Below are 114,073 nucleotides of genomic sequence, written 5' to 3'. Positions count from 1 at the left end.
TTCCGTGAAGGCATCATTTCGAACGGCCACGAACTGGAACTGGCGCCGGAGCCGCCCTTTGCCACCGCCACCGACGTGATCGGCGGCGAGGAAGAGATGCCGGCGGGGCCGGTCACGGTCTGGCGCCATCGCGATTCGACGCTGTCGGGCACGGTGATCTTCCCGATCACTCAGGCGCAGTCCAAGGGGCTGGAAGATCTGCGCATCAGCCACTTCCAGCATGATGACGGCAGCTTCGAATGGATCGGCACCTACACCGCCTATAACGGGTCGGTGATCCAGTCGGAACTGATGCGCACGCGCGATTTCCGCAGCTTCGACCTCGTGCCGATGTCCGGTTCCGCGGCGCGGAACAAGGGCATGGGCCTGTTCCCGCGTAAGGTCGGCGACCAGTATATGATGATCGGCCGACAGGACGGCGAGAATCTGTTCCTGCTGAAGTCGGACAGCCTGGAGCATTGGGACGAGGGCGAGAAGATCCTGACCCCCGTCTTTCCGTGGGAGCTGGTGCAGATCGGCAATTGCGGTCCGCCCATCGAGCTGGACGAAGGCTGGCTGCTGCTGACCCATGGCGTCGGCGCGATGCGCAAATATTCGATCGGCGCGGCGCTGCTCGACAAGACCGATCCGTCGAAGGTGCTGGGCCGCACGCGCGAACCCATTCTCGCGGCGAAGGATCAGGATCGCGAGGGCTATGTCCCGAACGTCGTCTACAGCTGCGGCGCGATCCGCCACGGCGACACGCTGTTCCTGCCTTATGGCATCGCCGACAGTTCGGTGGGCTTTGCCTTCGTGGCGATCAAGGACCTGCTCGCCGCGATGGTGTGAGGGGGGCGAGTTTCAGCACTGTCACCGTCGTCCCGGCGCAGGCTTGGATAGAGCCTTGAGCGTGGCGGCGGTGCGCCGTCATCGCCTTAGAGCCGGATGCCAATGACCTAGAACCGTTCGTGCTGAGCTTGCCGAAGCACAGGTGCCCGCAAGTGCCGACCCCGCTTGTGAGACCCCGCCCTTCGACAGGCTCAGGGCGAACGGAGAAGGGGGATCAACGCCATGTCATCACGCTCTAGCGCGCGTCGCGGGAGTCGCGCGTGGCGGGGATCTGCGACAATTTGGTCAGCAGCAACGGAATGTCATCGGTGATGAACGTGTCGGTCGGCACGGGCATGCTACGACGCAGCGTACGGCCAACGGTGCTGAACCGATCGCGATGCTGCTGTGCTGACGATGTCACGACTGACCCCAAATGACGCATACGGCAAACCCGGCGATCGCCGGCCGGGGGGGGGGATGGCTGGGCGATCACCGGGTTCTGAGGGGATAACGGCGTGCATCGGTAAGGGTTCCCGGCGCGACGAACGGTTCGTCGCTTTTTGGGATCAGGGCTGCGTCACCGACCGGCGCGTCAGGCGATAGAGGCCAGCGACCAGCGCCAGGAAGGCGATCGTGCCGCCGATCAGTGCGATCGTGTCGAACCCCGCCGGCGCGACCGCCAGTGGGGCGTCGGACCCGGTGACATAGACGATGACGGCGAAGGCGACGCCCCACAGGCTTTCACCGACGATCATGCCGGTCGCGGTAAGCACGCCCATGCGCTTGGCGAATTCGACGTCGGGCGTGCGGTCCGCCCAGCGGTCGTACAATGCGCCGATCACCGCGCCGAGCACGACCGGCAGCGTCACCGCCATCGGCAGATAGACGCCGAGGCCCACGCCGAGCGGCGGCAGGCGGAGCTTGCCGGTGCGGCCCAGCGCTTCGTCGAGGGCGATCACGCCGACGCCGATGAGGGCACCGTAACCGATCATCGCCCAATTGAGGTTGCCGCCGAGGACGCCCTTCGCCAGCGCGGAGATCAGCGCTGCCTGCGGGGCGGCAAGCGCGTTGGGGCCGGCGCCCGGCGCGCCCTGGAACCCCAGCGTCGTGGCGAGCAGTTCGAGCACGGGCGGCACGACGAGGCTGCCGAAGATGACGCCGAAGATCAGCGCGACCTGCTGCTTCCAGGGCGTTGCGCCGACCAGTTGGCCGGTCTTGAGGTCTTGGAGGTTGTCGTTGGAGATGGTCGCGACGCCGAAGACGATGCCGGTGACGATCAGGGCATAGGCGACGAGCGCCTGCGTCGTGTCCGCCCCGGCGCCGCGCCCGAACAGCCCGACCAGCATCAGCGAGGCGGCGAGGACGGAGAGGATGCCGATCCCCGACACCGGGCTGTTCGACGCGCCGATCAGACCCGCCATATAGCCGCACACCGCCGCGATCACGAGGCCGAGGACGAGTACGAACACCAAGGCGCCGGCGATCAGCACGACCGCCGATCCCGCCAGCGGCCCCCCTGCGATCACCGACCAGAGCAGCCCCGCGATCGGCACCAAAGTCGCGAGGCTGACGATCCCGACGATGCCGATCGGCAGATCGCGCTCGCCCAGCGCCAGCGTCGCGCCGCTGCGCTTGGCTGCGCTGGCCGCGATCGACGAGCGGATTCCCGCGATCACCGGCCCGATGATCTTGAGCAACGTCCAGATCGCCGCGACGCCGATGACGCCTGCGCCCAGGAAGCGCACGTCGGTGCGGAATACGCCGCCGACCCAAGCCTCCAGGCCGACGCCGGCCGCGGCAGGCGACAGGCCGGTGAGGATCGGCAGGGCGACCCACCAGCCGATGACGACGCCGGCGAACATCGCGAGGCCGACCGACAGGCCGACGAGATGCCCGGCACCGATCAGCGCGAACGAAAGTCCGCCCGAGATCGCGGTCGCGCCGCTGCCGACGCGGAAGAATTGTGCCGCCTCTGCAACGACCAGTTTCGTCTGCGTGAGCAGTGCGAAGCCGGCCGAGACGATCGCGTTGACGACAATGAGCTTGAGGCCCTTGCCGCTTTCCGCTTCGCCCGCGCGGCTGCCGGCGCCGACCATCAGCACCTCGGCGGCGGCGCGGCCTTCGGGATAGGGCAGGTCGGTATCGACCACGAGCGCGCGGCGCAGCGGCACCGAGAACATGACGCCGAGGATGCCGCCGGTCATCGTGATCCCGGCAGTGAGCAGATAGGGGAAGCCCTGCCACCAGCCGATCATGACGAGGCCGGGGAGCACGAAAATGATCGCCGCCAACGTGCCCGCCGCCGACGCGACCGTCTGTACGATGTTGTTTTCGAGGATCGTCGCGCCCGGCAGATAGCGCAGGATCGCCATCGAAATGACCGCGGCCGGGATCGACGTTGCGAAGGTAAGGCCGACCTTCAGCCCGAGATACACGTTCGCCGCGGTGAACAGCAGCGTGATGAGCCCGCCGAGCAGGATGCCGCGAACGGTGAGTTCGGCGACGGGCGTCGTGCGGTCGGACCGGGAAGAGGGGGCGGTGGCCATGGATCGGGGCACTCGTCGGCAAGGGGAGGTGTCGCGTGGTTCTGCACGTCGCATGGCGGATCGGCAATGGTGGGCGTCCGCGCGACATAAGCTTGCGCTATCTCGACAGCGGACGCTGCTTTCCGCTAGGCGGCGGCCATGACCACGAACACACCCTTGCGCGTCGCCTTGTCCGGTCTCGGTACGGTCGGCGGCGGCGTCATCCGCCTGCTCGATGCGAACCGTGACCTCATCACCCGCCGCGCGGGCCGCGGGATCGAGGTGGTGGCGGTGTCCGCCCGCGATCGTAGCAAGGACCGTGGGATCGACCTGACCCGTTTCGACTGGGTGGACGACACGCGCGAGCTGGCGTCGCACCCGCAGGCGGATGTGGTGGTGGAACTGATCGGCGGCTCCGACGGCCCGGCGCTGACGCTCGCCCGCTCGACGCTGGCGGCGGGCAAGGGCTTCGTCACAGCCAACAAGGCGATGCTGGCGCACCATGGCCTGGAACTGGCCAGCGCGGCCGAGGCGGCGGGCGTGCCGCTGAAGTTCGAGGCGGCGGTCGCGGGCGGCATCCCAGTGATCAAGGGCTTGCGCGAAGGCGCCGCGGCCAATGCGATCGGCCGGGTGTACGGCATCCTCAACGGCACCTGCAATTTCATCCTGTCCAAGATGGAAGCCGAGGGCCGCGATTTCGCCGAGGTGCTCGCCGAGGCGCAGGCGCTGGGCTATGCCGAGGCAGACCCGAGCTTCGATATCGACGGCATCGACGCCGCGCACAAATTGTCGATCCTGGCGAGCATCGCCTTCGGCACGCGGCCGGCGTTCGCGGACGTGGCGGCGACGGGCGTGCGCCACGTTATCGCGGCGGACATCGCGGAGGCGGCGGCGCTGGGGTATAAGGTGCGGCTGGTCGGCGTCGCCGAATCCGGCGCGAACGGGCTGTTCCAGCGCGTCCACCCGCATCTGGTGCCGATCGACCATCCGCTCGCCCATGTCACCGGGTCGCTCAATGCGGTGGTGGCGGAGGGCAATTTCGTCGGCCGGCTGTTCTTCCAGGGCGCCGGTGCGGGCGAGGGGCCGACCGCGAGCGCCGTGGTCGCCGACCTGATCGACATCGCGCGCGGCGAGTTCGGCCCGCCCTATGCGATGCCCGCCGCCTCGCTGACCGCAGAGTCCAAGGCGGACAGCGGCGAGCGGCGCGCGCGGGCCTATCTGCGCTTCACCGTCGAGGACAAGGTGGGCGTGCTTGCCGAGATCGCCGCGGCGATGCGCGATGCCGGCGTGTCGATCGAAAGCCTGATCCAGCGCGGCGTCGCCGCCGACGGCAGCGTCATCGTCGCGATCGTGACGCACGAAGGGCCGGAACGCAGCGTCGCGCATGCGCTGGAGAAGCTGCGCGGCTCGCAGAGCCTTGCAGGCCAGCCTTTGTGGATGCCGATCCTGGGGTGACATCCGCCGTTTCGAGGAAGATGGACGACAGGAACACCTGAACCGAAACGGTCGGGGGTTATCGTTTGGGGTAGTGTCCCACGGCTTATCGTTGGCGCGTGTTGCTCCCGCCATTTTCGTCATCCCGGCGAATGGGAGGACGTGCCGCCTACGGCTTGACCGTCACCGTGCCCGTGGGCGGCGGGTCGTCGAGCGGGATGGCGATGCGGCCGCGTTTGTCGGGTTTCTTGGCGAAGGCGGATTTGAGTGCTTTCGCCGCGGCGATCGCCATCGGCACGATCGGCGGGCCGAAGCCCACCGTACAGCCGCCCTGGCGTGCCGCGCAGGGCGTTCCCTGCAATTCCAGCGCGCGGACGCTCGACAGTTCGGGGTTGGCGCCGCGGCCGGGGACGGGGTCGCGCTCGTCGGGCAGGGGCAGGCGATTGCCGGTGTCGCCATTGCCGCAAACGACGATCGTGCCCTTGTCGTCGGGCTGGCCGCATTGCTTGGCGAGGATCGAGAATCGCTGCGGCGTGGCGGCCGGCTGTGAGGCGGTGGCCGGCTGCGTCGCAGCGGCAGCCTGCAGGGCGAAGGCGAGCAGGATCATGGCGCCAGAGGCCGGTCGGTGGTGCCGGTCAGGCCGTTGCGACTGCTCATCGTGACGCCGGCCATGCCGCCGCCGACCTTGAAGGGCGAGAGTTCCTCGACCGGATTGGTGCGGTGGAGCAGGCGGTCGCGTTCGACGGCGACCGCTTCGTAGCGCGGATCGCCGGCATCATGGACGATGAAGGGGACTCGGAAGCGGTCGGCGCGGCGGCGCCCGCAGACGGTGATGTCGGTCGTGTTGGGATCGGCGATGCAGCGTTCGCCGGCGATCACGTCGCGCGATCGCCCGATCAGCTCCTGGGCATCGTCTCCCGCCTGTACGGCCAGCAGCATCATCCAGATCATGCATCCCCCCTCATGCGGGCAGGGCCTATCGTCGCGGGTCGATCGCGTTCGGTCAATCGTCTCCGATCGGTCGTCCCCGAGCAATCGTCCGCGGTCAGTCGTCGAAGTCGGTCTTGAAGATCGTGCGGCCGCGGCTGGTGCAGAATTTGTCGCCGACAACCTGACATTTCGTACCGTCATTGGCGAAGGCGCGGTCCTTCGAATTGCGGGCAAGCGGATCGGGTTCGTAGGGAACGCGATAATCCTCCTGCCGCGGCGGCGGGGTGCAGGCGCCGCTGATGCAGCCGAGCGTCGGTTTGGAGGGCGTCAGCTTGAACCCCGCGACGGTGTCGTTGGCGGCGGACGGGATCAGCAACAGCAGCGCGAACATGGGACGGGCACTCCCGAACGGCTTTGGTGGGAACGAATGTTGGCCGAAACGGCGCGACGATCAAGCGCTAACCGGGGCGACCTGCAGGCGGGGGATTTCGTTCGCGGGGCAGCGGTCCATCACGACCTGCAATCCGGCGGCCTCGGCACGGGCGGCGGCGGCCTCGTCGATCGCGCCCAATTGCATCCACACCGCCTTGGCGCCGATCGCGATCGCCTGATCGACGATTGGGCCGACCGCGTCGGAGCGGCGGAAGATATCGACGATGTCGATCGGATCGCCCAATTGGTCGAGGTCGCGGAAGACGAATTCGCCGTGCAGGTGCTCGCCGGTGATCTGCGGATTGACCGGGATCACGCGATAGCCGTGGGTCTGGAGCGTCGCCATGACGCGGTACGACGGGCGATTGGGCCGATCGGACGCACCGACCAGCGCGATGGTGCGGGCGGTTTCGAGCAGCGTCTTGATCGCGGCATCGTCGGTGAGGGGCATCGGTGCGTCTCCGGCTGGTTGGGAGCTATACCGTTGCCGGGGGCGGTGGTTCCGCGGGTGGGGCCGAGGTGTTGGCGTTCCGCAGCTTTCTTCTCGTCACCCCGGACGTGATCCGGGGTCCCGCTGATCGGCGAGGTTCGAAGAAGAAGCGGGACCCCGACTCGAGGCCGGGGTGACGGGTGTGGTGGTGACGCGGGCGGGGGCGTTAGTGGGTGGCGAGCCACTCCGCGACGCGGGCGGCGATGGGGGCGAAGATCGTGTCGTTCGGGTCCGCGGCCGGCGGGCGGCCGGCGTCGGAGGCGGTGCGGATGTCGATCGCCAGCGGCACGCGGCCGAGGAAGGGCAGGCCGAGGCGCTGGGCGGTGGCTTCGGCGCCGCCCTGGCCGAAGGGGTCGGAGATTTCGCCGCAATGCGGGCAGGCATAGCCCGCCATATTTTCGACGAGGCCGATCACCGGCACGCCGGCCTTGTCGAACAGGTCGATCGCGCGGGTAGCGTCGATCAGCGCGAGGTCCTGCGGGGTCGAGACGATCACCGCGCCCGCCGGCTTGTGCTTCTGCACCATCGTCAGCTGCACGTCGCCGGTGCCGGGCGGCAGGTCGAGTACGAGCGTGTCGGTGGCGCCCCAGTCCGCCTCGACCAATTGGGTCAGCGCGCCCGCGACCATCGGCCCGCGCCAGGCGAGTGCGCGGCCGTCCTCGACCAACTGCCCCATGGACAGCATCGGCACGCCATAGGGGGTGGGGACGGGATCGAGCACCTTGTCCTTCGCGGTCGGCCGCTTGCCCTCGGCGGCCATCAGCCGCGGTTGCGAGGGGCCGTAGATGTCGGCGTCGACCAACCCGACGCGGCGGCCGCTCTGCTTCAGGGCGATGGCGAGATTGGCGGCGAGCGTTGACTTGCCGACGCCGCCCTTGCCGCTCGCCACTGCGATCAACCGGCGCGCCACGCGCTCGGCGGTGACGACGAGGCGGACCTCGCCAGCCCAGCTGCGTTCGGCGGCGGCGCGGACCTCCGCCTCCAGCGCCGCGCGCGCGCTCGCCGACAGGCCGGTCGCGTCGAGGACGATGCCAGCGCGGTCGCCTTCGAAGCGCAAGGTGGCGCGGCTGCCGGCGGCGGCGCGGACGGCGGCGATCGTAACGTCTTGTGTCATGGGCGCGCAGATAGGGGCCCGGCTGCGGCTTGGCACTGTTTTTCCGCAAACACCCTCCTATAACAGAGGGCATGACGATCCTGCCGGGCAACACCAATCGCCCTCCCATTCTCGCCGCCGAACCGCCGAAGAGCCCGTGGGGATCGGGCGATGACGATCAGGGCGGTGGCCCGCGCAACCCCTGGGCGCTGCCGCCTGGCGGTCGCAAGCCCGCCAACAAGCCGACGGCGCTCGACGAATTTCTGAAGAAGGCGCGCGGCGGTGGCGGCGGCGGCAATGGCGGAGGCGGCGGCTTCGGCGGCCTGCCCGTGTCGCCCAATCCGCGGGCGCTGTGGCTGATCGGGGCGGGAATCATCCTGCTCGTCTGGATTCTCTACACCTCGATCCACCCGATCGCGCCGCAGGAACGCGGCGTGGTGACGTACCTTGGCCGCTATTCGGGGACTCTGGATCCCGGCATCGCGATGACGATGCCCGCGCCGATCGCGCGCGTGGTGAAGGTGGACGTGCAGAATATCCGCATCGAGAATTTCCCCGAGACCGGCTCGGAAAATCTGATGCTGACGCGCGATCAGAACATCATCGACCTCGCCTATGCGGTGCGGTGGAAGATCGCGAATCCGCAGGATTACGTGTTCCAGATCGACAAGCCGCGCGAGACGGTGCGCGCGACGGCGGAAAGCGTGATGCGCGAAGTGGTCGCCAACCAGACGCTCGACGCGGCGCTCGGGCCGGGCCGCGCGCAGATGGAGAACCAGGCGCAGGAGCGGATGCAGAAGGTGCTGGACGATTACAAGTCGGGCATCGTCGTCGTCGGCGTCGGCATCAAGCAGGCCGATCCGCCCGCGCGCGTCAACGATGCGTTCAAGGACGTGACCGCCGCGCAGCAGGACGCGCAGGGCGTGCGCAACCAGGCGCAATCCTATGCCAAGCAGGTGATCGCGCGCGCCGAGGGCGAGGCGTCGCAGTTCGACAAGGTGTACGAGCAATATAAGCTCGCCCCCGCCGTCACCCGCCGCCGCATGTATTACGAGACCATGGAGGCCGTGCTGGCCAAGTCCGACAAGACGATCGTCGAGCCGTCGAACGTCGTGCCCTATCTGCAGTCGCAGGGCGCGCGCCGCCTGCCTGACAGCGTACCTGCGGCACCGGCGGCGGTGACGCCGACCCAGCCCGTCACCACGACGGGAGGCGGCCAGTGAAGGGGCTCTGGCGGCACCCGATCGCGCTCGGTATGGCGGCGCTGATCCTCGTCATCCTGCTCGCCGCGACGATCGTGATCGTGCCCGAGACGCAGCAGGTGGTGATCCTGCGCTTCGAACAGCCGGTGCGCACGGTGAATGCGTGGAAGCCGAACGAACAGTTCGGGCGGACGGGCGCGGGCCCGATCCTGCGCATTCCGTTCGTCGACCGGCTGGTATGGCTGAACAAGCGCGTGCTGGACGTCGATTACGACAATCAGCAGGTGCTCTCGTCCGATCAGCTGCGGCTCGAGGTCGATGCCTATGCGCGCTTCCGCATCATCAACCCGCTGAAGGCGGTGAACGCGACCGGCAGTACGTCGCAGACCGAAAGCGCGATCACCGATGCGCTGCGGCCGCTGCTCGGCAGCTCGATCCGCAACGAGCTCGGCAACCAGCCGTTCGCGACATTGCTCAGCCCCGAGCGCGATCAGGTGATGGACAATATCCAGGCGCGCCTGCAGCGGCTTGCCAGCCAATATGGCGTGCAGATCGTCGACGTGCGGATCAAGCATGCCGACCTGCCCGATGGCAGCCCGCTCGACCGTGCGCTCGCGCGGATGGCGACGGCGCGCCAGCAGCAGGCGATCACGATCCGCGCGCAGGGGCAGAAGGACGCGCAGATCATCCGCGGCGAAGCCGATGCGCAGGCCGCGCGCATCTATGCCGAAAGCTTCACCAAGGACGCTGACTTCTACGACTTCTACCGCGCCATGCAGTCGTATCGTCACACGTTCGGGGCAGATGGCGGCCCGGCGCCCAGCGGGTCGACGAACATCATCCTGTCGCCGAACAACAGTTACTTGCGCGAGTTCGAAGGGCGTGGTCGGTAACGGGGAGGCCAGTGGGGCGTTGATTGTCGGCGCCCCGCTCCCCAGCTGATCATTCCCAGCTTTCGGGGCCGTGAACATTCAAGCGGCGTTCAGGCGTTCGGGGCCAGTACGGCCCCGCTCCGGGACGCCATTTAAGAAGAGGATTTCCCCCTAGTGCGCTACGCCTACGCCATCACCAGTGCGCTTCTCCTTGGCGGTGCGACCGCCACGCTCGCGCTGCAGCCGAGCGTCGCCCAGCAGGCCCAGAACGAACCGGGTGCCATCCAGGCGAGCGTGCCGCGCTCGGGCGCGCCGATGAGCTTTGCCGACATGGTCGCCAAGCTGCAGCCGGCGGTCGTAAACATCTCGACCAAGCAGACGATCGTGCAGCGTCAGCAGGCGAACCCGTTCTCGGGCACGCCCTTCGGCGACCTGTTCGGCGGCATGGGCATGGGCGGACAGGGTGCGCCGGTGAAGCGCGAGGGCGCGTCGTTGGGCTCGGGCTTCCTGATCTCGCCAGACGGCTATGTCGTGACCAACAACCACGTCATCGCGCCGGGCGCGCAGGGCGCGACGGTCAATTCGATCACCGTCACGCTGAACAACAACAAGGAATATACCGCCAAGGTCATCGGCAAGGACCAGGATTCGGACCTGGCGCTGCTCAAGATCGACGCGACCAACCTGCCCTATGTGAAGTGGGGCGACAGCAGCAAGGCGCGGGTCGGCGACTGGGTGCTGGCGATCGGCGAGCCCTTCGGCCTGGGCGGCACGGTGACCGCGGGTATCATCTCGGCGATCAACCGCGTCACCGGACAGGGCGGTGCATACGACCGCTTCATCCAGACCGACGCCTCGATCAACCAGGGCAATTCGGGCGGCCCGATGTTTGACCTCAACGGCAATGTGATCGGCGTCAATTCGCAGATCTTCAGCCAATCGGGCGGCAACATCGGCATCGGCTTCGCGATCCCCGCGGCGACCGCCAAGCCGATCATCGAAACGTTCATGAAGGGCGGCAAGATCACACGCGGCTATATCGGCGTGACGATCGGCGGCGCGGTGGACGACGATGCGGCGGCGGCACTCGGCATTCCCAAGGGCCAGGGCGAGCTGATCGCCGGGGTCGAGCCGACGGGGCCGTCGGCGAAGGCGGGCCTGCGCTCGGGCGACGTGGTGACGCGGATCAACGGCCAGGACGTCAATCCGAACCAGACGCTGACCTATCTCGTGTCGAACCTGCAGCCGGGCACGACCGCGCGCTTCGATATCCTGCGCGGCGGCAAGCCGATGACGATCAACATCGCCGTCGCGACGCGTCCGTCGAACGAGCAGTTGCAGGCGCGCGCCAACGGCGGCGAGGATTCGGGCGGCTTCGGGCCGAACGGTGGTCAGGGAGACGACGACGGGTCGGATGACGGCACGACGCAAGGAACAACGGCCCCGCTCGGCCTGAACGTCCAGCCGCTGACGCCGGGTATCGCGCGCGCGATCGGCGTCGATCCGACGGTGCAGGGCGTCGTCATCGCGACGGTCGACGCAAGCAGCGACGCCGCCGGCAAGCTGAAGCGCGGCGATGTCATCCAGGGCATCAATGGCAACCCGGTGCGCACCGCGGCGGATGTCGCGCGGATCGTCGCCCAGGCGAAGGCGGCGGGCCGTCCGCAGGTACTGCTGCTGGTGCAGCGTGGCCGCGGCGCGCCGGGCTTCATCCCGCTCAAGGTGAAGTGATCGCGTCCGGTACGACATTACGCCGTCACCGCGGGTCAAGCCTGGGGTGACGGGAAAAGGGTCGCTGCTCTTTCAGGGCGGCGGCCCTTTTCCTTTGGCCGCCCGCCGCGCTACGTCTGCCGCCGGGAACAAGCAGGAGCGCGAGGCATGGCGGACGGGATCTTCATCGGGGCCGGCGAAGGCGAGGGCGGTAAGCCGCAGATGCTCGACCTCCGCCGAGCCAACCGCCACGGGCTGATCGCGGGGGCGACCGGCACCGGCAAGACGGTGACGGTGCAGGGGATCATCGAGGGGTTCAGCACGATCGGCGTGCCGAGCTTCGTCGCGGACGTGAAGGGCGACCTGTCCGGCCTCGCCATGGCGGGATCGCCGACCGCCAAGACGCACGCCGCCTTCGCCGCGCGCGCCGCGGAGATCGGCGAAAGCGACTGGGCCTATGCCGACACGCCCGTGCAATTCTGGGATCTATACGGCGAACAGGGCCATCCGATCCGCACCACCGTCAGCGAGATGGGGCCGCTATTGCTCAGCCGGCTGCTCGACCTCAACGAGGTGCAGGAGGGCGTGATGACGATCGCCTTCCACGTCGCCGACAAGGAAGGGCTGCTGCTGCTCGACCTCGACGATTTGCAGGCGATGCTGGCGCATTGCGCGGAGCGGGCGGACGAGCTGACGACGACCTACGGCAATGTGTCCAAGCAATCGATCGGCGCGATCCAGCGATCGCTGCTCCAGCTGCGCACGCAGGGGGGCGAGCATTTCTTCGGCGAGCCGGCGCTGGAGATGGACGATTTCCTCCGCACCGACGACAAGGGGCGGGGCATCGTCAACATACTCGCCGCCGACAAATTGATGGCGGCGCCGAAGCTCTACAGCACCTTCCTGCTGTGGCTGATGAGCGAGCTGTTCGAGCATCTGCCCGAGGTGGGCGACCCCGATAAGCCCAAGCTCGTCTTCTTCTTCGACGAGGCGCATCTGCTGTTCGACGATGCGCCGAAAGCGTTGCTCGACAAGATCGAACAGGTCGTGCGGCTGATCCGCTCGAAGGGCGTCGGCATCTATTTCATCACGCAGAACCCGATCGACGTTCCCGATACGGTGGCGGGGCAGCTGGGCAATCGCGTGCAGCATGCGTTGCGCGCCTTCACGCCGCGTGACCAGGCGGCGGTGCGCAGTGCCGCCGAGACGTTCCGCGCCAATCCCGGCGTCGACGTGGCGACCGCGATCACCGAGTTGAAAGTCGGCGAGGCTTTGGTGTCGCTGCTCCAGCCCGATGGGTCGCCGTCGCCGGTCGAGCGCACGCTGATCAAGCCGCCCGCCAGCCGCGTCGGCCCGGTGACCCCGCAGGAGCGCGGCGTGATGATCCAGACCGACGCGATCGGCGACAAATACGACACGGCGGTGGATCGCGAGTCGGCCGAGGAAATCCTCGCCGCCAAGACGCAGGAGGCGGCGGCGTCCGCGGCGGCGGCACGGGCGGCCGACGATGCGGAAAAGGCGGCGGCGGTGCAGGCCAGGCAGGACGCGCAGGCTGCGAAGGAAGCAGCGCGGGCCGCGGCGGCGCAGGCGAAGGCCGATGCGCAGGCGCAGCGCGCGGCGGAGCGTGAGGCGGCGAACAGCCCTTGGGCGAAGGCGGTGACCTCTGCGACGCGGGCGGCGAGTTCGTCGATCGGGCGGCAGGTGGCCAACGAGATCGGCAAGCAGGTGTTCGGCACGGGATCGCGGCGGTCGTCGTCGTCCGGTGGTCTCGTGGGGACGGTGCTGCGCAGCGTGCTGGGGAATTTGATGCGGCGGTGACGGGGGGGCGGATTCCCGCCCGTCGTCCCACCCACCGCGTCACCCCGGACTTGGTCCGGGGTCCACCGGGCCGCGGGGGGCTGGCCTGAACCTTTGACCGTCCCCCTTGCCGCGGAGTGGACCCCGGACCAAGTCCGGGGTGACGGGGTGTTCGTGGGCTGTGGTGCGGCTGTCGTCGGCCGTCGGTTTGGTCTGGGCGGTGTTGGGGGAGGTTTGCCTCACTTCGTCACCCCGGACTTGATCCGGGGTCCCGCTACCTCCGCCGGTTGAAGGAGCGGGACCCCGGCTCAAGGCCGGGGTGACGGAGTATTTTGGGCGAGCGTCGCATTCGGCGCCGCCCCGCGACTTCTCCTCTTCGCGTGCCTATATCCCGGCCATGCACCTGCGCACGCCCGCCATAGTCCTCGCCGTTCGGGCGCATGGCGAGCATGGGGCGGTGGTGCGGGCGCTGACGCGCCGCGATGGCGTGCAGCCGGGCTATGTCCGGGGCGGTCGATCGCGGCAGATGCGGCCGATCCTGCAGCCGGCCAATGCGATCCAGGGGGAATGGCGGGCGCGGACGGGGGAGCAATTACCGGCGCTGACCATCGAACCGCTGCAAAGCCGCGCCGCTTTGCACGGCGAGCCGCTCGCGGCGGCGGCGCTCGCCTGGGTGACCGCGTTGACGGCGGCGGCCTTGCCGGAGGCGCAGCCCTATCCGCACCTGTTCGATGGTTTGGGCGCGGTGCTCGATGCGGTGGAGGCGGCGCCGTCCGCGCGTGGCTGGGCGAGCGTGCTGGTGCGCTACGAGCTGCTGCTGCTCGCCGAGCTGGGGTTCGGGCTGGACCTCGGCCGGTGCGTGGTGACGGGCGGCGATGCGGATCTGGCCTATGTCTCGCCGCGTAGCGGGGGGGCGGTGTCGCGCGGCGCGGCCTATGGCTATGAGGAGAAATTGTTTGCATTGCCGGCGTTTCTGCATGCCGGCGGGGCGGCGGAGTGGCCGGATATCTTTGCCGGGCTGGCGATCACCGGCCATTTCCTCAGCCGCGACGTGCTGACCGACCGACACGCCGATCCGCTCGCGGCACGCGCGCGGCTGGTCGCCATGCTGAAAAGGGCCGTTGCGTGAGCAAGGCCCGCGCGGCTAGGCAGCGGCCATGGCAATGATCGCTCTCCTCGCCGGTGACGGCATCGGTCCCGAAGTCGTCGCACAGGCGCGCCGCGTGCTCGACGCGCTCGACCTCGATCTCACCTATGAAGAGGCGCTGGTCGGCGGCGTCGCCTATCATCAGGCGGGCCATCCGCTGCCGGAGGCGACGCTCGACGTGGCGCGGCGCGCGGATGCTTTGCTGTTCGGCGCGGTCGGCGATCCGACGTGCGACAGCCTCGAACGCGGCCTGCGGCCCGAACAGGCGATCCTGGGCCTGCGCAAGCACCTGGGCCTGTTTTCCAACCTGCGGCCCGCGACGCTGTTCGAAGGGTTGGAGGATGCGAGCGCGCTGAAGCCGGAGGTGGCGAAGGCGATCGACCTGCTGATCGTGCGCGAGCTGAACGGCGACGTCTATTTCGGCGAAAAGGGCCGGCGCGAGGGCAAGAACGGCGCGCGCGAAGGCTATGACATCATGTCATACGACGAGACCGAAGTGCGCCGCATCGCGCATGTCGGCTTTCAGGCGGCGGCGAAGCGGCGTGGGCAGCTGTGCTCGGTCGACAAGGCGAACGTGCTCGAAACCTCGCAATTGTGGCGCGACGTGGTGATCGAGGTGTCGGCCGAATATCCCGACGTGCAGCTCACCCATATGTACGTCGACAATGCCGCGATGCAGCTGGTGCGCAATCCGGGGCAGTTCGACGTGATCGTTACCGGCAATCTGTTCGGCGACATCCTGTCGGATCAGGCGTCGATGTGTGCAGGGTCGATCGGCATGCTGCCCTCGGCCAGCCTGGATGACGCGGGCAAGGGGCTGTACGAGCCGATCCACGGCTCGGCGCCCGATATCGCGGGGCAGGGCAAGGCCAATCCGTGCGCGGCGATCCTGTCGGCGGCGATGATGCTGCGCCATTCGCTGGGCCAGCCCGCGGCGGCGGACCGGATCGAGGCGGCGGTGGCGCAGGCGATCCGCGACGGCGCGCGTACCGCGGACCTGGGCGGCACGATGAGCACCGCCGCGATGGGCGACGCGGTCCTCGCCGCGCTGTAAGCGACGCGCATGAGCACGCTCCTCGAGATCGCGGTCGTCATCCCGACCTTCAACGAGCGCGCCAACGTGCCGACGCTGATCGCGCGGCTCGACCAGGCGCTGGCGGGGCGGCGCTGGGAGGCGATCTTCGTCGACGACGATAGTCCGGACGGCACCGCCGACGTGGCGCGCGAGCTGGCCCGGATCGATTCGCGCGTGCGGGTGATCCACCGCATCGGCCGACGCGGCCTGTCGTCGGCGTGTATCGAGGGAATGTGCGCGACGGCGGCGCCGGTGGTCGCGGTGATCGACGGCGATTTGCAGCATGACGAAACGCTGCTGCCCAAGATGCTCGACCTGTTGCAGGCGGACGAGGCGCTCGACGTGGTGGTCGGATCGCGCTTCGTCGATGGCGGCGGCACGGGCGACTGGGATCGCGATCGCGTCGCCAAGTCGGCGTTCGCCACCAAGCTGTCGCGCCGGGTGCTGAAGGGCGACCTCAGCGATCCGATGAGCGGGTTCTTCGCGATCCGCACCGCGGTGGTGCGCGAGCTGGTGCCTGACCTGTCGGCGATCGGCTTCAAGATCCTGCTCGATTTGATGACGACGAGCACGCGGCCGCTCAACTTCGCCGAGCTGCCCTATACGTTCCGGGTGCGAACGGAGGGCGAATCGAAGCTCGATCACGTCGTCGCCATGGAATATCTGATCGCGCTGTACGACCGCATGTTCGGCCGGTTCGTGCCGGTGCGCTTCGCGATGTTTTCGGGCATCGGCGTGCTCGGCGTGGGCGTGCATATGAGCGTGCTGGGCGTCGCCATGCTGGCCGGCGCCGACTTCCTGTTCGCGCAGATCCTGGGCGCGGTGGCGGCGATGACGTTCAACTTCGCGCTCAACAATGCGCTGACCTATCGCGATCGGCGGTTGAAGGGATTCCGCCAGCTGCTCGACGGCTGGGTGTCGTTCTGCGTCGTCTGTTCGGTGGGGCTGGTGGCGAATGTCGGCATCGCTGCCTTCGTCCATGATTTCCGCAACGGCGGCGCGGCGGCGTCGGCGCTGATCGGCATCTTGGTGGGCGCGGTGTGGAATTACGCGCTGTCGTCGAAGTTCGTCTGGGGCCGCTATTAGATCCAGCTCTTCAGCCACATCCAGCCGTGAAACGAGTCCGGGCCTTTGAGCGGCGTCGCGGCGAGGATGGGGTAGAAGTGGACGAACAGCACCGCGGCGGCGGCGAGAAAGGCCTCGTCCCAATAGCGCAGGCGCGCGCGCCAATGGTCGAAGGCGGCGGCGATAGCGACGCACAGCCAGATGCTCGATAAATAGTAATAATAGAAGAAACCCAGCGACTTGGGGATCAGCGCCCACATCGCGACGCTGGCGACCCACAGCAGCGCGACGCCGCCAGCGCGGACGTTGCCGCGCACCCAGGCGTACAGGCAGGCAAGGACGGCGATCAGCCCGCCCCACATCACCACGGGATTGCCGAGCAGCAGGATACCGCGCTGCGCGCCGTCGACGGGCTCGTACAGATACCAGACCGGCCGCCAGTCGAACGCCCACGTCCACCAGGCAGACTGATAGGGGTGGGGCGGTAGAACCTGTGTCTGGCGCGCGTACATGTCGAGCTGGAAGGGGAGCAGCGTCGACAGCGTGAGCGGCTGGGTGCGGTAGAGGAACGCCGGCCAGAAGGTGAGCGCGTAGGTGAGCGCGGCGACCACGCCGAGCGCGGCGAGGGCTGCGAGCGGGTGGAGGCGCGGTTGCGTGCGGTGCGCGAGCAGGAAGGCGAGGCCTGCAAAGCCGATATAGGGCAGCGCGGTCCATTTCGTGCCCAGCGCCAGGCCGAGCAGTACCGCGCCGGCGATCCAGCGCCGCCAGGCCTGCCCGCGCGTCTGTGCCTGCATCGCCCAGAGCAAGGTCGCGACGCCGGTGACGACGAAGGCGGCCATATAGCCGTCGAGCATCGCGGTGCGCGCCTGCACGAAGACGGTGAAGTTGAGGATGGCCAGCGTCGCCCCGATGCCGGCGGTGCGGACGCGCCCGAACAGTAGATACAGGATCGCGAAGACGCCGATGACTACCGCGGTCGCCGCCAGCGTCGAACCGATCCGCCAGCCGAGCGGATCGTCGCCGAACAGCGCCATGCCGGCGGCGATCAGCGTCTTGCCGAGCAGCGGGTGTTCGATGTTCACCGGCCCGCCGAGGTCGCGCAGCATGCGCGCGGCGGGGACGTAATGCACCTCGTCGAACACCAACGTGTGCGGCGTGGTGAGCCGCCAGCTGAACAGCAGTTGCGCGATCAGGCCGAGGCCGAGCGCGGCGGGCAGGGGGCGGTGGAACAAGCGCACCGGGGGCTTGTCGGGGCAAGCGGGCGGGTTGGCAAGCGGGTGCTGTCCGTGTCCACCCGTCACCCCGGACGTGTTCCGGGGTCCACTTCGCGGCGAGGGGGACGCTAGGGCCGATCGACATTCATTCGCGCCACGATACGAAGAGGGGAAGACAAGACGGTTCGCGCGGAGGCGCGGAGGACGCAGAGGTGTCGCATTTGCCGCGCGAGCGGCCTGTCTCTCTCGGTCGAGGTCAAGGCGAAGCGTTGCCACGCGCGTGACATCTCTGCGTCCTCCGCGCCTCCGCGCGAACAAAACTCTTTTTCTTCATGTCTGTCCGCTCGTCGGGAAATCCATCACGACGGTGAATGTCGATATGGCCTAGAGGCTCCGGCCGTCCCCTTGTGGCCCGGTGGACCCCGGAACGAGTCCGGGGTGACGGGGTGGGCGGGGCGGCCGTCTCGCGCAACCGTACCCCACCCTTGCACCCCCCGCCCGCGTCCGGCAAAGCGGGCGGCATGAAGCGCAAGGCAGGTCAGGACCGTTCGATCACCGCCAACTGGCGCCCCGCGACGCTGGCCGTCCGTGGCGGCACGGCCCGCAGCGAATATGGCGAGACGAGCGAGGCGCTGTTCCTCACCTCTGGCTATACCTACGACAAGGCGGGCGATGCCGCGGCGCGGTTCGCGGGTGAGCAGGAGGGGATGACCTATTCCCGTCTGCAGAATCCGACGGTCGAAATGCTGGAACAGCGGATCGCGCTGCTGGAAGGGGCCGAGGCGTGCCGGACGATGGCATCGGGCATGGCGGCGATGACCGCGGTGCTGCTGTGTCAGTTGCAGGCGGGCGATCATCTGGTCGGCGGGCGCGCGGCGTTCGGATCGTGCCGCTGGCTGACCGATACGTTGCTGCCCAAGTTCGGCATCCAGACCACGATCGTCGATGCACGCGATCCGCAGCAATTCCTCGACGCGGTGCGGCCCGAAACGAAGGTCTTCTTCTTCGAAACGCCGGCCAATCCGACGATGGACGTGGTCGACATCCGCGCCGTCTGCGCCATTGCGCGGGAACGCGGCATCACGACCGTGGTCGACAATGCCTTCGCCACGCCCGCGCTCCAGCGGCCGATGGACATGGGCGCGGACGTTACCGCCTATTCCGCGACCAAGATGATGGACGGGCAGGGCCGCGTGCTCGCCGGCGCGGTGTGCGGGACCGAAGATTTCATCACCAACACGCTGTTGCCCTTCACGCGCAACACCGGCCCGACGCTGTCGGCGTTTAACGCCTGGGTGGTGTTGAAGGGGCTGGAGACGCTGGACCTGCGCATTACGCGGCAGGCGGAGAGCGCGCTGACGGTCGGCCGCTTCCTGGAAGCCCGCGTGCCGAAGATCCTGCACCCGGGCCTGCCGAGCCATCCACAGCACGCGCTCGCGATGAGCCAGATGCGCGCGACCGGCCCGATCTTCGCGTTCGAGGTCGCGGACCGCACCCAGGCGCACGGGCTGCTCGACGCGCTGGCGCTGATCGACATCTCCAACAACATCGGCGATTCGCGCTCGCTGATGACGCACCCGGCGTCCACCACGCATGCCGGCGTGTCGGCGGAGACGCGTGCCGAGATGGGCGTGACCGAGGGCATGCTGCGGCTGAACGTCGGCCTCGAAGACCCGCACGACCTGATCGACGACCTCGACCAGGCGTTGCGCGCGGTCGGGCTGTAGGGCGGCCGTGAAGCAGCTATTCCCCCATGCCGCGACCACCGATGGCGTGACCGTGCGCGTCGCGGTCAGCTATCTGCCCGAACAATCGGAGCCGCAGCGGGGGCGCTGGTTCTGGGCCTATCATATCCGGATCGAGAATGAGTCGGACCGGACGGTCCAGTTGCTGACGCGCCACTGGATCATCACCGACGGCCGCGGCGCGCGCCATTCGGTGGAGGGCGAGGGCGTCGTCGGCGAACAGCCGGTGATCGCACCGGGCGGGAGCTTCGATTATGTGTCGGGTTGCCCGCTGCAGACGCCGAACGGCGCGATGCAGGGCAGCTACCGGCTGATCGACGAGGCCGGGCAGGCGTTCGACGCGTCGATCCCCCGGTTTGCGCTGCTGGCGCCGGCGGTGGAGACGTGAAGCGCACGCATCTTCCCCTCAACGGCCTGCGCGTGCTGGATGCGGCGGCGCGGCACCTGAGCTTCACGCGCGCGGCGGACGAGCTGGCGGTGACGCCCGCCGCCGTCGGCCAGCAGATCCGTGCGCTGGAGGATACGCTGGGCGTCGTGCTGTTCCGCCGCACGACGCGCGGGCTGGAGCTGACGCCCGAGGCGGAGGCGGGGTTGCCGGCGCTGCGTGACGGCTTCCTGCAATTCGAGGAAGCGGTGCGCGCGATGCAGGCGGGGCAATCGTCCAAGTCGCTGACCATTGCCGCGCCGCGCGACCTGACCGAGAAATGGCTGATGCCGCGCCTTGCCGAAGTGGCGCAGGCGGATGCGGAGCTGCGCTTCGTATTGCTTGCCGCCGACGATACCGGCGATTTCACCGAGGCGAACCTCGACCTGGCGATCCGCTGGGGCGAGGGGCCGGGCGAGCATGAGGGCGAGGCGCTCGAGTCGGAGGGTATGGTGACGGTGGCGGCGCCGAGCGGCGGGGACGCGGCGATCGGCTGGCCGGGCGCGCCGGGCGGCGACGGTGCGGCGTTGGTGAAGGTCGCCGACGCAGGGCTGGCGATCGATGCGGCGGTGGCGGGACTGGGGCGCGCGACGGTGCCCGAACTGCTGGCGGCGCGGGCGATCGCGGCGGGGCAATTGGTGACGATCGGCGAGGCGCAACCGTCGCGTATGGGCTATTGGCTGGTCGCACCGCTGCCGCAATGGCGGCAGGCCAAGGTGAAGGCGCTGGTCGACGCGCTGACCGCGTGACGCCGACGCTGCACACCGCGCGGCTGACGCTCAGGCCGCGCGTGGCGGACGATGCCGAGGCGCTGTTCCCGACCATGGCGGATGCCGAGGCGATGCGCTGGTGGTCCTATCCGCCGTTCACGCGGGTCGAGGATCTCCGCGTGCATTTCGGCACGGCACATCCCGACTGGCGGGCCTGGGCGGTGACGTGGCGGGGCGAGGATCGGGCAATCGGCTTCGTTGCGGCAGGGCAGCGCCGCGCGGGCGTGTCGGAGATCGGCTATCTGTTCGACCGCGCCACCTGGGGACAGGGTGTCGCGCGCGAGGCGTTGGGCGCGTTGCTCGACCAATTGTTCGCCGAGGGGCAGCGGCGGGTGTTTGCCGACATCGACCCCGACAATACGCCGTCGATCGGTCTGGTCGAGCGGCTGGGCTTCGTGCTGGAAGGCCGGCTGCGCGCCGAGTGGGAGACGCACATCGGCGTGCGCGATACGCTGATCTATGGCCTGCTCAGGGACGAGTGGCGGGCGTAGCGACCAGCGCCAGCGCGCGCGATACCAGGGCGACGAAAGCCGCATCGTCGACGCCTGCGTCCGAGCGGTGCCAGTCGCCGACCACCGCATACCAGCGTCCGTCCCGTGCCTGCGCCAGCAGGTTGAGCGTGATCACCCCCGGCTCCGACCCGCCCTTGAACCCGACATAGCGGAAGCGCGCCGCGGTGGCGGGGTCGATGCCCGGGTTGATGCCCAGGATGCCGCGCACCACCGGCCCCGCGTCGCGCAGATGGGCGAGCAGGCGCGCCATGTCACGGGGCGATGCGAACCATTCGACGCTGTCGTTGGCGATCGGGCCCGAAGAGAACATCAGCGGGTCGATGCGCTGGGTCGCTATCGCGGAGGCCTGCGCGGCGAGCAGGGCGCGGCGGCCGGCGGCGTCGGTGCCCTTCCATGCGGCGATGCGCGTAGGGTCGGCCTTAATCGCGAAGGCCTCGCGCGTCGTCAGCACCGGGCCGGTGGCGCCGAAACGCGCGGCCATGGCGTCGACCTCCTTGCGTCCCAGCACGCCGATCAACGTGTCGGCGGCGGTGTTGTCGCTGATCGAGATCATCAGCGTCGCCAGCGTCTGGAGCGTCACCGGCGTCCCCGCGGGCCAGGTTTGCAGGATGCCGGAGGGAAGGGACGGCGCGGCAATTGGCACCACCTCGTCCCAGCGATGCTTGCCCGAGGCGACCCGCCGTGCGGTTTCGGCGAGTACCCACAATTTGAACGCGGAGCCGAGCGGGGCGGGCTGGGCGTCGCGGATCGCCAGCACAGGCATCGGCGTCGCGCCGTCCAGTGCGTAGATGCCGAGCCGTGTCGTGCCGGGCAGCGCCGACAGGTCCTTTTCGATCGTCGCCGCGCTGTCGTCGCTGCGGGTCGTGCCGGTGATGCGCAACCCGGTGATCGCGTGGGGCGCGGCGGGATCGATCGCGATCAGCATCGTCGCGGTGCCGCGTTCGTAGCCGACGAGCAGTTGCGCGGCATAGCGACCTTTCGGGGTCAGCGTCGCGATCCGCTGCGGGGCCCCCAGCGAGTCGCGCAATTGCGCGGTGAGCGCCTGCCACTGGCCTAGTGGTACGGCCTGACGAAAGGCGGGGGCGAACACCGTGTCGTATCCCGGACCGCCGTTCAGCACGGGCAGCAGCGCCTCCGCCTGCGCGCGCACTGCCGGATCGGCATCGGTCGCGACGGGGCGCGCGACGGGGGCCGCGGCGGGCGGCGGCGTCTGGGCGCTCGCCGTGACGGGCGCGAGGCAGCCCAGCGCCAGCGCGGCGATCAGTTCTTGAGCTTCCAGCCTTTTCGCAAGAGCACGTAGCATGTCACCCCCAGCACGACGTCCACCGCCAATATCGCGATGCTGCCGACCATGATGGGCGAATCGGCGGTGCCAAGGAAGCCGTATCGGAAGCCCGAAATGATATAGAAGAAGGGGTTGGCATGGCTGAACGCGCGGAACGCGGGGGCCAGGCGATCGACCGAGTAGAAGGTGCCCGACAGCAGCGACAGCGGCGCGATCACGAAATTGGTGACCGCGGCGGCATGGTCGAACTTCTCCGCCCAGATCGACGTCAGCACGCCGAGGAACGACAGGAAGGCCGCGCCGAGGAAGCCGAACCACAGGATGGCGAGCGGGTGCGCCGGCGTCACGTGGACGCCCGGATACAGCGCCATCGCGCACCAGCAGATGAAGCCGACGAGGAACGCGCGCGTCATCGCGCCGCCGACGAGCGCCGCTAGCAGCTCCGCGGTCGACAGCGGCGGTTGCAGGTAATCGACGATCGTCCCCTGGATCTTGCCGACCAGCAGCGAGAAGCTGGCATTGGCGAAGGCGGGGCCCATCATCCCCTGGCTGATGATGAGGCCGGGCGCGATGAAATCGGCGAAGGGGACGATGGTGCCGCCGACCTGGACCGGGCTTTTCGCGCCCGTCGCGATGGTAAAGACGATCAGGAACAGCAGGGTCGTGATCGCCGGCGCCCATACCGTCTGGAGCTGCACCTTGAAGAACCGGCGCACCTCCTTCACATAGAGGGTCTTCAGGCCGCCCCAATTCACGTTCCGGATCACCGGCACGCCGGGTGCGGACCGGATCGCCGATTGGATTTCGCCGATTGGGGGCTGGCTGCTCATGAGCGAAGCGGGTAATCGCCTGCGCAGCCGCCCGCAACCCGGCTGTGAGAATATAGGGAAGTACGAATGTCCTGGACCGACGAGCGGATCGACACGCTCAAGACGATGTGGGAAGCGGGCCAGACCGCCAGCCAGATCGCCGAGGCGCTGGGTGGCGTCAGCCGCAACGCCGTGATCGGCAAGGCGCATCGCCTGGGGTTGCAGTCGCGCCCGTCGCCGGTGAAGCCGAACGAGCCCGTTGCGGCCCCCGCACCGGTGCCGGCCGCGCCCGAGCCCGAACCCGTCGTCGCGGCGCCGCCCGCTCCGCCGCCCCCCGCGCCGAAGCCGACGCCTGCGCCCGAGCCGGTGGTCGCCGCCGCGGATGTCCGCGACGACGAAGACGAGGATGACGACGACACGGATGCCGTCGTCGCCGCGCCGCGTCGCGAGCCGCAGCCGATCCTGCGGTCGGTCGGTCCCGGCGGCTTCGTGCGCCAGTCGCCCGGCGAGCAGCAGCCCCCCGCCACGCCCGCGCCGCCGCGCCGGCTGGTGCCGGCCAAGCCTTCGCCCGAGATCGCGGGCAAGACGACGCTGCTCGACCTCAACGACCGCATCTGCAAGTGGCCGCTGGGCCATCCGGGCGAACCCGACTTCCACTTTTGCGGCGAGAAGGTGAACCCGGGCTTCCCCTACTGCGTCGAACATTGCGGCCATGCCTATCAGGCGCAGCTGCCGCGGCGTGATCGCCGCCCGCCGCCCCCGATGCCGTTCGGCGGACCCAGGGTCCGCTAGGCGCGTAGCGCCAGCGAACCCGGTCCGCCCGGCCGGCGCGGCCGACAGCCGCGTCCGACGTCATGGGCTTTGCCCATGACGGGCCTGGTTTAGTGCTCTCCCGTCTACCCCGCACCCGTTCGCCCTGAGCCTGTCGAAGGGCGGGGCGCCCCGAGTGATGGCCTCGCATCTGGAATGCTGTGCTTCGACAAGCTCAGCACGAACGGAGGTGGGTACGGCGCGCCGCGGCGAAGCCGCGTCGTCAGTCGTGTCCGCTGGCGCGGCACGCTGGCCGGGCTTGCGCGAGTCCTGAGCCATGCGTGGCATGGCTCAGGCCGCCCTTCGCCTTAGAAGCGGAACGCCGCCGTTGCGCGCAGCGAATGCCAGCGGAACTGCGTGTCCGAGCGGCGGAAGTCCGTCGTCGTTCCGCCCAGCACGAACGGGTTCGTCGTCGGCGCCGTCCCTTGCGTCACCCGCACGCGCGCATCGTCGTCGCGATACTGGTGATAGGTATATTCCATGCCGATCGAGAAGTTCTTGCCGAGCTTCTGTTCGATACCGCCGCCGCCGACGATGCCCCACTGGTTGCGCTTGCCGAACTGGCTGAAGGCATTGGCGGTGTTGGTCGTCGTGAATTCGCGATCGATCCGCGCATAGCCCGGTCCGAACGTGCCGTAGAACAGCGTCGTGCCCGGTGCGTAGCCGACGCGGCCGCGAATGCTCGCTTCCCAATCCAGCTTGCGGGTCATGACGTAATTGGCGGGCGTCGTCGAAAAGGCGCTGACGCTGTCGGTGATCTCGCTCTTGCCGAATTCGCCGACCGCACCGATCACGACGTTGCCGCGCTGCGAGTCCATGCCGATCCGCCCATAGTACGACCAGCCATCGCGATCGTTGGCGCAGCCGCCGGGCGTCGGCGTCGCGCCACGCGCGCGGCCATTACAGAAGCCGGGCGAGAAGGCGTTGGCGCCCGCCGCGGTCGACACCGTATCGCCGAAGCTGCCGTTCGACCCGCGATCGAACAGGATGCGCGAACCGACGTCGTTCGGCTGGACGTCATAGCCGCCGGCAGCGCCGATATAGATGCCGCTGAACGGCGTATCGTCGGCCATCTCCTGCGCCTGCGCGGCGGTGGTGAAGGATGCCGCGGCAAGCGCGCCGGCGACCAGAATAGAACGCATATGTCTCTCCCGACAGACGTGACAGTCGGGCAAGGAACGTCCGCTCCGACGGAAAATATGCGTCAGATCAACCAAATCGCACAGGTGTGGCTTTTATGCACCAGCGTAGAAATATTCGAGCAACATGCGTCGCTCGCGCAATACTGGTATCGCCTGCGATGTTCCCTTATGGTTCCGCCTGATGGCCCAGGATTTGTTCGCTTCGTCCGCTACCCCCGCCAACAGCTATGACGCTTCGTCGATCGAGGTGCTCGAGGGGCTGGAGCCGGTTCGCCGCCGCCCTGGCATGTATGTCGGCGGTACGGACGAACGCGCGTTGCACCACCTCGCCGCCGAGGTGCTCGACAATGCGATGGACGAGGCGGTCGCGGGCCATGCGACGCGGATCGAAGTGACGCTGGAGCCGGGCAATCGCCTGACCATCGTCGACAATGGTCGCGGCATTCCCGTCGACCCGCATCCCAAGTTTCCCGACAAGAGCGCGCTGGAGGTGATCCTGTCGACGCTGCATTCGGGCGGCAAGTTCGCCGGCAAGGCCTATGCGACCAGCGGCGGCCTGCACGGCGTCGGCGTCTCGGTGGTCAATGCGCTATCGAGCGACACGGTGGTCGAGGTGGCGCGCGACCGCCAGCTCTACCGCCAACGGTTCAGCCGCGGGCAGACGCTGGGGCCGCTGGAGCATGTCGGTGCGGCGCCCAATCGCCGCGGCACCTCGGTCGCGTTCACGCCGGATGTCGAGATTTTCGGGCCCGAGCTCGCCTTCAAGCCCAAGCGGCTGCACCAGCTTGTCCGATCGAAGGCCTATCTGTTCGCCGGCGTCGAGATTCGCTGGCATTGCGCGCCTGAGCTGGTCGAGGGCAGCGATACGCCGGCGGAGGCGGTGTTCCAATTCCCGGGCGGTCTCGCCGATCATCTGCGCGAACAGATCGGCGGTCGCGAATGCGCGACGGCCGATTTCTTTGCGGGACGACAGGACTTTCCGGGCGAAGCAGGGCGTGTCGAATGGGCGGTCGCCTGGCCGCTGTGGAGCGACGGCAGCTACAGCTGGTATTGCAACACGATCCCGACGCCCGACGGTGGCACGCACGAACAGGGCCTGCGCCAGGCGCTGGTCCGGGGTTTGCGCGCATTTGGCGAGCTGGTGAACCAGAAGAAGGCCAAGGATATCACCGCCGACGACGTGATGGTCGGCAGCGAGCTGATGCTCAGCGTCTTCATCCGCGATCCGCAATTCCAGAGCCAGACGAAGGATAGGCTGACGTCGCCGGAGGCGGCCGGCCTCGTCGAAAAGGCGGTGCGCGACCATTTCGACCATTGGCTCGGCCACAATATGGAGCGCGGCAAGGCGCTGCTCGGCTATGTCCTCGACCGGATGGACGAGCGCCTGCGCCGCAAGGCCGAGCGCGAGGTCAAGCGCAAGACCGCGACCAGCGCGCGCAAATTGCGCCTGCCCGGCAAGCTGACCGACTGCGCCGCCGACTCGCCGGAAGGCACCGAGCTGTTCATCGTCGAAGGCGACTCGGCCGGCGGCTCGGCCAAGCAGGCGCGTGATCGCAAGACGCAGGCGATCCTGCCGATCCGAGGCAAGATCCTGAACGTTGCCAGCGCGACGAGTGCGAAGATCGTCGCGAACCAGGAAATCGCCGATCTGATCCAGGCGCTTGGCTGCGGCACGCGCAAGGACTGCGACGCCAGCCAGCTGCGCTACGAACGCATCGTCATCATGACCGACGCCGACGTCGACGGGGCGCATATCGCGACGCTGTTGATGACGTTCTTCTTCCAGGAAATGCCGGATCTGGTGCGGCGCGGGCATTTGTATCTCGCGCAGCCGCCGCTCTATCGCCTGACGGTGGGCGCCAAGTCCCTGTATGCTCGCGACGACGCGCATCGTGCCGAGCTGGAGCGCACCGCGTTCAAGGGCAAGAAGGTCGATGTCGCGCGCTTCAAGGGGCTTGGCGAAATGAACCCCGGCCAGCTGCGCGAAACGACGATGGACCCCAACACGCGCAGCCTGATCCGCGTGACGCTGCCGCAGGAATATGAAGAACGCGCAGGGGTTAAGGACTTGGTCGATCGGTTGATGGGCAACAATCCGGCGCACCGCTTTGCGTTTATTCAGGAAAATGCGGCGCGGATGGACGAAGAGGCGATCGACGCGTAGGCGCTGGACGAACGCCTGATCCTCGCTCATGTTACGGGGGTGCGGCGTTCGGAGTTGAAATCATGATCGGATGGGCGTTTCTATTACAGGCGGCGGCTGCCACGACGCCCGCTCCACCGCCCGAAAGTGACATTATCGTCGTGGCGCGTAATGTTGCGGGGGCGAAGCGTGCGCTCGATGCCTGCATCGCGCGGCAATGTCCTCCGAATGAAGAGATTAAAGCCGCGCTGGTCTATGCGACACGACAGTTCTTGGCGGGAGATTATGCTTCATCCCGGCAGACATTGCTGAAGACCCGTCACCGTACGGCGAAATACGACGCGAAATATCCAATGGAGGTCTCGGACCTCCATCGGGCCCTGAACACTCTTGCAAACCTCGATGGCCGACCCGATTCGGCCAGGCTTTCGGCGTTGGATGCGACGGATGCGCTGAAGGCAGGATTGTCGCCGGACGATCCCCTGATTTTGCTACAGCGTCTTGATACGGCTGGGCAGTTTGCGAAGGAGGGGCGCATTATCGCGGCCCGCCAGATCCTCGATGATGTCGCAGCGAAGGCACATAAGAAGGGCTATTACGGTGTCGAGGCACAGGCGCTGTTCCGCGGCGCGACGCTGTACGCCGCCTTGGCCAACGCTAACCCGGATTATCGGGGTGCGGCTAAGCTATGGCGCAATCGGATTGCCAAGCGGACCGAGTCCGAGTTCGCCGAGTATCGCGAAGCCCTAGGATTATTGGATACGCAGATCGCGGCATTGAACGCCAAGCCTCGTGATCGGGAACGCATAGTCGCCAGCGCCAAGCCCGTCACCGGAGACGAAGTAGTGTTGCTCAGTGAACCCGAAGCACGGTTTACGGCATCCGAGAACGGATTGAATGGCAAGGATGGCGGCAATACCGATCCCGAATGGGCGGATGTCGCATTCTGGGTGCGGGCAGATGGGTCCGTCGCGGACGTCGATGTCGTGGGGCGGTCGAAGAGCCCGCCGGGGTCCTGGCTTGCGCGGAAGTTGAAAGCGGTGGCCGGCCGGCGATATGCGCCGCTCAAAGGCACGACGGACAGTCGGGGTGTGTACAAAGTTGAGCGGTATTCGATGGTCTATCCGCTCGGCACAGCGACAGGTGGTCGCATGCCGATCCGATCCGGCAGGGGGCAGTTGGAGACAACGGATATCACCGCAGCGTATCGTCACCCGCCTGCGAGTTAGCCAAACGACCCGTTGCGGCGAGTTGACCCCGCCCTCCCCCGTCCGGTAGTAGGGCTAAGGGCGGCCAGCACAGGCCGCCCTTTCTCGTTGAAGAGAAGAGGAGACCTCTCGTGACCATTACGCCGCTCATGCCCGTTTACCCACGGTGCGGGGTGCGTCCGGTCCGAGGGGAGGGGTGCTACCTGATCTCCGAAAACGGCGACCGCTATCTGGATATGGCGGCGGGGATCGCGGTCAATGCGCTGGGGCATGGCCACCCGCATCTGGTGAAGGCGATCGCCGAGCAGGCGGCGACGCTGATGCACGTCAGCAACCTTTACGGCAGCCCCCAGGGCGAGGCGCTGGCGGAGCGGATCGTCGCGAACAGCTTTGCCGATACGGTGTTCTTTACCAATTCGGGCACCGAAGCCGTCGAGTGCGCGATCAAGACCGCGCGGCGCTATCACTTCGCCAACGGCAATCCGCAGCGGCACACGATCATCACCTTCAACAACGCCTTCCACGGGCGGACGATGGGGGCGATCTCGGCGACCAATCAGCCCAAGATGCGCGACGGGTTCGAGCCACTGCTGCCCGGCTTCGCCTATGCGCCGTTCAACGACCTGAAGGCGGCGCTCGCGCTGGTGGACGAGAACACCGCCGGCTTCATGGTCGAGACGATCCAGGGCGAGGGCGGCGTGTCGGTAAGCACGCCCGAATTCATCCAGGGTCTGCGCAAGGCGTGCGACGAACACGGCCTGCTGCTGATCCTGGACGAGGTGCAGTGCGGTTATGGCCGTACCGGCAAGATGTGGGCCTATGAGCATTACGGCATCAAGCCGGACATCATGTCGGTCGCAAAGGGCATCGGCGGCGGCTTCCCGCTGGGCGCGTGCCTTGCCACCGAAGAGGCGGCGAAGGGCATGGTGATCGGCACGCATGGATCGACCTATGGCGGCAACCCGCTCGCCATGGCGGCGGGGCAGGCGGTGCTCGACGTGATGCTGGAGGACGGCTTCCTCGAGAACGTCACGGTGATGGGCGAGCGGCTGCGCGGTGCGCTGGAGCAGATGATCCCCAACCACGACCACGTCTTCGAAGGCGTGCGCGGCAAGGGGCTGATGCTCGGCCTGAAGCTGAAGGCTGGGGTCGAGCCGCGCGAATTCGTCGCGCATGCCCGCGACAATCACAACCTGCTGCTGGTCGCGGCCGGCGAGAATGTCGTGCGCATGCTGCCGCCGCTGGTGATCGAGGATGCGCATGTCGCCGAGTGCATCGACAAGCTGAGCGCGGCGGCGCGGGTGTTCGCACCGGCGAGCGACGATTGATGATTCCTCCCCCGTCAGGGGGAGGTGGCACCGCGCATGCGGTGACGGAGGGGGAGGACGGCGGGGGCTGCGTTTGGGGAAGCGCCCCCTCCACCACGGCCTGTCGGCCGCGGTCCCCCTCCCCCGCTGCGCGAGGGAGGACTTTTCACATGCGTCATTTCCTGAATCTCACCGATGCCGGCGCCGATGGCGTGGCCGCGATGCTCGACGATGCGATGAGCCGCAAGGCGGCGCGGGCCGGCTGGCCGAAGGGGCGCGTCGATGCCGACGCGCCGCTGGCCGGTCATGTGCTGGCGATGATCTTCGAAAAGAATTCGACGCGCACGCGGGTCAGCTTCGACATGGCGATCCGCCAGCTGGGGGGCACGTCGATCGTGATGGATGCCGGCAGCATGCAGCTCGGCCGTGGTGAGAGCATCGCGGATACCGCGCGCGTGCTGTCGGGCTATGTCGATGCGATCATGATCCGCACCGACGATCATGCCAAGGTCGAGGATATGGCGCGCCATGCCAGCGTGCCGGTGATCAACGGCCTGACCGACGCGTCGCACCCCTGCCAGATCATGGCCGACCTGCAGACGATCCTGGAGGACGGCAAGGCGCTGCCCGGGCTGAAGGTCGCGTGGCTGGGGGATGGCAACAACGTGCTCGCCTCGATCATGGAGGCGGCGGGCCTGATGCAGTTTGATGTCATCGCCGCCTGTCCGCAAGGCTATCAGCCCAGCGAAGCGGACGTCGCGCTGGGCAAGGGCCGCGCGCGCGTCGTCGGCACCGCGGCCGAGGCGGTCGAGGGCGCGGACGTGATTGTTACCGACACCTGGATCTCGATGGGCCAGGCGCATGCCGACACGAAGCTCGCTGCGATGATGCCCTTCCAGGTCGATGAGGCGCTGATGGCGCGCGCCAAGCCCGACGCGCGCTTCCTCCACTGCCTGCCCGCGCATCGCGGCGAGGAAGTGGTCGATGCGGTGATCGACGGGCCGCAGTCGCTGATCTGGCGCGAGGCGGAAAACCGGTTACACGCGCAAAAGGCGGTGCTGCGCTGGGTGTTCGGGCAGATCGGCTGAGGTCTCTGGGGGCGGTTCCGCCGCGCGTCGTGCCGCCCCGCACCTCGACAAAACGGCTCTCGAGGCGCACGATGTGCCTCAAGTAACGGAGCCTATTCATGTCCCTAGACGAGACGTTTGCCACCGACTGGGCCGCTGCGGGCGAGGCCGGGCTGGACGATACGATCGCATTGCGCCGCGCGATCCATGCCGAGCCAGAGGTCGGGCTGTACTGCCCGCTGACCACCGCGAAGATCAAGGCGGCGCTCGCCGGCCTGCCGCTGGAGATCCACGACAGCACGTCCACCACCGGCTTCATCGCCATCCTGAAGGGGCAGGCGGGCGATAACGGCCGCACCGTGCTGCTGCGCGGCGACATGGATGCGCTGCCGATGCAGGAGGAGACGGGGCTGCCGTTCGCCAGCACCATCCCCGGCCGCATGCATGCCTGCGGGCATGATTCGCACACCGCGATGCTGGTCGGCGCGGCCAAGGCGCTGTGTGCGCGCCGGGAGAGCCTGCCGGGCACGATCGTCTTCATGTTCCAGCCGGGCGAGGAGGGCTATCACGGCGCCCGCTTCATGATCGACGACGGGCTGCTCGCCATCGCCAAGCCCGATGCGGCGTTCGCGCTGCACATCACGCCCAATGCACCCGCAGGCGTCGTCGTGACGCGCGGCGGGCCGATCATGGCGTCGGCGGACACGATTCACGCAACGATCCGTGGTGCCGGGGGCCATGCCGCGATGCCGCACGACTGCATCGATCCGATCCCCGTCGCCTGCGAAATCGTCACCGCGCTCCAGACCTTCATCGCGCGCCGTATTCCCGTCACCGATCCGGCGGTACTGTCGGTGACGAAGATCGAGGCGGGGTCGGCGCACAATATCGTGCCGGGCGAGGTGACGATGCTCGGTACGCTGCGCACGCTGTCGGAGGGCACGCGGGCGACGATGCAGGCGGCGTTCCAGCGGATCGCGGAGCATATCGCCATCGCGCATGGCGCGACCGCGGAGACGCGGATCGAGGCGGGCTATCCGGTGACGGTCAACGACCCGCGCGGTGCGGCGCTGATCGAGGGCGTCGCCGGCACGCTCGGCCAGCCGTTCGCGGCGATGCCGCAGCCGATGATGGGCGCGGAGGACTTTTCATACGTGCTGCGCGAGACGCCCGGCGCCTTCGCCTTCATCGGCGTCGCGCCGGTCGGCAGCGATCCCGCGACCAACCCGCCGCTGCACAATACGCGGATGACGATCGAGGAATCGGTGATGGCGAAGGGCGTGGCGATGCACTGCGCGATCGCGACGCGGTTCCTGGAGAACGGGTTCGATTGAGGGCGGGCAGGCCGTTAGCCTTAACCCGTCGCCCCGACCCAAGAGCCGGGGTCCCGCTTCTGTTCGGCCGTGGCGAAAAGCGGGACCCCGGATCAAGTCCGGGGTGACGAGGTGGGTGTGGCCACCCCTTACGCGATCACTTCTTGATCAGGCCGATCTCAACCAGCCGCTCGTGCAGGTAATCGTGGGCGGTGATCGGCGTGGGGTAACGGTTCGGCCGGTCCGCGGTGATCGTCTGCGGTAGCGTCTCGATCAGGAAATCGGGCGCGGGGTGCAGGAAGAAGGGCATCGAATAGCGCGAATGGCCGCGGCGTTCGACCGGCGGGTTGACGACGCGGTGCGTGGTCGAGGGCAGGACGTGGTTGGTCAGGCGCTGCAGCATGTCGCCGACGTTGACGACCATCGCGCCTTCGGGCGGCTTGATCGCCAGCCAGTCGCCGGTGTTCTTGTCGAGCAGTTCGAGGCCCGCTTCCTCGGCGCCGAGCAGCAGGGTGATGAGGTTGATGTCCTCATGTGCGCCGGCGCGCACGCCCTCGGCATCGGCGGGGATGGGGGGATAGTGGAGCAGGCGCAGCACGCTGTTGCCGTCCTTCACCGCCGGGTCGAACCAGTCGGGGGCAAGGGCCAGATGGCGCGCGATCGCGGAGAGCAATTTGTCGCCCGCGCGATCGAAAGCGGTGAACAGTTCGAGGAACGTGTCCTTGAACCCCTCGGGGCGCGCCGGCCAGATGTTGGGCGCCATGCTGTCTGCGTAGCGATGCCCCTCCGGCAGATTGCGGCCGATGTGCCAGAATTCCTTGAGGTCGACGTGCTTGGCGTCCTTGGCGATCTCCGTCTTGAACGGGGTATAGCCGCGCGCGCCGCCGCCGCCCGCGACGAAATAGTCGCGCTTTTCCGCCTCGGGCAGCGCGAACAACGCCTCGGTTTCGGACCAGGCACGGTCGATCAGGTCCTGCGGGATGCCGTGGTCGGCGACGATCGCGAAGCCGAATCGTTCGAACGATTCGCCGAACGCCTTGGCGAAGCCGTCGGGGTCGCGCGCCTGGTCGGCGAGGCTGAGCGTCGGAACCTGTGCGTCCAGCGCGGTTGGGGTGTCGAGCATAAGGGCCATCCGTTTGATCAGGCGAGCGATATAGGACGCCGCGCCGACCGCGTCACGCCCGCATGTCACGCGCCTGTCATGGTGCGGACGACCGGGGATCGACGGCGATCGCACGGCCATGATGAACGGCCGCGTAACCTCATATCATCGGCTCGGCGCACGCGTCAGCCGGTTGATCGTGGGAGCCATGCCCTATGGGTTGTGGATGCGCATCGATTGCAGGCAGAGACTGCGCGTCTGGGGCGCGGTGGGGCTGCGAATCACGACGATTGGATTACGGCCGGACCCGGTCCCCCGGGTTGCGGCGCATCGCACTGGGGTCTGATGAACAGCTTCGTTTCCATGAGCGCTCGACTCGGTAACCGCATCCGTTCGCTGTTCGTCGCACGCGACGTCCTGTTTCACGATGGCAACGCGCTACGCCGTGTCAGCCTGACCGGCCGTCGTCAGGCGACGCTCGCCGCCGCGGCGACGCTGACTTTGGGGTTTTCGGGCTATGGCGCGGCACAGGCTGCGCAGCTGGTCGTCGCCCCCGCGCATGATACGCGCGTTGCGGGCATGGAGCACCGGCTCGACGCGATGCAGGCCCGGGTGTCGCACATCCGCGACGTCGCCCGCCTGCACGCCGAGCGGATCGAACAGCGCCAGAAGCTGATCACCGCGGCGCTGACCGGCAAGGGTGACGAGGCCGAACTGGCGCTCGCGACGCTCGCGATCGATCCCACCGCCGATCGCCTCGCCGCCGATGTCGTCAAGCCGCTGGTGAAGGTGGAAGGGCGCCAGGCCCAGCTCGCCGACGCGGCGCAGAAGGTCGTCGACCAGCGCCTCGCCAAGGCGAATGCGACGCTGAAGACGCTCGGTGTCGCCAGCCGCGTGAACGCCAAGGCGATGGGCGGCCCGATGCTGGAGGCCAATGGCGCGGAAGCGCAGGCGGACCTGAAGGCCGATGCGCAGTTCCGCACGCTGTTCCAGAGCTGGAAGAAGCTCGACACGCTGCAACAGGGGGCGATCGCCATTCCGTCGGTGCAGCCGGTGCAGCACCTGCAGTTCACCAGCAACTTCGGCATCCGCTCCGACCCGTTCCGCGGCACCGCGGCGATGCATGCGGGCGTCGACATCCCCGGTCCGGTCGGCACGCCGATCTATGCCACCGCCGACGGCATCGTCGATCACGCCGGCCGCCAGGGCGGTTACGGCAATCTGGTCGAGATCAACCACGGCAAGGGCATCGCGACCCGCTATGGCCATCTGTCGAAGATCCTCGTCGCCGATGGCGCGCGCGTGACGCGCGGCCAGCTGATCGCACTGATGGGGTCGACCGGCCGTTCGACCGGCCCGCACCTGCATTATGAAGTCCGTATCGACGGCCATGCGGTGAACCCGGTGCCGTTCCTGACCACCGCCGATTACCTGCTCGCCGCGCAGGACCGTGCGGTCCATGCGATCCCGGTGTCGACCGACGGTCCCGCCGCGCAGGATTGATCGACCCAAGTTCGTCATCCCGGCGAACGCCGGGATCCATGGACGCGCGGCGGCGGGCGGCTCGTGCGCCACGTCAACCATCGCAACCATGGATCCCGGCGTTCGCCGGGATGACGAGACGGGTTGGAGGTATCAGCAGTCGCCTACCAGCCTACCATCCATGATGTCGTCCCTCACACGGATGATGGCGCAGGGGCGAGGGGCTAACCGGTTGCCCCACTCGCCCGCCGCGCCTATCTCGGCGGCATGACCCAGCCCGACATCGCCCTCACCCCCGCTGCCGCCGCGCGCGTCGCGGCGATTGCGGGCAAGCAGAACAAGCCTGCCATCCTGCGCCTGTCGGTCGATGGCGGCGGCTGTTCGGGGTTCCAGTACAAGTTCGGATTCGCCGACGCGCCCGAGGGGGACGACACGATCGCGGAGACGGATGGCGTCCGCCTGGTCGTCGACAGTATCAGCCTGGACCTCGTGCGCGGCTGTCAGGTCGATTACGTCGAATCGCTGGGCGGTGCGGCGTTCCGCGTCGATAACCCCAATGCGGCGTCGGGTTGCGGCTGCGGCTCCAGCTTCGCGGTCTGAGGCGGTGAAGCTCGTCACCTACAACGTCAACGGCATCAAGGCGCGGCTGCCGCGGCTGATCGAGTATCTGACCGAACAGCAGCCCGACGTCGTCTGCTTGCAGGAGTTGAAGACCACCGACGATACCTTCCCGATCGCCGATATCGAGGCGGCGGGCTATGGCGCGGTGTGGCATGGGCAGAAGGGGTTCAATGGCGTCGCCGTGCTCGCCAAGGGGCAGACCCCGATCGAAACGCAGCGCGGCCTAGACGGCGAACCCGAGGACGAGCACAGCCGTTATCTGGAATGCGCCGTCGATGGCCTGATCGTCGCGTCAATCTATCTGCCCAACGGCAATCCGCAGCCCGGACCCAAGTTCGACTATAAATTGCGCTGGATGGATCGGCTCGCCGGTCGCGCGCGCGCACTGCTGGAGGCCGAGGTGCCGACGGTGTTGATGGGCGATTACAACGTCATCCCCAACGACGACGACACCTTCTCGGTCCGCGCGATGGCGAACGATGCGCTGATGCAGCCCGAAAGCCGCGCCGCCTACCGCCGGTTGCTGGCGCAGGGGTGGACCGATGCGTTGCGCACGCGCCAGCCCAAGGGCGGGGTGTGGACCTTCTGGGACTATCAGGCCGGGGCCTGGCAGCGCGACGCAGGATTCCGGATCGATCACCTGCTGCTCAGCCCGCAGGCGGCGGACCGGTTGCAGGACGCCGGCGTCGACAAGGATTATCGCGGCCGCGAAAAGGCGAGCGATCACGCACCCACCTGGGTACGACTGTCGTGAGGCGCAGCGCGGCGGCGCTGCTCGCGCTCGCCGCCGCGACGCCGGCCGCGGCGCAGGACCGCGAGTTCTGCCCGGAGCGGCCGGGCCTCGAAACGCAGGCGTGCATCGTCGATCGCGGGCGCGTGACCATCGAATCGAGCCTGATCGACTGGACACGCGATCGGCAGAGCGATGGCGTGACCGATACGATCCTGATCGGCGACACGCTGGTCCGCGTCGGCGTGACCGATCGTCTGGAGGTGCGCGCAGGCTGGCAGCCGTTCGGCCATGAGCGGACGCACGATGCGGCGACCGGCGATATCGACCGGGCGAACCGCGTCGGTGACGCGGTGATCGGGCTGAAGGCATCGCTGCTGCATCCTGACGGCAAGGGTCTGTCGATCGCGATCCTGCCATCGGTGACGCTGCCGGTCGGGCGGCAGCCGATCGGCGCCGGCCGCGCGCAGCCGAGCCTGCTGCTGCCGCTGTCATACGATGTGTCCGACACGGTCGAGATCGCCGTCACGCCGGCGATCCGGGCATTGGCGAACGAAGACGCGGGCGGCCAGCACGTGCGCTATGGCGCCGCGGCGGGCGCGACGGTGAAGCTCAGCGAGGCGGTGTCGGTCGGCGCGGACGCGTCGCTCGCGCGCGATCAGGACCCGCGCGATCACACGACGCGCGCACGCGCCGCGATGACGCTGGCGTGGCAGCCGAAGGACGATTGGCAGCTCGACACGTCGGCGATCGCCGGTCTCAATCGCGACACGCCGGACGTGCAGCTGATCGCGGGCGTGGCGCGGCGGTTTTAACCGCTTTACTCTTCCACCTCCGTTCGCCCTGAGCCTGTCGAAGGGTGGGTGCCTCAGGCGTGACGCACGTGGAAGCCCGCCCTTCGACAGGCTCAGGGCGAACGGAGGTGTGGAGGCGAAGGGGCTCTTGCCCATACCTACCCACGCCCCGACCAAGCGCCTATACCCCGGTCCGATAACGACAAAGGGGAAGACATGAGCCTGTTCCGCCGCAAGACGATCCAGCCACAGCCGCCGGGCCAACAGCTCGCGCGCACGCTGGGCTGGCCGCATCTGGTGGCGCTGGGCGTCGGCGCGATCGTCGGCACCGGCATCCTGACGCTGATCGGCGTGGGCGCGGATCGGGCGGGGCCGGCGGTGATTCTGTCGTTCGTCGTCGCCGGCGCGATATGCGCCTGCGCGGCACTTTGCTATGCCGAGATGGCGACGATGATCCCCGCGTCGGGGTCGGCCTATACCTATAGCTACGCGGTGCTGGGCGAGGTGATCGCCTGGGTCGTCGGCTGGAGCCTGATCCTCGAATATTCGCTGGTGGTCTCGACCGTCGCGGTCGGCTGGTCGGGCTATGCGGTCGGGTTCCTGAAGGGGCTCGGCATCGTCGTGCCCAATGCGCTCGCCAACGGGCCGGGCCTGGGCGGCGTGGTCAACCTGCCGGCGGTGGGGATCATTGCGGTGGTTGCCGGGCTGCTGATGCTGGGCACGCGGGAAAGCGCGCGGATCAACACCGCGCTGGTCGTGCTGAAGATCGTGACGCTCGCGCTGTTCGTCGCGGTGGCGCTGCCGCATTTCGACGTGGCCAACCTGCATCCGTTCGCCCCATTCGGCTACGGCAGCCCGGAACATGCCAACGGCGTGAAATATGGCGTGATGGGCGCCGCGGCGATCATCTTCTTCGCCTTCTACGGCTTCGACGCCATCTCGACCGCGGCAGAGGAGGCGAAGAATCCCGAGCGCGATCTGGCGATCGGCATCGTCGGATCGATGATCGCCTGCACGGCCATCTACATGATCGTCGCCGCCGTGGCGGTGGGGGCGCTCAGCTACACGCGCTTCGGCTCCAGCCCGGAACCGCTGGCGCTGATCCTGCGGGAGATCGATCAGGGCGGTATCGCGACGATCGTTGCGGCGGCGGCGGCGGTCGCGCTGCCGACGGTGCTGCTCGCCTTCCTGTACGGGCAAAGCCGCATCTTCCTGGTCATGGCGCGCGACGGCTTCCTGCCGCAGAGCCTGGCGAAGGTATCGAAGCGCGGAACGCCCGCGCGCATCACCGCGATGACCGCGGTGTTCGTCGCCGCGATCGCCGGTCTGGCGCCGCTCGACGTCATCGCCAGCCTCGCCAATGCGGGTACGCTGTGCGCCTTCGTTGCGGTCGCCGCCTGCGTGCTGGTGCTCCGCCGCCGCGACCCCGCCGCGCGCCGGCCGTTCCGCACGCCGCTCGCCTGGGTCGTCGCGCCGCTCGCGATCCTGGGCTGCTGCTATCTGTTCACCAGCCTGCAGGTGGTGACGCAGATCGCCTTCCTCGGTTGGAACGCCTTCGGCCTGCTCGTCTACTTCCTCTATGCGCGCGGTCGGGCGCAGATCGCGTGAGCGGCTGGCATATCGGCATTATCGGCGGGTCGGGACTGTACGACGTCGCCGGGATCGAGGATGGCCGCTGGGTCGAGGTGGCGACGCCTTGGGGGCCGCCGTCCGATGCGATCTTCACCGGGCGCGTCGGCGCGGCGCGCGTGTCGTTCCTGCCGCGCCATGGCCGGGGGCATCGGATCAGCCCCGACGCGCTCAACGCCCGTGCCAATATCGATGCCCTGAAGCGGCTGGGCGTCACCGACGTGCTGGCGGTGTCGTCGGTCGGTTCGCTGGTGGAGGAGCGGCCGCCGGGCAGCTTCACCATCGTCGACCAGTTCATCGACCGCACGAAGGGGCGCGTATCGAGTTTCTTCGGCACCGGCTGCGTCGCGCATGTATCGATGGCCGATCCGGTCTGCCCGCGGCTGTCGGCACTGGTCGCGGACGCAGCGGGGGAGGGCGTGGATCGCGGCGGCACCTATCTGGCGATGGAGGGGCCGCAATTCTCGACGCGGGCGGAAAGCCTGCTTTACCGGCAATGGGGCTGCCACGTGATCGGCATGACCGCGATGCCCGAGGCCAAGCTCGCCCGCGAGGCGGAGCTGCCCTACGCGCTGGTCGGCATGGTGACGGATTACGACTGCTGGCGCGAGGACGAGGCGGCGGTCGATGTGACGCAGGTGCTGGCGCAGCTGTCCGCCAATGCGGCGAAGGCGCGCAGCATGGTGCTGGCGTTGCTGCGCGGGTTGCCGGCCGAGCGGGCGGCGTCGCCGATCGATACGTGTCTGGATGCGGCGATCATCACCGCAAAGGGCGCGCGCGATCCGGCGCTGGTCGCGAAGCTGGACGCGGTGGCGGGGCGGGCGCTCGCCTAACCCACTGCGTCACCCGGGCTTGGTCCGGGGTCCACCGGGCCGCGCGGGGACGGCAAGAGACACTGGCCAACCCCCTCGCCGCAGAGTGGACCCTGGATCAAGTCCGGGTGACGGAGTGGGTGGAGCGATCCGCACGCCCAACAAAAAAGGGGAGGGGCCTTGCGGCGCCTCCCCTTTCCTATTCCGGGAAACGAGCCCCCTTACGCGGCCAGCTTGCGCAGCACGTACTGGAGGATGCCGCCGTTGAGGAAATATTCCAGCTCGTTGACGGTATCGATGCGGCAGCGCGTCTCGAACGTCTCGGTGCTGCCGTCGGCGCGCTTCAGCGTCACTTCGACGGTCTGACGCGGGCGCAGATCGGCGACGCCGGTGATCGTGAACGTCTCGGTGCCGTCCAGCTTCAGCGTCTGGCGGGTCACGCCATCGGCGAACTGCAGCGGCAGCACGCCCATGCCGACCAGGTTCGAACGGTGGATACGTTCGAAGCTTTCGGTGATGACCGCGCGGACGCCGAGCAGATTGGTGCCCTTCGCCGCCCAGTCGCGCGACGAGCCGGTGCCATATTCCTTGCCCGCGACGACGACGAGCGGCGTGCCGTCCGCCTTGTGACGCATCGCGGCGTCGTAGATCGGCATCACTTCGCCGTCATACTGGGTCATGCCGCCTTCGACGCCCGGCACCATTTCGTTCTTGATGCGGATGTTGGCGAAGGTGCCGCGGACCATGACATGGTCGTTGCCGCGACGCGCGCCGTAGCTGTTGAAGTCCTTGCGTGCGACCTGACGCTCGGTCAGCCACTGGCCGGCCGGGCTGTCCGCCTTGATCGAACCCGCCGGGCTGATGTGGTCGGTGGTGATCGAATCGCCCAGGATCGCGAGCGGCTTCGCCTCGATGATGTCGTGGACCGGCTTCGGGGTCATTTCCATGCCCTCGAAATACGGCGGGTTGGCGACATAGGTCGACGCCGCCGGCCAGGCGTAGGTGGCGGAGCCGGTCACGTCGATCTCACGCCACTTGGCGTCGCCGGCATAGACGTTGCCGTAGCGGCTGCGGAACATCTCGTCGTCGATGTTCGCCGCCATCGTGTCGGCGACTTCCTGGTTGGTCGGCCACACGTCCTTCAGGAACACGTCCTGGCCGTCCTTGCCCTTGCCGAGAGGGGTTTCGACCATGTCCTCGGTCACGGTGCCCTTCAGCGCGTAAGCGACGACGAGCGGCGGCGAGGCGAGGAAGTTGGCGCGCACGTCGGGCGAGACGCGGCCTTCGAAGTTGCGGTTGCCCGACAGGACCGAGGCGGCGACGAGGTCGTTCTCGTTGATCGCAGTCGAGATCGGACCCGGCAGCGGACCCGAATTGCCGATGCAGGTGGTGCAGCCGTAACCGACGAGGTTGAAACCGATCGCATCGAGGTCTGCGGTGAGGCCGGCCTTGTTGAGGTAGTCGGTGACGACCTGCGAACCGGGGGCGAGCGACGTCTTGACCCAGGGCTTGGGCTTCAGGCCGAGTGCATTCGCCTTGCGGGCGACGAGGCCGGCAGCGACCAGCACCGAAGGATTCGAGGTGTTGGTGCAGCTGGTGATCGCGGCGATCACGACGTCGCCGTCGCCGATGTCATGGCCGCGCTCGGCGACGTCGACACGCTTCGGGCTGGTCTTGCTGTACAGCTTGGTGAGGTCGCCGTTGAACACGTCGTCGACGTTGCCGAGGCTGACCCGGTCCTGCGGGCGCTTCGGGCCGGCGAGCGACGCGGTGACGGTGCCCATGTCGAGCTCAAGCGTGTCGGTGAACACGGGGTCGGCGGCATCGTCGTGGCGCCAGAAGCCGTTCGCCTTGGCATAGGCTTCGGTCAGCGCGATCGTTTCTTCGGGGCGCGCGGTGAGGCGCATGTATTCGATCGTCTTGTCGTCGATCGGGAAGAAACCACATGTTGCGCCATATTCGGGCGCCATGTTGGCGATCGTCGCGCGGTCGGCGAGCGTCATCGAACTGAGGCCCGGGCCGTAGAACTCCACGAAGCGGCCGACGACGCCCTTGGCGCGCAGCATCTGCGTGACGGTGAGCACGAGGTCGGTGGCAGTGATGCCTTCCTTCAGCGCGCCGGTCAGCTTGAAGCCAACGACTTCGGGGATCAGCATCGACACCGGCTGGCCGAGCATCGCGGCTTCCGCCTCGATGCCGCCGACGCCCCAGCCGAGCACGCCGAGGCCGTTGACCATCGTGGTGTGGCTGTCGGTGCCGACGAGCGTGTCCGGGTAGGCGATCGCCGCCGAACCGCTGGCATGATCGCCCATTTCGGTCGACGACCAGATCGCCTGGCTGACGTATTCCAGGTTCACCTGGTGGCAGATGCCGGTGCCCGGCGGCACGACCTGGAAGTTGTCGAGCGCCTTGGAGCCCCACTTCAGGAATTCGTAGCGCTCGCCGTTGCGCTGATATTCGAGGTCGACGTTATCCTCGAACGCCTGCGGCGTGCCGAATTCATCGACCATGACCGAATGGTCGATGACGAGGTGGACGGGGACCTGCGGGTTGATCTTGGCTGCGTCGCCGCCGAGCTTGGTGATCGCATCGCGCATCGCGGCGAGGTCGACGACGCAAGGCACACCGGTGAAATCCTGCATCAGCACGCGCGCGGGGCGATACTGGATTTCGCGGTCCGAGCGGCGCTCGTTCTGCCAGTCGACGATCGCCTTCACGTCCTCTTCGGTGACGGTCTTGCCGTCTTCGAAGCGGAGCATGTTTTCGAGCAGCACCTTCATCGAGAAGGGCAGGCGGCTGATGTCGCCGTACTTTTCCGCCGCCTTCGCAAGGCTGTAGTAATCGTAGGTCTTGCCCGCGACGTCGAGCGTCGTGCGGGTCTTCAGGCTGTCCTGGCCGATGGCGGTCATTATGGTCCCTTCAATTTGGCTCGAGGGCGCTCGGGGAGGCGGCGGGAAAGCCGCGCGGGCGCGCGATGAGCGCTGCGAAAGCGTATGTCGCCGCGGCCTTAGCAAGGGGTTTACGGTTGGGGAAGCGCCTATGCTGCGCGTGCGTTCGGTTGGCGGCTCAGGTTGTGGGCGCGGGGAGGATCGCCTGTCCCGTCGCCAGCGTCTTGCCGCGGGTGATGATGACGCGGTCGCCGACCTTTGCCTGCGCGAACAGCAATTTGGCGAAGGCGACGGGTACGCCGATGCAGCCATGCGTCGCATAGCCCCATTCGACCTTCGATCCGTGGATCGCGACGCCATCGCCGGTCAGGCGCAGCGTGTACGGCATCGGCGCATTGTCATAGGTGCGCGAGACGTGCGTCGCGTCCTTCATCAGGATCGGAAAGGTGCCGAGCGGCGTCGGCTTTTCGTCGGCGCCGTACAGAATGGCGGCGGCGCCGATCTCATAGCCGTCGCGGAAGACGGAAAGCGTCTGCGCGGCGAGATCGACCGTGATGATCAGAGGGCCATCGGGCACGCCCTTGGTATCCCAGGCGTAATCACCGAACTTGATCGGGCCGATATCGAGGATGCGCTTGACCTGCATGTTCTCCGGCGCAGGCGTGGGCGTGGAGAGGGCGGCCGGCGTCGGCTTGGCGGTGGCTGCGACGGGCGTGGTGATATGGGTCGCGGCCGCGGGCGAGGAGAGGGTGACCCGCCGCTCGGTCGGCGTCCGGGCGGATGTGGGCCCGGAAACCGATGCCGTCCCATGCGGTGCCACCGCGGCAATCGCAGCGATTGCGATGACGGCGCCAGCGAGGATCAGTCTGGCCGCAATGGCCTGGCGACGGGCAACCACGATGCATCTTCCGGAAACGGTGTACGGAACGGCGAGGATGGGAGCGTTTCGCGGGCAATGCGAGTCGGCAAATCGGGCTGTGCCGTGGCGGTACGGAGCGGGGGCCCGTTAACCTTCCGGTAACCCCCTCACGACCGCAAACAGGAACATTGTCCGACCCTATCCGGTTGAGCGAAAAGACCAAAAGGAGCGATGCCGTGTCCCATATCCCCAATTCCGCGATGAAACATGCCGGCCCCGTCCATCACGACCCCGCGCCGGAGGCCCGGCCCGCCAAGCCGAATCGGGCGGAAAACGGCCAGGGGCTGGGCCTGCCGGCGTGGCTGGCGATCGGCGGTACGCTCGTCGTCGGGGCGGCGGCAGCGCTCGCCGTGCCGTTGCTGCGCGGCCGTGCGACCCCGGTGCCCAAGCGGCGCGGCAAGCGTGCGACGGTGCGCAAGGCGGCATCGGGCGCTAAACATCGCAAGGCGGCCGCAAAATAGACCCAGATTGGCGGAAGCGCTGGTGATGCGCGCCAGCCGTGCTAGACCCGCCCCGGGCATGGGACGACGATGAAGGCGCGCGACGACACCGGGCGGAACGGATCGAACGGTATCGCCGCGTCGCTACGCGATGGCGGCGCCGTTCGCGCGCGTGCCACGGCGAGCCCGGCACCCGATCCCGCCGCGGCGTTCGATCGCCTGTCGCGTCGCCATCGCGAATGCCTGCGCGGGGTGCGCGCGCTCAAGGGCTCCAAGGAGATCGCCGAGGAGCTCGGCATCGAGAAATCGACCGTCGACAGCTATCTGACCGAGGCGGTGAAGCTGCTCGGCGCACGCAATCGGCGCGATGCGGCGCTGCGCTGGGCGGCGTATGAAGATCAGGCCGCTGAGCCAAGCGCCGAATGTACAACGATTATTCCCGAAGCCGGGGACCCCGATAAAATCGGGGGTCATTCTGCGCGGCTATCCCCGCTCGCCGCCGATCCGCCACTGCCGGTGGTGCCGGACGAGACCATCGTCATGGCAGCGGACAGCGGCGGCGCCCGGCCTTTCAGGTCATCGGCGTTCCCGATCCGGCTGCCCTTCCGGCGGAAAGGACAACGGAGCAACGACCTGACGGTCGGGGATCGGTTGATCTGGATACAGGCCATCGCATTCGGCACCATCGTCGGTTTCGGCATGTTGATGAGCGGCCTCCAGGCACTGACCCATTTGATCGAGGCGCTGACCCGCAACCTTTCCTGATCGTCAGCGAAAGCGCCCCGCACGGGGTGGAAAGGGTCGCCATCATGTCGTCAATCATTGCATCGCGCACCGCTCCGGTCGCTGCGTCGTCTGTAGATACCAAGGCCGCGGCCGATGCCGTCGCGCAGCTGCTCTGGAAGCTCGAGACGCAGCTCGACGAGGCATTCTCGACCGGCGGCGAGCTGCTCGCGGCGCTGCCCCGTGCCCGCCACGCCGCCAACCTGCCGGCGATCGCCGGGCAGCAGGCGTTCGAAGTGCTGGGCCAGGCGATCATGGCGATCGGTGCCGCCCGCGGCCACACCGTCGCGGGCCATCGCGTCATCGAAAAAATCGGTAAGCAGATCGGGTATGAAACGAGCTTCGGCGACGAACGTCCGAAGCCCGAATTCGCCCCGACAGGTGCCGACGTCAGTCATCTGCGCGTCGCTGCCTGAGGTGTCATGGCTTGACCGTCGAACTGCTCCTTTGACAGGTCAGGCCATGACACACATCCTCGTCTTCAATCTGGTCCTGCTGGCGACATGCGGTTACGCGCTGTTCGCTGGCGGCGCACCCGAACGATGGACGGCGATCCTGTTCGTCACGGGGGCTCTGGCCACGTTCGCGGTGCCGGACTTCTATCCGTCGGGCCCCTATCATCAGGTCGAGCCGATCCTGCTCGCGATCGACGTCGCGATCCTGCTCGGCCTGTTGGGGGTGGCGCTGCGCGCGGACCGCTATTGGCCGCTGTATGTCAGCGCGCTCCATCTGATCACGCTGGCGATCCATGGCGTGAAGGCCATTCAGCCGTCGCTGGTGCCGTGGATGTACGCGGGCGCGAGCGGCAAGATCGCCTATCCCATGCTGCTGATGCTGGCGATCGGCGCGCTGCGCCACCGCCAGCGTAAGGCCCAGTTCGGGAGCGACCGCGACTGGTCGCCCCTGCGCCAACCGGACATCCCTTCATCATGACTGCCGACATACGGTTGCTGCGCTGGCCCGAACGCGATCGCGAAGAGTACGAACGGCTGGTGTCGGCGCTGGAGCGCGTGCGGGCCTCCGCCGCGCGCAGTCGGGGCGAGATCGTTGCCCCCGTGCCGGCCGGCCCCGAAGAGCCGAGCGATGCCGATCGCGCGCGAACCCTGTTGGCCCAGCGCCGCCAGCGCGACGCCATGGCGGGCGACCTGATCGAGCTGTTCGGCGAGCCGGGCTGGGATATCCTGCTGACGCTGTTCGTCGCCTATGAAGAGGCGCGGCCGGTGACGGGCGAGGCGCTCGGCGCCCTGCTATCGCTACGCCCGGCGGTGCTGGCCCGCTGGCTGGAGCTGCTGTCCCGACGCGCGCTGATTCGCGGTGCCGCGCATAAGGCGGGCACACTCAATCCGGCGACGCCACTGGCATTGACCGACGATGGGCTGGCGCTGGTGCTGCGCTGCATCGGCGGCGCGTGATGGCAAGGGCGCTGCGGGCCGGCGCGTCAGTGCGTCGGGCCGACCAGCCGCTCCGCCTCCTCGCGCATCATCTCGACGCCCTGGCAGACGTGGAGTCCCGCGACCGTCATGTCGAGATCGTCGGCCAGCCGCATCAGCTCTTCGCCGAGCGCCACCGCGCGGTGCAGCAGCTCGCCGCGGATGCGGCGTTGCTTCTGGTCCTCAGGCGTCATCATCGCCTTGATCTCTAACCACCCCCCGCATCCGCGCAAGCGGGTAGCGGAGCAAAAAACCGGGGCAGCACGTTTGTCCCATACCATCCAGACGTCATGACAGGAGAGGCGCAATGGCGGACGACACCCATCCCACCGACGATGCCGCGAAAACCGGCGGCAACCCCATGCACGATGCCGCACAGCGTGCGAGCGACACCATGCGCGGCGCGAGCGAGGCGATGCGCGGCGCCTTCACCGATCATGTGATGGATCCCGCCCGCCGCGCCGGCGAGGCGATGCGCGCATCCGGCCAGAAGGTGGCAGACGGCAGCGCGGCGCTCGGCCTCAAGATCATCGAGCAGGCCGAACGCAATTCGCACGATGCGTTCGAGGCGATGCGCGAGGCGGCGCAGGCCCGCGACGTTACCGACGTTCTGCGTATCCAGGGCAATTACCTGCGCCGGCAGGGCGAACGCTCGATGGAGCAGGCGCGCGAGATCGGCGAGATGATCCTGCGCTTCGGCCGCGACGCGGTGACGCCGCCCAAATCGGGCGACTGACGCGCGCGAGGGGCGGGTGGCGAGGGGCCGCCCGTGCCTCAGCCGAACGGCGTCGCGCGTGCCAGCATCAGCAGGTCGTGCGCGACGCCGTCGCTCGCGCGGACGTGACCGGCGAGCCGCGCCTCCTGCGTGAAGCCCAGCCGCTCGAACAGTGCCACCGATGCTGCGGCATCCGGCGTCATCGTCGCCGTCAGCTTGGCGAGGCCGTGCGCGTGCGCGATGGCGAGCAGCGCCTGCAACAGATCGCTGCCCAGACCCTGGCCACGCCGGTCGGGCGCCACGAGCAGCCGGATTTCGCCGACATGCCCGCTCCACCCCAAGGGATCGCGGATCAGCGCCGCGGTGGCGACGATGCGGCCGTCGTCCTCGGCGACGAGGCTGTCGATCCAGCCTTCGCCGACCGCCTGCTGCCAGGCCTCGATCACCCGCGGATGGCGCAGGTCGCGGCCGGAAAACAGCAGGTCATGTTCGGGCAGCGTCGCGGTGAAGGCGAGGACGGCGTCGTCGTCGGTCGGCCGGAACCGGCGGATGGTGTGGCTCATGATCGCTCCTGGCCCGTCTGCTACCGTACGTGTGGGGCCGGTACATCGGCAGTCGCCCGGCCGGCGTCAACCCGCGCCAAGGGTCAGTCCCGGCGCGGCGCGCCGCTGGGCGAGACGGGTTGCGGACCGTCGGGCGTCACCTCGAGCGACGAATCGCCGCCCAACACCCGGTAGAGCGTTGCGCGATTGTTGGCCGCGGTCAGCTGCGTGCCGATCAGCGTGCGCTGCGCCGAATAATAGCTGCGCTGCGCGTCGAGGCTGGACAGGAAGGTATCGAGTCCCCCCTGATAGCGCGCGTTGACCAGCCGCAGCGTATCGGCGGCGGCGTCGCGGAAATTCGCCTGCGCGCGCAACTGGTCGGCGATCGTCCCCTGCCGGGCGAGCGCGTCGGCGACCTCCTGGAACGCGGTCTGGATCGTCTTTTCATATGTCGCGAGCGCGGCGTCGCGCTGTGCCTCGGTATAGCGGACGTTGGCGCGGCCGGCGCCGGCCTGGAAGATCGGATAGCTGACCGACGGCGCCACCGAATAGTTGAATGCACCGCCGGTAAAGAGCGTCGAGAGCGCGTTGCTGGCGAAACCGACCAGCCCGGTCAGCGAGATACGCGGGAACAGCGCCGCGCGCGCCGCGCCGATCTGCGCATTGTAGCTTTGCAGCGTATATTCCGCCTGCACCACATCGGGTCGGCGCAGCAGGATGCCGCTGTCGAGCCCCGCGGGCAGGCTGGCGATCGTCGGCGCGGCGACGTCGATCGATTCGGGCAGCAGCGCGGGATCGATCGGCGCTCCCACCAGCAGTTGCAGCGCGTTGACGTCCTGCGCGACCAGCGTCTTCTGCTCGGCGAGATCGGCATTCGCGGTTTCGAGGATCTGCTCTGCCTGCCGCAGGTCGGTTCGGGCGCTGATCCCGCCCTCCAGCCGCGCGCGGGTCAGGCGCACGCTGACCGCGGCGCTCTTCGCGGTATCTTCCGCGACCTTCAACAGGCTGCGGTCGGCGGCGTAGGTCAGCCAGCCGCTCGCGACCTCGCCCACCAGCGTCAGCCGCGTCGCACGGGCGCCGGCTTCGGTGGCGAAATAGCGGTCGAGCGCGGCGCGCGACAGCGAGCGCAGGCGGCCGAACAGGTCGATCTCGAACGCGGTCGTGCCGATCTGCGCGGAGAAGGCGCTGTTGCCGCCACCGGTGTTGAGGACCGCGCCCGTTCCCGTGCCGTTGCCCGTATCGACGCCCGTGCCCGTGCCCGTACCGCCGGTTCCCGTACCGCCGGTTCCACCCGTTCCCGTGCCGCCAGTGCCCGTCCCGGTGTTACCGCTGTTCGCGATGCCGCGCGTGCCGTTGCCGCCATCCGAATAGGTGTAGCGGCCGGTAGCGTTGATTGCGGGGAACAGGTTGGCACGCTGGATGCCATATTGCGCGCGCGCCGCGGCGATATTGGCGGCGGCGACGCGCAGGTCGCGGTTGTTGGCGAGCGCCTGGTCGATCAGCCGTTGCAGCCGCGCGTCCTTGAACACGTCGCGATAGGTGATCGCGGGCAGCCGTGCCTCGCTCTGGCGAAGGTAGGCGTCGCCGACCGGCCACGACGCCGGCACCGGCGTGTCGGGGCGGACGTATTTCGGCTCCATCGAACAGCCGGCCAGCATCGTGGCGCCGAGCGCGAGGGCGAGGATCGAACGGGTCATCGCGCAGGCTCCGGATCGGCGGCGGGCGGCATCGGCGGGGCAGGGGGCGTGTCGTCGTGATGGCCCTGGTGTCCGGTCGGCTTGCCTCTGAGCTTGGCAAGACCATCGCGCACGCCGCGGCGCACGAGGACGAAGAACAGCGGGATGTAGAAGATCGCCAGGAAGGTCGCCGACAGCATGCCGCCGATCACCGCCGTGCCGATCGCAATACGGCTGTTCGCACCCGCGCCGGTCGAGATCGCCAGCGGCAGCACGCCGAAGATGAAGGCGAAGCTGGTCATCAGGATCGGCCGCAGACGGATCTTGGCCGCCTCCAGTGCCGCATCGATGACGCGCGCGCCTTTGCGCTCGGCCTGTTCGGCGAATTCGATCATCAGGATGGCGTTCTTCGCGGCGAGGCCCATCGTCGTCAGCAGGCCAATCTGCAGATAGACGTCGTTGGTGAGGCCGCGCAGCGTCACGAAGGCGATTGCGCCGATCAGCCCCAGCGGGATGATCATCAGCACCGCGAACGGGATCGACCAGCTTTCGTACAGCGCCGCAAGGCACAGGAAGACGACCAGGATCGACAGGCCGTACAGCAATGGCGCCTGACCCGACGACAGTCGTTCCTGATAGCTGAGGCCCGACCAGGCGATCGACGTACCGGGGATCTGTGCGGCCAGTTCGCTGATCCGCGCCATCGCATCGCCCGAGCTGACGCCCGGCGCGCCCGACCCCGAGAATTCGAACGAGGATATGCCGTTGAAGCGTGACAGCGTGGTGGGGGCGGTCGACCAGCCGGTCGTCGCGAAGGACGAGAAGGGCACCATCTGGCCGTTCGATCCGCGCACGAACCATTGCTTTAGATCGTCCGGTGCGGCGCGATAGGGGGCGTCGCCCTGCACATAGACGCGCTTCACACGACCGCGGTCGATGAAGTCGTTGACATACTGGCCACCCCAAGCGGTGGTCAGCGTGTTATTCGCCGCGCTCTGCGTCAGGCCTAGCGCCGCCAGCTTCTGCTGGTCCATGTCGATACGCAGCGTCGCGATGTCGGGCAGTTCGGTCAGGCGCACCGATGCCAGCTTCGGATCGGCATTGGCCATCGCCAGCAATTTGTCGCGCGCGGCGCCGAACTGTTCCTGTGTCAGGCCGCCGGTGTTTTGCAGCTCCATCGTGAAGCCGTCCGACGAGCCGAGGCCGCGGATCGCCGGCGGCACCAGCGCGAAGACCTGCGCGTCGCGAAGCCCGCGGAACGCGCCGGATGCGCGCTGCGTGATCGCATCGGCGGTATTCTCCTTGCCGCTCCGGTCCTTCCAGTCGACGAAGTTGAGGAAGCCCTGTCCGGTATTCTGGCCGCTGACGCCGCCGCCACCGCCGCCCGCGACGGTGAACAGGACGGACGTGTTCTCTGGCTCATACTGCGCGAAATAGTTTTCGACCTGCCGCTGCACCTGCTGCGTCCGCGCGATCGTCGCACCGGGGGGCAGGCGGAACTGCACGATCGCCGCGCCCTGATCCTCGGTCGGCAGGAAGCCGGTGGGCAGGCGCAGGAACAGCATGGCGAGCAGCGCGACGACGCCGACGTAGATCAGCAGGAACAGCCACTTGCGATCCACCACCGTCTGCACGGCACCGGTGTAGCGCGTCACCGTCTTTTCGAAGGTGCGGTTGAACCAATTGCCCGCGGACTCGCCCCATTCGGCGACCTTGCCGAGGTGCTTCTTGAAGCCCTTGCTCTCCCGCTCCTCCTGCGACTTCTGCTTCAGCAACGAGGCGGTCAGTGCGGGGCTGAGGATCAGCGCGACCAGCACCGACAGCACCATCGCCGACACGATGGTGAGCGAGAACTGGCGATAGATGACGCCGGTCGATCCGCCGAAGAACGCCATCGGCAGGAACACCGCCGACAGGACGAGCGCGATGGCGATCAGCGCGACGCTGATCTCGTTCATCGACTCGATCGTCGCCTGACGCGGCGTCATTTCCGGGTCTTCTTCCATCAACCGCTCGACGTTCTCGACGACGACGATCGCGTCGTCGACGAGCAGTCCGATGGCGAGGACGAGGCCGAACAGCGTCATCGTGTTGATCGAGAAGCCGGCGAAGTGGAAGATCGCGAAGGTGCCGAGCAGCACCACCGGCACCGCGATGGCGGGCACCAGCGTCGCGCGCCAGCTTTGCAGGAACACGAACATCACGATGACGACCAGCACGATCGCTTCGAGCAGCGTCTTCACCACCTCGTCGATCGACAGCTTGATGAACGCGGTCGTGTCGTTGGCGTAGGCGACCTTCAGGCCCGGCGGGAAGCTTTTGGCGACGCGCGCGACCTCGGCCTTCACCAGTTCGGCGGTCTTCAGTGCGTCGGCGCCCGGTGCCAGCAGCACCGCGATGCCCGCGCCGGGGTGCCGGTTGATGCGGCTGAAGGCGGCATAGCTTTCCGCGCCCAGCTCGATCCGGGCCACGTCCGACAGGCGCACGGTCGCGCCTGAGGGGAGCGTCTTGACGATGATCTGGCGGAACTGCTCGGGCGTTTGCAGGCGCGACTGGGCGGTGACGGTCGCGTTCAGCATCTGCTCCGGGCTGGACGGCACGCCGCCCACCTCGCCCGCCGCGACTTCGGTATTCTGGTTCTGGATCGCGGTGGTGATGTCCGACGGGATCAGCTGGTAGCTGGCGAGGCGCGCCGGGTTCAGCCAGATGCGCATCGCATATTGCGATCCGAACACGTTGACGTCGCCCACGCCCTGCACGCGGCCCAACGGGTCCTGCAGGTTGGAAACGAGATAGTCGCTGACGTCCTGGTTCGTCTTCTGATCGGTCTCGTCATAGACGCCGACGATCAGCAGGTTGTCGGGGTTCGACTTGCGGACGACGAGGCCCTGCTGCTGCACCTGTTGCGGCAGGCGCGCGACGCCCTGCTGCACCTGGTTCTGCACCTGCACCTGCGCGATGTCGGGATCGGTGCCCTTTTCGAACGTCGCGGTGATCGACACCGAGCCGCGGCTCGACGACGAGGAGCTGAAATACAGCAGGCCGTCGATGCCGGTCAGCTGCTGTTCGATGACCTGCGTCACCGAATTCTGCAGTGTCTGTGCGTTCGCGCCGGGGAAGGTCGCGCGGATCGACACCTGCGGCGGCGCGACGTCGGGATATTGCGCGATCGGCAGGCTCAGGATCGCGCCGACGCCCGCCAGCATCACGATGATGGCGAGCACCCAGGCGAAGATCGGGCGGTCGATGAAGATGCGGGAGATCATCGCGGATCAGCCCGCCTTGCTTTGGGCGTTACCCTGCTGCTTGCCGTCGCCTTTGCCCTCGCCCTGTTTCGGCGGCGCGATCACCTGCGCGCTGTTCGCCGGCACCGCCTTCACCTGCGCGCCGGGGCGCAAATTGTTGAGGCCCTGCGTGATCACCTTGTCGCCGGGGTTCAGGCCCTGGGTCACCACCCAATATTGCCCCTGCGTGCGGGCGGCGGTGACGCGGCGGCTGACGACCTTGTTGTTCGCGCCGAGGATCATCACGCTCGCATTGCCCTTGGCATCGCGCGACAGCGCGGGCTCGGGCACCAGGAAGGCGCGTTCGTTGATCGCCTGCGCGAAGCGCGCCCGTACGAACATGCCCGGCAGCAGCAGTCCCTGCGCATTGGGGAAGCGTGCGCGCATCGTGACGGTGCCGGTTTCCTGATTGACCAGCGCCTCGGCGAATTCGACCGTGCCGGTATAGCCGTAATCGCTGCCGTCCTCGAGCAGCAGCTTCACTTCGGCCCGGGTCGGCGCGACGCCGCCCTGCATCAGCTTGCGGCGCAGCGACAGCAGGTCCGCAGCGGATTGCTGGATATCGACGAAGATCGGGTCGAGCCGCTGGATCTGCGCCAAAGGATCGGTTTGGCTCGCCGAAACGAGCGCACCGACGGTGAACAGCGACCGGCCGATCCGGCCGCTGATCGGCGCGGGTACCGTCGTGAATTGCAGGTTCACGCGCGCGGTATCCAGCGCCGCCCGCGTCTGCGCGACGGAGGCGGTCGCCTGCCGGGCGGAGGCGATGGCGTTGGTATATTCCTGCTTCGATACCGCCTCGATCGCGGCGAGCGGCTTGTAGCGGTCCGCCTGGATCGTCAGCGCTTCCTGATTGGCCCGCGCGCTGGCGAGGTTCGCCTGCGCCTGGTTGACGGCGGCGCGATACAGGCGCGGATCGATTTCGTAGAGCGGCTGGCCGCGGCGGACCAGCGAACCCTCGGTAAAGAAGCGGCGGCGGATCACGCCATTCACCTGCGGGCGGACGTCGGAGCTTTCATAGGCGCTGGTCCGGCCCGGCAGTTCGGTGACCATCGCCGCACTGGTCGGCTGCATCACGACATAGCCGACCGTGGTCGGTCCGCGATTCGCGCCGCGGCCGCCGGCCTTTTCCTTGTCATGCGTACCACCGCCACAGGCGGTCAGGGTGAGGGCGAAGGCGACAGTGGCGGCCCCGGCAAAGTGCCGTCGGCGACGAATCAATGCTGTGGTCAAGTATGTCACCCGCTAATCTCGGCTCGCGCAGCCGCGACCTGCGCGTCAATGCGCGGCGCGGTGGTTGGTTGCTCGTCGCGATGCAAAGACGGCGATCGACGGGGAAATGCAAGTCAAGTTGACCGTTATTAATGTCGCAAATTGTCGCAGTGCGGAAAAGGAGTGCCATGACGGAGACATGCGACAAGGCGCAGCAGGACGCCGACAAGGCGGCTGCCGCGGCAGCGGCAGTGGAGGAGGTCCGCGACGGCATGCTCGTCGGACTGGGCACCGGATCCACCGCGACCCACGCGATCCACCGGCTCGCCCAACGCATCGCGCAGGGTGGCCTGACGATCCGGGCCGTCGCGACGTCGCGCGCCAGCGATGCGCTAGGCCGCAGCCTCGGCATCGCGATGCTCGACTTTGCCGATGTGCCACGCGTCGACCTGACGATCGACGGCGCCGACGCGATCGATGACCGATTGTATGCGGTGAAGGGCGCCGGCGGGGCGATGCTGCGCGAGAAGGTGGTGGCGGCCGCATCGGACCGGATGGTGGTGATCGCCGACGGATCGAAGCACGGTTCGCGCATCGGCGGGGTGCCGGTGCCGGTCGAAATCCTGCCCTTCGCGCGTGCGTCGGTGCTGGCGGCTTTGGGGGAGGGTGCGACGCTGCGCCTGCGCGAGGGCGACCCCTATGTCACCGACAACGGTAATTGGATCGCGGACTGCCACCTAGACCTTGCCGATCCTCTTACCACCGCAGCATGGCTCGATGCCTTGCCCGGCGCGCTCGGCCACGGGCTGTTCCTGCGCGAGGTGGATGGCGCCTATATCGCGCACGGCGGCGTCGTTTCGCGACTGGAACGGGACGCGCCCTCCCGTTAAAGGCTGCGCTCGACCGCAACGGATCGGGCGTGCAGGCGTTCGATGCAGCGTAAGAGCAAGGGCCCTAATCCATGACCGATACGACGACTGCGCTCCACGAGGACGGATCGCTGGAACGCCTGACGATCGACACGATCCGCACGCTGTCGATGGACGCGGTGCAAAAAGCCAATTCCGGCCACCCCGGTACGCCGATGGCACTGGCGCCCGTCGGCTATACGCTCTGGTCGCAATTCCTGCGCTACGATCCGTCCAAGCCCGACTGGCCCAACCGCGACCGTTTCGTCCTGTCGGTCGGCCATGCGTCGATGTTGCTGTACAGCCTGATCCACCTCGCCGGCATCGAAGAGATCGACGCGGACGGTAACAAGACCGGCCGTCCCGCGCTCAGCCTCGACGATCTGAAGGGCTTCCGCCAGCTCGCCTCGCGCACGCCGGGCCACCCCGAATACCGCCACACCACGGGCGTCGAGACGACGACCGGACCGCTGGGCGCGGGGTGCTCCAACTCCGTCGGCATGGCGATCGCGGAGCGCTGGCTCGCGGCGCGCTACAACCAGGGTGGCTTCACGCTGTTCGATCATGACGTCTACACGCTGTGCGGCGATGGCGACATGATGGAAGGCGTCGCGGCCGAAGCGGCGAGCCTTGCCGGCCACCTCAAGCTCAGCAACCTGTGCTGGATCTACGACAGCAACCACATCTCGATCGAGGGCGGCACCGATCTCGCGTTCGACGAAGACGTCGGCAAGCGGTTCGAGGCCTATGGCTGGAACGTCATCCACATCGACGATGCCAACGACACCAAGGCGTTTGCGGCTGCGATCGAGACGTTCAAGTCGACGAACGACAAGCCGACCTTCATCGTCGTCCATTCGGTGATCGGTTGGGGCAGCCCCAAGGCCGGCAGCGAGAAGGCACACGGCGAGCCGCTCGGCGAGGATAACATCCGCGCGACCAAGAAGGCCTATGGCTGGCCCGAGGACAAGAGCTTCTACATCCCCGATGGCGTCGCCGAACACTTCCACGACGCGATCGCCGACCGCGGCACGAAGCTGCGCGAGGAATGGGACGCGAATTTCGCGAAGTATCGCGAGGCGCAGCCCGATCTCGCCGCCGAGCTCGACCTGATGCTCAAGGACTCGCTGCCCGAGGGCTGGGACGCCGACGTTCCCGAATTCCCGGCCGACGAAAAGGGTCTCGCGACCCGCGATTCGGGCGGCAAGGTGCTCAACGCGCTCGCCGCGAAGGTGCCGTGGCTGATCGGCGGCTCCGCCGACCTTGCGCCGTCGACCAAGACCGACATCAAGGGCAAGGCCTCGTTCGAAGCGTCGAACTATGGCGGCCAGAACTTCCACTTCGGCGTGCGCGAACATGGCATGGGCGGCGTGGTCAACGGCATGGCGCTGTCGCACCTGCGCAGCTACGGTTCGACCTTCCTCGTCTTCGCCGATTACATGCGCGCGCCGATCCGCCTGTCGGCGATCATGGAACTGGCCGCGGTCTGGGTGTTCACCCACGATTCGATCGGCGTCGGCGAGGACGGCCCGACGCACCAGCCGATCGAGCATCTCGCCACGTTGCGCGCGATCCCCGGTCTCGACACGATCCGCCCCGGTGACGCCAACGAGGTCGGTTATGCGTGGCGCGCCGCGCTGGAGGATGCCAGCCGCCCGACGGCGCTGATCTTCTCGCGTCAGGCGATGCCGACGCTCGATCGGTCGAAATACGCCTCGGCAGAGGGCGTGATGAAGGGCGGCTATGTCCTTGCCGATTGCGACGGCACGCCCGACGTCATCCTGATCGCGACGGGCAGCGAATTGCACCTCGTCGTCGAGGCGCATGAAAAGCTGACCGCCGATGGCGTGAAGAGCCGCGTCGTCTCGCTGCCGAGCTGGTATCGCTACGAACTCCAGTCCGACGACTATAAGGAAAGCGTGCTGCCCAAGGGCGTCACCGCGCGCCTCGCGGTCGAGCAGGCGGGCGAGATCGGCTGGCATCGCTTCGTCGGTCTGGAAGGCCGCACGATCACCATGTCGACGTTCGGTGCCTCCGCCCCCATATCCAAGCTGCAGGACAAATACGGCTTCACCGTCGACAATGTCGTCAAGGTGGCGCGCGAGATGCTGGAGACCAAGTAATGAGCAAGCTGAGCGACCTTTCCGCCGCGGGCACCGCGGTGTGGCTCGACTTCGTCGATCGCAAGTTCCTCGAAGCCAAGGGCCTCGAAAAGCTGGTGAACGAGGACGGCCTGACCGGCGTCACCTCCAACCCGTCGATCTTCGAAAAGGCGATGGGCCATGGCGACGCCTATGACGCGACGCTCGCCGCCTTCGACAAGGCGAACCCCGGCGCAGCGACGATCGACCGTTACGAACATCTCGCGATCCAGGACATCAAGGCCGCGGCGGAAACGTTGCAGCCGGTCTACGACCGCCTCGATGGCAAGGACGGTTACGTCAGCCTGGAGGTGTCGCCGTACATCGCGGACGACACCGACGCGACGATCGCCGAGGCCGACAAGCTGTGGCACGCGGTCGGCCACAAGAACCTGATGATCAAGATCCCCGGCACGGTCGCGGGCGCGCCGGCGATCAGCGCGACGATCGCCAAGGGCATCAACGTCAATGTCACCCTGCTGTTCGCGCTCGATGCCTACATCCGCGTGGGCGAAGCCTATGCGACCGGCCTGGAGGAGCGAGTCCGCCAGGGCCAGCCGATCGACCATATCGCCAGTGTCGCCAGTTTCTTCGTCAGCCGTATCGATACGGTCATCGACAAGGAAATCGACCGTCGCGTGGCCGAGGGCGATCCCGAAGCCGAGACGCTGAAGGGCCTGCGCGGCAAGGTCGCCATCGCCAACGCCAAGATGGCCTATCAATGGTTCCTCGACTTCGAACGGTCGGACCGTTGGCAGGCGCTCGCCGCCAAGGGCGCGCAGCCGCAGCGGCTACTGTGGGCGTCGACCGGCGTGAAGGATAAGGCGTATCCGGACACGCTCTACGTCGACACGCTGATCGGCCGCGACACGGTCAACACCATGCCGCCTGCGACGATGGACGCCTTCCGCGAACGTGGCACCGTCGCCGAGACGCTGACGCAGGACGTCGACGGCGCGCGCAAGGTGCTCGCCGATGCCGAGCGTCTGGGGCTGAACCTGACGGGCGTCACCGACACGCTGGTTCTGGAGGGCGTCGCGTCCTTCGCCAAGGCGTTCGACGACCTGCTGGCCTCGATCGCCGCGAAGCAGCCGGCGGAGGCGTAATGATCGGGGGCGGGATCAACCTCCGCCCCACATCCTCCGTCACCCCGGACTTGGTCCGGGGTCCACCGGGCCGCGGGGGGACGGCAGGAGGCTAATGCCGCCCCCCTCGCCGCGGAGTGGACCCCGGACCAAGTCCGGGGTGACGCTGTATTGAGGCGGCCGAAAAGCTTTCCTTACAACCCGGTGGCCGCACCCCCGCACCAAATCGAACCGGCCCCGCAACAACTCGGCCTGCTCCGGGTTCTACCCTTCGACATCCAACCATCCGTAAGGCAGCAGATATGAAGATCGGACTGATCGGCCTCGGCCGTATGGGCGGCAACATCGCGCGACGGCTGATGAAGGCGGGCCATCAGGTCGTCGTCTACGACCGCAGCGCAGAGGCGGTGGAGAAGCTCGCAGGGGAGGGTGCGATTCCCGCCAGTTCGCTCGACGACGTCCGCGGCAAGCTCGACACGCCCGCCATCTGGTGGGTCATGCTCCCCGCCGGCGGCCCGACCGAGGATACGATCGCCGCGATCGGCGAGGGCGCCAAGGCCGGCGACGTCGTCATCGACGGCGGCAACACCTTCTACAAGGACGACATTCGCCGCGCGAAGGGCCTGGCGGACAAGGGCGTCCATTATGTCGACGTCGGCACATCGGGCGGTGTCTGGGGCCTCGAGCGCGGCTATTGCATGATGATCGGCGGCGACGACGACACCGTCACGATGCTCGATCCGATCTTCGACGCGCTCGCCCCCGGCCTCGGCACGATCGAGCGGACGCCGGGCCGCATCGCGGGCCAAGCCGATCCGCGCGCCGAAAAGGGCTATATCCATGCCGGGCCCGCGGGTGCCGGGCACTTCGTCAAGATGGTCCACAACGGCATCGAATATGGCCTGATGCAGGCCTATGCCGAGGGCTTCGACATCCTGAAGTCGAAGAACAGCGACAAGCTGCCCGAGGACGAGCGCTTCGACCTCAACATGACCGACATCGCCGAGGTCTGGCGCCGTGGCAGCGTCATCTCGTCGTGGCTGCTCGATCTAACGGCCATCGCGCTGGCCAAGGATGGCGAACTGAACGGCTTCTCCGGCAGCGTCGCGGATTCGGGCGAGGGCCAGTGGACGATCGACGCCGCGATGGAGGAAAAGGTGCCCGCCAACGTGCTCACCGCCTCGCTGTTCGCGCGATACCGCAGCCGCATTGAGCACACGTACGGCGACAAGATTTTATCGGCGATGCGCTTCGGCTTCGGCGGGCACGTCGAGATGCCGCAGTGAGCGATGGCGTGAAGCCCATCGCCCTCGTCGTGTCCGACATCGACGGCACTTTGGTCGACAGGCAGAAGAAACTGACCGCCGCGACCACCGCGGCGGTCTCGCGCTTGGAAGAGGCGGGCGTCGGGTTCACCGTCATCAGCGCGCGGCCGATCTCCGGCATCCTGCCGATCGTCGAGACGCTGGGGCTCGACGGACCGATGGCGGCGTTCAACGGCGGCATCCTGTTCAAGCGCGATGGCACGATCACCGAGCATCACGTCATCGACGAGGGCGTCGCGATGGGCGTCATGGCCATCGCGGCGGAGAGCCCGGTCGACCTGTGGGTCTTTGCCGACGACCATTGGTACGCCTCGACGGACCAGGGTGAGCATGTGGCGCACGAGCGGTTGGCATCCAATCAGGATCCGATCGTCACCGACGATTTCGGCGATCTGCTGGCCCGCGCCGACAAGATCACCTTCGTCAGCGACGATGCGCCGATGCTCAGCGACCTCGCGGACCGCTGCAAGGCGGCGCATGGCGAGGATGCGACGATCGTGCAGAGCCAGGTCTATTACCTCGACGTGACTGCGCTGGCCGCCAACAAGGGCGACGGCCTGATCGCGTTGGCTGCTGCGTTCGATCAGCCGCTGGATGCGATCGCCGCACTTGGCGACCAGTTCAACGACGTGCCGATGCTGGAGCGCGCCGGCCTGTCGATCGCGATGGGCAACGCCCCCGATCCGGTGAAGGCGCGCGCCGATCACGTCACCACCGCCAACGACGCCGATGGCGTCGCCCATGCCATCGACACCATCATCCTTCCCCGTACCGGAGCTACCGAATGAAACAGCTGATTGCCTTCGACCTCGACGGAACGCTGGCCGAGAGCAAGCAGCCCTTGCAGGAACCGATGGGCGAAGCGCTCGCCGACTTGCTCGGCGTGGCGCATGTCGCGGTCATCTCGGGCGGCGACTGGCCGCAGTTTCAGAAGCAGGTGGCGAGCCGCCTGCCGGCCCGCGCCGACCTGTCCAAGCTGTGGCTGATGCCGACGACGGGCACCAAGCTGTACGTCCACCGCGATGGCGCATGGCAGACGGTCTATGCCGAGCTGTTCGACGATGCGACCAAGGCGAAAATCCTGAAGGCGTTCGACGAGTCGTTGGAAGCGACGGGCTTCGTTCCCGAAAAGACCTGGGGCGAGCGGATCGAGGATCGTGGCAGCCAGATCACCTTCTCCGCACTCGGCCAGGAAGCGCCCGTTGCCGAAAAGGAACACTGGGACCCCAAGTTCGAGAAGCGCAAGGTCATCCAGGCCGATCTGAAGCAGCGCCTGCCGGGCCTGTCGATCAACATGGGCGGCGCGACCTCGATCGACATCACGCAGGAAGGCGTCGACAAGGCGTACGGCCTGAAGAAGCTGCGCGACGAGAGCGGCATCCCGCTCGACGCGATGATGTTCATCGGCGACGCGATCTTCCCCGGCGGCAACGATTATCCGGCAAAGGAACTGGGGCTGGACACGGTGCGCGTTCGCGATCCGGAAGAAACGATCTCGGTCATCACCGCGATCGTCGCCTGCCAGAAGTGAATTAACCGCGGGGTGCGATGAGCCCGGTCAGTCCGGGCGCCGCACCCGTTCGGTCAGGACGATCTCGCCCTCGACCTCGATCTCTTCGTCATCCGACAGGTCGGATGTATCGGGCATCTCGAACTCGGCGCTCCAGTCGTAGATTTTCGCGAGACCGCCATCGATCCAGACGCGCACCGCGCCGCTGGTGATCTCTCCCCCCATCGCACCGACGAAATCCGCGACGAGGTTTTCCGCCGCGGACTCGTGATCGGTCGCGCCGGGAATGCTGGCCGGCGTCATCGGCTCATCCATCTCGATCAGCTGTGCCCAGAAGCGTTTGGCCATCGTCGTCGTCCTTGCGTTGCCGCGACCGGCGGAGGGGCAGGTTGCGGTGGCGTCGGCGGTAGCGAAGCCGGGGCGTGTAGGACAGGGGCTTTGGGTTCTGCGAGCGTTGTCAGTAGGATGGCCGGGTGGGCATCCAACTAGAACGAGAGAGGGGGCGCCGGATCTGGTCCGGCGCCCCCTCTGTCATTGGCGACGGCGTGGCGGAGCCACGCCGTCAGTCCTCATGTGCCATGAGGCTGGCCGACAGCGCCTGTGCGGCTTTGCCGCACCGCGTGCCGGCCCGGCACGCTCAGGCGCTGTAGTACATGTCGTATTCGACCGGGCTGGGGGTCATTTCCCAGCGCGCGACTTCGCCGCGCTTGATCTCGATGTACGCTTCGATCTGGTCCTTCGAGAACACGTCGCCCTTCAGCAGGAAGTCGTGGTCGGCGGCCAGGCTGTCGAGCGCCTCGCGGAGCGAACCGCAGACGGTCGGGACCTGAGCGAGCTCTGCCGGCGGCAGGTCGTACAGGTTCTTGTCCATCGCCTCGCCCGGGTGGATCTTGTTCTGGATGCCGTCCATGCCCGCCATCATCAGCGCCGCATAGGCGAGATAGGGGTTGGCCATCGCGTCCGGGAAGCGGACTTCGACGCGCTTCGCCTTGGGGCCGGTGCCGTACGGAATGCGGCACGAGGCCGAGCGGTTGCGCGCCGAATAGGCGAGCAACACCGGTGCTTCGTAACCCGGCACCAGACGCTTGTAGCTGTTGGTGGTCGGGTTGGTGAAGGCGTTGACCGCCTTGGCGTGCTTGATGATGCCGCCGATGAAGTACAGGCACATTTCCGACAGGCCGGCATAGCCTTCGCCCGCGAACAGCGGGGTCTTGCCGCTCCAGATCGAGAAGTGGGTGTGCATGCCCGAGCCGTTATCTTCCTTGATCGGCTTGGGCATGAAGGTGGCCGACTTGCCATAGGCATGCGCGACCTGATGCACGACGTACTTGTAGATCTGCATGCGGTCGGCGGTCTGCGTCAGCGTGCCGAAGGTGAGGCCCAGCTCGTGCTGCGCGGCTGCGACTTCGTGGTGATGCTTGTCGCAGGGCAGGCCCATTTCGAGCATCGTCGAGACCATCTCGCCGCGGATGTCGACCGCCGAGTCGACCGGCGCGACGGGGAAATAGCCGCCCTTGGCGCGCGGACGGTGGCCGAGGTTGCCGCCTTCATACTCGCGGCCGGTGTTGGTCGGCAGCTCGATATCGTCGATCTTGAAGTACGACTCGGCGTAGTTCGTGTCGAACTGCACGTTGTCGAACATGAAGAATTCGGCTTCCGGGCCGACGTATACGGTGTCGCCGACGCCCGTGGTCTTCAGATACGCCTCGGCGCGCTTGGCGGTCGAGCGCGGATCGCGGGCGTAGAGTTCGCCGGTCGAGGGTTCGACGACGTCGCAGAACACGATCAGCATCGGGGTGGCCGAGAACGGATCGGTGTAGATCGCGTCGAGATCGGGCTTCAGGACCATGTCCGACTCGTTGATCGCCTTCCAGCCCTCGATCGAGGAGCCGTCGAACATCAGGCCGTCGGTGAATTCATCTTCGCCCATCACGCTGGCGACCATGGTGAGGTGCTGCCACTTGCCCTTGGGGTCGGTGAAGCGCAGATCGACCCACTCGATCTCCTCGTCCTTGATCTTGTTCAGGATGTCGTTGGCGGTCGCCATGGAAAGCCCTTTGCTCTGGTAATGACCCGGCCGGGACCGGAAGGATGTTGCGTCGCGGGCGTGCCAATCACACAGATTGTTGCGCCGCGTCAAATGACGAAGATGTCAGACGGTGACTAGATCGCAGCCTCGTCGCGCTCGCCGGTGCGGATGCGCAACGCGGTTTCGACCGGGATGACGAAGATCTTGCCGTCGCCGATCCGGCCCGTCTGCGCGGCGGCGGCGATCGCCTCCACCACGCGTTCAGCGAGCGCGTCGTCGACGACGACCTCCAGCTTCACCTTGGGCAGGAAGTCGACGACATATTCGGCGCCGCGATAGAGTTCGGTATGGCCTTTCTGCCGCCCGAAGCCCTTGGCTTCGGTGACGGTGATGCCGGACACGCCGATCTCGTGCAGTGCTTCCTTCACCTCATCCAGCTTGAACGGCTTGATGATGGCTTCGACCTTCTTCACCGGACCACGCCCCTTGACTGAAACCCTCGCCCCGAGCGCGGGTGTTGCACCAAACGTGCCAGTCCGGAGCCCGAGGGGCAACCGGGATTCGGCCGATTTTGCTGCCTGCAAAACGGGCATTTCGTGCCCCGTTGCCCGAGTCGCGAGCAGCGATCCGACGCGCGGAAGTGGACGAAGTGGACAATACGTATCGTCCGAAAACGCCCCCGGCCCGGTGCCGATGGGCAACGGGTGGCGCGAGGCGGCAGGAACGGCATGGCGGGGCGTATAGCAGAGCGGGAGCGTGTAGGACAGCGGGGCGACGGGGTGGGAGCCGAAAAGCAATTTCGTCATTCCCGCGGAGGCGGGAATCCAGACTGGTTGACAGTGCGGCTCGAGCCGAAACGTCAGAGGTTATGGATTCCCGCCTGCGCGGGAATGACGGCGAGGGGGCTGTGGGGCGGTCTCGCCTTAGAGGATCTCGCGCACCTTTTCGGCCGGGCGGGCGAGGACGACGCCCTTGTCGGTTTCGACGAGCGGGCGCTGGATGATGATCGGATTGATCGTCATCGCCTCGAGGATCGTTGCATCGTCGGCGTCGGCCAGTGCCTTGGCATCGGGTTCGGTCATTCGCAGCCCCTCGCGTGGGGTGAGGCCCGCGGCGGCATAGAGGCGCGAAAGCTCCGCGACGGTCGGCGGGTGCTTGAGATATTCGATGACGGTGACGTCGGCGCCGGCCTCTTCGAGGAGGGCGAGGGTGCTGCGCGAGGTGCCGCAGCGCGGGTTGTGGTAGATGGTGGCGTGCATGACCGGCGGTATATCGCGGTTCGGCGGGATGCGGGAGAGCGTGCGGGGGCGGGCGGGGTCTGGTCGCCCGAACGGCAAAAGGGCGGCGCATGTGCGATGCGCCGCCCCCTGCACCGGGCCGAGTGAGGCGGTCAGCCCTTGGTACGCGCGGCCTTCATGGCGTTGCGTACGGCGGTGAGGAAATGGTTGCCGGGCTGCGCCTTGCACTGCTGCACGACGATCGGCACGACGTTCTCGACGCCGTCGAGCGTCACGGTCGGGTGCGCCTTGCCCTTCGGACCGTAATTGGCGGCATAGACGACCGCCTGCGGGCGGAAGCTTTCGTCGAGCAGGCCGAAGTCGCCGCAGGTCACGGTTTCGAGGTGCTTGCCCTGCTTGAGCAGGTCGACGTGGCGGACTTCGCCGCTGCGGCTGGGAATGGTCGCCTTTTCCTGCACTTGCAGCGGCGCCGCAACGGCAGTCGAGGAAACGGCGAGAAGCGCACAGGCGGCGATCGTGCCAAACATCCGGGTCATTGTTCCAGTCTCCCTTCCTTAGAGGCGCTGGTAAAATGCCGGTATGTCCATATCGGCTTCATTCTAACGGCAAATTCATGATGCCGTTATTTGGGCGTCAGCAACGATTGTTATCGTTGTGCGATCGTATTCGAAAATTGTTGTTGCGCAGCAGGGATTTGTGCGCTGCGGGTGCGTGATCCGTCATCCTGGAAATGTCGGCCAGGAAGGCAGGAACCTCTCTCGGCGCGTGCTGCGCACGCTTGCCGGGAGATTCCAGCCTTCGCTGGGAGGACGTTATGGGTGTGGGACGATCAGGGCTGGCGTGTCAGGAGGAGGCCGTCCCAGGGACGGCCGCCGTTATCCCTGCTTCGCGAGCCACTCTTCCAGCCACTTGATCGTATAGTCGCCGCGCTGGAATTCGGGATCGTCGAGCAGCGCCTGATGCAACGGGATCGTCGTCGTCGGACCGTCGATGACGAATTCCTCCAGCGCGCGGCGCAGGCGGCGCAGCGCCCCTTCGCGGGTGGTGCCGTAAACGATCAGCTTGGCGATCATGCTGTCGTAATAGGGCGGCACCTTATAGCCGGCGTAGAGGCCGCTATCGACGCGCACGTGCATGCCGCCCGGCGCGTGGAACTGCTTCACCAGACCCGGCGAGGGCGCGAAGGTGCGCGGATCCTCGGCATTGATGCGGCATTCGATCGCATGGCCGCGGAACTGCACGTCCTCCTGGCGCAGCGTCAGCGGATGCCCCTCGGCAACGCGAATCTGTTCGCGGACGAGGTCGAGGCCGGTGATCATCTCCGTCACCGGATGTTCCACCTGCAAACGGGTGTTCATCTCGATGAAGTAGAATTCGCCGTCTTCCCACAGGAATTCGATCGTGCCGGCGCCGCGATAGCCCATGTCGGCCATCGCCTTCGCGCAGACGCCGCCGATGCGTTCGCGATCGGCTTGGCTGAGCACGGGGGAGGGTGCTTCCTCCAGCACCTTCTGGTGGCGGCGTTGCAGAGAGCAGTCGCGTTCCCCTAAGTGGATCGCATTGCCGTTGCCGTCGCCGAAGACCTGGATCTCGATATGGCGCGGGTTGCCGAGATACTTTTCGAGATACACCGTGGCATCGCCGAACGCGGCCTTCGCCTCGCTGCCGGCCTGCTGCATCAGCGTTTCGAGTTCGTCCTCGGAATGGCACACCTTCATGCCGCGCCCGCCGCCGCCCGACGCCGCCTTGATGATGACGGGATAGCCGGCCTTCGCCGCGATCGCCTTGGCTTCGGCGACGTCACTGATCGCACCGTCGGACCCGGGGACGAGCGGCAGGCCGAGCGCGCCGGCGGTGCGCTTCGCCTCGATCTTGTCGCCCATCGTGCGGATATGCTCGGGCTTCGGCCCGACGAAGATCAGGTTATGCAGTTCGACGATCTCGGCGAACCGCGCGTTTTCGCTGAGGAACCCATAGCCCGGGTGGATCGCGTCAGCGCCGCTGATCTCGGCCGCCGAGATGATGTTGGGGATATTGAGATAGCTGTCGACCGCGGCGGGCGGCCCGATGCAGATCGCCTCGTCGGCGAGGCGGACGTGCATCGCGTCGGCATCGGCGGTGGAATGGACCGCGACGGTGCGGATGCCCATCTCGCGACAGGCGCGGTGGATGCGCAGCGCGATTTCGCCACGGTTGGCGATCAGCAGCTTCTTGATCTGACGGGGAGCAGCGGTCACGCGTGGTTACTCGACGACCACGAGCGGCTGGTCGAATTCGACCGGCTGGCCGTTTTCGATCAGAATCTGGCGGACGGTGCCGGCGGTGGCGGCAACGATCGGGTTCATGACCTTCATCGCCTCGACGATCAGCAGCGTGTCGCCGGCCGAGACGCTCTGGCCGACGCTGATGAAGGGCTTGGCGCCCGGCTCGGCGGCGAGATAGGCGGTGCCGACCATCGGCGACTTCACCGCATTGGCGGACACGGCCGGCGCCATCGCACCGGCTTCGACCGGCGCGGCGGCCGCGGGGGCGGCAGGCGCTGCGGCGAGGGGCGCGGGGGCATAGTGGACGGGCGCGGCCTGGGGGGCGGCCTTGCGCGCGACGCGGATCTTGCGGTCGCCCTCTTCCACCTCGATCTCGGTCAGATGGGTGGCGTCGAGCAGTTCGGCGAGCTGGCGCACGAGGTTCACGTCAACCTGCATGGCACCGTTGGGGGTCTGGTCGGTCATGGGAAGGCCTCCTGTCAGAAGCGCGCCGCGGCTTCAAGCGCGAGCATGTACGAGAGGGCGCCAAAGCCGGCGATCGTGCCTTTTGCGGCACGCCCGACGAAGCTGACGTGACGGAAGTCCTCGCGGGTGTGCGGGTTGGAGAGGTGGACCTCGATCACCGGCGTCCTGATACCCTTGATCGCGTCGTGGACGGCGATCGACGTATGCGTGAAGGCACCGGCGTTGAGGATCACCGCCTTCGCGCCGCGCGCCTGCGCCTCATGCAGCCAGTCGACCAAGTGCCCTTCGTGGTTGGACTGGCGCATGTCGATCTCGAGGTCGAGCTCGCGGGCACGATCTTCGAGTTGGCCGGCGATGTCGTCGAGCGTGTCGTGGCCGTAGATCTCCGGCTCGCGCGTGCCGAGCAGGTTCAGGTTCGGGCCGTTGAGGACGTAGATCGTGTCGGTCATGGGCGGGGGGTGTATCGTCGTTTCGCGGGCGGCGCAAAGCAGGGGGTTTTCACGCGAAGACGCGAAGACGCGAAGAAGGGGTTCACGCGGAGACGCGGAGGGGGTTCGCCCGCGGCAGCGGGCTCTCTCTGATCGCTAACGGGATATAGAGCCGCTCCGCGGCAGTGCGAGACGATCGTCCGGTTCATGCACCCTCTGCGTCTCCGCGTCTCCGCGTGACTCACCTTCTTTTGCCTCTTCGCGGCTTCGCGGCTTCGCGTGAATCAAACCAGCAACGGTGGACACGCGGCGTCACGCGCCTAGATGGGGCACGCATAAGGAGTTTGACGCGTCATGGCCCATAGCGACGGCACCGTATCGATCACCGTGAACGGCGAGCACAAGCGCGTCGCCGCCGGTCTCAGCCTCGCCGATCTGGCGAACGAGCTGGGGCTGGTGCCCGAGAAGGTCGCGGTGGAGCGGAACCTGGAGGTCGTGCCGCGCTCGACGTTGAAGGACGTGTGCGTCGAGGATGGCGACGATATCGAGATCGTGCATTTCGTCGGGGGCGGCGACCATCAGGCGCCGATCGTCGACGACACGTGGAGCGTCGCCGGCAAGACGTTCCGGTCGCGGCTGATCGTCGGGACGGGCAAGTATAAGGACTTCGCGCAGAATGCCGCGGCGCTGGAGGCGAGCGGTGCGGAGATCGTCACGGTCGCGGTGCGGCGGGTGAACGTCAGCGATCGCAACGCGCCGATGCTGACCGACTTCATTGATCCCAAGAAGGTCACCTACCTGCCCAACACCGCGGGCTGTTTCGACGCGGAGAGTGCGATCCGTACGCTGCGGCTGGCGCGCGAGGCGGGCGGTTGGGACCTCGTGAAGCTGGAGGTGCTGGGCGAGGCGAAGACGCTCTACCCCGACATGCACGAGACGCTGCGCGCGACGGAAGTGCTGGCGAACGAAGGCTTCAAGCCGATGGTCTATTGCGTCGACGATCCGATCGCGGCGAAGCGGCTGGAGAATGCCGGTGCGGTCGCGATCATGCCGCTCGGCGCGCCGATCGGGTCCGGGCTCGGCATCCAGAACCGCGTGACGATCCGGCTGATCGTCGAGGGCGCGGGCGTGCCGGTGCTGGTCGATGCGGGCGTCGGCACCGCGTCGGACGCGGCGGTGGCGATGGAGCTGGGCTGCGACGGCGTGCTGATGAACACCGCGATCGCCGAGGCCAAGGACCCGATCCTGATGGCGGGCGCGATGCGGCGCGCGGTCGAGGCGGGGCGGATGGCCTATCGCGCCGGTCGCATGGGGCAGCGGCGCTATGCCGATCCGTCCAGTCCCCTTGCCGGTTTGATCTGATATCGTATTGGTTCCGCACCAGACGCTAAAGTTTTTGTCACGGAACCGGTCCGACTTCGGCCCGTTGTTCTTGCGATAGATCAAGCGGCCCGGCTGGCGGGTCGCAGTCAATCGCAGGAGACGATCGATGGGCGAATTCACCGACAAGGTCGCAGCGGCCGGCAACAAGATCGCCGGCAACGTCAAGGAAGCCGTCGGCAAGGCGACCGACAATGACCGTCTGGTGGCCGAAGGCGAAGCACAGCAGGCCAAGGGCACCGGTCAGGACGTCAAGGGCAGCGTCAAGGGCGCGCTCGGCGACAAGATCTGATTCACAGGATCAGTTTGCGTAACCGACAGGGTCGTCTCGCATTGCGGGGCGGCCCTTTCGCTTGGACAACAACAGGGGACGACACATGAAGAAGACGATTCTGGCCGGCGCGACGCTGGTGGCGATGGCGCTCTCGCTGAGCGCGTGCGGCGGCAAGGGCGACGACAAGCTCGGCTCCGAGGTCGAGAAGTCCTACGACAACCGCGCCGATGCGATGGAGCAGGCAGCGGACAATCTGAAGGACCAGGCCAAGGAAATCCGCAAGAGCGGCGAACAGCAGGCCGATGCGATCGACGACGCCGACGTGAATGCGCAGGCGATGACCGAAGAGCAGAAGGCGGCGCTGAAGAACGGGTCCGAAAAGCTGCGCTGACGTTGAGGGGGGTGGTTTGGGACCGGTGTGTTCGACCGGTCTATTGCCGGGCCGTTCCTCTCCCTCTTTTTCGTCATTCCCGCGGAGGCGGGAATCTAGCGCCGCTATCGTTGCGGTAAGAGCCGTGAGGCTTGCCAGTCCGGATTCTCGCCTTCGCGGGAATGACGGTGGTTTGAGCGCGGCTGGGATCAGGTGTGGGGCGCTTGTGGCGTCCGTTGTGCTGGTGGTGGTCGTCGTTGAGTGACGCAACGTTTGCCCGTGCGCGGCGCGGTGGATGCCGGAACGAGTCCGGCATGACGGGGTGTGTGGGGGCAGGCGGTTTGTAACCTAGATGCCGGGCGCCGAATGCGCCGGGATGGCGGCGCAGGATCTTTGGTCTGCGATCGCGCTGTTTGCAGCGCATGCTTCGTGACCGACGTCGTCCCAGCGGAGGCTGGGACCTTTTGCGGCTCTTGTTGCGCCCTGTGACCGGGAGATTCCAGCCTTCGCCGGGATGACGTTCGGGCGGGCGGCGCGGTGTATGGTTCGGCCGTCTGCTCACATAAAAAAACGCCCCCTTCCGTGAGGAAGAGGGCGTTTTTTGTTGGCCGCTGTGGGCGGGGGCGATCAGGCGCCGAAGGTGCGCTGCCACCAGCCGCGGCGGGGTTGTTCGCCGGTGTCAGTTGCAGTGTCCGTGGCCGGGGTTTCCGCGTCCTCGGGCTCGGCCGGGGCGGCGGGTTCCGGAGCGGTCACCGTGTCGGCAGGGACGGCATCGGTCGTGGCGGCTTTGCGCGTGCGGCGACGCTTGGGCTTTTCCTCCGCGGCGGGCGCCTCGGCGGCGGGAGCCTCTTCGGTCGCGGGTGCCGGGGTGGCCTTCTTGCGGGTGCGCTTGGGCTTGGGCGCCGGTTCGGCGTCGGCGGCCGGGGCTACGACCGGCGCTTCGGCGACGGCGGGTTCCGCTTCGGCCGCGGCGGGTGCCTCGACCGGCGCCGCGTCGGCGACCTTGCGGGCGCGCGGGCGGCGGCGGGTGCGCGGCGCCTCGACGGGCTCGGCGTCCTCGACCTTCGCCGGGGCCGGCGCGTCGAGACCGGTCGTCACCGGGCCGGCATCGCCCGCCTCGACGATCGGTTCGTTGGCCGCCGGTGCGTCGACGTCGGCGTCGGCGCTGTCGACCGCGGCGTCCGAGCCCTCGGCCGGCGTGCCTTCGGCATGGCGGCGACCGCCACGGCGACCGCGACGCCCGCGACGGCGACGGCCTTCGCCCTGCGGCTGCTCGCCGTCGGCCTCGACGGTCTCGGCCTCGTCACCCGCGAGCGGCTCGACGTCGGTGTCGGCATCCTCCGCGTCGGTCGCGTCGACCGGTGCTTCGGCGGTATCGTTCGACGCGGTGTCGCCCGCCTCGTCCTCGCGGTTGCGACCGCGGCGACCGCGACGGCGGCGGCGGCGGCCACGGCCTTCGCCCTCGCCACGTTCCTCGCGCTCGCGCTCACGCCGGGGCTCTTCCTCGACGGCCTCGACGATCTCGTCTTCCTCTTCCTCGTCCTCGATATCCTCGGGGACGTCGTCATAGTCTTCCTCGACCAGCGCCTCGATCTTGGGCGGGTGCGCGGGCGGCGGGCCGCTGGCCTCGACCGACATGCGCGCGCCTTCCTCTTCGCGATCGGGGACGATCTCGACGATCACGCCATAGCGATCCTCGATCTCGGCGATGTCCGCGCGCTTCTTGTTGAGGACGTAGATCGTCGCTTCCTGGCTGGCGCGCAGGGTGAGCACCGAACCGCGGCCGCGGGCCGCTTCATCCTCGATGAGACGCAGCGCGCTGAGGCCCGCCGACGAGGCGGTGCGGACAAGGCCAGTGCCTTCGCAATGCGGGCAGGGACGCGTCGAGGCTTCGAGCACGCCGGTGCGCAGGCGCTGGCGGCTCATTTCCATCAGGCCGAACGACGAGATGCGGCCCACCTGGATGCGGGCGCGATCGTCCTTCAGCGCTTCCTTCATCGCCTTCTCGACCTTCCGGACATTGGAATTGTTGTCCATGTCGATGAAGTCGATGACGACGAGGCCGGCCATGTCGCGCAGGCGCAGCTGGCGGGCGATTTCCTTGGCGGCTTCGAGGTTGGTCGCGGTCGCGGTCTGTTCGATATTGTGTTCGCGCGTCGACCGGCCGGAGTTGATGTCGATCGAGACCAGCGCCTCGGTCGGGTTGATCACCAGATAGCCACCCGACTTCAGCTGTACGACCGGATGGTACATGGCGGCGAGCTGATCTTCGACATGCGCGCGCTGGAACAGCGGCACGGCGTCGGCATATTGCTTCACGCGGCGGGCGTGGCTGGGCATCAGGAGCCGCATGAATTCCTTGGCGTGGCGATAGCCCTCTTCGCCCTCGACGATCACCTCGTCGATGTCCTTGTTGTAGATGTCGCGGATCGCGCGCTTGATGAGGTCGCTGTCGCCATAGATCAGCGCCGGCGCCGACGAGCCGAGCGTCGCTTCGCGGATGCCGTCCCACAGACGCGCGAGATAATCGAAGTCGCGCTTGATCTCGACCTTGGTGCGCTGCAGGCCGGCGGTGCGGACGATGCAGCCCATCGAGCTGGGCAACTGCATGTCGGCCATGATCGACTTCAGGCGCTTGCGATCGGCGGCGTTGCTGATCTTGCGGCTGATCCCGCCGCCGTGCGACGTGTTGGGCATCAGCACGCAATAACGGCCGGCGAGCGACAGATAGGTCGTCAGCGCCGCGCCCTTGTTGCCGCGCTCCTCCTTGACGACCTGCACCAGCAGCACCTGACGGCGGCGGATGACGTCCTGGATCTTGTAGCGGCGGCGCAGGTTCATGCGACGCTGGCGCAGCGCCTCGACCTGGTCGTCGTTGCCATTGCGCGGCTTCTTCGCGGGGGCGCCTTCGCCGCCCTCGGCGTCGTCGTGATCGGCATCGTCGTCGTCATGATGATCGGCGTCGTCGTAATCGTCGTGGTCGCGATCGTCGTGCGCATCGTCGTCATGATCGTCGTCGTCATGCTCGGCGCGTAGCGCGGCTTCTTCCGCGGCATGCTCCGCCTCTTCGCGCAGCAGCGCGTCGCGGTCTTCCTTGGGAATCTGATAGTAATCGGGGTGGATTTCGCTGAAGGCGAGGAAGCCGTGGCGATTGCCGCCGTAATCGACGAACGCCGCTTGCAGCGACGGCTCGACGCGCGTCACCTTGGCGAGATAGATGTTGCCCTTGAGCTGCTTGCGTTCGGCGGATTCGAAATCGAACTCTTCGATCCGGTTATTCTTGACGACGGCGACGCGGGTTTCTTCCCGGTGGCGTGCGTCGATCAGCATACGCGTGGTCATTGAATAGTCTCCGCGCGCGTGGCGCTCCGGCGGCGGGTCCGTGACGGACCGGGCGGCAGGGCGCGCACGCGCGTTGATAGGTGGCGCCGGGCGGACCGGCGCGGGTTTGTGGCAAAGATGCGTCTGCTCGCCCGGCACATCGGGGGGCACGGCCCTCCCGCACGCCCGACACGCCGCCGGCCGAGGCCGGGCGGTGTCGAACGGTGGAAAAGTGCGTCATGCGAGCGTCAACCTGGTTAAGACCGCGCCAGGACGGCGCGAGAACCGGCGCATCGCCGATCTGTATTCACGGGCGACGCACGGGTGCAGTCCGTTGGTAGCATCGGCCTGCGCGAACCGCAACTGGCAGGAACTTGCCGTATCGGCCGGCAAAATCGTGCCGAATTCCGGATTAACCTTGCCGGGCAACCCCCTGTTGGCACCCTGTGGGTCACAACGGCCCCGTGGCGATCGCGTTCAGAATCGCCCGAGGGGTTGTGTATGGCTTTTCGCTGGACCCGCGTACGCCTGTCGCGGCAAGGACGCCGTGTGCTGACGCTGTTCGCCCTGATTGCGGGATGGTTCACGAGCGCGCCCGCCTGGGCGGCGACGATGATCCGTAGCGTCGCGGTGCAGGACGGGCGGATCGTCATCCGCTTCGATGGCCCGGTCGCGGATGCGAGTGGTGAGATCCTGTCGGCCAGCCGCCAGATCGCCGTCGACATCGCCGATGCCGTGCCTGGCGCGCGGGCGCGCGGCGGCGGGCCGGTGAGCGGCGTCACCCAGCTGCGGCAGGGCGCGGGCACGCGGCTGTTGTTCGACCTCGCGCGGCCCGCGATCATCGGCGATGCGTCGTTCGAGCAGGACGGCCGCAGCCTGGTGCTGTCGATCGAGCCGGCGAGCGCGGCGCGCTTCGCGGCGGCGGGGGCGGCCGGGCCGCTGAGTTTCCTGTCCTTCGACATCGGCGGCTGGGCGGCACGACCCAAGTACAAAGTGTCGGTGCCGGTGCCGCCCCCGGCGCGCGGCCTGCCGCTGCCCAGGGTGCGCGGCGACGACAACCGGCCGCTTGTGGTGATCGATGCGGGGCACGGCGGCGTCGATCCGGGCGCGATCAACCCGGTGACCGGGCTGCGCGAAAAGGACGTGACGCTGCGCATCGCGCGGACGATTCGCGACCAGTTGCTCGCCACCGGGCGGGTGCGCGTGGCGCTGACGCGCGACGACGACCGCTTCCTTGTGCTGCGCGAACGCTACGGCATCGCACGGCGGCTGAAGGCCAATCTGTTCATCTCGATCCACTGCGACAGCGTCGGCAGCGGGGAGGCGAGCGGTGCGTCGGTCTACACTTTGTCCGAAGTCGCGTCCGACAAGGAAGCCGCGCGGCTGGCGGCACGCGAGAACAAGGCGGACGTGATCTCCGGCGTGAATCTGGGCGATGCGGGCGCGGACGTGACCTCGATCCTGATCGACCTGGCGCAGCGCGAGACGATGAATACGTCCGCGAACTTCGCGCGACTGCTGGGACGCGAGGCCAAGCCGCTGATCCCGACCAAGCCGGTGTTCCATCGCATGGCGTCGCTGATGGTGCTGAAGGCGCCGGACCTGCCGTCGATCTTGTTCGAGACGGGCTATATCTCCAACCCGCGCGATGCGGCGTTCCTCGACAGCAGCGAAGGGCGGGAGAAGATCGCGGAAAGCGTGACCAAGGCGGTCGAGGTGCATTTCGCGCGGCAGATGGCGAGCCGGTAGGGCGCGCCGGGGCGACGTGTGTCACGGGAGGGCCGCAAGCCCCACCCGCCCCGTCATCCCCGCGCAGGCGGGGATCCAGACGCGCTACCGCGACGACTCCCTTATAAACGGTAGCGATTATGGATTCCCGCCTTCGCGGGAATGACGGACCGTCGAGAAGGGTGGTAGCTCCTCGCGGCTCCCGAAGCGTACCGTCACCGGGAGATCCCCGCCTGTGCGGGGATGACGGGGCGGGTGTGGCGGCGTTCACCGCCGTTTGGAATCTCCGTCAGATCGCGCCCGAGAAGGTGTCGCACGCCGCCGGATCGCCGGTTTCGATGCCGCGGCGCAGCCAGGTCTGGCGCTGGGCGGAGGTGCCGTGGGTGAAGCTGTCGGGGACGACGCGGCCCTGGCTTTCCTTTTGCAGCGTGTCGTCGCCGATCGCGCCGGCGGCGGTCAGGCCCTCTTCCAAATCGCCCGGCTCCATGCGGCTGCGGTTCTGCGCTGCCCAGACGCCAGCGTAGCAATCGGCCTGCAACTCGAGGCGGACCGAGGCGGCATTGCCCTCCCGTTCCGAACTGCTGCGCTGGATCTGCTGCACCTTGTCCGACGTGCCGAGCAGGTTCTGGATGTGATGGCCAAATTCGTGGGCGATCACGTAATCCTGCGCGAAGTCACCCTTGGCGCCGAAGCGATTGGCCAGTTCGTTGAAGAAGCTGGTGTCGAGATAGATGCGCTGGTCGGTCGGGCAGTAAAACGGGCCCATCGCCGATTGCGCGGCGCCGCAGCCCGACCGTCCGTTCTGGTTGAAGAAGGAGAGGCCCGGGGCGCGGAAGCGCTCGCCGCTTTGCGCGAAGATCTTTTCCCAAGTATTTTCCGCCGAGCTGAACGCGTTGCAGGCGGCGCGCTTGTCGGGGTCGGATGAGCAGACCGCAGTCGCGCCGCGGCCTTCGGACGGGGCGCTGCGGGTCACCTGCGTGCCGCTGCCGCCTCCGCCGCCCACGAGACTGCCGAGGTTGCCAAGCCCGCCGAACACGGCGAACAGCAGCAATACGACGACGATGCCACCGCAGCCGAAACGGCTGCCGATCAGCGGTAACAGGCCGAACAGCACGCCGCCACCACCGCCCCCGCCGAAGCCACCACCGCCGGTGTTACCCTGGTCCTCGACGTCAATATTGGGATCGAAATCGTCGAGGCGCATGGCAGGCTCCGTTTAGCGTGTGTAACGAATGCCCGAACCCGTCCCCCGGTTGCAACCGGCTGCGCTTGGCGCCACGACAGGCGTGTTATCAGGAGAGTAGCATGATCCTTCAGGGCAAGACCGCGGTCATCACCGGCTCCACCTCCGGCATCGGCCTCGCCTATGCAAAGGCGCTGGCGGCAGAGGGCGCGAGCCTCGTCATCAATGGCTTCGGCGATGCCGATGCCATCGAGGCGATCCGCGCCGAACTGGCGGCGACCAGCGGCGCGGCCGCGCTGTACGACGCGGCGGACATGACCAAGCCCGACCAGATCGCGGCGCTGATCGATCGCGCGGTCGCCGAGACGGGGCGGATCGACATTGCGATCAACAATGCCGGCATCCAGCACGTGTCGCCGATCGAGGACTTTCCCGACGACAAGATGGAAGCGATCGTCCGCATCAACCTGCTGTCGGCCTGGTATGTCGCCAAGGCTGCGGTGCCGCATATGAAGCGGCAGGGTTGGGGGCGGATCATTACCACCGCGTCCGCGCACAGCCTGGTCGCGAGCCCCAACAAATCGGCCTATGTGATGGCCAAGCACGGCATCGCGGGCCTGACCAAGACGCTGGCGCTGGAAACCGCGACGCACGGCATCACGGTCAATTGCATTTCGCCGGGCTATGTTTGGACGCCGCTGGTCGAGGCGCAGATTCCCGACACGATGAAGGCGCGCGGGCTGACGCGCGAGCAGGTGATGAACGACGTGCTGCTCGCCGCGCAGCCGACCAAGGAATTCGTGACGCCAGAACAGGTCGCGGCGCTCGCGCTGTTCCTGTGTCGCGACGAGGCGAAGGCGATCACCGGCGCCAACCTGTCGGTCGACGGCGGCTGGACGGCCGCATGAGGGGCCTGTGGCTGGGCACGGCGACGGCGCTGGTCGCAACGGTGCTGGCAGGCGCGGCGCTGGCGCATGCGCGCGACCCCGATACGGCCGCAGTCGACTGGCGCGCGGTGGCGACGGTGGAGGACCGGCAGCGCCTGCGCGAATGGCGCGACGCCTGGGTGAAGGCGCTGGCGGAGGCGCGTGCCGATCCGGCGGGTGCAGCGGTGCTGTCGGCGGACCCGGCGCTGTTCGATCCCGACCAGGTGATCCGCGGCGAGATGCTGAAGCCCGGGGCCTATCGCTGCCGCACCTATCGGCTGGGCGGTAACGGCGCCGAGCGGCTCGCCGGCACCGCGCCGCCGCCGCGCGCGCTGCTGAGCGGCGCCTGGACGGCGTGCCGGGTCGAAGGGGAGGGCCCCAAGCGCCAGTTCGCCACCGACGGCGTGCAGCGGGCGAGCGGCGTGCTGTTCGACAGCACCGATTCGCGGACGATCTTCCTCGGCACGCTGGCGCTCGGCGACGAGGCGCGACCGATGCCGTACGGCCGCGATCTGCGGCGCGACATGGCAGGCTTCGTCGAGCGGATCGGTGAGGCGCGCTGGCGGCTGGTGCTGCCGTTCCCGGGGTTTCAATCGACGCTGGATGTGATGGAGATCGTGCCAGCGTAGCGGCCTTTCCTCCCCACGCCGCCACCCCGGACTGGTTCCGGGGTCCACAGGGCCGCGCGGGCGAGGCTTGAGCGTCTTGCTGTCCCCCTCGCCAGCTCCCGACGTCACCCCGGACTTGGTCCGGGGTCCACCGGGCAGCACGGGCTCGTCTGGAGCCTCTTGCCATTCCCCTCGCCGCAGAGTGGACCCCGGAACGAGTCCGGGGTGACGGGGTGGTTTGGGCTTATGGTGCGGTCGTCACCGGTGTCGTCGCTGTCGCAGGAGCCGCGACCGGAGCGGCTGGCGCCGCCATCACTGCCGGTGCCACCACGGGCGTCGTCGCCAGCGGCGGCAGCGTCGCGAGATAGGCCTTGCCGTGCATCTTCACCACCGTGACTCGCCCGGCATTCGCCTCCGCGATCGACTGAAGGTAGGACCGCGGCTTCTTCATCAGCTTCGGGCGGTCGAGGTCGGTCAGGCCGGCGATGCGGGCGGCTTCCTTGACGAAATGGACGCAATTGCGCTGGTTGAGATTGTAATGCGCGTCGCCGGTCTTTTCGTCCCACGCCGCGACCAGCCCGAGCACGGCGTTATATTGCGCGTCAGTGAGGACGACCGAGAACTGCGCGTCGCTGCCGGCGATGTAGAAGGGCTTCGAAATGTCGAGCCGCCCCGCCACGGTGCCCATCAGCAATTTGGGCGAGACCGATTTGGCGGTGAAGCCGTAATTGGCGTCGACCGGCGCACCGCCCGCATCCGGCACCCCGCGCAGCGTAAAGAAGGCGTGCGGGAAGCTGTTGCCGAGTTCATGGCTCCAGAAGGTGATCGTCACCGCCGCCCAGGCGGGCGCCGCACCGAACAGCGAGGACAGCAGCAGCGCGGTGGCGAGCAGCGGGCGGAGGAGGGATCGAACCATGTGCCGATGATACAGGCGCCAGCGGGGCTTGGGCAACGGAGATCACACTGAGGCGGCGTGGTATTTTCGCGCCCCCTACGCCTGGACGGGATGCGCGAGCGTCGCGGCATTCTCGCGCTTTTCGGGGCGGATATAGATCGAGCTGAGCCGCGGGACGGCGGCACGCAATTCGTCCTCCAACTCCTCGATCAGCGTCTCGGCTGCGCCCATCGTAAGGGCATCGTCGAAATCGACGCTGGCAGCGACGAAGATCGCATCGGGCGCGGTGTGGATGGTGCGGACGTGGTTGACGGCGGTGACGGCGGGATGGCGCGCGATGGTTTCGCGCACCGTCTCCACCACCTGTGGGTCGGCGCGCTCGCCGATCAGCAGGCCCTTGGCTTCGCGCGCGAGCAGTACGGCGACGAGGCCGAGGATCAGACCGATCAGGATCGATGCGACGCCGTCGATACGCGGATCGACGAAATAATGGCTCGCCCACACGCCGACGCCGGCGATGACTAGGCCGGCGAGCGCGGCCGAATCCTCGAACAGCACGATGAAGCCCGCCGGGTCCTTGCTCTGGCGGATCGCGCGCCACCAGCCGGCCTTGCCCTTCGCCTTCGAAAATTCGCGCATCGCGATGAACCAGGAGGCGCCCTCCATCGCCATCGCAATGCCGAGCACGATGTAATTGACCAGCGGGTCGAGCAACGGTTCGGGCGTGATGATGTGGCGATAGCCCTCATACACCGACACGCCTGCGCCGACCGCGAAGATCAGGATCGCGACGACGAACGCCCAGAAATACAGCTCGCGCCCGTAGCCGAAGGGGTGGACGGCATCGGGCGCACGCTTGGCGCGATGCTGGCCATAGAGCAGCAGCACTTGGTTGCCGCTGTCGACGCAGCTGTGGACGCCTTCGGTCAGCATCGACGACGAACCGGTGATGCCCGCGGCGACGAACTTGGCGACGCCGATCCCGAGATTGGCGGCGAGCGCTCCGTACAGCACGATATTCTCGCGGATCCGCGCGGTCAGCCCGTCTGCCATTGTCGCTCCCTGTTGCGCCGACGCATGGCGCGGGCATGGTACGCGCGAGCGTGTGGATCGGCTCCCGAGGCTAGGGTATGAATTGGGCGAAGAACAAGCCGACCGACATCCAAGCCGCGAGAGCATTGCGCGTCGTCGCCATCGATGGCGCGCAGGGCGTCATCCTGCCTGCGGGCGTGCTGGCGCTGGCGTCGGGGCAGATGGAGAAGTGGCGCTCGCGGACGGGTTTCGCGGTCATATCGCCTGACCCCGGAACGGGAATGGCCGCCGGCATACGAGATGCCGGCGGCCACCTTTCCTCCCCAGGAAACTTTCGAGAATTCCGTTAGCTAGGTGGGGGCGGGTGCGGCGAGAGGGGCCGGATGCGCAGCGGGGTCATGGTGTCCACCACATGGACAAGCGGGCGCGTAATGCTGTAACAAAGTGACAAGCGCGCGGGGTTGCGATCCTGTAGCGCAGGTGTGGCGTGGGGAGTGGGGCGTGGCCGAGCGTAAATTGTTTGCGGGGCATGCGGTGCGGCGGCTCCGGCGGCAGGCGGCGCTGACGCAGGCGGCGATGGCCGAGGTGCTGGGCATTTCGCCGAGCTATCTCAACCTCGTGGAGCGCAACCAGCGGCCGCTGTCGGCGGCGCTGCTCGTCCGCCTGGCCGAATCGTATGACTTCGATCCGCGCGCGCTGACCGCGGGCGAGCCGGGCGGGGGCGAAGCGGCGATGCGGCGGCGGCTGGCCGATCCGCTGTTCGCCGACCTGGAGATCGATCGCAACGAGATCGCCGAATGGCTCGCCGGGGCGCCGGGCGGGGCGGAGGCGTTTGCGCGGGCGTACGATCGGCTGGGCGCCGGGCCTGCGCGGGACGGCGATGCCGCCGACCCCGTCGCGGAGGTGCGGCGCGAGATCGAGCGGTGGCGCGGGCATTTCGCGGACCTCGACAGTCTGGCCGAAGCGCTGGCGGACGAATTGCGGCTGGGGGCGGGCGACCTGTATGGCGCGATCGCCGAGCGGTTGCGCGTCAAGCACCAGCTGACGATCCGCATTCTGCCCGTCGATGTGATGCCCGACCTGCTGCGCCGGCTGGACCTGCATGCCCGGCAGTTGCAGCTGAGCGAGGTGCTTGATTCGGCGTCGCGCACCTTTGCCGCCGCCTATCAGCTGGCGCAGATCGAGGCGCGGGCCGAGATCGATGCGCTCGCCAAGGGGGCGGGCTTTGCCGACCGCTCGGCGGAGCGGTTGTTCCGGCGGCACCTCGCCAGCTATTTCGCGGCGGCGGTGATGATGCCCTATGCCCGGTTCCTGCGGGCTTGCGAGAGCACGGGGTACGACCTGGAGCTGTTGCAGCGGCGATTCGGGGCGGGGTTCGAGCAGGTGGCGCACCGGCTGACGACGCTGCATCGCGTCGGGGCGCGGGGACTGCCGTTCTTCCTCATTCGCATCGATCGCGCCGGGCAGTGTTCGAAGCGCTTTTCCGGGGCGAGCGGATCGCCGCTCGCCGAGGCGGAGGGGCGCTGCCCGCTGTGGCGGTTGCACCAGGCGTTCGACCGGCCGGGCAGCCTTGCGGTGCAGCTGGTGGAGCTCGAGGACCGGGCGCGGTGGCTGACGATTGCGCGGACGGTGACGCCGCAGCGGCGGCGCTATGGCGGCGTGCTGGCCGAGTTCGCGGTCGGCATCGGTGTGGCGGCGGAGCTGGGCGGGGCGCTGGCGGTGGCGCGGGGCATCGACCTGAAGGGCGATGCGACGCCGATCGGCCTGGGGTGCCGGGCGTGCCAGCGGACCGATTGCCCGCAGCGGTCGGCGCCGCCGGCGGGGCGGGCGCTGCTAATCAACGAGCGGGATCGGGGCGTGTCGGGGTTCACCTTCACCGGCGACTGACTGAAAATAATCATACAAAGTTACAGTTGTTAACGCTGATGGCGTGACGTTTGCACGCGATTTGCGGCGCATTTCCCTCCGAATGCCGTGTCAATGTCTGTACACATTCTCGCATCCAGACAGCGAGGGATATGCGACATGACCTACCAGCAGCAGATCGGCACCGCCCGCCAGACGATCGGCGGCCACGCCACCTGGGGCGGGATCGATGCCGAATCGGTCGCGCGTATGCGGTTGCAGAACCGCTTCCAGACGGGCCTCGATATCGCGCGCTATACCGCGGCGATCATGCGGCGGGACATGGCGGCGTACGATGCCGACCCGGCGGCCTACACCCAGTCGCTCGGCTGCTGGCATGGGTTCATCGGGCAGCAGAAGATCATCAGCATCAAGAAGCATTTCGGCACCACCGACCGGCGTTACCTGTACCTGTCCGGCTGGATGGTCGCGGCGCTGCGCAGCGAGTTCGGCCCGCTGCCCGACCAGTCGATGCACGAGAAGACCAGCGTGCCCGCGCTGATCGAGGAACTGTACACCTTCCTGCGCCAGGCCGATGCGCGCGAGCTGAGCCTGTTGTTCCGCGAGCTCGACAAGGCGCGCGAGAGCGGAAACGAGGTGGAGGCGCAGAGGTTGACCCAGGCGATCGACAACCACCAGACGCATGTCGTGCCGATCATCGCCGATATCGATGCGGGCTTCGGCAATGCCGAGGCGACGTATCTGCTCGCCAAGAAGATGATCGAGGCGGGCGCCTGCGCGCTGCAGATCGAAAACCAGGTCAGCGACGAGAAGCAGTGCGGCCACCAGGACGGCAAGGTCACCGTGCCGCACGAGGACTTCCTGGCGAAGGTGCGCGCCTGCCGCTACGCCTTCCTAGAGCTGGGCGTCGACGATGGCATCATCGTGACGCGCACCGACTCGCTGGGCGCGGGCCTGACCAAGCAGATCGCGTTCAGCAAGGAGCCGGGTGACATCGGCGACCAGTATAACGCCTTCCTCGACTGCGACGAGATCGACGTCGCCCAGGTCGGCAACGGCGATGTCGTCATCACGCGCGAGGGCAAGCTGCTGCGGCCCAAGCGCCTGCCGTCGAACCTGTTCCAGTTCCGCGAAGGCACCGGTGCGGACCGCTGCGTGCTCGACTGCATCACGTCGCTCCAGAACGGCGCCGACCTGCTGTGGATCGAGACGGAGAAGCCGCACATCGAACAGATCGCGTCGATGGTCGACCGCATCCGCGAGGTCGTGCCGAACGCCAAGCTGGTCTACAACAACAGCCCCAGCTTCAACTGGACGCTCAATTTCCGACAGCAGGTGTTCGACGCCTGGACGCAAGCGGGCAAGGACGTGTCGGCGTACGACCGCGCGCGGCTGATGAGCGTCGATTACGACGGCACGCCGCTGGCGGAGGAGGCCGACGAGCGCATCCGCACCTTCCAGAAGGATGCGGCGGCGCGGGCGGGCATCTTCCACCACCTGATCACGCTGCCGACCTATCACACCGCGGCGCTGAGCACCGACAACCTCGCCAAGGCCTATTTCGGCGACGAGGGCATGCTCGGCTACGTCAAGGGCGTGCAGCGCCGCGAAATCCGCGAAGGCATCGCCTGTGTGAAGCACCAGAACATGTCGGGCAGCGACATCGGCGACGACCATAAGGAGTATTTCGCCGGCGAGGCCGCGCTGAAGGCCGGCGGCGTCCACAACACGATGAACCAGTTCGCGGCGTAACCCCCGCGGCCCCCGTGCCTGACGGTGCGGGGGCCGTTTTGCCCCGCGGAAGTGGACGAAGTGGACGGTGCGTAACGTCCCGAAAGCCTTCCCCGGCGCGTGTGCCGGATGGCGCCTCGATCACCGTCCGACCGGGCTATCCGGCGGGCGGTTTTGTGTATGCGATTCCCGCGGTTGGGGAGAGAAAGAGCGGTGCGCCGAGTCGGTGTGGGGCTGAGTGTTCCACATTTGTTCCGTGTAGGAAAGGACAAACTTTTGCGTGCTCGAAGTCCGAGGATTGCGCCGCTTCAGATCGGTCTCTGCCGATCGATATTCGGGAGTGTCGGGCCCTATCGAAATGGGCTTATGTCTCGCACCTACCGCAAGTGTCGTGAATGGCATTTGGGTATTCTGGACAGCGCCAGACCCGCGATGATCTAGTTACTGTGACACGTTATGCAGGGATGGAGAACCATGCGCGATAATGCAGGTCGCGCTAGGCGTGTCATAATCGTGTGAGGCTGGGCCAGGTGGGTATACGGGGTAAATGGTCGCTCAAGACTATTTGATTGCCCTCACGCATATCTTCGTAAAAATAGGGCCGTAGGCGGGTCGCATGGAGTAGCGGATGGCAGGAGGCGGCAAGGACCGGTCAATGCATACGGCTGCTCGTGGCGTTAAGAAGCCGACCCGTCAGCAGCTTATGGCTGAGATACCCGATCCGGCCGACATGCCCGCTTATCTAAAGATGCTACATTTCGAGGCCGATGACCGGGGTTGTGCCATCATGGGCGGGGGTTTGGTTGAGCACTACCTTACGCAAGCGATCAAATGCCGCTTAATTGATCCGGGAGCCAAGCTGGCGGGAGAGTGGTTCATTGGACCTAGCGCGCCGTTCTCTACCTTTTCTGCCAAGATATAGTTAGGCATGGCGATAGGTATTTATGGCCCTATGATGCATGGACGCCTTAACGCGATCAAGGACATCAGGAATGTGTTTGCTCATCGGGCGCTGCCACTGACCTTTGAGCATCCAACTTTGCTGGACTCCCTGTTGAAACTAGCTCCCTTCCTTAAGGGATCAAAAAACGATAATTATAAGCTAGTATATGCTACCGGCTGTGTCGCCCTAGGCGATGCGTTAATCAAGGACGCGGCGGAGCACGCGGGAAGAGATATTGCTACTAGCTTTCCATGATGGCTGCGGGAAGCCTCCTTCTAGGTAATATCGCTGATGCTTGAACCAACGATTGATGAGCTATCGATTTACAGAGATATTACCAATCTTGGTGTAAGACTTTGGGAGATATCTACCAACATCGAGGGGTTGAGTACCGACCCAAAGATGTTTTCTATCATGCTGTACAAGCGGCTATGGAGCAATCATCGTGGGTATACCGCGTTGTATAATCTGCACCTTTCCCTTGAAGCTAACATCATCCTACGGTCGGCGGTCGAGACGGCAATCTGTATCGCTGCAAACTATCGACTCCGAGATGACTTCGTGCTCCTTATGAAGAAGGATGCCTGTCATACAATTCAGGGCCAGATCAAAATACATCGAGAGAACGGAGCAACAGATACGGTTAAGGAAGGCGAGGCTACCCTCCGCTATCTACAATCCTTCCTGCCGGAGGGCGTCAAAGCCGCGAAGCTGGATTGGAAGAGCTTAGCAGAACATGGCGGTGTCGATCAGTTATACGGCTTCCATAGACTGCTCTCGGGAGTATCGTCACACGTAACTGGTTTATCCATCCTAAGAGGCGTGACCAATGGCAAGATGGACGCCCAACACGCCGAGCTAGGTGGGCTTGAACGTAAGATGCACCTCATGATGATGGCTGGGGCTATGTTGCAGGGTTCTCGCATCCACTCCGGAATGATCGAGGCGTATGCCGAGCTTGATCAAGCCGTTGCGCTTACGGAGCGGCTAGCCACAATATCGATGGAGTGGCCGGGAGCCATTGAGGGCGAAGGATAGGCACTACGTTCGAGTCGGGCGGACGCCGTGGTGCTCGCGCCTGTGATGGCGCGTCAGCTTGTTACCTAAGGACGTTACGCCCCCGCGTCGGTCAGCCGTTCCAGCTGGTCCTTGCTCAACTCCAGCTCCATCGCCGGTAGCAGGTCCTCGAGCTGCTTGACGCTGGTCGCGCTCGCGATCGGCGCCGTTACGCCTTCTTGCGCCATCAGCCAGGCGAGCGCGATCTGGGCGTGGGTGGCGCCGGTTTCGTCGGCAACCTGATCCATCGCGGCTAGGACGGCGGCGCCTTTGCCCTCCAGCAAGTCGCCCATGCGGCCGCCGCGGACGCTTTGGCTGAGGTCGTCCTTGGTGCGGTACTTGCCGGTCAGGAAGCCGGAGGCGAGGCCATAATAGGGGAGGACGCCGATGTTTTCGGTGACGCAGTAATCCTGCAGCTCGCCTTCGAATTTGTGGCGGCTGACGAGGTTATATTCGGGCTGGAGCACGTGGTAGCGGGGCAGGTCGCTCGCCTTGGCGAGGTCGACCGCGGATTTGAGGCGCGCGGCGTGGAAGTTGGAGGCGCCGAGGACGCGGACCTTGCCGGCGTCGATGAGCGTGCCGAAGGCTTCGAGCACCGCCTCTTGTGGCACTGTGTCGTCGTCCTGGTGCGCGTAATAGAGATCGATGCGGTCGGTGCCGAGGCGCTTGAGCGAGGCTTCGGCGGCGGCGACGATGCGGGCGGGGGCGAGCTTTTCGCCGCCTTCGCCGGGCATCATGCCGACCTTGGTCGCGATGAGCACGTCATCGCGCTTGCCGCTGTGGCGCAGCCAGTCGCCGATCATGCTTTCCGATTCGCCGCCTTTGTGGCCGTCGATCCAGGCCGAATAGACGTCGGCGGTGTCGATCATCGTGCCGCCGCCGGCGACAAAGGCGTCGAGGACGGCGAAGCTGGCGTCGCGGTCGGCGGTCCAGCCGAAGACATTGCCGCCGAGCACCAGCGGCGCAATGCGGAGGTCGGTGGAGCCGAGGCGGCGCAGCTGGGTCATGAGGCGTCCATTTGGTTGGCGGCGGGCGGGTTGGCGGCGGGCTGGGTGTCGTTTGCGGCGTCGTCGCTGACCGCGTCGAGATCGATGCTGTTCGCGTCGAGCATCGCGGCGGCGTCGTTCAATTGCGCGGCTTCGTCGGGCGTCACCGCGCGGGGATCGTCGCTGCCGCCCGAACAGGCGGCGAGCGATGCGAAGAGCAACAGGGGGATGAGCGCCGTGGCGATCCGGTTCGACATGTGACGGTCAATTCCCCCGGTGTGTTGGATGCGGTTGATGTTGATTCCTCCCCGCCAGGGGGAGGTGGCATGCCAAAGGCATGACGGAGGGAGAGGAAGCGCCAACCGATGTTTCGCTCACCGCCCCCTCCGTCACCGCTCCGCGGCGCCACCTCCCCCTGGCGGGGGAGGAATTGGCTGCACGGCCGACTGGCGCTTCGTCTTAGTCCTTCAATGCGCGGCCGGCGCGTTCCAGCGTGTTGCCGGTGGCGTCGGCGGCGCGATCGGCGGCGTTGCTGATCGACCGGCCGGCGCGATCGAGGCCGCGGTCGATGTTTTCGCCGGCGCGATCGGCGCGTGCGTCGGCACGGTCGGCGGCGCGATCGATCGCGTTGCCCGCATTGTCGAGGTGGCGTTCGGCCGAGCCGAAGGCTTCGTCGGTGGCGGCATCGACATCGCTGACCGCGTTACGCGTGGTGGCGGCGGCATCGGCGGCGATCGCATTGCCGGCTTCGGCGGTCTGGTCCTGCGCATTCTGGCTGCAGGCGGCGACGCCAAGGGCGAGCGGGGCGGCGAGGATCAGCAGGCGCTTCATGAATCGGGTCTCCCAGGTAAAACGTCTAACCCGCCGCAAACGCCTTTGCGACCGTTTCGGTCCGCGTTGACCGCATATAAAGATATCTTTATATGTTGATGCGATCATGGCCCATGCACTCGACATCTTCCGTGCCCTTGCCGACGCGACGCGGCTGCGCATCTTCTCGCTGCTGCGCACGATGGAGCTGTCGGTGGGCGAGCTGGCGCAGGTGCTGGGGCAGAGCCAGCCGCGGGTCAGCCGGCACGTGAAAATCTTGTGCGATGCGGGCCTTGCCGAACGGCGCAAGGAGGGCAGCTGGGTGTTCGTGGCGCTGGGCGAGACGGCGGCGACGCAGCCGGTCGCGGGCGCGATCGACGCCTGGACGCAATATGAGCCCGATCATTGGGCGGTGGCGGATGCCGCGCGCCTGGCCGCGGTGCGCGCCGATCGCGCGTCGAGCGCGGCGGCGTGGTTCGAGGGGCATGCCGGCGAATGGGATGCGATCCGATCGCTCCACGTCGCCGAGAGCGAGGTCGAGGCGGCGATGGCGGCGGTGCTGGGCACCGGGCCGCTCGGCAGCCTGATCGATATCGGTACGGGTACGGGGCGGATGCTGGAGCTGTTCGGCGACCAGGCGGACAGCGCGCTCGGCATCGACCGGTCGTCGGAGATGCTGCGGCTGGCGCGGGCGAAGCTGCACGACCGGCCCAACACTGAGCTGCGCCAGGCGGACCTGTATGCGCTGCCGATGGCGGACGGCGCGGCGGATGTCGCGATCCTGCACCACGTGCTCCACTTCGCGCAGCAGCCGGGCGCGGCGATCGCCGAGGCGGCGCGCGTGCTGGGGCCGGGCGGGCGGCTGCTGATCGTCGATTTCGCGCCGCACGATCGCGAGGAGCTGCGCACCCGCAACGCGCACACGCGGCTGGGCTTTGCGGACGATCAGATCGCGGGCTGGTTCGGCAATGCGGGGCTCGCCCTCGCCCGGACGGAGACGCTGGGCGGCGGCGAATTGACGGTGACTTTATGGCTGGGGCGCAAGTCCGGCGCCAGCCTGCGTGAGGTGCCTTTGCAGAAGGTTGGAGCGGCATGACGATTTCGGTGAACCAGCTGGAAGAGGCGCAGATCGCGCTGAAGGCACCGCTGTACGCGGACGTGGGCGGCCATCTGGACGTGTCGTTCGAATTCTTCCCGCCCAAGACGGAGAAGATGGACGAGCAATTGTGGGAAGCGGTGCGGACGCTGGAGCCGCTCGGCCCCAGCTTCGTCTCCGTCACCTATGGCGCGGGCGGCTCGACGCGGGAGCGCACGCACGCCACCGTCGCGCGCATCCAGCGCGAGACGAGCCTGGCGGCGGCGGCGCATTTGACCTGCGTCGAGGCGACCAGGGCGGAGATCGATCAGGTCGCCGAGGATTATTGGGCGGCGGGCGTGCGCCACATCGTCGCGCTGCGCGGCGATCCGCCCGCGGCGGGCGCGAAGTTCGAAAGCCATCCGGGCGGCTATGAGAATGCCGCCGCGCTGGTCGCGGGGCTGAAGCGGCTGCATCCGTTCGAGATTTCGGTCGCGGCCTATCCCGAATGCCATCCCGATTCGGTGAGCGTCGCGGCGGATCTGGACAATCTGAAGGCCAAGATCGATGCGGGTGCGACGCGCGCGATCACGCAATTCTTCCACGAGCCCGAAACCTTCTTCCGCTATCGCGACAAGGTGGCCGCCGCCGGGATCACCGCGGAGATCGTGCCAGGAATCATGCCGGTCACCAACTTCGCCAGCGTCGTGCGCATGAGCAAGATGTGCGGCACCGAGGTGCCGGCGTGGCTGGCGCGGCTGTTCGACGGGCTGGAGGATCATCCCGCCGCGCGGCAGCTGGTGGCGGCGACGCTGGCGGCGGAGTTGAGCCGCAAATTGTACGCGGGCGGCTGCAAGTCGCTGCACTTCTACACGCTCAACAAGGCGGAGCTGTCGTTCGCGATCTGCCACCTGCTGGGCGTGCGGGCGAAGCCGATGCAGGACGCGGCGGCGGCGTGAATGAAAGTCCTCCCCCGCCAGGGGGAGGGGAACCGTTCGGCGCCAGCCGAATGGTGGAGGGGGCGGCAAGCGGCAGACTGGATGACGGGTCTCCCGCTTACAGCCCCCTCCGTCACCGCTTCGCGGCGCCACCTCCCCCTGGCGGGGGAGGACTTGTTTTAGGACGGACTTTGATGACCATACGCGACACCTTCCTGGGCGAAGCCGCCAAGCGCATCCTGATCACCGACGGGGCGTTCGGGACCGAAATCCAGAACTGGAAGCTTTCGGAGGCCGATTATGCCGGCACTTTGGGGCTGTCCCACGACCAAAAGGGCAATAACGACATCCTGGCGCTGACCAAGCCCGAGGTGCCGGAGGCGATCCATCGCGCCTATTTCGAGGCGGGGGCGGATATCGCGGAGACGAACACCTTCTCGGCGAACCGGATCAGCCAGGCGGATTATGGCGCGGAAGCTCTGGTGCGCGAGATCAACGTCGAGAGCGCGAAGCTCGCCCGTCGCATCGCCGACGAATTCCAGGCGAAGGATGGCCGCCCGCGCTTCGTTGCGGGCGCGATCGGGCCGACCAACAAGACGCTGTCGCTGAGCCCGGACGTCAACGATCCTGGCTATCGCGAGATCGACTTCGATTATTTGAAGGACGTGTATCGCGAGCAGATCGATGCGCTGGTCGAGGGCGGCGCGGACTTCATCCTGATCGAGACGGTGTTCGACACGCTGAACGCCAAGGCGGGGATCATGGCGACGCTGGACGCGGCCGAGGCGCTGGGGCGCGACCTGCCGCTGATGCTGTCGATGACGCTGACCGATCTCTCCGGGCGCAACCTGTCGGGCCATACGGTCGAGGCGTTCTGGCATGCGGTGCGGCATGCCAAGCCGGTGACGATCGGGCTCAACTGTTCGTTCGGCGCGGAGCAGCTGCGGCCGCACGTCAAGACGCTGAGCGAGACGTGCGACACGCTGATCATGGTCTATCCCAATGCGGGGCTGCCCAACGAGCTCGGCGCGTATGACGAGGCGCCGTCGACGACCGCGGGGCTGGTCGGCGAATGGGCCAGCGCGGGTCAGGTCAATGTGCTGGGCGGCTGCTGCGGATCGACGCCGGCGCACATCAAGGCGATCGCGGACATGGCGCGCGGCGTTGCGCCGCGGACGATCCCGACGCCGCCGGTGCGGACGCGGCTGGCCGGTCTGGAGCCGTTTACGATGGCGGCGTGATCCCAATCCTCCCCGACCGCGGGGAGGGGGACCATGCGCAGTATGGTGGAGGGGGTTCTCCACACACGATATCGCCGGTGGAGAGCCCCCTCCACCCCTCGGCTTCGCCGAGCGGTCCCCCTCCCCGCGAGCGGGGAGGATTGGAAGAAAAGACGATGACCAATTCCTCTGCCCAGTTCGTCAATATCGGCGAGCGCACCAACGTCACCGGATCGGCGGCGTTCAAGAAGATGATCATGGCGGGCGACTATACGCGCGCGGTCGAGGTCGCGCGTCAGCAGGTCGAGAATGGCGCGCAGGTGGTCGACGTCAACATGGACGAGGGGCTGCTCGATGCCGAGCATGCCATGACGACCTTCCTGAAGCTGATCGCCGCCGAGCCGGATATCGCGCGCGTGCCGATCATGATCGACAGCTCCAAGTGGAGCGTGATCGAGGCGGGGCTGAAGTGCGTCAGCGGCAAGCCGATCGTCAATTCGATCAGCATGAAGGAGGGCGAGGAGTCGTTCCTTCACTACGCCAAGCGCTGCATGGCCTATGGCGCCGCGGTGGTCGTGATGGCGTTCGACGAGGTGGGCCAGGCGGACACCAAGGACCGCAAGGTCGAGATTTGCGCGCGCGCCTATGACCTGTTGATGGGCATCGGTTTCCCGCCCGAAGACATCATCTTCGATCCCAACATCTTCGCGGTGGCGACGGGGATCGAGGAGCATAACAATTACGGCGTCGACTTCATCGAGGCGTGCAAAGAGATCAAGGCGCGCTGCCCGCACGTCCATATCTCGGGTGGCCTCTCCAACCTGTCGTTCAGCTTCCGCGGCAACGAGCCGGTGCGCCGCGCGATGCATTCGGTGTTCCTGTACCACGCCATTCCGGCGGGCATGGACATGGGGATCGTCAACGCAGGGCAGCTCGACGTCTATGACACGATCGATGCCGAACTGCGCACCGCGTGCGAGGACGTCATCCTCAACCGCGATCCCGAGGCGGGTGACCGGCTGGTCGCGCTTGCCGAGCGATTCCGCGGCACGGATGCGGTGGCGGAGAAGGCGGCGGCGGAATGGCGCAGCCTGCCGGTCGTCAAGCGGCTGGAATATGCGCTGGTGAAGGGCATCGACGCGCATGTCGTCGATGATACCGAGGAATGCCGCCAGGCGTTCGCGCGCCCCATCGAGGTGATCGAAGGCCCGCTGATGGACGGCATGAACGTCGTCGGCGACCTGTTCGGCAGCGGCAAGATGTTCCTGCCGCAGGTGGTGAAGTCCGCGCGCGTGATGAAGAAGGCGGTGGCGCACCTGCTGCCCTTCATCGAAGCCGCCAAGGAGCCGGGCGCGAAGGGCAAGGGCAAGATCGTGCTCGCGACCGTGAAGGGCGACGTCCACGATATCGGCAAGAATATCGTCGGCGTCGTGCTCCAGTGCAACGGCTTCGAGGTGGTCGATCTGGGCGTGATGGTGCCCTGGTCGAAGATCCTCGAGGCAGCGAACGAGAATGACGCCGATATGATCGGCCTCAGCGGCCTCATCACACCGAGCCTCGACGAGATGGTGACGGTGGCCGAAGAGATGAAGCGCGCCGGCATGTCGATGCCGCTGCTGATCGGCGGCGCGACGACGTCGAAGGTGCATACCGCGCTGCGCATCTCGCCCGCCTATGACGGGCCGATCGTCCATGTGCTCGACGCCAGCCGCGCGGTCGGCGTCGCGACGACATTGGTTAGCGACACGCAGCGCGATGCCTATGTCGCCGGGGTCGCCGAGGATTACGAGAAGGTGCGGATCGCGCGCGCCAACAAGGGGCAGAACGATCTGCTGCCGCTGGCCGAGGCGCGGGCGCGGGGGCTGAGCGTCGACATGGCGTTGAAGGCGCCGGCGGCGGCGCAGCCGGGCGTGCATGTGTTCGACGACTGGGACCTCGCCGACCTGCGGGCGTATATCGACTGGACGCCGTTCTTCCGTGCGTGGGAGCTTGCCGGCAACTTCCCGGCGATCCTGACCGACGAGGTGGTCGGCGAGAGCGCGAGCAGCCTGTATGCCGATGCGCAGGCGATGCTCGACCGGATCGTCGCGGAGAAGTGGCTGACCGCGCGCGGCGTTGCCGGGCTGTGGGCGTGCCATCGTCACGACGACGACGTGTGGGTCTATACCCAGCATCGCGAGGCGCATCGCAGCCCCGATGGCGCGAGCATTCCCGAAGGCTTCCAGATCCCGAACCTCGACCGCACGCAGGAAGCGAGCGTGCGGCTGCCGTTCCTGCGCCAGCAGATCGCCAAGCGCGAAGGCCGCGCCAACATGTGCCTCGCCGATTTCATCGACCCGGCAGGCGACTGGATGGGCGGCTTCGCGGTCGGCATCCACGGCATCGAGCCGCATCTGGCGCGGTTCAAGGCAGACAACGACGATTACAACGATATCCTGCTGAAGGCGCTGGCGGATCGTCTGGCCGAGGCGTTCGCGGAGCGGCTGCATGCGCATGTCCGCACCGATTTGTGGGGCTATGCGCCGGGCGAGCAGCTGACTAACGAGGCGCTGGTGCGCGAACAGTATCGCGGCATCCGGCCGGCACCGGGCTATCCGGCGTGTCCCGAACATTCGCTGAAGGTGACGCTGTTCGAGATGCTCGACGCGCAGGGCAATGCGGGGCTGGAGCTGACCGACAGCTTCGCGATGCTGCCGACCGCGGCGGTGAGCGGCTTCTACTTCGGCCATGCGCAGGCGGAATATTTCGGCGTGGCGCGGATCGGCGAGGATCAGGTGGCGGATTACGCCACGCGGCGCGGCGTCTCGGTGGAGCAGGCGACGCGCTGGCTGCGGCCGAATTTGGACTGAGGCGGGCCGACTTAATTACGGTGGTTCAGTCCTCCCCCGCCAGGGCGCATCGGGATGAACGGCCCCCGGCCGTTCAAGATCATGCCGGGGGCACGATCGACCCGATGCGGTGGCGCCGCCGACAGGCGGTGACGGAGGGGGCGGACAGGAGCGTCCCCGGTAACGAAGCGCTACCCTAACCTCCCCCTCCGTCATGCCTCACGGCATGCCACCTCCCCCTGGCGGGGGAGGACTGAATGCACCGTTTCTATGGCTACCGGATTGTTAACCACTTCCCGATAGGCAGCGGCGAGGAAGGGCGTGCCGCAGGGCGTGCCCGTATATGCCAAGGGACGTTGCCATATGTGTCTCCAGCTTCCACCCGTGCCGGGCAGTGTCGCGCTGCCGGGCTTCGCCTCGGTCGCCGCGGAGCGCGATGCGTGGCGGGTGCGGACGCGCCAGCGCCAGCAGGCGCTGAGCCCGGTGCTGACCGCGGTGCCGCGCATTCGCGGGCCGGTGTCGGCGGAGACGTTCCTCGACCTGTTCTATGCGCCGGGCATTCCGGTGGTGATCGAAGGGCTGGCGGCGAAATGGCCGGCGGTGCGCCAGTGGACGACCAAGAAGCTGGCGCGCAAGGTCGGCTCGGCGGAGATCACCTATCAGGGCGGCCGCAACAGCGCCCCCGATTTCGAGATCGCCAAGACGCGCCATACGCGGACCATGCCGTTCGACGCCTATATCGAGATGGTGACGAGCGCCGACACCGGCAACGACGCCTATATCACCGCCTATAACAACGTCGCCAATACGGTGGCGCTACAGCCGCTGATGGGCGATTTCGGGCCGGTGCCGTTCCTGGACGAGCGGATCGGCAGCATCTGGATCGGGCCGAAGGGCACGTTCACGCCGCTGCACCACGACCTCAACAACAATCTGCTGGTGCAGCTGATGGGCACCAAGCGCCTGTTCCTGCTGCCGCCCGAAGAGACGTCGAAGCTCGCCAACAATGACTTCGTATTCAGCGACGTCCACGACATCATGAGCGACGACAAGGTGGCGCAATATCCCGAGGTGCTCTCGGCGCGCTGCTATCATGTCGATATCCACCCCGGCGATGCGCTGTTCATGCCGGTCGGCTGGTGGCACCAGGTCGAGGCGCTGTCGTTCAGCGCGATGCTGACCTATCACAATTTCATCTGGCCCAACGACGCGTTCCGGGATTTCCCGCCGAACCGGTGAGGGCTCGGGCCGATCGACCTCGCGCGCGGTTGTACAGTCCTCCCCCGCCAGGGGGAGGTGGCGCCGCCAAAGGCGGTGACGGAGGGGGCGGACAGGAACGTCCCTAGTAACGAAGCGCTACCCTTACCTCCCCCTCCGTCATGCCTGCGGCATGCCACCTCCCCCTGGCGGGGGAGGAATTGGCCTTAAAACCCGCGTTTTGCGAGGCCGGGGTTGCGGCGGAGTTGCGGGGCGACGACGGGGATGGTCAGCATCGTGCTGGCGACCGCCATCAGCAGCAGCGCGGTGAAGGTTTCGCTGGTGATGATCTTCTTGTCCAACAGGATGTTGACGAAGATGATCATGATCAGTGCCTTGGTCTGGAGCAGCCAGCCGATCGCGCTGGCATCGCCCTTGGGCCATTTGAGGATGCGGCCCGCCAGGTGAATGCCGGCGAGCTTGCCGCCCACCGACGCGGCGAGCAGCAGCGCGGCGACCGCGAACACGGACGCGCCGCCCATGCCCCATTGCGTCTTGAGGCCGGTCGACAGGAAATAGACGGGCATCACCGCGAGCAGGATGGTGCCGCGGAACCGGTCCATCCGCGCCTCGCCGAACCAATGCGCGTCGAGCACCGCGCCGGCCAGGAACGCGCCGACCATGAAGTGCAGGCCGGCCCAGTCGGCGGCGAAGGCGCAGAGCGCCAGCCAGATCAGGCCGACGTACCAGCGATCGTTTTCCGGCAGCGCGCGCAACAGCTTGCGGACTGCCCAGGTCGCGACGGCGAAGCCGATCAGGAAGCCCGCCTGTCGCCCGACGCGCTCCCAGTCGAGCAGGATCAGCGCGAGCACGCCCCAGATCGCGATATCGTCGAGGCTGGCGTAGCGCAGCACGCGCTGGCCCAGCGGCGCGCGCAGGATGGCGAGCTTTTCCATCAGCAGCACGAGGATGGGGAGCGCGGTGACGGCGCAGGCCATGCCGATGCCGAGCACCACCTGCCAGTTCGCACCGCTCGGCCCGCGCCAGCCGGGATAGCGCAGGATGACGAGCGCGGCGAGGCTGCCCGCGATTAGCGGCACGCCCAAGGCGAGGCCGGCGGTGACGCCCGTTTCGCGCCGCCGCCGCCACGCCTCGCCGACGTCGAGCTCCAGGCCCGCCACCCAGACGAACAGCATCACCGACCACCAGGCGATGCCGTTCAGCGCCCCCATCGTCGCGGGCGCGAAGACGAAGGCGTAATAATCGGGGAAGATCGCGCCTAGGATGCCTGGCCCCAGCAGGATGCCGCCGATGATCTGCACGACGACCAGCGGCGCCCAATAATCGGTCCGCCCCAGCCGCCACACGGCATAGGGCAGGGTGAAGATGATCAGGATGGCGAGGAGGAACACCTCGGTCGCCGACATCGCGTGCATGATTGGACAATATCCCCGGTGCGGCGTGTCCCCCCGACGCGCTGCGGCATGTTTGTTGCCCCCTCCCATCCGCGTCCGCAATGCTTTTTCTGACCCGCGCTGGGACACGTTCTGTGTCCGCTAACCCCATGAAAGAACGGGGCGATCCATTAACCGCGATTGGCGCTGGCGCGGCGCGCGGGCGGGCGGCAGGATTGCGGCCATGACCCGTACCCTGATCGCGCTCGCCCTCGTCGCCAGCCCCGCCTTTGCCCAGCAGCAGGCGCCGTTCACCGTCGTCGAGACGGGGCAGGGCTTTACCGATCTGCAGGAGGCGGTGTCGTCGATCCGCATGGGGACGGGAACGATCCGCATCGCGCCCGGCGTCTACAGGCAATGCGCGGTGCAGCAGGGCGGGCGGATCACCTTCCGCGCCACGCAGCCCGGCACCGCGATCTTCGAAACGACCGCGTGCGAGGACAAGGCCGGGCTGGTGCTGCGCGGACAGGGGTCGACGGTCGATGGCCTCGTGTTCCGCGGCTATCGCGTGCCGGACGGCAATGGCGCAGGCATCCGCACCGAAATGGGCGACCTGACCGTCACCAACTCCATGTTCCTCGACAGCCAGGAAGGCATATTGGGCGGCGAGCCGACCGGGCAGCGCATCCGGATCGACCATGCGACCTTTTCCGGCCTTGGCCAGTGCGACGAGACGCCCGATTGCGCACACAGCATCTACCTCGCCAATCGCGGGCAGGTGACGATCACCAATTCGCGCTTCGAACGCGGTCGCGGTGGGCATTACGTCAAGCTGCGCGTGCCCAATGTGACGATCAGCGACAACAGCTTCGACGACACGGCGGGGCAGAAGACCAATTACATGATCGACCTGCCGGAGGGCGCGCGGGGGCTGATCACGCGCAACACCTTCGTGCAGGGCAAGGCCAAGGAGAATCACAGCGGGCTGATCGTCGTCGCTGCGGAGGCGAAGACCTATCCATCCGCCGGTCTGCGCATCGAGGGCAATGACGCGCGGCTGGCGCCGGGGGCGCCGACGAATCCCGCGTTCGTCGCGGACCTGAGCCACGAGCGGCTGGCGGTGGGGGCGAACCGGCTGGGGCCGGGGATACGGATGTTCGAGACGCGGTGAGGGGGGGAGCCCCCTCCCGTTCGCCCTGAGCCTGTCGAAGGGCGGGTATCCCGCGCACCGTCGCCCGTGTGGAGAGGTGCCCTTCGACAGGCTCAGGGCGAACGGCGGTTGGGCGCTATTTCAGCTTCTTGGGGTCTACCACGACGTAGCGGATGCGCGTGCGGTTCCAAGTGTAGGTGATGTGGACCAGGCCGTCGCGGGTCTGGATGACCGCGGGATAGGCGTAGCCGTCGGGCATCGGTTTCGATTCCAGCGTCAGCGCCTTGTGCCAGTCGACGCCGTCTGCCGACACGCCGATGTTGAGCGGCCAGCGCGGGCCGTCGCCGGGCGTGTCGGGGCGGTGCGCGGCGTGGTTGTAGATGATGAGCTGTCGGCCGTCCTGCAGCGTCACCGCATCGGTGCCGGCATTGGGATTGGGCAGGTCGATCGCGGCGAGCGGTGACCAGCTCTTGCCGTCGTCCTTCGACCAGCTCATCGCCAGCGCGCCCTGCCGAGTGCGGGAGATCAGTTCGAGACGGCCGTCGGGATAGGACAAAACGCTCGGCTGGATCGCCTCGATATTCATCGGCGAGGGGATTTCCGCCTCCGCCTGCCATGTCTTGCCGCGGTCGGTGGAGCGTTCCATCTTGAGGAACCAGCGGTTCTTTTCAGGCGTGCCGACTTCGCGGCTGGACGGCGCGAGCCAGCTGCCGTCGCGGGTCACGAACATCTTGTTCTTGATCGGTCCGAGGATGCCGTCGGGCAGGCGCGTCGGCTGGCTCCAGTGACGGCCGCCGTCGGTGGAGGTGATGACCATGCCCCACCAGTCGCGCGGGTTGGGGCCGATCTTGTAGAACAGATGGAGCGGCTGGCCGGCGGGCTGGAACAGCACCGGGTTCCACGTGGGGTAGAGCTTGCCGTCCGCGCCGCGGCCATCGGCGACCGCGACGGGCGTGTCCCAGCCCTGGGCGCTGTGGCGGGCGAACCAGATCTTCACGTCCGGTCGGCTTTCGCCGCTGCCGCCGAACCAGGCGGCGGCGAGCTGGCCGTCGGGGAGTTCGACGATCGTCGAGGCGTGCGCCTGCGGGTAGGGCGGGGCGGGGTCGATGAACTGGGATTGCAGGATGGGGGATTGGGCCAGTGCAGGCGTGGCGGCGGCCGTGATGACGAGCGCCAGCCATCCCACCCACTTCGTCACCCCGGACTTGGTCCGGGGTCCACTCTGCGGCGAGGGGAATGGCTGGAGGCTCGGACGCTGCCCCTGCGGCTGGGTGGACCCCGGAACAAGTCCGGGGTGACGAGGGGTGTGCGGCGAGGGGGATGGCTGGAGGCTCGGACGTTGCCCCCGCGGCCCGGTGGACCCCGGAACGAGTCCGGGGTGACGGTGTGGGTGGGGCGAGCGGAGTGGCAAACGCGGGGTCGTCATCGTGCGCAGGTATCGCCGGTGCCGGGGTCGAGGTCCAGGCAGCGGCCGTCGAGGCCCTTTACCGGCAGATGGATCGTCGCGGCGAGCGTGGGCGCGATGTCGACCGTTTCCACCGACAGCGGCTGTTCGAAGCCGGCGATGCCCTTGCGCCAGAACAGGATCGGCACGCGGCGGTCGTAATCCCAGGGAGACCCATGCGTTTCGATATAGCCTTCCTTCGGCTCCTCGATCGTCGTCACGCGCGGCTTGAGCAGGACGAGCAGGTCGCCCGACACGTCCGGGTTGAACGAGGCGCGCGCGCGTTCCAGCAGAGTCCAGTTTTCGGGCGGCGTGGTGGCGAAAGGCGTGGCGGCGATCTGCGCGCGGGTGAAGGCGCCGGCGACCTGCGGCATCGCGGCGAAGCGCTTCTGCGCCTCGGCCAGCACGCGCGGGCGCAGCGCGGCGGGCAGGTCCTTGCCGAGATAGACGTCGCCCTCCGCGCCGACCAGCGCAGGGACGGTGAGGCCGAACTCGCGCATCAGCGCGGCATTCACCACCTTGATCGAGGCGTCGCCGGAGACATGCTCCTCCATCGGCATCGCATGCTGCTGCTGGCGTTCGGTCATGTCGTGCGCGCCGTGATCGGCGGTCAGCACGACCTCGTAATCGATGCCCCAGCTGTCGAGCGTGTTGAGGAAGCTGCCCAAGGTGTGATCGAGCTGATCCATCTGGATGCACATTTCGGTGCCCTGCGTACCGAGCGCATGGCCGATATAGTCGGTCGCCGACGCGCCGATATCGATGATGTCGGTCTGCGGCCCCTTGCCGAGGCCCATGTCCTGGATCAGCCCTGCGGCGATCGCGAACACTGCGGCATCGCTGGCGGGCGAGACGCGGAAGCCCTTGAGGTCACCCGCCGCGCGCGCGAAGCGGCCCTGGCCGTAGACCTTGCCCGCCACCGTGATCGGTCGGTCGAGCGCCTCGCAATAAGAGGGCAGCGGCAGCGGTTCCTGCGGCTTGGCGACCAGCGCCGCCACGGCGTCGCGGCCGCGCTGGACGGCGCGGGGCACGGCCCGGCCGGCGTAGCTGGAATAGGTCTTGCCGTCCCACCACCAGAGTTCGTCGACCTTGTGACCGCCCATCATCACCGCGGCGCGATCCTTGCCCGCGACCGAAACGACGCGGGTGCGCGGATCGGCGGCCTTCATCATCTCGCCCAGCGTCGGCACCTTCAGATGCTTGTCGCTGACGACATAATGTTCGTGGTCGGTGCCGGGGACGGTTTCGTCCTCGGTGCAATAGACGATCTTGTCGGCGCGGGCGATGTTTTGCTCGACCCAGTTGTTGGCGACGATGCCGGTGTGCGCCGGGCGCATGCCGGTGAGGATCGTCGAATGGCCGGGGCACGTCTCGGTCGCGGCATGGCTCTGATAGCCCGACGGGAAGACGACCCCGGTCAGCAGGCGTGCGAAGCCTTCGGTGAAGTGATTGCGATATTGCTGGAACAGGTCGGCGGAGAATTGGTCGACCGAGATGGCGACGATCAGCTTCGGCGGCGTCCTGAGCGCGGTGCTGGTCGCGCCGGGAGCCGGGGCGGACGTCGGGATGCGGGGCGCGGGGCTCGGTTCGGGGCGAAAGCCCGGCGCGGGCGCGGTTTGGGCGATCGCCGGCGCGGCGGCGGTGGCGAACAGGGCGGCGGCGATCAGCGCTTTCATCGAGGGTACTCGTGTTACGAAACCGCCGCCGCTATGACGGGCGGCGATGGATCGGGCAAGAATGGGCAAGCCGCGAACGGCGGTGGTGGCGATGCGCGCACTGTGTTGCGCGCTGATGACGATTGTGGCGAGCCTGTGGGCGGTGCCGGCGAGTGCCGACCTCGCCCCCGCGGGCGGCGCGCCGCACCTGGCCATGCAGCTGGTGCCGGAAAGCGACAGTCCGCGCGCCGGCCAGGCGCTGACGATCGCGATCGCGACGCAGCCCGAAAAGGGCTGGCACGGCTATTGGCGCAATCCGGGCGATGCGGGGTTCGCGCCCGCGCTGCAATGGACGCTGCCCAAGGGCGTGACCGCCGCGCCCGACCTGCAATGGCCGGTGCCCTCGACGCTCGTCGTCGCGGGGCTGATGAATTACGTCTACGAGGCGCCCTATGCGCCGCTCGCGACGCTGCGGGTGCCGGCGGGGTTGGCCAAGGGCACCCGGCTGCCGGTGCGGCTGGCGATCAACTATCTCGTCTGCACCGACACGATCTGCGTGCCCGAGGCGCAGGCGCTGAGCCTGGACCTGACGATCGGGGATGGCGCACCGTCGCATGGCGCGGACTTCGACCGCTGGCGCGCGGCGATCCCCAAGCCGCTGGATGCCGCCGCGACCTATCAGGTGACGGACGGCAAGCTGGTGATGGCGGTGCCGCTGCCCGCCGCGGCCAAAGTCTCCGACGTCGCCTTCTTCCCTTATGGCCCCGACATGGTGACATATGCCGCGGCGCAAAGCGTGACGCGCGACGGCGACCGGCTGCTGCTGACCACCGAGGGCGCGCCGAAGGGCGAGATCGCCGGCGTGCTGCGCATCGGCCGTGATCTGGGGCTGAGCGTGACCGCCAAGCCCGGCACGGTGGCGTCGCCCGACGATCGCAGCGGCTGGATGGCGGCGCTGCTCGCCTTTGCCGGCGCGGTGCTGGGCGGGCTGATCCTGAACGTGATGCCCTGCGTCTTCCCGATCCTGAGCCTGAAGGCGCTGCATCTGGCGCGCGGCGGATCAGACGAGCGCGCGGCGCGGATCGATGCGCTGGGCTATATGCTGGGCACGGTGCTGATGTGCGTCGGGCTGGGGGCGCTGATCCTGGCGCTGCGCGCGGGCGGATCGGCGGTCGGCTGGGCGTTCCAATTGCAGGACCCGCGCATCGTCGTGCTGCTGATCGCGCTGACCTTTGCGATCACATTGAACCTCGCCGGGCGGTTCGAGGTGCCGGTGCCCGCCTTCGCCAGCCATGGCGGGGCGGCGGGATCGATCGCGACCGGTGCACTCGCCGCCTTCGTTGCGACGCCGTGCAGCGGCCCGTTCATGGGCGCGGCGCTGGGCGCGGCCTTGGTGCTGCCGTGGCCGGCGGCGCTTGCGGTGTTCGCGGGGCTGGGGCTGGGGCTGGCGCTGCCGTTCCTTGCCATCGGGTTCGTGCCGGCGCTGCGGCGGCGGTTGCCCAAGCCGGGGCTGTGGATGGAGCGGTTCCGTCGTGTGCTCGCGGTGCCGATGGCGCTGACGGTGCTCGCACTGCTGTGGCTCGCGTGGCGGCAGGCGGGGACGATGGGGCTGGCGCTCGGCCTCGCGACGCTGGTCGCGACGGGCGTGATCCTGAGCCTGGGCGGTACGCGGCAGCGGCGAGGCCAGGGCTTCGGCTGGGCGCTGGCGCTGGCGGCGCTGGTGGTGCCGGCGGGGCTGGCGGCGGCGCTGACCGGCGGCGCGGTGAAGCCCGCGCACACCGGCGGCGATGCGTTCAGCGAGGAACGGCTGGCGAGCCTGCGCAAGCAGGGGCGGCCGGTCTTCGCCTATTTCACCGCCGACTGGTGCCTGTCGTGCAAGGTCAACGAAGCCTCGTCGATTGACACGAACGCGACGCGTGCGGCGTTCGAGCGCAACAATGTCGCGGTGCTGGTCGGCGACTGGACCGATGGCGATCCGGCGCTGGGGCGGTTCATCCAGGCGCATAACCGCGCGGGCGTGCCGCTGTATCTATACTATGCGCCGGGAGCGGCCGAGCCGCGGGTGTTGCCGCAGGTGCTGACGCCGGGGATGCTGGCGGAGCTGAAATAACCTCAAGTCGAAGTCCTCCCCCGCCAGGGGGAGGGGGACCGTTCGGCATCAGCCGAATGGTGGAGGGGGAGGACGGCGGTGCCCATTGTACAGGACACCGCCGTCCTCCCCCTCCGTCAGCTTCGCTGCCACCTCCCCCTGGCGGGGGAGGACTTGGGGGGTTCGCCTGGGTGGAACTGGTTGAATATTCCCCTCTTGTGCGGCGCAGCGATTCCTCGCAGCATGGAACCGAAGCTGGCAGGGGGGCTTTATCGTTCCGATGGGGAAACGACCGGCGTTCGACGAGATCATGGGGCAGCACGGCGATACGCCGCCGCGGCCCGAACTGGCAGCCTTGGGCACGTGGCTCGCCGATACCCCGGATGACGATCTGCGCCGTCGGCAACAGGCCGCCGAAAATACCTTCCGCCAATTGGGCATCACCTTCGCGGTCTATGGCGACACCGACACGCGCGAACGGATCATCCCGTTCGACATCGTGCCGCGCGTGTTCCTGCACGACGAATGGGCGCGCCTGTCCGAGGGGCTGGTGCAGCGCGTCGAGGCGATCAACGCCTTCCTCGACGACATCTATGGTGAGCGCCGCATCCTGAAAGAGGGCGTGCTGCCCGCCGACCTGATCCTCGGCAACCCGCAGTTCCGCCCCGAAATCGCCGGCATGCGCCCGCCGCACGGCATCTGGGCGCATATCTGCGGCATCGACCTGGTGCGCACCGGGCCCGACCAGTTCTTCGTGCTGGAGGACAATGCGCGCACGCCATCGGGGGTGAGCTACATGCTCGAAAACCGCGAGGCGATGGTGCGGCTGTGCCCCGAGCTGTTCCGCGAATATCGCGTCGAGCCGGTCGACAGCTACCCCGATCGCCTGCTCCAGACGATGAAGTCGGTCGCGCCGCCGGGGCGCGGCAGCCAGCCGGTCTGCGTCGTGCTGACGCCGGGTCATTACAATTCGGCCTATTACGAACACAGCTTCCTCGCCGATTCGATGGGCATCGAACTCGTCGAGGCGGCCGATCTGGTCGTCGACGACGATCGCGTGTGGATGCGCACGATCGCGGGCCGCGTGCAGGTCGACGTGATCTATCGCCGGATCGACGACGACTTCCTCGATCCCTTGGTGTTCCGTCCCGATTCGATGCTGGGCGTGCCGGGGCTGATCGCGGCCTATGCCGCGGGTAACGTCGCGATCATCAACGCGCCGGGCAACGGCATCGCCGACGATAAGGCGATCTACAGCTACATGCCCGAGATCGTCCGCTTCTATTCGGGCGGCGAGGCGAAGCTGCCCAATGTCGAGACGTGGCGCTGCCGCGAGCCCGAGGCCTTGTCCTATGTGCTCGATCATCTGGACGAGGTGGTGGTGAAGCTGGTCGACGGGTCGGGCGGCTATGGCATGCTGGTCGGCCCGACGGCGAGCAAGGCCGAGATCGAGGCGTTCCGCGCCGCGCTGGTTGCCGAGCCGCACCGCTATATCGCGCAGCCGACGCTGGCGCTGTCGACCGTGCCGACGCTGACCGATGCAGGCGTCGCGCCGCGCCATGTCGATTTCCGCCCCTTCGTATTGACCGGATCGTGCGGGGTGCAGGTGGTGCCGGGCGGCCTGACGCGCGTCGCGCTGAAGGAAGGGTCGCTGGTCGTCAATTCGAGCCAGGGCGGGGGGACGAAGGACAGCTTCGTACTGATGGCGGAAGAGACGCCGCGGCAGGGGCAGACGCAGACGATGGGTGGGATGACGCAGAGCCAGGGGGGTGTGGCGTGAGCGTGTCGCACCATTACCCACGAACCCTCCGTCAGCCCGGACGTGTTCCGGGGTCCACTCCGCGGCGAGGGGGATGGCATGAGGCTCGGACGCTGCCTCGGCGGCTCGGTGGACCCCGGACCAAGTCCGGGGTGACGGGTTGGGTGGGGCGTGGGGTGCGTGCCACACTGGCCGGGGAGCGTTTCGCATGATGCTCTCCCGCACCGGCGCGTCGCTCTATTGGCTCGGTCGCTATCTCGAGCGGGCCGATTTCATCGCGCGGTTGATCGAGGCGACCGTGCGGCTCGACGTCATGTCGTCGCGGCCGGCGGGGGAGATCGCTTGGTCGTCGGCGCTTGCCGTCACCGAAACCGAAGAGGCGTTCGCCGCCAGTGGCGCGGCGCTGCGGCAGACCGAGGTCGTGCGCTTTCTGACGCTCGATACCAGCCACCCGGGATCGGTGATTCGCTGCCTCGACCGCGCGCGCGACAATGCCAAGGCGGTGCGCACCGCACTGAGCCGCGAGGCGTGGACCGCCATCAACCGCGCCTGGCTGGTGTTCGAAAACCGCAACCAGGTGGGCGACACCGCGCAGACGCTGAGCCTGGTCGAGGCGGTGAAGAACGAGACGCGCGGCTTCGAGGGCGCGGTGCATCAGATGCTGCGCAACCAGTCGCACTGGTTCATCCGGCTGGGGCAGGCGGTGGAGCGGGCCGACAACACCGCGCGGCTGCTCGACGTCAAATACCATATCCTGCTGCCTGAGGGCGAGGCCGTGGGCGGCGTGGTCGATCGCGACCAGTGGACGACGATCCTGCAGACGGTGTCGGCGGTGACCGCCTATCGCTGGCTGTATTCGGACGGGCTGACGCCGGCGAACGTCATCGACCTGCTGATCGCCAACCGCGACCTGCCGCGCAGCCTGCTCGCCTCCGCCGAGACGACGGTCGATCTGCTCGGCCTGCTCGCCGAGCGCACCGGCGCGCATGGCGAGGCGGACCGGATGGCGCGGATGCGCGCCGCGCGGCTGGGGCGGACGCGGTCGGGCGAGGTGATCGCCAGCGGGCTGCACCAATATCTGCAAGCCTTCATCCGCGAAAACGGCCAATTGCACGAGGCGATCGGCCGCCAGTTCCGGTTCGGCTGATGCGCCTTTCGATCGATCACCGCACCGTTTATCGTTTCAGCGAGCCGCAGAGCCGGCTCGTCCAGATGCTGCGCATGACGCCCGAAAACAGTCACGATCAGACGGTGGCGCGCTGGCGGATCGACGTGGATCACGACGCGACGATGCGGCGCGGACGCGACGGCTTCGGCAATGCCGTCACCATGCTGTACGTCGAAGGGCCGCTGCTCGACATCGAGATTGCGGTGCGCGGCGAGGTGCTGACCAGCCATTCGGATGGCGTGGTGCGCGGCGTCAACGAGGTGCTGCCGCCCGCGGTGTTCCTGCGCGCGACCGACGCAACGCCGCGCGATCCTGCGATCGCGGCCTATGCGCGCGAGGCGGTGGCGGGCGCGGACGGCGTGATCGCGCAGCTGCACCGGCTGAACCATGCGTTCCATGGCCGCTTTGCGCTCGACCGGCGGCGGCCGGAGGCGGGGCTGAGCGCAGCGGTGGCGTTCACGCGCGAGGCAGCGACGTCGCGCGATCTGGCGCAGATGTTCGCGGTGGCGGCGCGCAGTCTCGACATCCCGGCGCGCTATGTGTCGGGATATAGCATCGTCGAAGGATCGCTGCGCCCGACGCCGCATGGCTGGGCGGAGGCGCATGTGCCCGGGCTCGGCTGGGTCGGGTTCGATCCCTGCACGGGGCGATCGCCGCAGGAGGAAAGCGTCCGCGTCGCGGCGGCGCTGGATGCGGCGGGCGCGGCGCCGGTGGCGGGATCGCGGCTGGGCGAGGGCGAGGAAGAGCTGGACGTCGCGGTGAAGGTGTCGGCGGCGCAATAGGCGCGTGCTGTTTTCGCGGTGCCTGCGGGGTGCATGTCCGCTGACGGTGCGACTTGAGCCGAGACGGTAGCGCGTCTGGATTCCCGCCTTCGCGGGAATGACGATGGGGGGGGCGCATTCCTTTCGTCATCCCGGCGGACGCCGGGATTCATGGTGTCGGAACGTCGGTTGGCGCGTGATGCGGCAAGGATTCCGCATCCGTGGATCCCGGCCTGCGCCGGGATGACGAAAGGGGCTGTTCGTGCGTCTCGCCCCTCCGCAAACGCAGTTAACCGGATCACAACTCCGCGGGCGTTAGGCGGGCAGCGTGGGGTATGTCCGCATCTCGAGGCTGCGATACGCATGGGTTGGCGTGATGCTGGTCAGCGCTGCGTCGTGCGTGCCGCCGCGGCAGGGCGTCAGTCGCGTGTCGCAGGCGGTGCCGCCGCCGACGCCGCGGCAGTTGCTGCGCGATCTGGCGCTCGACGTGCCGGGCGATCTGCCGGGGCTCGCCGGTCTGCCTGCGAGCCTGCGCGATGCGGTGGACGGCGACGATGCCGCGGCCGTTGCGCCGCAGGCCGCGCCGCCCTTCCTCGCGCAGATGCACAGCCAAGAGGATGCGGCGCGCGCCACCGACTGCCTGACCGCGGCGGTCTATTACGAGGCGCGGTCCGAACCCATCGATGGCCAGCGCGCCGTCGCGCAGGTGGTGCTGAACCGCGTGCGGGACCGTGCCTTTCCGCACAGCGTCTGCGGCGTGGTGTTCCAGGGATCGACCCGGCGCACGGGCTGCCAGTTCAGCTTCACCTGCGACGGATCGATGGCGCATCGCCGCGAACCCTATGCCTGGGCGCGGGCGCGCAGCGTTGCCGAGGCGGCGCTGGCGGGCAACGTCTATGCCCCGGTGGGGGGCGCGACCTTCTACCACACCGATGCGATCCTGCCGTGGTGGGCGTCCAGCCTGACGCGGATCGGGTCGGTCGGCGCGCATATCTTCTACCGCTGGCGCGGCGCGATGGAGAGCGCGCTCAGCTTCCGTGCGGCCTATGCGGGCGTCGAGCCGGGGGTGGTTGCGGGCGGTGGCGATGGCGCAGCGCAGCCGCAGGTCGCGACTTTGTATCGCGACAGCCAGGACGATCGCGGCGTCACGGTGCATCGCGGCCGGATGACGCCGGTGGCGAGCGTCGCCGAGGCGCCCACAACCGATGCCCCCAAGGCGGACGCGCCTGCTCCACAGATGATGATCGCGGCGGGCGTTCGCGTGCATCGCGGCAGCGAGGCGCCGCGGCGCCTGATGACCGAGGGTGCGGTGATCGGCGCCGAATCCGACCCGACCTGAGCCGCGTCAGGCGACCGCCATCGCGTCGGGCAGCGGCGGCGGGGCGAGTTCCTCGTCGGTCAGCGCGCGCCAGCCGTTGGGGCCCAGCATCTCGATCGGGCGATAGCGCGTCTTATACGCCATGCGCGCCGACCCCTTCACCCAATAGCCGAGGTAGACATAGGGCAGGCCGCTGTCCCGCGCGCGCAGGATATGGTCCATGATGATGTAATTGCCGAGGCCCGGCCGCGCGGTCGCGGGATCGTCGCCATCCGCGTCGAAGAAGCTGTAGATCATCGACAGCCCGTCCGCCTGCCGGTCAGTCAGGCAGGCGCCGACCAGCTGGCCGCGCACGCCCCCGACCGAGGGCGTGCGGTATTCGATGACGTGCGAATTGACCGGGGAATGCTCAACCATGTCGGCATAATCCTCCTCGTCCATCCCCGCCATGCCGCCGCCCGGATGACGCGCGCCGAGATAGCGGCGCAGCAGCTGGAACTGTTCGTCGGTCGCCCAGGGGCGGCAGGCGCTGACCTCCAGATCCTCGTTGCGGCGGAGCAACTTGCGCTGCGTCGCATTGGGCACGAATTCGTCGGTGACGACGCGCACCGACACGCAGGCGGCACAGCCCGCGCACGAGGGGCGATAGGCGACGCCCTGCGACCGGCGAAAGCCGATGCGGCCAAGCGCGTCGTTCAGCTCGGCGGCATGTGGGCCCGACAATTCGGTGAACACCTTCCGCTCCTGCCGGCCCGGCAGATAGGGGCAGGGCGCGGGCGTGGTGACGAAGAAGCGCGGAAAGCGAAAAGGCGCAGTCACCGCCGACAAACCCCCGAAGCAGACAGGCGCACGATACGCCGCGGCGACATATGAATCACCCCGTCGGTCCTGAAAAGCGGCTTTACCATCAAAGAAGGTTAATCGGCGGCAGAGAGTCTTTCCAGCACGGCCTGTTGGTCCGATCCGGGACAAACAGCGCCGATATTGCGCCGCACCCTGATTGCTGCGGTGCGGGAACTTCGGTCCAAATGGTGCGTTGGCCGTGTCCCTAGGTGTAACTTCGGAGTTGACTGATGACCAAGATTGCAGGCTCGCTCGCTGCGCTCGCGCTGACCACCGCCTCGATCGCCACGCCGGCGTTCGCGGCTCCCGTGAACCCCGCCGCGTCGCTGTCGGTGGCCAAGTCGGTTCGCGCCAGCGCCCCGTCGGCGCAAAAGAACAAGCTCGCCGGTGGCGGCCTGCTCGCCGCGATCATCGCCGCCAGCGTGGTGGCGATCGGTGTCGTCGCGATCGTCGATGACGGCAATTCCGACAGCAACTGAGCTTTCGCTCAGCTGCAAAGCGGGGGTCGCGCCACGGCGCGGCCCCTCACATGGGAGTTCTCAGGTCAAGAGGCTGTGCGGTAGAGCGTGCAGCCTCTTTCCTTCCGCACAATCATATCTGTTCTACCTTGCCGGTTCGGCTGCCAGCCGCAGCAATGAACCAAAACAGCGCGCCTGCAATAGCGCCTAATAGGGCAATTTGGCCGACGTAGTAGAAGTTCATCAGCCATCCGTAAGCAGTCAAAGATCCGTCGATGACGGTTGATCGTCCATCAATGCTCGCATTATCCGGTCGACTTATTAACGCGAGCACGAGCCAGGGAAGAGCGGCGACCACTGCACCAGTCGCAGCGCAGTTGATGATTGTCGCATTGACGTGTCGGCGTAACATGAAGAACGCCGGGAGCCCGATGATAAAGGCTGGAGGGTAAGCGCCAAACACGGCAAATGCCACAGCGCTCCGCCAGATCCGTTCGAGCGGATCGGTGATGCCCTCATATGCTGGCATAGCAATAGCCATCAACAAGGCGGCTGCGCCCGGGACCACTACAAAGGCGAGGATCACCCGCCAAATTGAAGGATAGGTGCGCTTGGCTCGTGCGGCGTACATGACGCCAGCTTATCGCTTTGTCGTCGCCATTCCAGATCAATCGTCAGGAATGGTCAGAGCGTCAGGCCATGGTCGTCCTCCTCAATTTCTGGATCACTGGCCTGAGCCTGTTGCAACAAGCGTCCCGGTGACCGGTCCGCTCTAACCTCACATCCGGTCGCCGCTCGTGCGCGGCTGCACCACAATCCCGCTTGCGTCGGGTCTGGCTCAGGAGACGGGACCAACCTTTTTTTCGGCATCTGAAGCCAACAGGGACCTCCGGTCCGTCCACCTGGATCCGGCAGGGACGATGCCCTGCGGGAACTCGTATCGGGTTACGTGCTCATGCGGCCTTCAGCAGCGCGCCTGCGGGCACCACGCCGGCCGAGACGAACTGCCACAGCGCGATCAGCAGCTTGCGTGCGACTGCCACGATCATGACCCGCCGCGCGCGACCACCGTTCGCGCCCACCCGCTCCGCGTACCACTTCGTCAGCTCCGAGTCCGGCTGATGACGCAGCCACAGCCAGGCGACCTGGATCATGGTCGTTCGCAACCGCTTGTTGCCCGCCTTGGACACGCCCTGCTCCCGGTCCATGCTGCCGCTTTGCCACGGTGATGGGGCCAGCCCGGCATAGGCGGCGACCTGTCGTCGATTGCTGAAGCTGCGGAAGAACGCTTCTGCGTGCAGCACGCCGGCGAACTCAGGACCGATGCCGCGCAACTGGATGAGCCGGGGACCAGTGTCCGCCTCACCGGCGGCATCCGACCGCGGCTCGAGCAGCGCGTCGCGCTCGGCTTCGACCTGCTTGATCTGGCCGACGACCATCTCCAGCCGGTCCAGCTCGCGCTCGATCTCGCGGCGAACATGCCGGGGCAGCGGTCGTCCATCGCCGGTCACCAGTTCGTCCAGCCGCGCCCGCCGGTCGGCGCGCAGTGGCTCGTAGTCGCCGACCCCTTGCGCGAACAGCAGGCCCTTGATGCGGTTGACGTGCCGCACCCGCTCCACGACCAAAGCCCGCCGCTCGCGCGAGATGCGTCGCCGGTCCTCGTCCTCGACGCTCGGCACCGCCACCATCGCACACACCCGCGGCTCCCCGCGCTTGTAGGCCAGCAGCGTGCGGACCAGCGCCTCGCCGTCGAGCTTGTCCGTCTTGGCGCGCCGGCTGCGTCGTGAAGCGGCAATCGAGGCGGCGTCGACGACGTAGCTCTCGATACCCTCGCGCACCAGGCAGCGGTGTATCCAGAAGCCGTCGAGGCCCGCCTCCTGGATGACGACCAACGGGTACTGCTCGCCCATCCGCGCCTCGGCCTTCGCCTGTAACTGCGCGAACCGCTCCAGGAGTGCCGGCACGTCGCTGCCCTTCACCTGATGCCGCGAGATCCGCTCGCCGCGACCCGGCGACAGCGACGTCACCAGCCAGGTGGAGCGGCTCAGCTCCAGCGACACGAAGATTGCGTTCAGCTGCGTGCTGACGGCGGCATGGCATGAGACGGACACGGGCACGGGCAACCTCCTTCACGACAAAGCGGGAAGGTCAGTCTGCCTCAACCGGCGCCAGCCCGCGCCCATGGGATCTTTTTTTGTGTCGGGTTCCCCGAAGACGTCCGGCGCCAAGCATCATTGTACCGGGGTGCGGGGTGTTTATGATCCGTCTGATCGTCGGGGGAATCATGCCGGCATTTTGGGTTATCGCACTGGCGCTGTCGACGCCGACACCTGCGCAAGCGGTTACGCCCCCCGAGACGTGTACGTTGCTGCAAAAGGCCTATCGAATATCGACAGGCGAAGGGCACGACACCGATCTGTCGACGGTCGGACTTGCAAAAACGGACCCGTCGCCTCTGGCGAAGTATAGGCCGGAATTCCGAAGCTATACCGGCTTGACCCCCGGCGAGTTTGCGGACCTGGAGGCCCATGAGGCGGCGGCCGTATCCCCCGGTTTCGTCCCGCAGTGCGCATGGGACAAGGACGACTCCGTGGGGGAGAAGAGCGGTTATGCGGTTGCGTTCAGCGCTCCCATCCTGTCGACCGATCGCCGCATCGCTCTGGTGGAAGTATCTTACAGCAAAGGTATTTCCGCCCACGGGGGCCTGTGCATCATGCGGCTTTCGCCCGCAGGATGGAACGGACGCTGCATAAATGCGTGGAGTATCCGCTAGCCCCTACGCCTGTTCCACCATGCTCGTTTCGAAGCCGCCTTCGCGTAGCGCGGCGATCAGGCGGTTGAGGTGGTCGCGGTCGCGCGCTTCGCATTCGATGTCGGTGATCAGGCCCTTCGCCGGCAAGGAGGTGAAGATGCGTTGGTGGTAGACTTCGATGATGTTGACGCGTTGCGCGTCGAAGATGCGCGCGACGTTGTAGAGCGCGCCGGGCTGGTCCTGCAGCCGCACGCGCAGGCGGGCGAGGCGGCCCGACCGGGCGAGGTCGCGTAGCAGCACGTTGGCGAGCAGGCGCGTGTCGATATTGCCGCCGCACAGGACGATGCCGACGGTGCGGCCCTTGAACCGTTCCGGATAGGCCATCAGCGCGGCGAGGCCGGCGGCGCCCGCGCCCTCGACCACGGTCTTTTCGATCTGGAGCAGCAGGCTGACCGCCTCTTCCAGATTGCGCTCGCCGACCAGCACGATGTCGTCGACCAGCTCGGCCACCATGCGCGACGTGATGCCGCCCGGCTCCTTCACCGCGATACCTTCGGCGAGCGTGTCGCCAGCGCAGGGCAGGGTGGTGCCGCGGATGCGGTTGTACATCGAGGGGAAGAGTTCGGCCTGCACGCCGATCACCTCGATCGGATGGTCCGCAGCGCGCGCGACGACGCTGTTGCCCGAGATGAGGCCGCCGCCGCCGATCGGGATCAGCAGCGTGTCGAGGCTCGGCACGTCCTCCAGCATCTCGACCGCGACGGTGCCTTGGCCGGCGATGACGCGCGGATCGTCGAACGGGTGGACGAAGGTGAAGCCGCACTCCGCCTCCAGCACGCGGGCATGGGCATAAGCGGCGTCGAACGTGTCGCCTTCCAGCACCACCTTGGCCTTGTGGCCTTCGGTCTGCGTCACCTTCACCGTCGGCGTGGTGCGCGGCATCACGATCGTCGCGGGGATGCCGAGCCGGTTGGCGTGATAGGCGAGGCCCTGCGCGTGATTGCCGGCAGAGGCGGCGATGACGCCCTTGGCGCGCGCCTCAGGCGACAGCTGCAACAGCGTGTTGAGTGCGCCGCGTTCCTTATACGCCGCGGTGAACTGCAGATTTTCGAACTTCAGGAACACGGTGGCGCCGGTCATCTCGCTGAGCGTCTTGCTGATCAGCGTCGGCGTGCGGACGATCGCATCCCGGATACGGGCGTGGGCGGCGTACACATCGTCGATGGAGACGGGGAGCGAGGCGGTGTCGGCAGGGTTGGTGGCCATGGCGCCGAGCTAGACCATCTGGTGCGGCGGGGGAACACCGCTTATGCGCTGAGGCTATGGCACGATCGGCTTTGACAATAGTGGCGGCGCTGGCCGCGGTTCTGGCGACTTCGCAGGCGGCCGGGGCCGACGGGCTGGTCGATAACGTCAACGGCATGACGCTGGACAAGGACGGCAAGGTCGTTCGGTTCCAGGCGATGCTGGTCAATGCGCAGGGCGCCGTCGTCAGGTTGCTGTCGGCAAAGGACAAACGGCCGGAGAAGCTCGACTGGCGGGCCGACATGAAGGGCAAATATCTGCTGCCCGGCATGATCGACGCGCATGGCCATGTGATGGAACTGGGCTTTCGCGCGCTCGAACTCGACCTGTCGGATACGAAGAGCCTCGCCGAGGCGCAGATGAAGATTGCCGCTTATGCGCGCGCCAATCCCGACAAGGCGTGGATCATCGGCGGCGGCTGGAATCAGGAGACCTGGGGGCTGGGCCGCTTCCCGACGACCGCCGATCTCGATGCTGCGGTCGGCGATCGTCCGGTGTGGCTGGCGCGCGCCGACGGCCATGCCGGCTGGGGTAACAGCGCCGCGCTGAAGGCCGCCGGCGTCACCGCGAAGAGCGTGTCGCCCGCGGGCGGCCGGATCGAGAAGGGGCCGGGGGGGCAGCCCGCGGGCGTGTTCGTCGATGCGGCACAGGATCTGGTGGTGAAGATCCTGCCCCAGCCGCTGGGCAAGGACCGCAACGCCGCCTTCCTGAAGGCGCAGGAGATCCTGCTCGGCTATGGCGTCACCGCGACCGCCGACATGGGCACGAGCATCGACGACTGGCTGACCTATCGCCGGATTGCGGACCTCGGCGGCCTGCGCGTGCGCATCATGAGCTATGGCATGGGGGTGGATACGACGGTGCAGATCGGCGGCACCGGGCCGACGCCGTGGCTGTACGACGATCGGCTGAAGCTGGTCGGCGTCAAGCTCTACGCCGATGGCGCGCTGGGGTCGCGCGGGGCGTGGCTGAAGGCGCCCTATGCCGATGCGCCGGGCCAGACGGGTGCGGGCTTCATGAACGACACCGTGCTGCGCAACCGGATGAGCCGCGCGGCGATGGACGGATACCAGGTCGCGGTGCATGCGATCGGCGACCGCGCCAATGCCGAGGTGCTGGATGCGATCGACGAGATGGCGCAGACCTACAAAGGCGACCGGCGCTGGCGCGTCGAACATGCGCAGATCGTCGACCCCGTCGATCTGCCGCGCTTCGGCAAATACGGCACGATCGCGTCGATGCAGCCGGTCCATGAGACGAGCGATCGGCTGATGGCCGAGGCGCGGCTGGGCCCGCAACGCCTCGCCGGTGCCTATGCCTGGGCGTCGATGCTGCGCAACGGCGCGAAGCTGGCGTTCGGATCGGACTATCCGGTGGAAAAGCCCGATCCCTGGGCGGGCTGGGCGGCGGCGTTCACGCGCCAGGGTCCCGACGGCCAGCCGTTCGGCGGCTGGCAGCCGCAGGAGGCGATCACGCGCGAACAGGCGTGGTGGGCCTATACCGGCGGCGCGGCCTATGCGGGCTTTGCCGAGGATCGCTTCGGCCGCCTCGCCCCCGGCCAGAAGGCGGACTTCGTCATCGTCGACCGCGACCCCCTGCTCGCCTCCCCCGCAGACCTGCGCGCGACCAAGGTCGAACAGACGTGGATCGGCGGCCAGAAGGTGTGGCAGCGGAAGTAAGCCGCACGCCAAAAGGGCCGCAGCACCCCCCGATGCTGCGGCCCTTCACTCCCGGATACTGGGGAGGGGTAAAAATGGGCGGTCAGGCGACCGCGACGACCTCTTCGGGTTCGCGCAGCACATAGCCGCGGCCCCAGACGGTCTCGATGTAATTCTCGCCGTCGCAGGCCAGGCTGAGCTTCTTGCGCAGCTTGCAGATGAAGACGTCGATGATCTTGAGTTCGGGTTCGTCCATGCCGCCATACAGGTGGTTCAGGAACATTTCCTTGGTCAGCGTGGTGCCCTTGCGCAGGCTGAGCAGCTCGAGCATCGCATATTCCTTGCCGGTCAGATGCACGCGCGCGCCATCGACCTCGACCGTCTTGGCGTCGAGATTGACGGCGAGCTTGCCGGTGCGGATGACCGATTGCGAATGGCCCTTCGAACGACGGACGACCGCGTGGATGCGGGCGATCAGTTCTTCGCGATGGAAGGGCTTGGTGACGTAATCGTCGGCGCCGAAGCCGAAGCTGCGCACCTTGCTGTCCATCTCGTTGATGCCGCTCAGGATCAGAACCGGCGTGGTCACGCGGGCGACGCGCAGCTTCTTCAGCACGTCATAGCCGTGCATGTCCGGCAGGTTCAGGTCGAGCAGGATGATGTCGTAGTCGTACAGCTTGCCGAGGTCCAAGCCCTCCTCGCCAAGGTCGGTCGTATAGACGTTGAACCCCTCGGTGCCGAGCATCAGCTCGATCGCCTTGGCCGTGGTCGGCTCGTCCTCGATCAACAACACCCGCATCGCGTCGTCCCCTGTTGGCGAGGCCGCCAGCACCCCTGGCTCGCGGCTCGCCCCGATTCATTAACCAAACGACATCTGAAGGCAAAAGGTTAATTCGGGATTAAGTGCGGGCGTCAATCTTTACGATTTGCGCTCGTCCGCCTCGGGATCGGCGTCCGGATCGTGCGGCGTCAGGTCGGGGCCGAGCAGCGTCTGGTGGCGGCTGCGCGGGATATCCTCGCCCAGCACCTCGCGCAGATACAGGCTGCGCACCAACGTGAAGATCACGACCAGCAGCGCCGCCGAGAAGAACAGCCCGAAGATACCGAAGATCACGCCGATACCGATGATCGCGAAGACGGTGATCGCCGGCGGGATCGAGACGACGCGC

At 67.4% G+C, this 114,073-nt stretch carries 105 protein-coding genes (2 of these 105 running past the window's edge); 62 read left to right on the top strand and 43 right to left on the bottom strand.

All coding sequences use genetic code 11. The features are described 5' to 3' along the window. Positions 1-828, top strand: partial view of a glycoside hydrolase family 130 protein gene (locus tag SPHME3_RS0101715; protein ID WP_017977581.1) — the 3' portion only. The gene continues 453 nt to the left of window position 1, outside the view; the window shows 828 of its 1,281 coding nt (coding positions 454-1,281); the start codon falls outside the window, past its left edge; the stop codon is at positions 826-828. Positions 829-1,063: 235 nt separating this feature from the next. Here the strand turns inward: SPHME3_RS0101715 and SPHME3_RS20940 are convergent, their stop codons facing one another. Together SPHME3_RS20940 and SPHME3_RS0101705 are read right to left on the bottom strand one after the other, a co-directional pair. Beyond that, on the bottom strand, positions 1,064-1,231 hold the full coding sequence (locus SPHME3_RS20940) for a hypothetical protein (RefSeq protein ID WP_156002590.1): 168 nt from the start codon (positions 1,229-1,231) through the stop codon (positions 1,064-1,066). Positions 1,232-1,376: 145 nt separating this feature from the next. Further along, complete coding sequence (locus SPHME3_RS0101705) at positions 1,377-3,356, bottom strand: OPT family oligopeptide transporter (protein WP_017977583.1); 1,980 nt, start codon at positions 3,354-3,356, stop codon at positions 1,377-1,379. A 138-nt stretch (positions 3,357-3,494) separates the two neighbouring features. Here SPHME3_RS0101705 and SPHME3_RS0101700 point away from each other — a divergent pair, with 138 nt between their 5' ends. After that, a complete protein-coding gene (locus SPHME3_RS0101700) occupies positions 3,495-4,790 on the top strand; it encodes a homoserine dehydrogenase (protein ID WP_017977584.1) in 1,296 nt (431 codons plus the stop codon). A gap of 148 nt (positions 4,791-4,938) precedes the next feature. On the opposite strand, the gene SPHME3_RS0101695 is transcribed toward SPHME3_RS0101700, so the two are convergent. The 5 genes from SPHME3_RS0101695 to SPHME3_RS0101675 all read right to left on the bottom strand — a co-directional run bounded on the left by SPHME3_RS0101695 (position 4,939) and on the right by SPHME3_RS0101675 (position 7,735). Then, positions 4,939-5,376: a hypothetical protein gene (locus SPHME3_RS0101695; protein ID WP_017977585.1), complete on the bottom strand. Its 438-nt coding sequence runs from the start codon at positions 5,374-5,376 to the stop codon at positions 4,939-4,941. After that, a complete protein-coding gene (locus SPHME3_RS0101690; RefSeq protein WP_017977586.1) occupies positions 5,373-5,720 on the bottom strand; it encodes a hypothetical protein in 348 nt (115 codons plus the stop codon). Before SPHME3_RS0101690 ends, SPHME3_RS0101695 begins: the two co-directional genes overlap by 4 nt. 94 nt (positions 5,721-5,814) lie before the next feature. After that, positions 5,815-6,090, bottom strand: a complete 276-nt coding sequence (locus tag SPHME3_RS0101685) for a hypothetical protein (RefSeq protein WP_017977587.1) — start codon at positions 6,088-6,090, stop codon at positions 5,815-5,817. A 60-nt stretch (positions 6,091-6,150) separates the two neighbouring features. After that, positions 6,151-6,582, bottom strand: coding sequence for a CoA-binding protein (locus tag SPHME3_RS0101680; protein ID WP_017977588.1), 432 nt, complete (start codon positions 6,580-6,582; stop codon positions 6,151-6,153). Positions 6,583-6,787: 205 nt separating this feature from the next. Then, positions 6,788-7,735: an Mrp/NBP35 family ATP-binding protein gene (locus SPHME3_RS0101675; RefSeq protein ID WP_017977589.1), complete on the bottom strand. Its 948-nt coding sequence runs from the start codon at positions 7,733-7,735 to the stop codon at positions 6,788-6,790. 71 nt (positions 7,736-7,806) lie between these two features. Between SPHME3_RS0101675 and hflK the strand changes: the two genes are divergently transcribed. The 7 genes from hflK to SPHME3_RS0101640 all read left to right on the top strand — a co-directional run bounded on the left by hflK (position 7,807) and on the right by SPHME3_RS0101640 (position 16,603). Then, entirely contained in the window at positions 7,807-8,937 is a 1,131-nt protein-coding gene (gene hflK / locus SPHME3_RS0101670) for an FtsH protease activity modulator HflK (protein ID WP_017977590.1), read from the top strand. A gap of 32 nt (positions 8,938-8,969) precedes the next feature. Then, positions 8,970-9,809 carry a protease modulator HflC gene (gene hflC / locus SPHME3_RS0101665; protein WP_017977591.1) on the top strand — a complete coding sequence of 280 codons (840 nt, stop codon included), beginning with the start codon at positions 8,970-8,972 and terminating at the stop codon, positions 9,807-9,809. A gap of 153 nt (positions 9,810-9,962) precedes the next feature. Next, the gene (locus tag SPHME3_RS0101660; protein ID WP_017977592.1) at positions 9,963-11,519 is read left to right on the top strand and encodes a Do family serine endopeptidase; all 1,557 of its coding nucleotides are present in this window, start codon (positions 9,963-9,965) and stop codon (positions 11,517-11,519) included. A gap of 147 nt (positions 11,520-11,666) precedes the next feature. After that, positions 11,667-13,316 (top strand): helicase HerA-like domain-containing protein, encoded by a 1,650-nt coding sequence (locus SPHME3_RS0101655; protein ID WP_017977593.1) that lies wholly within the window; start codon positions 11,667-11,669, stop codon positions 13,314-13,316. 376 nt (positions 13,317-13,692) lie between these two features. Further along, a complete protein-coding gene (gene recO / locus SPHME3_RS0101650) occupies positions 13,693-14,424 on the top strand; it encodes a DNA repair protein RecO (protein WP_017977594.1) in 732 nt (243 codons plus the stop codon). A 34-nt stretch (positions 14,425-14,458) separates the two neighbouring features. Next, positions 14,459-15,496 (top strand): 3-isopropylmalate dehydrogenase, encoded by a 1,038-nt coding sequence (gene leuB, locus SPHME3_RS0101645; RefSeq protein ID WP_017977595.1) that lies wholly within the window; start codon positions 14,459-14,461, stop codon positions 15,494-15,496. A 9-nt stretch (positions 15,497-15,505) separates the two neighbouring features. Further along, on the top strand, positions 15,506-16,603 hold the full coding sequence (locus SPHME3_RS0101640; protein WP_017977596.1) for a glycosyltransferase family 2 protein: 1,098 nt from the start codon (positions 15,506-15,508) through the stop codon (positions 16,601-16,603). Here SPHME3_RS0101640 and SPHME3_RS0101635 read toward each other — a convergent pair. Then, positions 16,600-17,820 (bottom strand): phospholipid carrier-dependent glycosyltransferase, encoded by a 1,221-nt coding sequence (locus tag SPHME3_RS0101635; protein WP_017977597.1) that lies wholly within the window; start codon positions 17,818-17,820, stop codon positions 16,600-16,602. The genes SPHME3_RS0101640 and SPHME3_RS0101635 overlap by 4 nt on opposite strands. A gap of 497 nt (positions 17,821-18,317) precedes the next feature. On the opposite strand from SPHME3_RS0101635, the gene SPHME3_RS0101630 reads away from it, so the two are divergent. From SPHME3_RS0101630 to SPHME3_RS0101615, 4 genes are read left to right on the top strand one after another with little or no spacing between them, the layout of a single operon-like run. Beyond that, positions 18,318-19,523, top strand: coding sequence for a trans-sulfuration enzyme family protein (locus SPHME3_RS0101630; RefSeq protein ID WP_017977598.1), 1,206 nt, complete (start codon positions 18,318-18,320; stop codon positions 19,521-19,523). 7 nt (positions 19,524-19,530) lie between these two features. After that, complete coding sequence (gene apaG / locus SPHME3_RS0101625; protein ID WP_017977599.1) at positions 19,531-19,929, top strand: Co2+/Mg2+ efflux protein ApaG; 399 nt, start codon at positions 19,531-19,533, stop codon at positions 19,927-19,929. Beyond that, complete coding sequence (locus tag SPHME3_RS0101620; protein WP_017977600.1) at positions 19,926-20,714, top strand: LysR family transcriptional regulator; 789 nt, start codon at positions 19,926-19,928, stop codon at positions 20,712-20,714. Before apaG ends, SPHME3_RS0101620 begins: the two co-directional genes overlap by 4 nt. Further along, positions 20,711-21,226, top strand: a complete 516-nt coding sequence (locus SPHME3_RS0101615) for a GNAT family N-acetyltransferase (protein ID WP_017977601.1) — start codon at positions 20,711-20,713, stop codon at positions 21,224-21,226. The genes SPHME3_RS0101620 and SPHME3_RS0101615 overlap by 4 nt, the downstream gene beginning before the upstream one ends. On the opposite strand, the gene SPHME3_RS0101610 is transcribed toward SPHME3_RS0101615, so the two are convergent. Then, positions 21,204-22,550: a serine hydrolase gene (locus SPHME3_RS0101610; protein WP_017977602.1), complete on the bottom strand. Its 1,347-nt coding sequence runs from the start codon at positions 22,548-22,550 to the stop codon at positions 21,204-21,206. The two genes, SPHME3_RS0101615 and SPHME3_RS0101610, sit on opposite strands and share 23 nt — an antisense overlap. Continuing rightward, positions 22,508-23,362, bottom strand: coding sequence for an ABC transporter permease (locus SPHME3_RS0101605; protein ID WP_017977603.1), 855 nt, complete (start codon positions 23,360-23,362; stop codon positions 22,508-22,510). The genes SPHME3_RS0101610 and SPHME3_RS0101605 overlap by 43 nt, the downstream gene beginning before the upstream one ends. A gap of 66 nt (positions 23,363-23,428) precedes the next feature. On the opposite strand from SPHME3_RS0101605, the gene SPHME3_RS0101600 reads away from it, so the two are divergent. Further along, the gene (locus tag SPHME3_RS0101600; RefSeq protein ID WP_017977604.1) at positions 23,429-24,133 is read left to right on the top strand and encodes a GcrA family cell cycle regulator; all 705 of its coding nucleotides are present in this window, start codon (positions 23,429-23,431) and stop codon (positions 24,131-24,133) included. A 326-nt stretch (positions 24,134-24,459) separates the two neighbouring features. Here SPHME3_RS0101600 and SPHME3_RS0101595 read toward each other — a convergent pair whose 3' ends face one another. Beyond that, a complete protein-coding gene (locus tag SPHME3_RS0101595) occupies positions 24,460-25,293 on the bottom strand; it encodes an outer membrane protein (RefSeq protein ID WP_017977605.1) in 834 nt (277 codons plus the stop codon). A 181-nt stretch (positions 25,294-25,474) separates the two neighbouring features. Here SPHME3_RS0101595 and parE point away from each other — a divergent pair, with 181 nt between their 5' ends. From parE to SPHME3_RS0101570, 5 genes are all read left to right on the top strand, one after another. Continuing rightward, positions 25,475-27,457 carry a DNA topoisomerase IV subunit B gene (gene parE, locus SPHME3_RS0101590; RefSeq protein ID WP_018250518.1) on the top strand — a complete coding sequence of 661 codons (1,983 nt, stop codon included), beginning with the start codon at positions 25,475-25,477 and terminating at the stop codon, positions 27,455-27,457. A gap of 62 nt (positions 27,458-27,519) precedes the next feature. After that, positions 27,520-28,665, top strand: a complete 1,146-nt coding sequence (locus SPHME3_RS0101585) for a hypothetical protein (RefSeq protein WP_145957894.1) — start codon at positions 27,520-27,522, stop codon at positions 28,663-28,665. 110 nt (positions 28,666-28,775) lie between these two features. Next, on the top strand, positions 28,776-29,972 hold the full coding sequence (locus SPHME3_RS0101580; RefSeq protein ID WP_026189057.1) for an aspartate aminotransferase family protein: 1,197 nt from the start codon (positions 28,776-28,778) through the stop codon (positions 29,970-29,972). Between the two features lie 149 nt (positions 29,973-30,121). Further along, on the top strand, positions 30,122-31,039 hold the full coding sequence (gene argF, locus SPHME3_RS0101575) for an ornithine carbamoyltransferase (protein WP_017977609.1): 918 nt from the start codon (positions 30,122-30,124) through the stop codon (positions 31,037-31,039). A 98-nt stretch (positions 31,040-31,137) separates the two neighbouring features. After that, on the top strand, positions 31,138-32,352 hold the full coding sequence (locus SPHME3_RS0101570) for a M20 metallopeptidase family protein (protein WP_017977610.1): 1,215 nt from the start codon (positions 31,138-31,140) through the stop codon (positions 32,350-32,352). A 136-nt stretch (positions 32,353-32,488) separates the two neighbouring features. Here SPHME3_RS0101570 and SPHME3_RS0101565 read toward each other — a convergent pair whose 3' ends face one another. Then, a complete protein-coding gene (locus SPHME3_RS0101565) occupies positions 32,489-33,454 on the bottom strand; it encodes an isopenicillin N synthase family dioxygenase (protein ID WP_020486363.1) in 966 nt (321 codons plus the stop codon). A 342-nt stretch (positions 33,455-33,796) separates the two neighbouring features. Between SPHME3_RS0101565 and SPHME3_RS0101555 the strand changes: the two genes are divergently transcribed. From SPHME3_RS0101555 to mtnP, 6 genes are all read left to right on the top strand, one after another. Beyond that, entirely contained in the window at positions 33,797-34,936 is a 1,140-nt protein-coding gene (locus SPHME3_RS0101555; RefSeq protein WP_020486364.1) for a M23 family metallopeptidase, read from the top strand. A 246-nt stretch (positions 34,937-35,182) separates the two neighbouring features. Next, entirely contained in the window at positions 35,183-35,515 is a 333-nt protein-coding gene (erpA, locus tag SPHME3_RS0101550) for an iron-sulfur cluster insertion protein ErpA (RefSeq protein ID WP_017977613.1), read from the top strand. Between the two features lie 4 nt (positions 35,516-35,519). Then, positions 35,520-36,290 (top strand): exodeoxyribonuclease III, encoded by a 771-nt coding sequence (xth, locus tag SPHME3_RS0101545; RefSeq protein ID WP_017977614.1) that lies wholly within the window; start codon positions 35,520-35,522, stop codon positions 36,288-36,290. Beyond that, entirely contained in the window at positions 36,287-37,081 is a 795-nt protein-coding gene (locus SPHME3_RS0101540; RefSeq protein WP_017977615.1) for a transporter, read from the top strand. The genes xth and SPHME3_RS0101540 overlap by 4 nt, the downstream gene beginning before the upstream one ends. 195 nt (positions 37,082-37,276) lie before the next feature. Further along, positions 37,277-38,668 carry an amino acid permease gene (locus tag SPHME3_RS0101535; RefSeq protein ID WP_017977616.1) on the top strand — a complete coding sequence of 464 codons (1,392 nt, stop codon included), beginning with the start codon at positions 37,277-37,279 and terminating at the stop codon, positions 38,666-38,668. Beyond that, positions 38,665-39,522, top strand: a complete 858-nt coding sequence (gene mtnP / locus SPHME3_RS0101530) for an S-methyl-5'-thioadenosine phosphorylase (RefSeq protein ID WP_017977617.1) — start codon at positions 38,665-38,667, stop codon at positions 39,520-39,522. The genes SPHME3_RS0101535 and mtnP overlap by 4 nt, the downstream gene beginning before the upstream one ends. A gap of 200 nt (positions 39,523-39,722) precedes the next feature. On the opposite strand, the gene acnA is transcribed toward mtnP, so the two are convergent. Further along, a complete protein-coding gene (gene acnA / locus SPHME3_RS0101525; protein WP_017977618.1) occupies positions 39,723-42,410 on the bottom strand; it encodes an aconitate hydratase AcnA in 2,688 nt (895 codons plus the stop codon). Between the two features lie 157 nt (positions 42,411-42,567). Beyond that, positions 42,568-43,287 carry a L,D-transpeptidase family protein gene (locus tag SPHME3_RS0101520; RefSeq protein WP_231291970.1) on the bottom strand — a complete coding sequence of 240 codons (720 nt, stop codon included), beginning with the start codon at positions 43,285-43,287 and terminating at the stop codon, positions 42,568-42,570. 197 nt (positions 43,288-43,484) lie between these two features. Between SPHME3_RS0101520 and SPHME3_RS0101510 the strand changes: the two genes are divergently transcribed. The 5 genes from SPHME3_RS0101510 to SPHME3_RS0101490 all read left to right on the top strand — a co-directional run bounded on the left by SPHME3_RS0101510 (position 43,485) and on the right by SPHME3_RS0101490 (position 45,943). Beyond that, on the top strand, positions 43,485-43,769 hold the full coding sequence (locus SPHME3_RS0101510) for a hypothetical protein (RefSeq protein WP_231291971.1): 285 nt from the start codon (positions 43,485-43,487) through the stop codon (positions 43,767-43,769). A 69-nt stretch (positions 43,770-43,838) separates the two neighbouring features. Further along, a complete protein-coding gene (locus tag SPHME3_RS0101505; RefSeq protein ID WP_017977622.1) occupies positions 43,839-44,513 on the top strand; it encodes a helix-turn-helix domain-containing protein in 675 nt (224 codons plus the stop codon). A gap of 44 nt (positions 44,514-44,557) precedes the next feature. Continuing rightward, positions 44,558-44,947: a hypothetical protein gene (locus tag SPHME3_RS0101500; protein WP_018250514.1), complete on the top strand. Its 390-nt coding sequence runs from the start codon at positions 44,558-44,560 to the stop codon at positions 44,945-44,947. Positions 44,948-44,993: 46 nt separating this feature from the next. Beyond that, on the top strand, positions 44,994-45,464 hold the full coding sequence (locus SPHME3_RS0101495) for a hypothetical protein (RefSeq protein WP_017977624.1): 471 nt from the start codon (positions 44,994-44,996) through the stop codon (positions 45,462-45,464). After that, entirely contained in the window at positions 45,461-45,943 is a 483-nt protein-coding gene (locus SPHME3_RS0101490) for a hypothetical protein (RefSeq protein ID WP_017977625.1), read from the top strand. The genes SPHME3_RS0101495 and SPHME3_RS0101490 overlap by 4 nt, the downstream gene beginning before the upstream one ends. Before the next feature lie 26 nt (positions 45,944-45,969). On the opposite strand, the gene SPHME3_RS0101485 is transcribed toward SPHME3_RS0101490, so the two are convergent. Continuing rightward, entirely contained in the window at positions 45,970-46,158 is a 189-nt protein-coding gene (locus SPHME3_RS0101485; RefSeq protein WP_017977626.1) for a hypothetical protein, read from the bottom strand. Between the two features lie 110 nt (positions 46,159-46,268). Here SPHME3_RS0101485 and SPHME3_RS0101480 point away from each other — a divergent pair, with 110 nt between their 5' ends. Then, a complete protein-coding gene (locus SPHME3_RS0101480; RefSeq protein ID WP_017977627.1) occupies positions 46,269-46,697 on the top strand; it encodes a phasin family protein in 429 nt (142 codons plus the stop codon). A gap of 38 nt (positions 46,698-46,735) precedes the next feature. Here the strand turns inward: SPHME3_RS0101480 and SPHME3_RS0101475 are convergent, their stop codons facing one another. The 4 genes from SPHME3_RS0101475 to SPHME3_RS0101460 all read right to left on the bottom strand — a co-directional run bounded on the left by SPHME3_RS0101475 (position 46,736) and on the right by SPHME3_RS0101460 (position 53,399). Then, a complete protein-coding gene (locus SPHME3_RS0101475; protein ID WP_017977628.1) occupies positions 46,736-47,239 on the bottom strand; it encodes a GNAT family N-acetyltransferase in 504 nt (167 codons plus the stop codon). 83 nt (positions 47,240-47,322) lie between these two features. After that, entirely contained in the window at positions 47,323-48,915 is a 1,593-nt protein-coding gene (locus SPHME3_RS0101470; RefSeq protein ID WP_017977629.1) for an efflux transporter outer membrane subunit, read from the bottom strand. Then, positions 48,912-52,160, bottom strand: a complete 3,249-nt coding sequence (locus SPHME3_RS0101465) for an efflux RND transporter permease subunit (protein ID WP_017977630.1) — start codon at positions 52,158-52,160, stop codon at positions 48,912-48,914. The genes SPHME3_RS0101470 and SPHME3_RS0101465 overlap by 4 nt, the downstream gene beginning before the upstream one ends. A 6-nt stretch (positions 52,161-52,166) precedes the next feature. Then, positions 52,167-53,399 (bottom strand): efflux RND transporter periplasmic adaptor subunit, encoded by a 1,233-nt coding sequence (locus tag SPHME3_RS0101460; protein ID WP_017977631.1) that lies wholly within the window; start codon positions 53,397-53,399, stop codon positions 52,167-52,169. 179 nt (positions 53,400-53,578) lie between these two features. Here SPHME3_RS0101460 and rpiA point away from each other — a divergent pair, with 179 nt between their 5' ends. The 6 genes from rpiA (at position 53,579) to SPHME3_RS0101430 (ending at position 60,380) form a co-directional block, all read left to right on the top strand. Next, positions 53,579-54,280 carry a ribose-5-phosphate isomerase RpiA gene (rpiA, locus tag SPHME3_RS0101455; protein ID WP_018250513.1) on the top strand — a complete coding sequence of 234 codons (702 nt, stop codon included), beginning with the start codon at positions 53,579-53,581 and terminating at the stop codon, positions 54,278-54,280. A gap of 71 nt (positions 54,281-54,351) precedes the next feature. Further along, positions 54,352-56,421, top strand: coding sequence for a transketolase (gene tkt / locus SPHME3_RS0101450; RefSeq protein WP_017977633.1), 2,070 nt, complete (start codon positions 54,352-54,354; stop codon positions 56,419-56,421). Then, a complete protein-coding gene (gene tal / locus SPHME3_RS0101445; RefSeq protein WP_018250512.1) occupies positions 56,421-57,545 on the top strand; it encodes a transaldolase in 1,125 nt (374 codons plus the stop codon). The genes tkt and tal overlap by 1 nt, the downstream gene beginning before the upstream one ends. 263 nt (positions 57,546-57,808) lie before the next feature. Then, the gene (gnd, locus tag SPHME3_RS0101440; protein ID WP_257785369.1) at positions 57,809-58,810 is read left to right on the top strand and encodes a phosphogluconate dehydrogenase (NAD(+)-dependent, decarboxylating); all 1,002 of its coding nucleotides are present in this window, start codon (positions 57,809-57,811) and stop codon (positions 58,808-58,810) included. Continuing rightward, the gene (locus SPHME3_RS0101435) at positions 58,807-59,637 is read left to right on the top strand and encodes an HAD family hydrolase (protein WP_017977636.1); all 831 of its coding nucleotides are present in this window, start codon (positions 58,807-58,809) and stop codon (positions 59,635-59,637) included. Before gnd ends, SPHME3_RS0101435 begins: the two co-directional genes overlap by 4 nt. Then, the gene (locus tag SPHME3_RS0101430) at positions 59,634-60,380 is read left to right on the top strand and encodes an HAD-IIB family hydrolase (protein ID WP_017977637.1); all 747 of its coding nucleotides are present in this window, start codon (positions 59,634-59,636) and stop codon (positions 60,378-60,380) included. The genes SPHME3_RS0101435 and SPHME3_RS0101430 overlap by 4 nt, the downstream gene beginning before the upstream one ends. A 27-nt stretch (positions 60,381-60,407) precedes the next feature. Here the strand turns inward: SPHME3_RS0101430 and SPHME3_RS0101425 are convergent, their stop codons facing one another. From SPHME3_RS0101425 to aroQ, 8 genes are all read right to left on the bottom strand, one after another. Then, positions 60,408-60,707 (bottom strand): hypothetical protein, encoded by a 300-nt coding sequence (locus tag SPHME3_RS0101425; protein ID WP_017977638.1) that lies wholly within the window; start codon positions 60,705-60,707, stop codon positions 60,408-60,410. 289 nt (positions 60,708-60,996) lie between these two features. After that, a complete protein-coding gene (gene glnA, locus SPHME3_RS0101420) occupies positions 60,997-62,406 on the bottom strand; it encodes a type I glutamate--ammonia ligase (RefSeq protein WP_017977639.1) in 1,410 nt (469 codons plus the stop codon). A 116-nt stretch (positions 62,407-62,522) separates the two neighbouring features. Continuing rightward, complete coding sequence (locus SPHME3_RS0101415) at positions 62,523-62,861, bottom strand: P-II family nitrogen regulator (protein WP_017977640.1); 339 nt, start codon at positions 62,859-62,861, stop codon at positions 62,523-62,525. A gap of 450 nt (positions 62,862-63,311) precedes the next feature. Continuing rightward, positions 63,312-63,647: an arsenate reductase family protein gene (locus SPHME3_RS0101410; RefSeq protein ID WP_017977641.1), complete on the bottom strand. Its 336-nt coding sequence runs from the start codon at positions 63,645-63,647 to the stop codon at positions 63,312-63,314. A 131-nt stretch (positions 63,648-63,778) separates the two neighbouring features. Further along, positions 63,779-64,162: an HdeA/HdeB family chaperone gene (locus SPHME3_RS0101405; protein ID WP_017977642.1), complete on the bottom strand. Its 384-nt coding sequence runs from the start codon at positions 64,160-64,162 to the stop codon at positions 63,779-63,781. Positions 64,163-64,501: 339 nt separating this feature from the next. Then, a complete protein-coding gene (accC, locus tag SPHME3_RS0101400) occupies positions 64,502-65,863 on the bottom strand; it encodes an acetyl-CoA carboxylase biotin carboxylase subunit (RefSeq protein ID WP_017977643.1) in 1,362 nt (453 codons plus the stop codon). Between the two features lie 6 nt (positions 65,864-65,869). Then, positions 65,870-66,355 (bottom strand): acetyl-CoA carboxylase biotin carboxyl carrier protein, encoded by a 486-nt coding sequence (accB, locus tag SPHME3_RS0101395; RefSeq protein ID WP_017977644.1) that lies wholly within the window; start codon positions 66,353-66,355, stop codon positions 65,870-65,872. 14 nt (positions 66,356-66,369) lie between these two features. After that, on the bottom strand, positions 66,370-66,804 hold the full coding sequence (gene aroQ, locus SPHME3_RS0101390; protein WP_017977645.1) for a type II 3-dehydroquinate dehydratase: 435 nt from the start codon (positions 66,802-66,804) through the stop codon (positions 66,370-66,372). Between the two features lie 333 nt (positions 66,805-67,137). Between aroQ and thiS the strand changes: the two genes are divergently transcribed. From thiS to SPHME3_RS0101375, 3 genes are all read left to right on the top strand, one after another. Next, on the top strand, positions 67,138-68,145 hold the full coding sequence (gene thiS, locus SPHME3_RS0101385; protein WP_017977646.1) for a sulfur carrier protein ThiS: 1,008 nt from the start codon (positions 67,138-67,140) through the stop codon (positions 68,143-68,145). A gap of 127 nt (positions 68,146-68,272) precedes the next feature. Next, positions 68,273-68,455, top strand: coding sequence for a CsbD family protein (locus tag SPHME3_RS0101380; RefSeq protein WP_017977647.1), 183 nt, complete (start codon positions 68,273-68,275; stop codon positions 68,453-68,455). A gap of 85 nt (positions 68,456-68,540) precedes the next feature. Continuing rightward, positions 68,541-68,828, top strand: a complete 288-nt coding sequence (locus SPHME3_RS0101375; protein WP_017977648.1) for a hypothetical protein — start codon at positions 68,541-68,543, stop codon at positions 68,826-68,828. Between the two features lie 606 nt (positions 68,829-69,434). Here SPHME3_RS0101375 and SPHME3_RS0101365 read toward each other — a convergent pair. Next, on the bottom strand, positions 69,435-72,137 hold the full coding sequence (locus SPHME3_RS0101365) for an Rne/Rng family ribonuclease (RefSeq protein WP_018250510.1): 2,703 nt from the start codon (positions 72,135-72,137) through the stop codon (positions 69,435-69,437). Positions 72,138-72,629: 492 nt separating this feature from the next. Between SPHME3_RS0101365 and SPHME3_RS0101360 the strand changes: the two genes are divergently transcribed. Next, positions 72,630-73,877 carry an N-acetylmuramoyl-L-alanine amidase family protein gene (locus SPHME3_RS0101360; RefSeq protein WP_017977650.1) on the top strand — a complete coding sequence of 416 codons (1,248 nt, stop codon included), beginning with the start codon at positions 72,630-72,632 and terminating at the stop codon, positions 73,875-73,877. Positions 73,878-74,145: 268 nt separating this feature from the next. On the opposite strand, the gene ypfJ is transcribed toward SPHME3_RS0101360, so the two are convergent. Next, positions 74,146-75,060, bottom strand: coding sequence for a KPN_02809 family neutral zinc metallopeptidase (gene ypfJ, locus SPHME3_RS0101355; protein ID WP_017977651.1), 915 nt, complete (start codon positions 75,058-75,060; stop codon positions 74,146-74,148). 101 nt (positions 75,061-75,161) lie between these two features. Here ypfJ and SPHME3_RS0101350 point away from each other — a divergent pair, with 101 nt between their 5' ends. Then, positions 75,162-75,947 (top strand): 3-hydroxybutyrate dehydrogenase, encoded by a 786-nt coding sequence (locus tag SPHME3_RS0101350; RefSeq protein ID WP_017977652.1) that lies wholly within the window; start codon positions 75,162-75,164, stop codon positions 75,945-75,947. Beyond that, entirely contained in the window at positions 75,944-76,594 is a 651-nt protein-coding gene (locus tag SPHME3_RS0101345; protein WP_017977653.1) for a DUF4893 domain-containing protein, read from the top strand. Before SPHME3_RS0101350 ends, SPHME3_RS0101345 begins: the two co-directional genes overlap by 4 nt. 223 nt (positions 76,595-76,817) lie before the next feature. On the opposite strand, the gene SPHME3_RS0101340 is transcribed toward SPHME3_RS0101345, so the two are convergent. Both SPHME3_RS0101340 and SPHME3_RS0101335 read right to left on the bottom strand, forming a co-directional pair. Continuing rightward, positions 76,818-77,489: a hypothetical protein gene (locus SPHME3_RS0101340; RefSeq protein ID WP_017977654.1), complete on the bottom strand. Its 672-nt coding sequence runs from the start codon at positions 77,487-77,489 to the stop codon at positions 76,818-76,820. 75 nt (positions 77,490-77,564) lie between these two features. Further along, a complete protein-coding gene (locus SPHME3_RS0101335) occupies positions 77,565-78,521 on the bottom strand; it encodes a cation diffusion facilitator family transporter (protein WP_017977655.1) in 957 nt (318 codons plus the stop codon). Positions 78,522-78,598: 77 nt separating this feature from the next. On the opposite strand from SPHME3_RS0101335, the gene SPHME3_RS20935 reads away from it, so the two are divergent. The 5 genes from SPHME3_RS20935 to SPHME3_RS0101310 all read left to right on the top strand — a co-directional run bounded on the left by SPHME3_RS20935 (position 78,599) and on the right by SPHME3_RS0101310 (position 84,078). Continuing rightward, on the top strand, positions 78,599-78,850 hold the full coding sequence (locus SPHME3_RS20935; RefSeq protein WP_024310443.1) for a hypothetical protein: 252 nt from the start codon (positions 78,599-78,601) through the stop codon (positions 78,848-78,850). A gap of 151 nt (positions 78,851-79,001) precedes the next feature. Next, the gene (locus SPHME3_RS0101325) at positions 79,002-80,387 is read left to right on the top strand and encodes a helix-turn-helix domain-containing protein (RefSeq protein WP_017977657.1); all 1,386 of its coding nucleotides are present in this window, start codon (positions 79,002-79,004) and stop codon (positions 80,385-80,387) included. 138 nt (positions 80,388-80,525) lie between these two features. Next, positions 80,526-82,118, top strand: a complete 1,593-nt coding sequence (locus SPHME3_RS0101320) for an isocitrate lyase (RefSeq protein WP_017977658.1) — start codon at positions 80,526-80,528, stop codon at positions 82,116-82,118. A 634-nt stretch (positions 82,119-82,752) separates the two neighbouring features. Next, the gene (locus SPHME3_RS0101315) at positions 82,753-83,019 is read left to right on the top strand and encodes a hypothetical protein (RefSeq protein WP_017977659.1); all 267 of its coding nucleotides are present in this window, start codon (positions 82,753-82,755) and stop codon (positions 83,017-83,019) included. A 312-nt stretch (positions 83,020-83,331) separates the two neighbouring features. Beyond that, complete coding sequence (locus SPHME3_RS0101310) at positions 83,332-84,078, top strand: hypothetical protein (protein WP_017977660.1); 747 nt, start codon at positions 83,332-83,334, stop codon at positions 84,076-84,078. 74 nt (positions 84,079-84,152) lie between these two features. Here the strand turns inward: SPHME3_RS0101310 and SPHME3_RS0101305 are convergent, their stop codons facing one another. From SPHME3_RS0101305 to SPHME3_RS0101295, 3 genes are all read right to left on the bottom strand, one after another. Beyond that, on the bottom strand, positions 84,153-85,103 hold the full coding sequence (locus SPHME3_RS0101305) for an aldo/keto reductase (protein WP_017977661.1): 951 nt from the start codon (positions 85,101-85,103) through the stop codon (positions 84,153-84,155). After that, positions 85,100-85,339 (bottom strand): hypothetical protein, encoded by a 240-nt coding sequence (locus tag SPHME3_RS0101300; protein ID WP_017977662.1) that lies wholly within the window; start codon positions 85,337-85,339, stop codon positions 85,100-85,102. Before SPHME3_RS0101300 ends, SPHME3_RS0101305 begins: the two co-directional genes overlap by 4 nt. A gap of 202 nt (positions 85,340-85,541) precedes the next feature. Beyond that, positions 85,542-85,913: a hypothetical protein gene (locus tag SPHME3_RS0101295; protein ID WP_017977663.1), complete on the bottom strand. Its 372-nt coding sequence runs from the start codon at positions 85,911-85,913 to the stop codon at positions 85,542-85,544. A gap of 106 nt (positions 85,914-86,019) precedes the next feature. Between SPHME3_RS0101295 and SPHME3_RS0101290 the strand changes: the two genes are divergently transcribed. The 5 genes from SPHME3_RS0101290 (at position 86,020) to SPHME3_RS0101270 (ending at position 93,192) form a co-directional block, all read left to right on the top strand. Next, positions 86,020-86,988, top strand: a complete 969-nt coding sequence (locus SPHME3_RS0101290; protein ID WP_017977664.1) for an ArsR/SmtB family transcription factor — start codon at positions 86,020-86,022, stop codon at positions 86,986-86,988. After that, a complete protein-coding gene (metF, locus tag SPHME3_RS0101285) occupies positions 86,985-87,926 on the top strand; it encodes a methylenetetrahydrofolate reductase [NAD(P)H] (RefSeq protein WP_017977665.1) in 942 nt (313 codons plus the stop codon). Before SPHME3_RS0101290 ends, metF begins: the two co-directional genes overlap by 4 nt. 173 nt (positions 87,927-88,099) lie before the next feature. Continuing rightward, entirely contained in the window at positions 88,100-89,146 is a 1,047-nt protein-coding gene (locus SPHME3_RS0101280; RefSeq protein WP_017977666.1) for a homocysteine S-methyltransferase family protein, read from the top strand. A gap of 140 nt (positions 89,147-89,286) precedes the next feature. Beyond that, complete coding sequence (metH, locus tag SPHME3_RS0101275) at positions 89,287-91,974, top strand: methionine synthase (protein ID WP_017977667.1); 2,688 nt, start codon at positions 89,287-89,289, stop codon at positions 91,972-91,974. Positions 91,975-92,316: 342 nt separating this feature from the next. Further along, positions 92,317-93,192: a cupin-like domain-containing protein gene (locus SPHME3_RS0101270; protein ID WP_231291972.1), complete on the top strand. Its 876-nt coding sequence runs from the start codon at positions 92,317-92,319 to the stop codon at positions 93,190-93,192. 185 nt (positions 93,193-93,377) lie between these two features. Here SPHME3_RS0101270 and SPHME3_RS0101265 read toward each other — a convergent pair whose 3' ends face one another. Then, positions 93,378-94,586, bottom strand: a complete 1,209-nt coding sequence (locus SPHME3_RS0101265) for a cation:proton antiporter (RefSeq protein ID WP_017977669.1) — start codon at positions 94,584-94,586, stop codon at positions 93,378-93,380. 202 nt (positions 94,587-94,788) lie between these two features. On the opposite strand from SPHME3_RS0101265, the gene SPHME3_RS0101260 reads away from it, so the two are divergent. After that, positions 94,789-95,715, top strand: a complete 927-nt coding sequence (locus tag SPHME3_RS0101260) for a right-handed parallel beta-helix repeat-containing protein (RefSeq protein WP_017977670.1) — start codon at positions 94,789-94,791, stop codon at positions 95,713-95,715. Between the two features lie 115 nt (positions 95,716-95,830). Here SPHME3_RS0101260 and SPHME3_RS0101255 read toward each other — a convergent pair whose 3' ends face one another. Both SPHME3_RS0101255 and SPHME3_RS0101250 read right to left on the bottom strand, forming a co-directional pair. Then, positions 95,831-96,892 (bottom strand): sialidase family protein, encoded by a 1,062-nt coding sequence (locus SPHME3_RS0101255; RefSeq protein ID WP_231291973.1) that lies wholly within the window; start codon positions 96,890-96,892, stop codon positions 95,831-95,833. 224 nt (positions 96,893-97,116) lie between these two features. Beyond that, on the bottom strand, positions 97,117-98,814 hold the full coding sequence (locus SPHME3_RS0101250) for an alkaline phosphatase family protein (protein WP_017977672.1): 1,698 nt from the start codon (positions 98,812-98,814) through the stop codon (positions 97,117-97,119). Between the two features lie 61 nt (positions 98,815-98,875). On the opposite strand from SPHME3_RS0101250, the gene SPHME3_RS0101245 reads away from it, so the two are divergent. The 5 genes from SPHME3_RS0101245 (at position 98,876) to SPHME3_RS0101225 (ending at position 105,909) form a co-directional block, all read left to right on the top strand. Continuing rightward, complete coding sequence (locus SPHME3_RS0101245) at positions 98,876-100,903, top strand: protein-disulfide reductase DsbD family protein (RefSeq protein WP_018250506.1); 2,028 nt, start codon at positions 98,876-98,878, stop codon at positions 100,901-100,903. Positions 100,904-101,162: 259 nt separating this feature from the next. After that, entirely contained in the window at positions 101,163-102,662 is a 1,500-nt protein-coding gene (locus tag SPHME3_RS0101240; protein ID WP_017977674.1) for a circularly permuted type 2 ATP-grasp protein, read from the top strand. Positions 102,663-102,852: 190 nt separating this feature from the next. After that, positions 102,853-103,788 (top strand): alpha-E domain-containing protein, encoded by a 936-nt coding sequence (locus SPHME3_RS0101235; RefSeq protein WP_024310445.1) that lies wholly within the window; start codon positions 102,853-102,855, stop codon positions 103,786-103,788. Next, complete coding sequence (locus SPHME3_RS0101230) at positions 103,788-104,591, top strand: transglutaminase family protein (RefSeq protein ID WP_018250505.1); 804 nt, start codon at positions 103,788-103,790, stop codon at positions 104,589-104,591. Before SPHME3_RS0101235 ends, SPHME3_RS0101230 begins: the two co-directional genes overlap by 1 nt. Before the next feature lie 355 nt (positions 104,592-104,946). Next, the gene (locus SPHME3_RS0101225) at positions 104,947-105,909 is read left to right on the top strand and encodes a cell wall hydrolase (RefSeq protein ID WP_017977677.1); all 963 of its coding nucleotides are present in this window, start codon (positions 104,947-104,949) and stop codon (positions 105,907-105,909) included. A gap of 6 nt (positions 105,910-105,915) precedes the next feature. Here the strand turns inward: SPHME3_RS0101225 and SPHME3_RS0101220 are convergent, their stop codons facing one another. Continuing rightward, positions 105,916-106,707, bottom strand: coding sequence for an arginyltransferase (locus SPHME3_RS0101220; protein WP_024310446.1), 792 nt, complete (start codon positions 106,705-106,707; stop codon positions 105,916-105,918). A 254-nt stretch (positions 106,708-106,961) separates the two neighbouring features. On the opposite strand from SPHME3_RS0101220, the gene SPHME3_RS0101215 reads away from it, so the two are divergent. Further along, positions 106,962-107,210 carry a hypothetical protein gene (locus SPHME3_RS0101215; RefSeq protein ID WP_017977679.1) on the top strand — a complete coding sequence of 83 codons (249 nt, stop codon included), beginning with the start codon at positions 106,962-106,964 and terminating at the stop codon, positions 107,208-107,210. A 112-nt stretch (positions 107,211-107,322) separates the two neighbouring features. On the opposite strand, the gene SPHME3_RS0101210 is transcribed toward SPHME3_RS0101215, so the two are convergent. Both SPHME3_RS0101210 and SPHME3_RS0101205 read right to left on the bottom strand, forming a co-directional pair. Continuing rightward, positions 107,323-107,820, bottom strand: coding sequence for a hypothetical protein (locus SPHME3_RS0101210; protein WP_018250504.1), 498 nt, complete (start codon positions 107,818-107,820; stop codon positions 107,323-107,325). Between the two features lie 322 nt (positions 107,821-108,142). Further along, entirely contained in the window at positions 108,143-109,300 is a 1,158-nt protein-coding gene (locus SPHME3_RS0101205; RefSeq protein WP_172436192.1) for an IS110 family RNA-guided transposase, read from the bottom strand. A 146-nt stretch (positions 109,301-109,446) separates the two neighbouring features. On the opposite strand from SPHME3_RS0101205, the gene SPHME3_RS0101200 reads away from it, so the two are divergent. Further along, on the top strand, positions 109,447-109,962 hold the full coding sequence (locus tag SPHME3_RS0101200; protein ID WP_017977680.1) for a hypothetical protein: 516 nt from the start codon (positions 109,447-109,449) through the stop codon (positions 109,960-109,962). Between the two features lie 3 nt (positions 109,963-109,965). On the opposite strand, the gene SPHME3_RS0101195 is transcribed toward SPHME3_RS0101200, so the two are convergent. Beyond that, positions 109,966-111,207 carry a threonine ammonia-lyase gene (locus SPHME3_RS0101195; RefSeq protein WP_017977681.1) on the bottom strand — a complete coding sequence of 414 codons (1,242 nt, stop codon included), beginning with the start codon at positions 111,205-111,207 and terminating at the stop codon, positions 109,966-109,968. 56 nt (positions 111,208-111,263) lie between these two features. Here SPHME3_RS0101195 and SPHME3_RS0101190 point away from each other — a divergent pair, with 56 nt between their 5' ends. Then, positions 111,264-112,925 (top strand): amidohydrolase, encoded by a 1,662-nt coding sequence (locus tag SPHME3_RS0101190; protein WP_026151787.1) that lies wholly within the window; start codon positions 111,264-111,266, stop codon positions 112,923-112,925. Positions 112,926-113,007: 82 nt separating this feature from the next. Here SPHME3_RS0101190 and ctrA read toward each other — a convergent pair whose 3' ends face one another. Together ctrA and SPHME3_RS0101180 are read right to left on the bottom strand one after the other, a co-directional pair. Continuing rightward, on the bottom strand, positions 113,008-113,703 hold the full coding sequence (ctrA, locus tag SPHME3_RS0101185; protein ID WP_020486368.1) for a response regulator transcription factor CtrA: 696 nt from the start codon (positions 113,701-113,703) through the stop codon (positions 113,008-113,010). A 120-nt stretch (positions 113,704-113,823) separates the two neighbouring features. Continuing rightward, positions 113,824-114,073 carry the 3' end of an AI-2E family transporter gene (locus tag SPHME3_RS0101180; RefSeq protein WP_017977684.1) on the bottom strand. 863 nt of this gene lie beyond the right edge of the window, so only the last 250 of its 1,113 coding nucleotides appear in the window; its start codon lies off the right edge, out of view; its stop codon occupies positions 113,824-113,826.

The organism is Sphingomonas melonis DAPP-PG 224 (assembly GCF_000379045.1).
Classification (GTDB): Bacteria; Pseudomonadota; Alphaproteobacteria; order Sphingomonadales; family Sphingomonadaceae; genus Sphingomonas; species Sphingomonas aquatilis.
This window is presented reverse-complemented; position numbering and strand designations above follow the sequence as displayed.

Coding starts and splice junctions, on each gene's coding strand:
- SPHME3_RS0101705 (WP_017977583.1), bottom strand. CDS start 3,356: ATGGCCACCGCCCCCTCTTCCCGGTCCGACCGCACGACGCCCGTCGCC.
- SPHME3_RS0101700 (WP_017977584.1), top strand. CDS start 3,495: ATGACCACGAACACACCCTTGCGCGTCGCCTTGTCCGGTCTCGGTACG.
- SPHME3_RS0101695 (WP_017977585.1), bottom strand. CDS start 5,376: ATGATCCTGCTCGCCTTCGCCCTGCAGGCTGCCGCTGCGACGCAGCCG.
- SPHME3_RS0101690 (WP_017977586.1), bottom strand. CDS start 5,720: ATGATCTGGATGATGCTGCTGGCCGTACAGGCGGGAGACGATGCCCAG.
- SPHME3_RS0101685 (WP_017977587.1), bottom strand. CDS start 6,090: ATGTTCGCGCTGCTGTTGCTGATCCCGTCCGCCGCCAACGACACCGTC.
- SPHME3_RS0101680 (WP_017977588.1), bottom strand. CDS start 6,582: ATGCCCCTCACCGACGATGCCGCGATCAAGACGCTGCTCGAAACCGCC.
- SPHME3_RS0101675 (WP_017977589.1), bottom strand. CDS start 7,735: ATGACACAAGACGTTACGATCGCCGCCGTCCGCGCCGCCGCCGGCAGC.
- hflK (WP_017977590.1), top strand. CDS start 7,807: ATGACGATCCTGCCGGGCAACACCAATCGCCCTCCCATTCTCGCCGCC.
- hflC (WP_017977591.1), top strand. CDS start 8,970: ATGGCGGCGCTGATCCTCGTCATCCTGCTCGCCGCGACGATCGTGATC.
- SPHME3_RS0101655 (WP_017977593.1), top strand. CDS start 11,667: ATGGCGGACGGGATCTTCATCGGGGCCGGCGAAGGCGAGGGCGGTAAG.
- recO (WP_017977594.1), top strand. CDS start 13,693: ATGCACCTGCGCACGCCCGCCATAGTCCTCGCCGTTCGGGCGCATGGC.
- leuB (WP_017977595.1), top strand. CDS start 14,459: ATGATCGCTCTCCTCGCCGGTGACGGCATCGGTCCCGAAGTCGTCGCA.
- SPHME3_RS0101640 (WP_017977596.1), top strand. CDS start 15,506: ATGAGCACGCTCCTCGAGATCGCGGTCGTCATCCCGACCTTCAACGAG.
- SPHME3_RS0101630 (WP_017977598.1), top strand. CDS start 18,318: ATGAAGCGCAAGGCAGGTCAGGACCGTTCGATCACCGCCAACTGGCGC.
- SPHME3_RS0101610 (WP_017977602.1), bottom strand. CDS start 22,550: ATGCTACGTGCTCTTGCGAAAAGGCTGGAAGCTCAAGAACTGATCGCC.
- SPHME3_RS0101605 (WP_017977603.1), bottom strand. CDS start 23,362: ATGAGCAGCCAGCCCCCAATCGGCGAAATCCAATCGGCGATCCGGTCC.
- SPHME3_RS0101600 (WP_017977604.1), top strand. CDS start 23,429: ATGTCCTGGACCGACGAGCGGATCGACACGCTCAAGACGATGTGGGAA.
- SPHME3_RS0101595 (WP_017977605.1), bottom strand. CDS start 25,293: ATGCGTTCTATTCTGGTCGCCGGCGCGCTTGCCGCGGCATCCTTCACC.
- parE (WP_018250518.1), top strand. CDS start 25,475: ATGGCCCAGGATTTGTTCGCTTCGTCCGCTACCCCCGCCAACAGCTAT.
- SPHME3_RS0101585 (WP_145957894.1), top strand. CDS start 27,520: ATGATCGGATGGGCGTTTCTATTACAGGCGGCGGCTGCCACGACGCCC.
- argF (WP_017977609.1), top strand. CDS start 30,122: ATGCGTCATTTCCTGAATCTCACCGATGCCGGCGCCGATGGCGTGGCC.
- SPHME3_RS0101570 (WP_017977610.1), top strand. CDS start 31,138: ATGTCCCTAGACGAGACGTTTGCCACCGACTGGGCCGCTGCGGGCGAG.
- SPHME3_RS0101565 (WP_020486363.1), bottom strand. CDS start 33,454: ATGCTCGACACCCCAACCGCGCTGGACGCACAGGTTCCGACGCTCAGC.
- SPHME3_RS0101555 (WP_020486364.1), top strand. CDS start 33,797: ATGAGCGCTCGACTCGGTAACCGCATCCGTTCGCTGTTCGTCGCACGC.
- erpA (WP_017977613.1), top strand. CDS start 35,183: ATGACCCAGCCCGACATCGCCCTCACCCCCGCTGCCGCCGCGCGCGTC.
- SPHME3_RS0101535 (WP_017977616.1), top strand. CDS start 37,277: ATGAGCCTGTTCCGCCGCAAGACGATCCAGCCACAGCCGCCGGGCCAA.
- acnA (WP_017977618.1), bottom strand. CDS start 42,410: ATGACCGCCATCGGCCAGGACAGCCTGAAGACCCGCACGACGCTCGAC.
- SPHME3_RS0101505 (WP_017977622.1), top strand. CDS start 43,839: ATGAAGGCGCGCGACGACACCGGGCGGAACGGATCGAACGGTATCGCC.
- SPHME3_RS0101500 (WP_018250514.1), top strand. CDS start 44,558: ATGTCGTCAATCATTGCATCGCGCACCGCTCCGGTCGCTGCGTCGTCT.
- SPHME3_RS0101495 (WP_017977624.1), top strand. CDS start 44,994: ATGACACACATCCTCGTCTTCAATCTGGTCCTGCTGGCGACATGCGGT.
- SPHME3_RS0101490 (WP_017977625.1), top strand. CDS start 45,461: ATGACTGCCGACATACGGTTGCTGCGCTGGCCCGAACGCGATCGCGAA.
- SPHME3_RS0101485 (WP_017977626.1), bottom strand. CDS start 46,158: ATGATGACGCCTGAGGACCAGAAGCAACGCCGCATCCGCGGCGAGCTG.
- SPHME3_RS0101480 (WP_017977627.1), top strand. CDS start 46,269: ATGGCGGACGACACCCATCCCACCGACGATGCCGCGAAAACCGGCGGC.
- SPHME3_RS0101475 (WP_017977628.1), bottom strand. CDS start 47,239: ATGAGCCACACCATCCGCCGGTTCCGGCCGACCGACGACGACGCCGTC.
- SPHME3_RS0101470 (WP_017977629.1), bottom strand. CDS start 48,915: ATGACCCGTTCGATCCTCGCCCTCGCGCTCGGCGCCACGATGCTGGCC.
- SPHME3_RS0101465 (WP_017977630.1), bottom strand. CDS start 52,160: ATGATCTCCCGCATCTTCATCGACCGCCCGATCTTCGCCTGGGTGCTC.
- rpiA (WP_018250513.1), top strand. CDS start 53,579: ATGACGGAGACATGCGACAAGGCGCAGCAGGACGCCGACAAGGCGGCT.
- tkt (WP_017977633.1), top strand. CDS start 54,352: ATGACCGATACGACGACTGCGCTCCACGAGGACGGATCGCTGGAACGC.
- tal (WP_018250512.1), top strand. CDS start 56,421: ATGAGCAAGCTGAGCGACCTTTCCGCCGCGGGCACCGCGGTGTGGCTC.
- SPHME3_RS0101430 (WP_017977637.1), top strand. CDS start 59,634: ATGAAACAGCTGATTGCCTTCGACCTCGACGGAACGCTGGCCGAGAGC.
- SPHME3_RS0101425 (WP_017977638.1), bottom strand. CDS start 60,707: ATGGCCAAACGCTTCTGGGCACAGCTGATCGAGATGGATGAGCCGATG.
- glnA (WP_017977639.1), bottom strand. CDS start 62,406: ATGGCGACCGCCAACGACATCCTGAACAAGATCAAGGACGAGGAGATC.
- SPHME3_RS0101410 (WP_017977641.1), bottom strand. CDS start 63,647: ATGCACGCCACCATCTACCACAACCCGCGCTGCGGCACCTCGCGCAGC.
- SPHME3_RS0101405 (WP_017977642.1), bottom strand. CDS start 64,162: ATGACCCGGATGTTTGGCACGATCGCCGCCTGTGCGCTTCTCGCCGTT.
- accB (WP_017977644.1), bottom strand. CDS start 66,355: ATGACCGACCAGACCCCCAACGGTGCCATGCAGGTTGACGTGAACCTC.
- aroQ (WP_017977645.1), bottom strand. CDS start 66,804: ATGACCGACACGATCTACGTCCTCAACGGCCCGAACCTGAACCTGCTC.
- thiS (WP_017977646.1), top strand. CDS start 67,138: ATGGCCCATAGCGACGGCACCGTATCGATCACCGTGAACGGCGAGCAC.
- SPHME3_RS0101380 (WP_017977647.1), top strand. CDS start 68,273: ATGGGCGAATTCACCGACAAGGTCGCAGCGGCCGGCAACAAGATCGCC.
- SPHME3_RS0101375 (WP_017977648.1), top strand. CDS start 68,541: ATGAAGAAGACGATTCTGGCCGGCGCGACGCTGGTGGCGATGGCGCTC.
- SPHME3_RS0101365 (WP_018250510.1), bottom strand. CDS start 72,137: ATGCTGATCGACGCACGCCACCGGGAAGAAACCCGCGTCGCCGTCGTC.
- SPHME3_RS0101360 (WP_017977650.1), top strand. CDS start 72,630: ATGGCTTTTCGCTGGACCCGCGTACGCCTGTCGCGGCAAGGACGCCGT.
- ypfJ (WP_017977651.1), bottom strand. CDS start 75,060: ATGCGCCTCGACGATTTCGATCCCAATATTGACGTCGAGGACCAGGGT.
- SPHME3_RS0101350 (WP_017977652.1), top strand. CDS start 75,162: ATGATCCTTCAGGGCAAGACCGCGGTCATCACCGGCTCCACCTCCGGC.
- SPHME3_RS0101345 (WP_017977653.1), top strand. CDS start 75,944: ATGAGGGGCCTGTGGCTGGGCACGGCGACGGCGCTGGTCGCAACGGTG.
- SPHME3_RS0101340 (WP_017977654.1), bottom strand. CDS start 77,489: ATGGTTCGATCCCTCCTCCGCCCGCTGCTCGCCACCGCGCTGCTGCTG.
- SPHME3_RS0101335 (WP_017977655.1), bottom strand. CDS start 78,521: ATGGCAGACGGGCTGACCGCGCGGATCCGCGAGAATATCGTGCTGTAC.
- SPHME3_RS20935 (WP_024310443.1), top strand. CDS start 78,599: ATGAATTGGGCGAAGAACAAGCCGACCGACATCCAAGCCGCGAGAGCA.
- SPHME3_RS0101320 (WP_017977658.1), top strand. CDS start 80,526: ATGACCTACCAGCAGCAGATCGGCACCGCCCGCCAGACGATCGGCGGC.
- SPHME3_RS0101315 (WP_017977659.1), top strand. CDS start 82,753: ATGCATACGGCTGCTCGTGGCGTTAAGAAGCCGACCCGTCAGCAGCTT.
- SPHME3_RS0101310 (WP_017977660.1), top strand. CDS start 83,332: ATGCTTGAACCAACGATTGATGAGCTATCGATTTACAGAGATATTACC.
- SPHME3_RS0101305 (WP_017977661.1), bottom strand. CDS start 85,103: ATGACCCAGCTGCGCCGCCTCGGCTCCACCGACCTCCGCATTGCGCCG.
- SPHME3_RS0101300 (WP_017977662.1), bottom strand. CDS start 85,339: ATGTCGAACCGGATCGCCACGGCGCTCATCCCCCTGTTGCTCTTCGCA.
- SPHME3_RS0101295 (WP_017977663.1), bottom strand. CDS start 85,913: ATGAAGCGCCTGCTGATCCTCGCCGCCCCGCTCGCCCTTGGCGTCGCC.
- SPHME3_RS0101290 (WP_017977664.1), top strand. CDS start 86,020: ATGGCCCATGCACTCGACATCTTCCGTGCCCTTGCCGACGCGACGCGG.
- metF (WP_017977665.1), top strand. CDS start 86,985: ATGACGATTTCGGTGAACCAGCTGGAAGAGGCGCAGATCGCGCTGAAG.
- SPHME3_RS0101280 (WP_017977666.1), top strand. CDS start 88,100: ATGACCATACGCGACACCTTCCTGGGCGAAGCCGCCAAGCGCATCCTG.
- SPHME3_RS0101270 (WP_231291972.1), top strand. CDS start 92,317: ATGTGTCTCCAGCTTCCACCCGTGCCGGGCAGTGTCGCGCTGCCGGGC.
- SPHME3_RS0101265 (WP_017977669.1), bottom strand. CDS start 94,586: ATGCACGCGATGTCGGCGACCGAGGTGTTCCTCCTCGCCATCCTGATC.
- SPHME3_RS0101260 (WP_017977670.1), top strand. CDS start 94,789: ATGACCCGTACCCTGATCGCGCTCGCCCTCGTCGCCAGCCCCGCCTTT.
- SPHME3_RS0101250 (WP_017977672.1), bottom strand. CDS start 98,814: ATGAAAGCGCTGATCGCCGCCGCCCTGTTCGCCACCGCCGCCGCGCCG.
- SPHME3_RS0101245 (WP_018250506.1), top strand. CDS start 98,876: ATGGGCAAGCCGCGAACGGCGGTGGTGGCGATGCGCGCACTGTGTTGC.
- SPHME3_RS0101240 (WP_017977674.1), top strand. CDS start 101,163: ATGGGGAAACGACCGGCGTTCGACGAGATCATGGGGCAGCACGGCGAT.
- SPHME3_RS0101235 (WP_024310445.1), top strand. CDS start 102,853: ATGCTCTCCCGCACCGGCGCGTCGCTCTATTGGCTCGGTCGCTATCTC.
- SPHME3_RS0101230 (WP_018250505.1), top strand. CDS start 103,788: ATGCGCCTTTCGATCGATCACCGCACCGTTTATCGTTTCAGCGAGCCG.
- SPHME3_RS0101225 (WP_017977677.1), top strand. CDS start 104,947: ATGCTGGTCAGCGCTGCGTCGTGCGTGCCGCCGCGGCAGGGCGTCAGT.
- SPHME3_RS0101215 (WP_017977679.1), top strand. CDS start 106,962: ATGACCAAGATTGCAGGCTCGCTCGCTGCGCTCGCGCTGACCACCGCC.
- SPHME3_RS0101210 (WP_018250504.1), bottom strand. CDS start 107,820: ATGTACGCCGCACGAGCCAAGCGCACCTATCCTTCAATTTGGCGGGTG.
- SPHME3_RS0101200 (WP_017977680.1), top strand. CDS start 109,447: ATGATCCGTCTGATCGTCGGGGGAATCATGCCGGCATTTTGGGTTATC.
- SPHME3_RS0101195 (WP_017977681.1), bottom strand. CDS start 111,207: ATGGCCACCAACCCTGCCGACACCGCCTCGCTCCCCGTCTCCATCGAC.
- SPHME3_RS0101190 (WP_026151787.1), top strand. CDS start 111,264: ATGGCACGATCGGCTTTGACAATAGTGGCGGCGCTGGCCGCGGTTCTG.
- ctrA (WP_020486368.1), bottom strand. CDS start 113,703: ATGCGGGTGTTGTTGATCGAGGACGAGCCGACCACGGCCAAGGCGATC.